This is a genomic window from Acinetobacter sp. LMB-5, from assembly GCF_001541635.1.
Lineage (GTDB): Bacteria > Pseudomonadota > Gammaproteobacteria > Pseudomonadales > Moraxellaceae > Acinetobacter > Acinetobacter pittii.
In genome coordinates, this window is sequence record NZ_LRDR01000003.1 from 288357 (window position 1) to 384877 (window position 96521).

Annotated in this window: 91 protein-coding genes and 1 pseudogene (1 of these 92 only partly in view); 47 read left to right on the plus strand and 45 right to left on the minus strand. The window is 39.9% G+C overall.

Going from position 1 to position 96521, the window contains the following annotated elements; translation table 11 throughout:
- On the plus strand, positions 1-528 hold the final stretch of the coding sequence (locus AW165_RS04805; protein WP_032054538.1) for an MATE family efflux transporter. The gene continues 840 nt to the left of window position 1, outside the view; only the last 528 of its 1368 coding nucleotides appear in the window; the start codon falls outside the window, past its left edge; its stop codon occupies positions 526-528.
- A 58-nt stretch (positions 529-586) separates the two neighbouring features.
- On the opposite strand, the gene AW165_RS04810 is transcribed toward AW165_RS04805, so the two are convergent.
- Entirely contained in the window at positions 587-1420 is an 834-nt protein-coding gene (locus AW165_RS04810) for an SDR family NAD(P)-dependent oxidoreductase (protein WP_000787760.1), read from the minus strand.
- A gap of 210 nt (positions 1421-1630) precedes the next feature.
- Here AW165_RS04810 and AW165_RS04815 point away from each other — a divergent pair, with 210 nt between their 5' ends.
- The 3 genes from AW165_RS04815 (at position 1631) to phoR (ending at position 4635) form a co-directional block, all read left to right on the plus strand.
- On the plus strand, positions 1631-2302 hold the full coding sequence (locus AW165_RS04815) for a TetR/AcrR family transcriptional regulator (RefSeq protein ID WP_017387597.1): 672 nt from the start codon (positions 1631-1633) through the stop codon (positions 2300-2302).
- 254 nt (positions 2303-2556) lie between these two features.
- Entirely contained in the window at positions 2557-3267 is a 711-nt protein-coding gene (gene phoB, locus AW165_RS04820) for a phosphate regulon transcriptional regulator PhoB (RefSeq protein ID WP_000650776.1), read from the plus strand.
- Positions 3268-3276: 9 nt separating this feature from the next.
- Positions 3277-4635: a phosphate regulon sensor histidine kinase PhoR gene (phoR, locus tag AW165_RS04825; RefSeq protein WP_002121907.1), complete on the plus strand. Its 1359-nt coding sequence runs from the start codon at positions 3277-3279 to the stop codon at positions 4633-4635.
- Between the two features lie 68 nt (positions 4636-4703).
- Here the strand turns inward: phoR and AW165_RS04830 are convergent, their stop codons facing one another.
- A complete protein-coding gene (locus AW165_RS04830) occupies positions 4704-5900 on the minus strand; it encodes an alpha/beta fold hydrolase (protein WP_060465118.1) in 1197 nt (398 codons plus the stop codon).
- A gap of 241 nt (positions 5901-6141) precedes the next feature.
- Between AW165_RS04830 and AW165_RS04835 the strand changes: the two genes are divergently transcribed.
- Positions 6142-6900, plus strand: a complete 759-nt coding sequence (locus tag AW165_RS04835) for an AcfC family putative adhesin (RefSeq protein ID WP_032036199.1) — start codon at positions 6142-6144, stop codon at positions 6898-6900.
- Between the two features lie 71 nt (positions 6901-6971).
- On the opposite strand, the gene AW165_RS04840 is transcribed toward AW165_RS04835, so the two are convergent.
- The 5 genes from AW165_RS04840 to pncB form a co-directional block, all read right to left on the minus strand.
- The gene (locus AW165_RS04840) at positions 6972-7391 is read right to left on the minus strand and encodes a hypothetical protein (RefSeq protein ID WP_017387600.1); all 420 of its coding nucleotides are present in this window, start codon (positions 7389-7391) and stop codon (positions 6972-6974) included.
- Between the two features lie 130 nt (positions 7392-7521).
- Complete coding sequence (locus AW165_RS04845; RefSeq protein WP_060465119.1) at positions 7522-8742, minus strand: acetamidase/formamidase family protein; 1221 nt, start codon at positions 8740-8742, stop codon at positions 7522-7524.
- 427 nt (positions 8743-9169) lie between these two features.
- Positions 9170-10021: an archaetidylserine decarboxylase gene (gene asd, locus AW165_RS04850; RefSeq protein ID WP_002119172.1), complete on the minus strand. Its 852-nt coding sequence runs from the start codon at positions 10019-10021 to the stop codon at positions 9170-9172.
- The gene (locus AW165_RS04855; protein WP_060465120.1) at positions 10018-10866 is read right to left on the minus strand and encodes a sulfurtransferase; all 849 of its coding nucleotides are present in this window, start codon (positions 10864-10866) and stop codon (positions 10018-10020) included. The genes asd and AW165_RS04855 overlap by 4 nt, the downstream gene beginning before the upstream one ends.
- 148 nt (positions 10867-11014) lie before the next feature.
- The gene (gene pncB, locus AW165_RS04860) at positions 11015-12229 is read right to left on the minus strand and encodes a nicotinate phosphoribosyltransferase (RefSeq protein WP_060465121.1); all 1215 of its coding nucleotides are present in this window, start codon (positions 12227-12229) and stop codon (positions 11015-11017) included.
- Between the two features lie 168 nt (positions 12230-12397).
- Between pncB and dtd the strand changes: the two genes are divergently transcribed.
- A complete protein-coding gene (dtd, locus tag AW165_RS04865; RefSeq protein WP_060465122.1) occupies positions 12398-12841 on the plus strand; it encodes a D-aminoacyl-tRNA deacylase in 444 nt (147 codons plus the stop codon).
- A 44-nt stretch (positions 12842-12885) separates the two neighbouring features.
- On the opposite strand, the gene AW165_RS04870 is transcribed toward dtd, so the two are convergent.
- Positions 12886-13365, minus strand: a complete 480-nt coding sequence (locus AW165_RS04870) for a hypothetical protein (protein ID WP_060465123.1) — start codon at positions 13363-13365, stop codon at positions 12886-12888.
- 251 nt (positions 13366-13616) lie between these two features.
- The gene (gene aciT / locus AW165_RS04875) at positions 13617-13952 is read right to left on the minus strand and encodes a ciprofloxacin tolerance protein AciT (RefSeq protein WP_002119105.1); all 336 of its coding nucleotides are present in this window, start codon (positions 13950-13952) and stop codon (positions 13617-13619) included.
- Positions 13953-14065: 113 nt separating this feature from the next.
- On the opposite strand from aciT, the gene AW165_RS20260 reads away from it, so the two are divergent.
- Positions 14066-14338 (plus strand): hypothetical protein, encoded by a 273-nt coding sequence (locus AW165_RS20260; protein WP_060465124.1) that lies wholly within the window; start codon positions 14066-14068, stop codon positions 14336-14338.
- Between the two features lie 23 nt (positions 14339-14361).
- On the opposite strand, the gene serB is transcribed toward AW165_RS20260, so the two are convergent.
- Complete coding sequence (gene serB, locus AW165_RS04885; RefSeq protein ID WP_005804373.1) at positions 14362-15585, minus strand: phosphoserine phosphatase SerB; 1224 nt, start codon at positions 15583-15585, stop codon at positions 14362-14364.
- A 59-nt stretch (positions 15586-15644) separates the two neighbouring features.
- On the opposite strand from serB, the gene AW165_RS04890 reads away from it, so the two are divergent.
- The 8 genes from AW165_RS04890 (at position 15645) to glmS (ending at position 23908) form a co-directional block, all read left to right on the plus strand.
- Positions 15645-16952, plus strand: coding sequence for a hypothetical protein (locus AW165_RS04890; protein ID WP_081410545.1), 1308 nt, complete (start codon positions 15645-15647; stop codon positions 16950-16952).
- A gap of 240 nt (positions 16953-17192) precedes the next feature.
- Complete coding sequence (gene ribBA, locus AW165_RS04895) at positions 17193-18314, plus strand: bifunctional 3,4-dihydroxy-2-butanone-4-phosphate synthase/GTP cyclohydrolase II (RefSeq protein WP_002119278.1); 1122 nt, start codon at positions 17193-17195, stop codon at positions 18312-18314.
- Between the two features lie 11 nt (positions 18315-18325).
- Complete coding sequence (gene ribE, locus AW165_RS04900; RefSeq protein WP_002119264.1) at positions 18326-18796, plus strand: 6,7-dimethyl-8-ribityllumazine synthase; 471 nt, start codon at positions 18326-18328, stop codon at positions 18794-18796.
- A gap of 3 nt (positions 18797-18799) precedes the next feature.
- On the plus strand, positions 18800-19249 hold the full coding sequence (gene nusB, locus AW165_RS04905; RefSeq protein WP_002119137.1) for a transcription antitermination factor NusB: 450 nt from the start codon (positions 18800-18802) through the stop codon (positions 19247-19249).
- 16 nt (positions 19250-19265) lie between these two features.
- Positions 19266-20183 (plus strand): thiamine-phosphate kinase, encoded by a 918-nt coding sequence (thiL, locus tag AW165_RS04910; protein ID WP_060465126.1) that lies wholly within the window; start codon positions 19266-19268, stop codon positions 20181-20183.
- Positions 20161-20676: a phosphatidylglycerophosphatase A gene (locus AW165_RS04915; protein WP_016143831.1), complete on the plus strand. Its 516-nt coding sequence runs from the start codon at positions 20161-20163 to the stop codon at positions 20674-20676. The genes thiL and AW165_RS04915 overlap by 23 nt, the downstream gene beginning before the upstream one ends.
- 16 nt (positions 20677-20692) lie before the next feature.
- A complete protein-coding gene (gene glmU, locus AW165_RS04920; RefSeq protein ID WP_060465127.1) occupies positions 20693-22057 on the plus strand; it encodes a bifunctional UDP-N-acetylglucosamine diphosphorylase/glucosamine-1-phosphate N-acetyltransferase GlmU in 1365 nt (454 codons plus the stop codon).
- Between the two features lie 12 nt (positions 22058-22069).
- On the plus strand, positions 22070-23908 hold the full coding sequence (gene glmS / locus AW165_RS04925; RefSeq protein WP_060465128.1) for a glutamine--fructose-6-phosphate transaminase (isomerizing): 1839 nt from the start codon (positions 22070-22072) through the stop codon (positions 23906-23908).
- Between the two features lie 240 nt (positions 23909-24148).
- Here the strand turns inward: glmS and AW165_RS04930 are convergent.
- Positions 24149-24443: pseudogene (locus AW165_RS04930) on the minus strand (hypothetical protein).
- 999 nt (positions 24444-25442) lie between these two features.
- Here AW165_RS04930 and AW165_RS04935 point away from each other — a divergent pair.
- Positions 25443-26660, plus strand: a complete 1218-nt coding sequence (locus AW165_RS04935) for a hypothetical protein (RefSeq protein ID WP_060465130.1) — start codon at positions 25443-25445, stop codon at positions 26658-26660.
- A 186-nt stretch (positions 26661-26846) separates the two neighbouring features.
- Positions 26847-27470, plus strand: a complete 624-nt coding sequence (locus AW165_RS04940) for a LysE family translocator (protein ID WP_060465131.1) — start codon at positions 26847-26849, stop codon at positions 27468-27470.
- On the opposite strand, the gene murI is transcribed toward AW165_RS04940, so the two are convergent.
- From murI to hutC, 10 genes are all read right to left on the minus strand, one after another.
- Complete coding sequence (gene murI, locus AW165_RS04945; RefSeq protein ID WP_060465132.1) at positions 27457-28257, minus strand: glutamate racemase; 801 nt, start codon at positions 28255-28257, stop codon at positions 27457-27459. The two genes, AW165_RS04940 and murI, sit on opposite strands and share 14 nt — an antisense overlap.
- 23 nt (positions 28258-28280) lie before the next feature.
- The gene (locus tag AW165_RS04950) at positions 28281-28919 is read right to left on the minus strand and encodes an HAD family hydrolase (RefSeq protein ID WP_060465133.1); all 639 of its coding nucleotides are present in this window, start codon (positions 28917-28919) and stop codon (positions 28281-28283) included.
- A gap of 104 nt (positions 28920-29023) precedes the next feature.
- Positions 29024-30850 (minus strand): DUF885 domain-containing protein, encoded by a 1827-nt coding sequence (locus AW165_RS04955; protein WP_060465134.1) that lies wholly within the window; start codon positions 30848-30850, stop codon positions 29024-29026.
- A 254-nt stretch (positions 30851-31104) separates the two neighbouring features.
- Positions 31105-32025, minus strand: a complete 921-nt coding sequence (gene hutG / locus AW165_RS04960; protein WP_060465135.1) for a formimidoylglutamase — start codon at positions 32023-32025, stop codon at positions 31105-31107.
- 10 nt (positions 32026-32035) lie between these two features.
- Positions 32036-33241 (minus strand): imidazolonepropionase, encoded by a 1206-nt coding sequence (gene hutI, locus AW165_RS04965; protein WP_060465136.1) that lies wholly within the window; start codon positions 33239-33241, stop codon positions 32036-32038.
- 51 nt (positions 33242-33292) lie between these two features.
- On the minus strand, positions 33293-34705 hold the full coding sequence (locus AW165_RS04970) for an amino acid permease (RefSeq protein WP_005804358.1): 1413 nt from the start codon (positions 34703-34705) through the stop codon (positions 33293-33295).
- A 64-nt stretch (positions 34706-34769) separates the two neighbouring features.
- Positions 34770-36308, minus strand: coding sequence for a histidine ammonia-lyase (gene hutH, locus AW165_RS04975; RefSeq protein WP_000421598.1), 1539 nt, complete (start codon positions 36306-36308; stop codon positions 34770-34772).
- Between the two features lie 87 nt (positions 36309-36395).
- A complete protein-coding gene (gene hutU / locus AW165_RS04980; protein WP_014207979.1) occupies positions 36396-38063 on the minus strand; it encodes a urocanate hydratase in 1668 nt (555 codons plus the stop codon).
- A gap of 261 nt (positions 38064-38324) precedes the next feature.
- The gene (locus tag AW165_RS04985) at positions 38325-38900 is read right to left on the minus strand and encodes a HutD family protein (protein WP_060465137.1); all 576 of its coding nucleotides are present in this window, start codon (positions 38898-38900) and stop codon (positions 38325-38327) included.
- Positions 38897-39649, minus strand: coding sequence for a histidine utilization repressor (gene hutC, locus AW165_RS04990; protein WP_032052367.1), 753 nt, complete (start codon positions 39647-39649; stop codon positions 38897-38899). The genes AW165_RS04985 and hutC overlap by 4 nt, the downstream gene beginning before the upstream one ends.
- A gap of 352 nt (positions 39650-40001) precedes the next feature.
- On the opposite strand from hutC, the gene AW165_RS04995 reads away from it, so the two are divergent.
- On the plus strand, positions 40002-41114 hold the full coding sequence (locus tag AW165_RS04995) for an acyltransferase family protein (RefSeq protein WP_060465138.1): 1113 nt from the start codon (positions 40002-40004) through the stop codon (positions 41112-41114).
- 33 nt (positions 41115-41147) lie between these two features.
- Here AW165_RS04995 and zigA read toward each other — a convergent pair whose 3' ends face one another.
- From zigA to AW165_RS05010, 3 genes are all read right to left on the minus strand, one after another.
- Positions 41148-42413 carry a zinc metallochaperone GTPase ZigA gene (zigA, locus tag AW165_RS05000; protein WP_081410546.1) on the minus strand — a complete coding sequence of 422 codons (1266 nt, stop codon included), beginning with the start codon at positions 42411-42413 and terminating at the stop codon, positions 41148-41150.
- Positions 42414-42555: 142 nt separating this feature from the next.
- Positions 42556-43242: a D-Ala-D-Ala carboxypeptidase family metallohydrolase gene (locus AW165_RS05005; protein ID WP_060465139.1), complete on the minus strand. Its 687-nt coding sequence runs from the start codon at positions 43240-43242 to the stop codon at positions 42556-42558.
- Between the two features lie 163 nt (positions 43243-43405).
- Positions 43406-44794 carry an amino acid permease gene (locus AW165_RS05010; protein WP_002119258.1) on the minus strand — a complete coding sequence of 463 codons (1389 nt, stop codon included), beginning with the start codon at positions 44792-44794 and terminating at the stop codon, positions 43406-43408.
- 356 nt (positions 44795-45150) lie between these two features.
- On the opposite strand from AW165_RS05010, the gene fahA reads away from it, so the two are divergent.
- The 4 genes from fahA to AW165_RS05030 all read left to right on the plus strand — a co-directional run bounded on the left by fahA (position 45151) and on the right by AW165_RS05030 (position 48717).
- Positions 45151-46458, plus strand: a complete 1308-nt coding sequence (fahA, locus tag AW165_RS05015; RefSeq protein WP_060465140.1) for a fumarylacetoacetase — start codon at positions 45151-45153, stop codon at positions 46456-46458.
- Positions 46445-47077 carry a maleylacetoacetate isomerase gene (maiA, locus tag AW165_RS05020; RefSeq protein WP_014207986.1) on the plus strand — a complete coding sequence of 211 codons (633 nt, stop codon included), beginning with the start codon at positions 46445-46447 and terminating at the stop codon, positions 47075-47077. The genes fahA and maiA overlap by 14 nt, the downstream gene beginning before the upstream one ends.
- Positions 47078-47094: 17 nt before the next feature.
- Complete coding sequence (locus tag AW165_RS05025) at positions 47095-47643, plus strand: VOC family protein (RefSeq protein ID WP_002119119.1); 549 nt, start codon at positions 47095-47097, stop codon at positions 47641-47643.
- 294 nt (positions 47644-47937) lie between these two features.
- Positions 47938-48717, plus strand: coding sequence for an IclR family transcriptional regulator (locus AW165_RS05030; protein ID WP_032005049.1), 780 nt, complete (start codon positions 47938-47940; stop codon positions 48715-48717).
- A 70-nt stretch (positions 48718-48787) separates the two neighbouring features.
- On the opposite strand, the gene hppD is transcribed toward AW165_RS05030, so the two are convergent.
- Positions 48788-49843: a 4-hydroxyphenylpyruvate dioxygenase gene (gene hppD / locus AW165_RS05035; RefSeq protein WP_017398971.1), complete on the minus strand. Its 1056-nt coding sequence runs from the start codon at positions 49841-49843 to the stop codon at positions 48788-48790.
- A 528-nt stretch (positions 49844-50371) separates the two neighbouring features.
- On the opposite strand from hppD, the gene AW165_RS05040 reads away from it, so the two are divergent.
- Positions 50372-50842, plus strand: coding sequence for a DUF523 domain-containing protein (locus AW165_RS05040; protein WP_017398970.1), 471 nt, complete (start codon positions 50372-50374; stop codon positions 50840-50842).
- A 15-nt stretch (positions 50843-50857) separates the two neighbouring features.
- Here AW165_RS05040 and AW165_RS05045 read toward each other — a convergent pair whose 3' ends face one another.
- From AW165_RS05045 to pncA, 3 genes are all read right to left on the minus strand, one after another.
- Positions 50858-52201, minus strand: a complete 1344-nt coding sequence (locus tag AW165_RS05045; RefSeq protein ID WP_060465141.1) for an MATE family efflux transporter — start codon at positions 52199-52201, stop codon at positions 50858-50860.
- Between the two features lie 176 nt (positions 52202-52377).
- Positions 52378-53316 carry a bile acid:sodium symporter family protein gene (locus tag AW165_RS05050; RefSeq protein ID WP_057069158.1) on the minus strand — a complete coding sequence of 313 codons (939 nt, stop codon included), beginning with the start codon at positions 53314-53316 and terminating at the stop codon, positions 52378-52380.
- 53 nt (positions 53317-53369) lie between these two features.
- Entirely contained in the window at positions 53370-54014 is a 645-nt protein-coding gene (pncA, locus tag AW165_RS05055; RefSeq protein WP_060465168.1) for a bifunctional nicotinamidase/pyrazinamidase, read from the minus strand.
- 328 nt (positions 54015-54342) lie between these two features.
- Between pncA and dapA the strand changes: the two genes are divergently transcribed.
- From dapA to AW165_RS05080, 5 genes are all read left to right on the plus strand, one after another.
- Positions 54343-55236, plus strand: a complete 894-nt coding sequence (gene dapA, locus AW165_RS05060; protein ID WP_017386188.1) for a 4-hydroxy-tetrahydrodipicolinate synthase — start codon at positions 54343-54345, stop codon at positions 55234-55236.
- 15 nt (positions 55237-55251) lie between these two features.
- The gene (locus tag AW165_RS05065; RefSeq protein ID WP_002119179.1) at positions 55252-55854 is read left to right on the plus strand and encodes a hypothetical protein; all 603 of its coding nucleotides are present in this window, start codon (positions 55252-55254) and stop codon (positions 55852-55854) included.
- 36 nt (positions 55855-55890) lie between these two features.
- The gene (purC, locus tag AW165_RS05070) at positions 55891-56610 is read left to right on the plus strand and encodes a phosphoribosylaminoimidazolesuccinocarboxamide synthase (RefSeq protein ID WP_002119240.1); all 720 of its coding nucleotides are present in this window, start codon (positions 55891-55893) and stop codon (positions 56608-56610) included.
- Between the two features lie 191 nt (positions 56611-56801).
- Positions 56802-57005 carry a hypothetical protein gene (locus AW165_RS05075; RefSeq protein WP_060465142.1) on the plus strand — a complete coding sequence of 68 codons (204 nt, stop codon included), beginning with the start codon at positions 56802-56804 and terminating at the stop codon, positions 57003-57005.
- Between the two features lie 149 nt (positions 57006-57154).
- Complete coding sequence (locus AW165_RS05080; RefSeq protein WP_060465143.1) at positions 57155-57991, plus strand: formate/nitrite transporter family protein; 837 nt, start codon at positions 57155-57157, stop codon at positions 57989-57991.
- 13 nt (positions 57992-58004) lie between these two features.
- On the opposite strand, the gene AW165_RS05085 is transcribed toward AW165_RS05080, so the two are convergent.
- The 3 genes from AW165_RS05085 to AW165_RS05095 form a co-directional block, all read right to left on the minus strand.
- Entirely contained in the window at positions 58005-59270 is a 1266-nt protein-coding gene (locus tag AW165_RS05085; RefSeq protein WP_017481876.1) for a replication-associated recombination protein A, read from the minus strand.
- Positions 59271-59375: 105 nt separating this feature from the next.
- Positions 59376-60548, minus strand: a complete 1173-nt coding sequence (locus AW165_RS05090; protein ID WP_060465144.1) for a PQQ-dependent sugar dehydrogenase — start codon at positions 60546-60548, stop codon at positions 59376-59378.
- Positions 60549-60657: 109 nt separating this feature from the next.
- On the minus strand, positions 60658-61116 hold the full coding sequence (locus AW165_RS05095; protein WP_002119281.1) for a YcgN family cysteine cluster protein: 459 nt from the start codon (positions 61114-61116) through the stop codon (positions 60658-60660).
- Positions 61117-61309: 193 nt separating this feature from the next.
- Here AW165_RS05095 and AW165_RS19040 point away from each other — a divergent pair, with 193 nt between their 5' ends.
- The 8 genes from AW165_RS19040 (at position 61310) to ahr (ending at position 66596) form a co-directional block, all read left to right on the plus strand.
- Positions 61310-61468, plus strand: coding sequence for a DUF1328 domain-containing protein (locus AW165_RS19040; RefSeq protein WP_002053759.1), 159 nt, complete (start codon positions 61310-61312; stop codon positions 61466-61468).
- A gap of 171 nt (positions 61469-61639) precedes the next feature.
- Positions 61640-62377 carry a dienelactone hydrolase family protein gene (locus AW165_RS05100; RefSeq protein WP_060465145.1) on the plus strand — a complete coding sequence of 246 codons (738 nt, stop codon included), beginning with the start codon at positions 61640-61642 and terminating at the stop codon, positions 62375-62377.
- Positions 62378-62561: 184 nt separating this feature from the next.
- Positions 62562-62924 (plus strand): HIT family protein, encoded by a 363-nt coding sequence (locus AW165_RS05105; protein WP_014207996.1) that lies wholly within the window; start codon positions 62562-62564, stop codon positions 62922-62924.
- A gap of 140 nt (positions 62925-63064) precedes the next feature.
- Positions 63065-64099 (plus strand): A/G-specific adenine glycosylase, encoded by a 1035-nt coding sequence (gene mutY / locus AW165_RS05110; protein WP_060465146.1) that lies wholly within the window; start codon positions 63065-63067, stop codon positions 64097-64099.
- Between the two features lie 47 nt (positions 64100-64146).
- Positions 64147-64683 carry a M23 family metallopeptidase gene (locus AW165_RS05115; RefSeq protein WP_002119177.1) on the plus strand — a complete coding sequence of 179 codons (537 nt, stop codon included), beginning with the start codon at positions 64147-64149 and terminating at the stop codon, positions 64681-64683.
- Between the two features lie 9 nt (positions 64684-64692).
- A complete protein-coding gene (locus AW165_RS05120; RefSeq protein WP_001287364.1) occupies positions 64693-64938 on the plus strand; it encodes a hypothetical protein in 246 nt (81 codons plus the stop codon).
- A 30-nt stretch (positions 64939-64968) separates the two neighbouring features.
- On the plus strand, positions 64969-65529 hold the full coding sequence (locus AW165_RS05125; RefSeq protein ID WP_032063521.1) for a DNA-3-methyladenine glycosylase I: 561 nt from the start codon (positions 64969-64971) through the stop codon (positions 65527-65529).
- 38 nt (positions 65530-65567) lie between these two features.
- Positions 65568-66596 (plus strand): NADPH-dependent aldehyde reductase Ahr, encoded by a 1029-nt coding sequence (gene ahr, locus AW165_RS05130; protein WP_060465147.1) that lies wholly within the window; start codon positions 65568-65570, stop codon positions 66594-66596.
- Positions 66597-66598: 2 nt separating this feature from the next.
- Here ahr and AW165_RS05135 read toward each other — a convergent pair whose 3' ends face one another.
- Positions 66599-68023 carry a PLP-dependent aminotransferase family protein gene (locus AW165_RS05135; RefSeq protein ID WP_060465148.1) on the minus strand — a complete coding sequence of 475 codons (1425 nt, stop codon included), beginning with the start codon at positions 68021-68023 and terminating at the stop codon, positions 66599-66601.
- A gap of 90 nt (positions 68024-68113) precedes the next feature.
- Between AW165_RS05135 and AW165_RS05140 the strand changes: the two genes are divergently transcribed.
- Positions 68114-68488 (plus strand): hypothetical protein, encoded by a 375-nt coding sequence (locus tag AW165_RS05140; RefSeq protein ID WP_060465149.1) that lies wholly within the window; start codon positions 68114-68116, stop codon positions 68486-68488.
- On the opposite strand, the gene AW165_RS05145 is transcribed toward AW165_RS05140, so the two are convergent.
- Positions 68472-69374, minus strand: coding sequence for a LysR family transcriptional regulator (locus AW165_RS05145; RefSeq protein WP_017386200.1), 903 nt, complete (start codon positions 69372-69374; stop codon positions 68472-68474). The genes AW165_RS05140 and AW165_RS05145 overlap by 17 nt on opposite strands.
- 120 nt (positions 69375-69494) lie before the next feature.
- On the opposite strand from AW165_RS05145, the gene dkgB reads away from it, so the two are divergent.
- Together dkgB and AW165_RS05155 are read left to right on the plus strand one after the other, a co-directional pair.
- Positions 69495-70298 (plus strand): 2,5-didehydrogluconate reductase DkgB, encoded by an 804-nt coding sequence (gene dkgB, locus AW165_RS05150; RefSeq protein WP_060465150.1) that lies wholly within the window; start codon positions 69495-69497, stop codon positions 70296-70298.
- 4 nt (positions 70299-70302) lie between these two features.
- Positions 70303-71493: an MFS transporter gene (locus AW165_RS05155; protein ID WP_032036280.1), complete on the plus strand. Its 1191-nt coding sequence runs from the start codon at positions 70303-70305 to the stop codon at positions 71491-71493.
- A gap of 40 nt (positions 71494-71533) precedes the next feature.
- Here the strand turns inward: AW165_RS05155 and AW165_RS05160 are convergent, their stop codons facing one another.
- Both AW165_RS05160 and dapB read right to left on the minus strand, forming a co-directional pair.
- Entirely contained in the window at positions 71534-72187 is a 654-nt protein-coding gene (locus AW165_RS05160; RefSeq protein WP_002119284.1) for an START domain-containing protein, read from the minus strand.
- Between the two features lie 50 nt (positions 72188-72237).
- The gene (gene dapB / locus AW165_RS05165) at positions 72238-73059 is read right to left on the minus strand and encodes a 4-hydroxy-tetrahydrodipicolinate reductase (RefSeq protein WP_002119175.1); all 822 of its coding nucleotides are present in this window, start codon (positions 73057-73059) and stop codon (positions 72238-72240) included.
- 183 nt (positions 73060-73242) lie between these two features.
- On the opposite strand from dapB, the gene AW165_RS05170 reads away from it, so the two are divergent.
- Positions 73243-73602, plus strand: a complete 360-nt coding sequence (locus tag AW165_RS05170; protein ID WP_060465151.1) for a hypothetical protein — start codon at positions 73243-73245, stop codon at positions 73600-73602.
- Between the two features lie 114 nt (positions 73603-73716).
- On the opposite strand, the gene dnaJ is transcribed toward AW165_RS05170, so the two are convergent.
- The 4 genes from dnaJ to AW165_RS05190 all read right to left on the minus strand — a co-directional run bounded on the left by dnaJ (position 73717) and on the right by AW165_RS05190 (position 79678).
- On the minus strand, positions 73717-74829 hold the full coding sequence (gene dnaJ, locus AW165_RS05175) for a molecular chaperone DnaJ (protein ID WP_002119101.1): 1113 nt from the start codon (positions 74827-74829) through the stop codon (positions 73717-73719).
- A gap of 103 nt (positions 74830-74932) precedes the next feature.
- Positions 74933-75310 (minus strand): membrane protein, encoded by a 378-nt coding sequence (locus AW165_RS05180; protein WP_002119294.1) that lies wholly within the window; start codon positions 75308-75310, stop codon positions 74933-74935.
- A gap of 139 nt (positions 75311-75449) precedes the next feature.
- Positions 75450-78575 (minus strand): efflux RND transporter permease subunit, encoded by a 3126-nt coding sequence (locus AW165_RS05185; RefSeq protein ID WP_060465152.1) that lies wholly within the window; start codon positions 78573-78575, stop codon positions 75450-75452.
- Positions 78572-79678: an efflux RND transporter periplasmic adaptor subunit gene (locus tag AW165_RS05190; protein WP_060465153.1), complete on the minus strand. Its 1107-nt coding sequence runs from the start codon at positions 79676-79678 to the stop codon at positions 78572-78574. Before AW165_RS05190 ends, AW165_RS05185 begins: the two co-directional genes overlap by 4 nt.
- A 148-nt stretch (positions 79679-79826) precedes the next feature.
- Between AW165_RS05190 and AW165_RS05195 the strand changes: the two genes are divergently transcribed.
- From AW165_RS05195 to AW165_RS05210, 4 genes are all read left to right on the plus strand, one after another.
- The gene (locus AW165_RS05195) at positions 79827-80450 is read left to right on the plus strand and encodes a TetR/AcrR family transcriptional regulator (RefSeq protein ID WP_002119184.1); all 624 of its coding nucleotides are present in this window, start codon (positions 79827-79829) and stop codon (positions 80448-80450) included.
- A 170-nt stretch (positions 80451-80620) separates the two neighbouring features.
- Positions 80621-83305: a phosphoenolpyruvate carboxylase gene (gene ppc, locus AW165_RS05200; RefSeq protein WP_060465154.1), complete on the plus strand. Its 2685-nt coding sequence runs from the start codon at positions 80621-80623 to the stop codon at positions 83303-83305.
- 297 nt (positions 83306-83602) lie between these two features.
- The gene (locus AW165_RS05205; protein ID WP_002119102.1) at positions 83603-84898 is read left to right on the plus strand and encodes a solute carrier family 23 protein; all 1296 of its coding nucleotides are present in this window, start codon (positions 83603-83605) and stop codon (positions 84896-84898) included.
- 80 nt (positions 84899-84978) lie between these two features.
- Positions 84979-85869 carry a LysR family transcriptional regulator gene (locus tag AW165_RS05210; protein WP_060465155.1) on the plus strand — a complete coding sequence of 297 codons (891 nt, stop codon included), beginning with the start codon at positions 84979-84981 and terminating at the stop codon, positions 85867-85869.
- 8 nt (positions 85870-85877) lie between these two features.
- On the opposite strand, the gene AW165_RS05215 is transcribed toward AW165_RS05210, so the two are convergent.
- From AW165_RS05215 to ilvD, 3 genes are all read right to left on the minus strand, one after another.
- On the minus strand, positions 85878-86609 hold the full coding sequence (locus AW165_RS05215; protein WP_060465156.1) for a sulfite exporter TauE/SafE family protein: 732 nt from the start codon (positions 86607-86609) through the stop codon (positions 85878-85880).
- A 77-nt stretch (positions 86610-86686) separates the two neighbouring features.
- The gene (locus AW165_RS05220; protein ID WP_005066551.1) at positions 86687-87976 is read right to left on the minus strand and encodes a hypothetical protein; all 1290 of its coding nucleotides are present in this window, start codon (positions 87974-87976) and stop codon (positions 86687-86689) included.
- A 314-nt stretch (positions 87977-88290) separates the two neighbouring features.
- Positions 88291-90120: a dihydroxy-acid dehydratase gene (ilvD, locus tag AW165_RS05225; RefSeq protein WP_039766669.1), complete on the minus strand. Its 1830-nt coding sequence runs from the start codon at positions 90118-90120 to the stop codon at positions 88291-88293.
- Positions 90121-90467: 347 nt separating this feature from the next.
- Here ilvD and fmt point away from each other — a divergent pair, with 347 nt between their 5' ends.
- Together fmt and rsmB are read left to right on the plus strand one after the other, a co-directional pair.
- The gene (gene fmt / locus AW165_RS05230; RefSeq protein ID WP_060465157.1) at positions 90468-91430 is read left to right on the plus strand and encodes a methionyl-tRNA formyltransferase; all 963 of its coding nucleotides are present in this window, start codon (positions 90468-90470) and stop codon (positions 91428-91430) included.
- Positions 91427-92731: a 16S rRNA (cytosine(967)-C(5))-methyltransferase RsmB gene (gene rsmB / locus AW165_RS05235; protein WP_060465158.1), complete on the plus strand. Its 1305-nt coding sequence runs from the start codon at positions 91427-91429 to the stop codon at positions 92729-92731. Before fmt ends, rsmB begins: the two co-directional genes overlap by 4 nt.
- Positions 92732-92771: 40 nt before the next feature.
- Here rsmB and AW165_RS19050 read toward each other — a convergent pair whose 3' ends face one another.
- Positions 92772-92915, minus strand: coding sequence for a methionine/alanine import family NSS transporter small subunit (locus tag AW165_RS19050; protein ID WP_002119126.1), 144 nt, complete (start codon positions 92913-92915; stop codon positions 92772-92774).
- A 12-nt stretch (positions 92916-92927) separates the two neighbouring features.
- A complete protein-coding gene (locus AW165_RS05240; RefSeq protein WP_017481897.1) occupies positions 92928-94406 on the minus strand; it encodes a sodium-dependent transporter in 1479 nt (492 codons plus the stop codon).
- Positions 94407-95045: 639 nt separating this feature from the next.
- Between AW165_RS05240 and AW165_RS05245 the strand changes: the two genes are divergently transcribed.
- Positions 95046-95750 carry a TIGR04219 family outer membrane beta-barrel protein gene (locus tag AW165_RS05245; protein WP_081410547.1) on the plus strand — a complete coding sequence of 235 codons (705 nt, stop codon included), beginning with the start codon at positions 95046-95048 and terminating at the stop codon, positions 95748-95750.
- Positions 95751-95798: 48 nt separating this feature from the next.
- Here the strand turns inward: AW165_RS05245 and AW165_RS05250 are convergent, their stop codons facing one another.
- On the minus strand, positions 95799-96395 hold the full coding sequence (locus AW165_RS05250; RefSeq protein ID WP_044099709.1) for a glutathione S-transferase family protein: 597 nt from the start codon (positions 96393-96395) through the stop codon (positions 95799-95801).
- Between the last annotated feature and the right edge of the window lie 126 nt (positions 96396-96521).

The following is a 96521-nucleotide window of genomic DNA, read 5'->3' on the forward strand; positions in this document are numbered from 1 at the left end:
GCGTATGGTGCAGTGAATCAGGTACTCAACTACATTCAGTTTCCAGCGATTTCGATCTCCATCGCAGCCTCAATTTTTGCAGCGCAAGCGATTGGTGCGGGTAAATCAGATCTATTAGCGCGAGTAACCCGCACGGCTCTGGGAATGAACTTTTTATTTACAGGTACCTTAATTGCACTTGGTTATCTATTTTCAAAGTATTTAATGGCTTTGTTTATTACCGATCCAACTGTGGTGGTGTTAGGTCAACAGCTTTTATTTATTGTACTTTGGGCGATTTTATTCTTTGGCGCAGGAGCCATTTTTGCATCTATCATGCGTGCGAGCGGCACCGTGACTGTTCCAATGCTGATTAATATCTCTGCCATTTTATTTATTGAAATTCCATGTGCTTATTGGTTTAGCTCAATGTGGGGCCTTAAAGGCATTTGGGTTGCCTATGCCTTGGCATTTGTGAGTTTATGTATTATTCAAGGCTTGTATTATCAATTTATTTGGAAGAAAAAGACGATCAAAGTTCTTATTTAGAACCATCCAAGCCACATAAAAAAAAGCCATCATTTGATGGCTTTTTTTAATTTAAATCTTATTTCATCCATTTGGTCACAACGGTTGAAGCGCGTTGATATCCTGTTGGGAACAAACGCTGTAATGCATCAAGAAATTTTGCATCACTACCAATCAATAAACGGCGTTTATTTTTTAAAACGGCATCCAAGATTTGACGAGCCGCTTCTTCTGGTGGGGTACGTAGGAACTTATCAAAGTTTTGAATCGATTTAGCTGGGTCCATACCTAAACTACTCAAGCTATCACTCATTTTTGCAGCTTTAGCAATATTGGTGCGAATTCCCCCCGGATGTACGCACAAAGAACTCACGCCACTTTTTTCAATATCCAACTCTTGGCGTAACGATTCGGTAAAGCCGCGTACAGCAAATTTAGTTGCGTTATAGCCAGATTGGGTTGGTTGAGCAGTCAGACCAAATAAGCTCGAGATGTTAATAATGTGCCCATCTTGAGTTTGCTTAATGAACGGTAAAAATTCTTTAGTACCATATACGACACCCCAGAAGTTAATCCCAACAATCCACTCTAAATCTTCGTAGGTTGCGCCTTCAACAGTCGAACCTAACGCAACGCCAGCATTGTTAAAAATCAGGTTAACAGAGCCGTGATCTTGCACAGTTTCTTGCGCCCACTGCTTTACTGCTTCACGGTCAGACACATCAAGCTTTTTGGTGGTAACAGTAATATTGCTGTACGGCTTTAAAAGCTCGACAGTTTGTTGTAATCCTTTTTCATTAATATCACTCAACGAAAGATGGCAGCCCTGTTTTGCCAAAAGAATTGCTAACTGTTGCCCAATGCCAGAACCCGCGCCCGTAATTGCAGCGACTTTGTTTTTAAAATTTTTCATTGTCCATCCTTTGTTTTTCGATTTGCACAACCGGTTCATTGCATGTGCACTTTAGACACCTTCAATATAATTTTGACAATACACATTGTCAATATAGTACACTGTAATTTCAGATAGAATGGCACAATTCTGCTGAGGGCTTTATCATAGTGAGTATATTTGGCCAAAACCTATAAATTAGGAAACCATTCTTTAGGAAACAATTTATTTATGGCGACTAACGACTCAACCAGTAAAAAGAAAACAAAAAGTGTGAGTAAAGAACGTCAGTTCAAAGGGTTATCTCTATCTGAACGTAAAGAGGCACGCCGTGAAAAGCTGATTGAAGCGGGTATTGCAACCTATGGAACCCTTGGTTTTTTTTCAGTGACGGTAAAAGATGTCTGCCAAGAGGCAAAACTCACCGAACGTTATTTTTATGAATCATTTAAAAAGAGTGAAGATTTATTTCAAACCATCTTTTTAAAAATGATTGAAGAATTACAGCAAAATCTGATGCAAGCCGTAATTAAAGCTGCTCCCGATCCAGAAAAAATGGTCGATGCGGGTTTAAGAGCTCTGCTGACGACATTAAAAGATGATCCTAGATTAGCTCGTATTGTCTATGTCGACGCAGTCTTGGTACAAGAATTACATAATCAAGCTACCATTCAAGAAACACTTGCGCAATTTGATCGCATGATTCAAGCCTTTGTTATGCTGACCATGCCCCAAATTCAGCACCATGAAAATGAACTCTCTTTAATCGCAACGGGTTTGAATGGATATGTCACTCAAATTGCAATTCGATGGGTGATGGGAGGGTTTGAGCAGTCTCTTGAGCAGGTTTTAACTGCATGCCGTGTCGTTTTCTTATCTTTATTAGCTCAAGTTTCAAAATAATATTAAAGTTTTTTGACAGCTAAAAATGTGAAAAAATAGCTAAGCAATTAAGGTGATAACCTATTGAATGATTTTAGAAAGTTTGAGGCTGAGATGTCATAATTTGGTCACACCTTTGCCTTAGTTTTGTCACAAATTATTGCTAAATTCAATTTTATAGACTTTTCTGCAATGAAATTGTCATAATTAATCTTTGTAATAAGCCTGTCATAACTACAAAACGGTTCACCGTTAAATCTATAGGATATTGCGTTGTGAAAGATGACTATATTTTAATTGTCGATGATGAGCTTCCTATTCGTGAAATGATCCATACTTCTTTGGACATGGCAGGCTTTCAGTGTTTACAGGCAGAAGATGCCAAACAGGCTCATCAAATTATCGTCGACCAACGTCCGGCGCTTATCTTGCTTGATTGGATGTTACCTGGAGGCGTAAGTGGTGTCGATTTATGTCGCCGCTTAAAACGCGATGAGAATTTAGCAGAAATTCCAGTAATTATGCTGACCGCTCGCGGAGAAGAAGACCATAAAGTACAAGGTCTTGATGCGGGTGCAGATGATTACATGACAAAGCCTTTCTCAACACGTGAACTGGTTTCACGTATTAAGGCAGTTCTGCGCCGCGCGAATGCATTAAGTGGTGAAAAAACTATTGATGCCAATGGTTTAATTCTTGATCCTGTAAGCCAACGTGTTAGCTTTGGCAACAGCATTTTAGATATGGGCCCAACTGAATATCGCTTACTTGCGTTTTTTATGACCCATCCAGAACGTGCATATACGCGTGCCCAGTTGCTCGATCAGGTATGGGGCGGTAATGTATATATTGAAGACCGCACTATCGATGTGCATATCCGTCGTTTACGTAAAGTGTTAGAACCTTTTGGTGTTGACCGATTTGTTCAGACTGTACGTGGAACTGGCTACCGTTTCTCAACACGTGCAGATTTAGCCGCAGGTTAACCAAGATTTATGTATGAACCCTACCCCGTCCCTGAACAGGTACGTGAACAAAAGCTTTCTCGCTACAGTAGTTTATGGACGTTTGCCAAACAAGATTTACGGCTTTTATTATTTTTTCTAATTATTGCCGGTTTAGTCGGTTTCGGTATTGGGTATTTCTGGAGCTGTATTTTTATCGCCTTCGTGGTGTTTTTTACACTCCAATTGCGTTCTTTATATCTGGTCAATGACTGGATTGCGAATAAACCTTATGACGTTCCTCCAAACCTTAACGGGATTTGGGGGGCATTGTTATTTAATGTTTACCGTGCCCAGCGCCAAGAACGAATTGTTCAGGCCGAAATGGTCGGTTTAATTGACCGGGCTCAGTCTTCATTAGTTGCTCTTGCTGAAGCGGTTGTACTCATTGATGATCAACATCAAATCGAGTGGTGGAACCCTGCTGCTGAACGTTTGTTAGGGATCAGCCCTCTCGATCGTGGCCGAAACCTCTTAACGATTTTACGTCAGCCTACTTTTATTGAATATTTTAACAATATTGATCAGGCACCCGACGGGATTAAGCTTCACTCAAATTTTGATGATGACCGTTATGTACAGGTTAAACTCACAAGATTTGGTGGAGAAAGTCGTTTATTGGTGGCTTACGACGTGACTCGTATGCATAACCTTGAGCAAATGCGTAAAGACTTTGTCGATAATATTTCGCATGAGCTTCGTACACCATTAACGGTGCTCAGTGGTTATATCGAAACCTTTACCGATCAGGAAGATATTAGTCCACGCTGGAAACGAGCCTTTGATCAAATGCAGTCACAAACCAAGCGTATGAATGCTTTGGTCAATGATTTACTGTTGTTATCAAATTTAGAAAATAACAAGAAAATCGCAAAAAACCAGATTATTGAAATGCCGAGTTTAATGAATCAATTGTTTGATGATGCTCAGGCCTACAATGCCGATTATGGACACACGCTCAATTTACATATTGATAGCCACTGTGACCTGATTGGTTCCGACATGGAAATTGCCAGCGCGTTTAGTAACTTAATTACCAATGCCATCAAGTACACGCCAAAAGGTGGAACTATTACCATTGGTTGGCATGATGATGGTGAACATGCTTACTTTAGTGTGCAAGACACAGGCATCGGAATTAACCCTAAACATTTGCCACGACTAACCGAACGCTTCTATCGTGTGGATAGCGACCGTAGTCGTCAAACAGGTGGTACAGGTTTAGGCTTAGCGATTGTAAAACACGTGCTGATGCAACACGGCGCTTATTTAGATGTGCAATCCAAAGAAAACGAGGGATCAACATTTACCGCAGTTTTTCCAAAAGAAAGACTATATAACATGACCTAAATTTGGCCCTCTCACATTTAAAAAGCCGACTCATGAAAAGTCGGCTTTTTTGTATTATTTAAACCAATTTACTTAGAATTCGAGCAATACGATTTTGTCTGATTTTTCTCTATGACATTTAAAAAGTGAGTGGCAAACGTATTACTTTGACGCAGTGCATCACGATGATCTCCACCATCAATCGTTTGATAAATAGTTGGTTTTTTTAATTTACATAGCTGCTGATAATAAGCAGATGTCCCTCTAGGGTCGACTAAATGATCTTTAGAACCCTGAACAATCATTAACGGTACGGTAGGCACCATATTTTCAATAGACTGCTGTTTTAAATAAGCCAAAAGAGGTTTTAAATCTGCATTAGGGCGAAATATGCTAGAAGGAGACTTCTTCAAATCAGATTGAAGTTCAGATAAACAGCGGCTACGTGCTTGAGTTAGCACTGTATTCATTTCTGGACTGACTAAGTTTTCAGGAACAATGCTTGGTTCTGCTGCTTGTGCTCCCAATAACACAATTGGGAAAAAAGCAGCCACACTAGGTTCTGGGTTCGGATTAGTTTTCACATATTCTGCAATGCCTTCATATTGATAGCCGCCTGGCGCAAGAGCGATTGCCCCTTTTAAATCTAGTTCGGAAGCATCTTTTTGACCATAGGCAGACACTGCAATTGCCGCAGCCCCGCCTTGACTATGTCCCATCACCAACCACTGTTTATTAAAGCTCTTGGGCTTAAGCAAATGTAATGCCCGCACTGCATCGACCACCGTATGCAGTTGGCTCTTTGCATTCATATAGGGATGTGCGCCTAATGTGCCTAAGCCTTGATAGTCAGGCGCGACAACTGCATAGCCACGTGCAAGCCAACCATCTAAAGCTTTGGAAGCAACTTCTTGATATGAATGAACTGGCCCACCCACATAGTCGCCCGAAGGTGCACAAGTATCAGCAACTCCAGTCGTACCATGTGCCCAAGCCAGTATCGGCCAGCCATTTTTTGGCGGTGTTCCTTTTGGTAATAAAATAAAAGCCGATGCAACAATAGGTTCGCCCTGAATACCTCGACTACGATAATTGACCAACAAACGCTGATCTGCATGAGGAAACAAATCCGTCACAGCTTGCTGTTCTAGCGACAATATTGAACCCGGTTTTTCGCTCACAATTTGCTTACCCAAATCTGTAATTGGAGCAGCCATAGCAGAACCAGATGCCAAACAAATACTGCTAAATAAAATTTTTAAAAAAGAATTACTTTTTCTAATCAAGGGATTACTCCTCTATTATTTACATTACATCTATTTAAATAATTAATTTATAAAATATAAATTACCATAGAATCTTCTATATTTATATTCAACTCAAAATAATTTACATTTATATAGTCTCTTAAAATCTCATTAAATATATTTTAAAGAATATGTATTATAAATATCGTTGCAAAAATTAATCCAATTTCAATAATAAAAAATATATGCTGATATTTTCTTAATTACGATAGCGATTAAAATGCCAAAACAAAAATTTATACCCTACCTGATTTTTCTTATTCTCGGTTCTCTATCTATCCATAGTTTTGCAGATGTACAAGTATATGGTCCGGGTGGGCCAGCACCTGCTATGAAAGAAGCCGCCAAACAATTCACCAATAAGACAGGAATAGCAGTTCATGTGACTTCTGGTCCTACTACTCAATGGTCTGAAAAGGCGAAACTAGATGCAGATGTTATCTATAGTGGTTCCGAAGCCATGATGTCTGATTTCGAAAATACATTTTCTGAGCAAATTATAAAAGACTCGGTAGAACCTTTATATTTACGCCCCGCAGCGATTTTAGTGAGAAAAGGAAATCCTAAAAATATTAAAGGATTTAAAGACCTCGCTAAATCTGGCGTTAAGGTTTTAGTTACACATGGTGCAGGTCAAGTTGGTATGTGGGAAGATATCGCTGGCAGAACCGGAAATATCCAATTAACAAAAGCTTTTCGAAAGAATATTGTTACCTATGCAGCCAACACAGGTATTGCCAAGAAAAACTGGGAAGAAAATAGCAGCTATGATGCTTGGTTAGTCTTTAATATTTGGGGAGTTAGTAACCCAGATGTTGGACAAATTATTCCTATCGAACCAGAGCTAGTTGTCTATCGCGACACAGGTGTAGCCTTGACTAAACATAGTTTAAAAGATGCCGAGGCTAAACGTTTTGTAGAGTTTCTATCTTCACAGCAAGGCAATACTATTTTCAAAAAATATGGTTGGACTAAATAATTAAAAAGGGAGCCAAGCTCCCTTTTATTTTTTAAAATTATTCACTCTAGTTCACCTAGAATATATTCGTTTCAAATTAAATATACGCCTGCAGCATATAAAGCACCGAGTATTAAACAAAAGGCTGAGCTGACGTACCAAAATAAATCACTATTACCAACAAATTTTGACTTTAACCATGGAAAAGCAAAACCACGGATAAGAAAAACCGCTGCAACAAGCGATAAAATAATTTTGGTAAAAGGTAATATCTGTATTCCCTTTGCTGCAAAGAAGGCATATGTAGCACATACTGTTAGAATTAATCCTACAGTTATAGCTGTAAAATTAGGATACCAGTGTCCTCTTTCAACCATCTGGACAATACTTTTACCAGCCCCTAAAAACCGAAAACCATTTGCTCCCCAGAACACACAAACAAAATGAAGTAATGCGGCACAGAATGTTAATAGTGCAGCCAAATATAGTAGAACGTTAGGAAGTGATTGCATTAGATTTTATACTAATCAATATATGTGAGATTTATTATACTTAATTATAAAATATATAAAAATTATAAATAGTTAAAATAAAATTAACTTGGTATTTAATATTTTAAATACCAAGCTCAGATCATCTCAATTATTTACTTTCAAACTCTTTAAAATCAGCTTTTCTGATTTTTGCATGGATCCCTTTGGTTTTATCTACTACTTGTGAAACTTCAAAATCAGTTGCGGCACTTAAATAGGCGTACGCTGTCGCTTCATCAATACCGTATTCTTGGTTTAAGAAACGAATGGCTTCACGTGTAGACTTTTTCATCGCTTCATCAAGATCTTCATCAAGTCCCGGTGTAATCCAAAACTCAGCATTTTCAGCTAAAGGTTGTTTTAAATCTTTGCCCGGTATTTTGTCCTTACCTGCTTTGAGTAAGGTAAATTTCAGTGTGGCGCGGGCTGAAGCTTCTAGTGCCGTTAATGCCACTTCTCCATCGCCTTGCGCGAAATGACTATCACCCGTATAGAATAATGCACCTTTAACCTGAACAGGATAATACGCGGTTGAACCTGCACCTAGTTCATTAATATCAATATTTCCGCCATACATTGCAGGTGGTACAGAGTGAACAGGCTCAGACGTATTGGCTGCTACCCCCATAATTCCCATAAAAGGATACAGCGGAAAACGTATTGATTTACCCGATTCTGTTTTTAATACTCCTTCGTATTCACCTTTAGCATTTTTTTCAATTGGAGTAAAAATCGATACATTTCCATAGCGTTCAGGATGCTCAGCCGATGCATTTTCTTGCTTTGCTTTTTTAGGAAACTCCCCTACTAAAGCTCCCTTACCATGTCGATTTGAAATCACACCGTAAGGAACACGCGGCTCAACTTTAAGTACCTCAACTTTCAAAATATCACCGGGCTGTGCGCCTTCAATTGCAACAGGGCCTGTCACAATATGTGGCCCATCTTTATGAAAATCATGCTTTAAATTTGACTGCGTAATTGTTTTTGCATCTTCCAAGATTTCATTAGATTTGACACCTTTCGATTGAAAGAACTTTTCAGCATTACGCCCTTGGTCTTCAAGCAAACCTTCATGAGAAACCGTATCAAATGTCACAACACTACCCGACGGAACAGTAAGCACGGGTTTAGCATCTCGATTTGGTAAATAGCCCCATGTAATGGTATTTAAAGTAGATGGAACATAATAATTACCTTTATATTCCCCAGTTTGAAGTTGAGTAGGCTGTTTTGAAATTTGATTTAAAACTTTAAAATCATTGGCATGAGTGAGTGAAATACAAAGTACAGATAAAACTGAAGCTGTCAGACATTTAACTTTTAACATGATTTCAGAACCTAAAAAATATGAAAGTTACAATAAGGTCCTGAATAGTTAGCAAGCATTGTGCCAAGGCTAAAGTTGTGTAATATCTAAAAAGCGCTTCATGCTTATAAAAAAACTAAATAAATTTTTTAGATTTAATAACTTATCTTCAAATAAAATTAAAACCTCGACTTAAGTCTAACTTAAATATTTCATTCTATTTTTATTTATTAATTTTTAATCATATTAATATTTTGCTCTCTTCAGATACATATTTATAGACTAGCTTATATAACGTACTCATTTAGATCACTTAATAATAATTATATTTCTATATAATATAAATCCAAACATAATTATATATTTTAGGTTTATATAATTTAAATCAAAAAAAACCCTGAATAATTAAAGTCAGGGTTTACTTGTTTTTAGGGAGCTATATAACGGACTAAACGGTATGTCCCATGCGCTCGCCCATTACAACTACAGACTCAGCTTTAAAACGTTGTTCCCATTCGATCTTATCTTTTTCAAATAAAATAACAGCTGTAGAACCTAAATAAAAACGTCCAAGCTCAGCACCTTTCTCTAGCTTTAACTGATGATGTTGTAATTCGATACGGCCTGAAGGTTTTACCTTGCCTGTTGCCACAGTTTCAATACCAGCAACAATCATCGCACCCACTAGAACAACAGCCATACGGCCAAGTTCAGTATCGAACAAACACACCATACGTTCATTACGAGCAAATAATCCAGGTACATTTTCAGCAGTGACCTGATTTACCGAAAATAGCTCGCCTGGCACATATAATGTTTCTGTTAATGTCCCTGCAAATGGCATATGAACACGATGGTAATCACGCGGTGATAAATAAACTGTCGCGAACTCACCGTCTTGGAATGGTTGAGCAAGTTGTGGATCGCCAATTAATTTCTCTACAGAAAAACTTTGACCTTTTGCTTGAAAGACTTCACCCGCAGTAATTTTACCAATTTGGGAAATTGCGCCGTCCGCTGGTGACACAATGCTATCTGCATTTTCGTCAACGAGACGTACACCTTCTTTTAATGCACGGGTAAAAAAGTCATTAAAAGATTTATATTTCAGTGCATTGCCTTGTTCAGCAATCGATAAATCAATCCCATATTTAGCTTTAAACGCATGAATAACAGCGTTTTTCACAACTGGATTTTCACTCGCAGCAACTTTACCTACCACACGGCTCAATTGATGCTGTGGTACAAGGTTTTGTGCCTTAATAAATAATTCTTTTTTTAATCGAGATGTGAAACTCACGACGGTGATTCTCCAGTAATAATAGGACTATCGAGGCGATTGCCCCATTCACTCCACGCACCATCATAGGCTTTTGCTTCCCAGCCCAAGAGTTTAGCCAGAATATAGGCCAAACCGGAACGGTGATGTGACTGGCAGTACACAACTACAGGTTGTTGTAAATCGAACCCAAGTTGTTCAAGGCGCTGCCGCGTGCGTTCAAGCGGATGCAATTTTAGATGATTTTGACGATTAAGTGCAGTACTCCATTCAAAATGGAGGGCATTTGGAATGTGACCGCCGCGTCGCGCTGCTAAACGGACACCACTATATTCATCACTCGTCCGGCAATCCCACAGTTGCACACTTTCTTGCTCAACTTGTTTGCGTAGCTCTTCATAGTTCACACGGAACTGAGCGGCATGTGATAAATCAATTTGAATTAAGTCTGTAACAGGAGAAATTTTTTCAACTTCTGCTGTAGTTGGTAAGCCTGCACCTAACCATGCATGGATACCCCCGTTAATTAAACTGGTACGGGTAAATCCTAGACAATGCAAATTCCAGATTAAACGCCCAGCCCATGCCCCACCTTCATCGTCATAAACCACAACATGATGATTAGGTGAAATATTCAATTTTTCAATCAGTGCTTGTAAACCCGCTTCATCCGGCAAAACACCAGTTGCTTCTTCATGCTGAGCCACTAACCATTTAGGCTGTAAATGAATGGCATGTGGAATATGGAGTTGTTCATAAACCGATGCACGGCTCAAATCTATAATGCGAATATATTCATTGCCTAAATAAGGCACTAATTCTTCTGCTTCTATTAATAAATCGAGTTTAAAATCAGGGAGTGTCATCGTCATGGTTTCTTTTTATACCAGCTTATTTTCAATCTTAGCATAAGCATATATCTAACAAACTCTGATTTTCTGCTACGCTTTAGCAGAAAATCAGATATCAGCATTCTCACTTTTAAAAATAAAAAATAGCGAGACTACTTTTTACTTAAACCACTTCTTCAAGTTCTTCGATTTCAAAAACCTGACGTAAATAGGCCAAGAAAGTATCGTTGTCAGTCATGGTTTTACCCGGACTATCAGAGATCTTCGCAACTGATTGACCATTACATTCAACCAGTTTCAGCACAATATTTAGCGGCTTTTGCCCCATATCGTTGGTTAGGTTAGTACCAATACCGAAACTCACCTGAAAACGATCTTTAAAGTATTGATGCAATTCCCATGCCTTTGGCAAATTAAGGCCATCGCTAAAGGTCAGCATTTTGGTTTTGGTATCAATTTTTAATTTACGGTAATGTGCATACGCCTTATCACCCCATTCATACGGGTCGCCACTGTCATGACGTAAACCATCAAATAGTTTGGCAAAATAAAGGTCAAAGTCGCGTAAGAAAGCATCCATCCCTACCACATCAGTTAGGGCAATTCCTAAATCTCCACGGTACTCTTGTACCCACGTTTCTAAAGCAGCTTTTTGGAAATCACGCAAACGTACATCAAGTGCCTGAAACGCTTGTAGGAATTCATGTGCCATGGTCCCGATCGGTGTAATGTTAAGCTCTTTAGCCAGCAACACATTACTTGTACCCCGGAACACATTTGGTACAGTTTTATGAAATGCCGCTACGACATGTTTTTGCCAAGCAAAGCTATAACGACGACGTGTACCAAAATCAGAAACTAAAAACGGTGGATCGTTTGGCTGTTGAGATTTTTCATATTGCTGAATCAAATCGAGTTTTGCTTGTAAACGGCGTTCGCCTTCGGCCCAAACTTGGTCTGTTTTGATACGGCTAAAATACAACTCGTTTACAATCGCCAGAACAAAAATCTCGAACATCATCGCCTGAACCATCGGTCCTTCAATATGAATATCTAAACGGCCTTCTGCATCAATGCTAGCCTGAATAAAACGACGTTTGAGTTGGAATAATTCTAAGTAATCGACAAAGTCACTTTTAATAAAGCGTAATTTTCGTAAATATTGTAGCTCGTCTTCTTTATATTTAAGGCTACACAAATGGTCGAGTTGCTCGTTTAAGTCATCCAAAATATCCACTAATGGATAGACTGTATCTTCTAAGTTTCTGCAACGAAAATGATAGACACTATGCGTTTGCGGGAATTTATGCAGAACCACTTGTAGCATCGTAAATTTGTACAAGTCTGTATCTAGTAAAGAATGGATAATTGGAGACATAGTCAATGATTATTCGCTTGCTTCTTAGCATTAAAGCATATTTTTATGGATGAATTACGAGGTTTTATACCATTGTTGCAGTTCCATGAAATTTCCTTTTAAAAATCATTTAATTTAAATTCTGCTAAACTACGTTAATTCAATTAATTATAGAAATTTGCTTTAACTATGCGCGCTTTAATACAACGAGTTCTTGAAGCTAAAGTGGTTGTAGACGATGAAACTACAGGCGAAATCCAACACGGCCTACTGGTGTTTTTAGGCATTGGCCGAGATGATACTTTGGCTATTGGTCAAAAGCTTATTGATAAAATTTTGAAATATCGAATTTTTGATGATGAACAAGGCAAAATGGGCTGGAACGTGTCTCAAGCAAATGGTGGAATCTTGCTTGTGTCACAATTTACCTTGATGGCACAAACACAAAAAGGTCTGCGTCCAGACTTTGGCCCAGCAATGCCACCTAGCGACGCAAAAGCTTTATACGAGCAATTGGTTGAATATGCGCATTCTCAATTTGAAAAAGTTCAAACTGGAATATTTGCTGCTGACATGAAAGTACATTTAATAAATGATGGTCCGGTGACATTCAATCTGGAAGTCGGAGCATAAATATAAAAAAACTCCCAAAATGGGAGTTTTTTTATAGCTGGATATTAGCGACCAGTTTTCTCTTTAATGAAAGCACGCGCCTGACGTACTTTATCTTTCACTGGTTTTGGTAACTTAGGTGGAATGAGCTTAGCAACTTGGTTGAACCATACCAATAGGCTGAAGTCACCTTCCATTTTAATGCTGCCGTCTTGCATACCCGTCATAAATGCTGTTGGGTCACCTTTGATCAAAGTTTTTACACCTTGCTCACTGTCTGCAAATTGCAAAATAAAATCAGCCTTTTCAGGTACGCCTGCAACGGTATCAATCTGACCATTATTAATAATGATTTGACGTGCAACACCTAAATCCGTACCGATCTGAATACGGAATGCGCGGTCATGAATCAGTTCAATAAACTTAGGGCTAGTACGCGCCAACTGCTTCATACGCAGCACTAAACCTGCTACCAACAAATCTAATGGGTCTGTACTGACATCAACAAGAGGTAACTTGACTACAGGTATGGAAGAAAGTTTCATGAACATTCACGCCTATTGTATTTTTATGAAAACTTTAGAGCAAAACTTAGCAAGGTCATACCATTGCCTATGTTTTATGCATCAATTGATATTTTTTAGCTGGCAACGCAATCTAGATGAAACGTCAACAGACCCATCTATCGTAGCATAACTGGCTATTTTTTAATAAATGCTTTGTATAATAAAAATCACGTTTCGTAAATGAAAAAGGCATGCTGTGCATACCTTTTTACCGTTAGATAACAATTTAATTATCGGCTAGAACATTGCTGCTGATCATCTTCATATACTGGCGTGTGTTCTATATATTGGCGATTTGCCAATGCCTTTTGTGCTTGTTTATCCTCACGTAACAAAATAAATGTAACCATTACCATCGCTAGACTTAATGCAGTTAAATAACTATATGTGACTGGCATTTCAAAAGTGACTTGAACTCCAAAACGGACCACTTCCAATAGCCCCCAAAAGAACATCCCTGCAAGCATAAAACCAAGCCAACGACGGTAAGGAGAAAAGAAAACAGCAACAAGCGCGACAGCAATTAAGCTGAATCCGGCGATAGCGGCAAAATTCGCTGTTACCATAGAAACCTCCGTCTTAATGAAAACGTCTAAAAACATTCGGTCTTTAATACCCGACCTCATTCCAAAAACAACTTTAATTCATGATTTGTGTTGAAGCTTACGATGCATTATGGATGTTTTTTTTTAGAAAAAAAGACCCGTTTTTTCTTAATGCGACATACTTTGTCGCAACATTCTTTTGTCATTACATTTTTGTAAAATTCAAAAAGTTCGATTCCCTATATGGCATCAATTCTGGCGTGTCATTACAAAAAAATATGCTGTTTTTAAGGACCAAAATAAGTTTTTTTCAGATTTTTTTATTGCTTTTTTTCTGTGCAAAATTTTGTCATAACTTGCTTGTTTTTATGACTATTCTGCATAAAAAAAGCGCTACTCTGAAGTAGCGCTTAAAGCTTATCCATATAGGTTAAGCACGATTTAAATCTTTATCATGCATACCGAGTAAATAAAGCACACCATCTAAACCAACACTTGAAATTGCCTGATTTGCATTTTGGCGTACTAATGGTTTTGCACGATAAGCAACGCCTAAGCCTGCAATCGCAAGCATTGGTAAGTCATTTGCCCCATCGCCTACTGCCATCGCTTGCTCTAGAGAAATCCCCATCTTATTTGCAAGTTCGCGTAATAACTCAGCTTTACGGGCGCCATCTACAATCGCACCTTTTACTTCGCCTGTTACGAAACCGTCTTGCACATCTAAAATGTTAGCGTGAACTTCATCAATACCGAGTTTGCCTTGTAAATATTCAGCAAAATACTGGAATCCACCAGATAAAATTGCCGTTTTATAGCCAAGTGCCTTTAAGGTCGAGATAAGACGCTCTGCACCTTCGGTAATGGTTAAACGCTCTGCAATTTTAGGTAAAACAGCGGCATCAAGCCCTTTTAATAATGCAACACGTGCACGGAAGCTTTGCTGGAAATCAAGCTCACCTTGCATTGCTCTTTCAGTAATTTCAGCAACTTGTGCCCCTACCCCTGCTTCAATCGCCAACTCATCAATCACTTCTTGTTCAATTAATGTTGAGTCCATATCAAAACACACCAAACGGCGGTTACGGCGATAAGCGTTGTCTTCTTGCACAGCAACATCAATATTTAATTCGCTTGAAAGAAGCAAACATGCAGCACGCATGGCTTGTGCATCTAAAGTTGGGCCACTACTTAGACCAAACTGTACACAGGCACGACGTGGGAATGCGCTATCCTTTTCAAAGTCTACACGACCTGATAAACGCGTTACTGTTTCGATGTTAAAGCCTTGGCTAGACACAATTTTTGTAACTGCTTGTAAGTGTGCCGCAGTGAGTTCTGGGGCTAAAGCCGTGACGATATAACGAGTCCGACCACCTTCACTTACCCATTGATCGTATTCTGCGCCCGTGATTGGTTTAAAGCGCACTGTTAAGCCAATATCATGTGCTAAAATCAAAATCTCTTTCATTGCCAATGCGGTCGCAGTTTCATTATCAGAAGCGACCACAATGCCTAATGTAAGTTGATTATGAATAACAGCCTGACCTACATCCAGTATTTGCAATGAATGTACGGATAGTACTTGCATTAATCGGGTAAACTGGTTTGGTTGGTCCGGTCCTAAAAAGGATATAAGAATGATTTCTCGCATGAATTGACTCTAGTCTGAGTGACAACTATTGTAAGAATCATAATCGAATTTCAATATAATTGCCTTGGAAGTTTAACTTGATTGCGCCTAGACAAGGGCTATTTGCTAGCCTACTGATCGTTAGTTTTGCATTGCATACCTTTTTATTGGTCATTGCAACGACACACCAGCTTAATGAAAACCGTGCGAGTCAAGGTCAGCTCATGACCAGTCAGCTCGTTGCAGACAGCTTATCTGAGCTTGAACCTGCTAATACGGTGTCTTTAGCTCTGATTGCCAATCGCTATGCGACCAATCCAAGTGTTGCGTCTATTCGCATTCTTGATGCGAACAAACAGGTTCTAGCAACAAGCGGAATTTCAAAAACCCGCCAAGGCGAAATTTTTGCTCGTGATGCCCTTCAAAATGAAAAGAAAGTCGGATCTATTGAAGTTACGTTGATTCAGCCAAGTATTGGAGAAATTCTTCGTACTCAATGGCTTGCAATTTTAGCTTCTCTGTTTTTGCATGTTTTATTATGGCTTGCCTATCGCGCGATTGCTCGTCCAACACGAAGCGAATATTTGGCACGCATTAATGAAGAAAACCGCTTGAAGCATGAAATTCAGCAGTTAACTCAAGCATTGGCTCTAGAAAAACAAAATACGGTAACCTTAGTTGCACAAGCTCAGCAACAAGCTAAAGCGAAACCAGCAGTTCGCCAACAAGCTGAGAAAACTTCAGATTCAGCTGACCAACATACGTTGGCACTCAATATTCAGTTTTATGACCCTAAACAGTTATTAAGCAGTGTTAACCAATCGGTATCTGTTCCTTATTTCAAACTCTGCCAGCTCTTTTTAAACAAGAGTATTGAGTTATGCGTTAAGCATTATCAATTGAAGCTCACAGATATTGAAGTAGTAGATGAGTTTAATGCCGACGGCGCGACACTTGCGATTTCAACCTCTCATACGCATGCTGTAGAATGTCTGCTTATGATTGGAACCGTATTCCAATTACTTTCAGATGTTTTATATAAACGTTACCGTGAAGATAAACGTTTTGCGCTGCAAACTCGTAGTGCAACGTGTAATGCTGTGGAAGCTATGCAAATCGATGCAAAAGAAGCTGCTCAACGTTTAGCACAGCATCTTCATGCTAAAGAGTCTGCTTTATATCTTGAGAATGAACAGCTCAAAGCAATTCAAGACAGCTACCAACTTGTTGCTATGCCAAACCCAAGCAATGTGATGACACGTCATGCATTTATGATCAATGGTATGAATGCAGAATGTGCTGAACTTGCCCAAAATATCCGGACTGAAATTTTAATGGGGAAAAAATCAATTCCACAAAATGATAGTCCAAGTAGTGCAGCTTCATAAAAAGTAACTACGCGCATCAGAACCTAGCCTTTTGGCTAGGTTTTTTTTATTTAAATTCATAGCTTTTATTTAAAACCCCTCCTTTTTCTTATGATTTATTTGTATAAATAAATCTCGATCTATTCTTAGATGTCACAAATTTGGATAAATCAGAATCATAGGCAAAATTCTCTAAACAGCGTAAACTATGCAAAATTTATTAAATAGAAATTGTCTTACGACAAAAAAAGGTGAAAGCGAATGCCGCTGAGTCGTGTTGAAGATCTTGTCGCCGATATTCGTGCAGGCAAAATGGTTATCTTGATGGATGACGAAGATCGCGAAAATGAAGGTGATCTTGTCATTGCAGCAACGCATGTTCGTCCTGAAGATATTAACTTCATGATTACCCATGCACGTGGTCTAGTTTGCCTAACGCTAAGCCGTGAGCGCTGTAAACAGTTAAACCTTCCATTAATGGTTGACCAAAACGGTGCTCAGCACAGTACAAACTTTACCTTATCAATTGAAGCTGCCGAAGGTATTACCACGGGTATTTCAGCAGCAGAGCGTGCACATACTATTCAAGCTGCTGTCGCAGCGCATGCAAAACCAACTGATATCGTACAGCCGGGTCATATTTTCCCGTTAATGGCTCAACCAGGCGGTGTTTTACATCGTGCAGGTCATACTGAAGCAGGTTGTGATTTAGCACGTTTAGCAGGTCTTGAACCAGCTTCTGTCATTTGTGAAATCATTAATGAAGATGGCACAATGGCACGCCGTGCAGATTTAGAAATTTTTGCCGAGAAGCATGGCTTAAAAATTGGTACAATTGCGGACTTGATTCACTACCGCATGACTAATGAGCAAACGGTTGAACGTCTGGATCAAAAAACCATTCAAACAGAATATGGTTCATTTGAACTTTATCGTTATCGTGAGATTGGTAACCCGGACATTCATTTAGCTTTAGTTAAAGGCGAGCCAAAAGAAGGTGTTACAACAGTACGTGTGCATGGTTTTAGTCCAATTCGCGATTTGCTTAAGCTGAATAAAGCTGATGGTGAACCTGCGTGGAATTTAGACCGTGCCCTACAGACAATTGCAGCGAGTGATCGCGGTGTTTTAGTCTGGATCGGACAAGATCATTTGCAAGACTTGGGACCAGCGTTGGATGATTTAAATAAGCCAAAACCGGTGAAATCCAATGCAGCACTTTCACATCAATATCAAACCATTGGTGTCGGTGCTCAAATTTTGCGTGATTTAGGTGTTGAAAAAATGAAGCTTCTTAGCTCACCATTACGTTTCAATGCCTTATCTGGCTTTAATTTAGAAGTAGTGGAATATGTCACTGCTGATCAAATCACAACGAAATAATCGAGGTTGCTATGGCAATTCGCCGTATTGAAGGTTTATTACATCTCGCAAGCGAAGGTCGTTATGCGATTTTAGTGGGTCGTTTCAACAGCTTTGTTGTTGAACACTTATTGGATGGTGCAATCGACACATTAAAACGCCATGGTGTAAATGAAGATAACATTACTGTTATTCACGCTCCTGGCGCATGGGAACTCCCGATTGTTGCTAAAAAATTAGCTACATCAAACCAGTTTGATGCCATTATCGCACTTGGCGCAGTTATTCGTGGTAGCACACCACATTTTGACTTCGTTGCAGGTGAATGTGCAAAAGGTTTAGGTGTAGTCGCGTTAGAAAGCAGCTTGCCTGTCATCAATGGTGTATTAACTACTGATAGCATCGAGCAAGCCATCGAACGTTCAGGTACAAAAGCAGGAAACAAAGGTAGCGAAGCTGCATTGACTGCTATTGAAATGGTTAATTTATTAAAGGCAATTTAAAGCATGTCTCAAACACTGCAAGCCGCTTATGCAGCAAAACGTAAAGCACGTCGTTTTGCTGTACAAGGTATTTATGAGTGGCAAATGAGTCACAACCCTGTACATGAAATCGAAGCACGCACCCGCGCTGAAAATGCAATGCACAAGGTAGACTTAAACTACTATCACGAACTGCTAACACAAGTGATTGCACAGCACGAAGATCTTGATGCATTACTTATTCCGGTACTTGACCGTGAACTTAGTGCACTTGATGGTGTAGAGCTAGCAACATTACGCTTGGGTGCTTACGAATTACGTGATCATTTAGAAGTACCTTACCGAGTAGTTCTAGATGAAGCTATTGAACTCGCTAAACACTTTGGTGGAGCAGATAGCCATAAATACATTAATGGCGTTCTAGATCGTTTAAGTTCAACACTACGTAGTGCTGAAAAACAACAAGCAAACTAATAGGTTTGAAGTTGATATGGCTGAGTTTTCTATTATTGACCAATACTTTAACAGACAATCTTACACAGATGTCACCTTGGGTATTGGAGATGACTCAGCCTTAATTACCCCTCCCGCAAACCAACAATTGGTGATCTGTGCAGATACACTGGTTGCTGGACGTCATTTTCCTCTTGATACTTCTGCCCATGCAATTGGCTGGAAAAGCGTAGCTGTTAATCTTTCAGATATTGCAGCAATGGGGGCAAAACCGCATAGTATTTTACTGGCGCTCAGCCTACCTACAATTGATCATGAATGGCTTGAAGGATTCAGTCAGGGTATCTATGACTGCTGTAATCAATTTGGCGTTGCTCTTATTGGCGGAGATACGACTCAAGGCCCTCATCTCACCATTACTGTTACGGCCATGGGCTGGATTGAAACCGGACAAGCCGTGTTACGTTCAGGTGCCAAAGTCGGTGACTATGTTTGTGTGAGCGGTCAAGTTGGTGATGCAGCGTATGGTTTACAGCACCTAGGTCATCCATTACAAAAAAGACTAGACTACCCGACCCCACGTTGTCAGCTTGGACAGCAATTGAAGGGATTAGCCTCTAGTATGATTGATATTTCTGATGGATTAGCCCAAGATTTAGGCCATATATTAAAAGCTTCAAAGGTCGGTGCCCTATTACTTTTAGAAAAGTTACCGATTGATTCAACGCTAGAAGAATTACCAGAACAGCGGCGCTGGCAATATGCGCTAGCTGGTGGCGATGATTACGAGTTATGTTTTACAATAACACCGCAAAATTATGAAAAACTTTTGCAAAAACAACTAGACATTAAGATTACAATGATCGGAGAGATCGTTGAGCAAACACAACTAACTTTTGAGCATTTGGGTTCAGATTACCCATTGCAAATTCATGGATACCAACACTTTGCATAAGCCACCGATTCATTTTAAGGACATGTCTTGGTTCAACCGCTGCATCGTTTTCTGTGGAGTTGGTTTCGGATCTGGTCTCGCACCTAAAGCACCTGGTACTTTTGGCTCTGCCTTTGCCCTACTTTTCGTTCCAATCTGGTTATCGCTTGGCTTTAACTTAAGCTTGATCGCTATTCTCATCATGTCCTTGGTGGGAATTTATATTTGTGGTCAAACTGCAAAAGTTATTGATGTACACGATGATGGTCGTATTGTGTGGGACGAGTTTGCAGGTCAATCTATTACCTTCCTTCCCCTGCTTTATTTACAACAAATGAATTGGATGTGGGTGATTGGGGGATTTATATTATTTCGGATTTTCGATGTTTGGAAACCTTGGCCTATACGCGTTATTGATCGTCAAGTGCATGGTGGTTTTGGTATTATGCTTGACGATATTATTGCCGGTGTATGGGCTGCTCTTTGTACACTAATTATTATCCATTTGAGTTAAATCATTAGAGTTATACATGTCAACTACCGTCATTATTCTTGCTGCTGGCAAAGGAACGCGTATGCGTTCTCAGCTTCCTAAAGTACTACAACCTTTAGCGGGTCGCCCACTTTTAGGACATGTCATTCAAACAGCAAAAAAAATACACGCAGAAAATATTATTACGATTTATGGACATGGTGGTGACCACGTCAAACAAACTTTTGCACAAGAAAAGATTCAATGGGTTGAACAAGCAGAACAATTAGGTACAGGTCATGCGGTACAAATGACTTTACCAGTACTTCCTAAAGACGGTATTTCATTAATTCTTTATGGTGATGTACCTTTAGTACGTCAAACAACGCTAGAGCAACTTGTTGACGTTTCAAGTAAAACGGGCATTGGCATGATTACTTTACATGTCGACAACCCAACAGGTTATGGTCGTATCGTTCGTCAAGAAGGTAAGATTCAAGCGATTGTTGAACATAAAGATGCAAACGAAGCTCAGCGTCAGATTCAAGAAATCAACACAGGTATTTACTGTGTTAGCAACGCAAAACTTCATGAATGGTTGCCTAAACTTTCAAATGAAAATGCGCAAGGCGAATATTATCTAACTGACATCGTAGCAATGGCTGTTGCAGATGGTCTAGAAATCGCATCTATTCAACCAGAACTCGCTTTTGAAGTTGAAGGGGTCAATGACCGCTTACAACTTGCTGCACTTGAACGTGAGTTCCAGCAACAGCAAGCAAAAGAGCTGATGCAACAAGGCGTAACTTTTGCAGACCCTGCACGCTTTGACTTACGCGGTTCTGTGAAAGTTGGACATGACGTTCGTATTGACGTAAATGTGATTATTGAAGGTGACTGTGAACTGGGCGATTTTGTAGAAATCGGCGCTGGTTGTATTTTAAAGAACACCAAAATTGCAGCAGGCACTAAAGTTCAAGCCTATAGCGTTTTTGATGGCGCAGTTGTAGGTGAAAATGCTCAAATTGGACCATTTGCACGCTTACGCCCAGGCGCTAAATTGGCAAATGAAGTACATATCGGCAACTTTGTTGAAGTTAAAAATACAACGATTGGATTGGGTAGTAAAGCTAACCATTTCACCTATTTAGGTGACGCAGAAATCGGTGCTGAATCGAATATTGGGGCAGGTACGATTACTTGTAATTACGACGGTGCAAATAAACACAAAACCACTATTGGCGATGCCGTTTTTATCGGTTCTAATAGCTCGCTGGTTGCTCCGGTAACCATTGGGAATGGCGCAACAGTTGGTGCGGGTTCTGTGATTACGAAAGATGTAGCCGAACAAAGTCTCTCCTTTGAACGTGCGCAACAAATTTCAAAAGCAAATTATCAACGTCCCCAAAAGGTTAAAAAATAAGAGGATTGAAGTATGTGTGGTATCGTCGGAGGCGTTGCAGAACGTTGTGTAACCGAGATTTTAATTGAAGGTTTAAAACGTCTTGAATACCGCGGTTATGATTCTGCGGGTGTTGCTTTACTGAATAACCAACAAATTTTACGTGAGCGTCGTGTAGGTAAAGTTATTAATCTTGCCGATGCAGTTGCTGAACACCAGCTTACAGGGGCTATCGGGATTGCACATACCCGTTGGGCAACACACGGTAAACCAACTGAAAACAATGCTCACCCGCATATGTCTGGTAAGGTTGCTGTTGTACATAACGGTATCATTGAAAACTACCAAGAATTAAAAGACGACCTTCAAGCTTTAGGTTACGTTTTTACTTCTCAAACAGATACAGAAGTTGTTGCACACTTAGTTGCTGAAGCTCTAAAAAGCACAGATAGTCTTTTAGAAGCTGTTGAAACTGTTGTACCTCAGCTTAAAGGTGCTTACGCCCTAGGTATTATCCACAGCGATTATCCAGATGAACTCATCACTGTACGTGAAGGTTCGCCTCTAGTCATTGGTGTAGGTATTGGTGAAAACTTTATTAGTTCAGACCAACTTGCACTTTTGCCTGTAACTAACCGCTTTATGTACCTAGAAGAAGGCGATATTGCACGTCTTACTCGTACTTCAATTGAAGTATTTGCAAATGGCGAACGCGTTGAGCGTCCAGTACGAGAGCTTGATGCAACTGTAAGTAGTGCATCAAAAGGTGAATACAAACACTACATGCTCAAAGAAATTTATGAGCAACCAGAAGCAATCAAGCAAACAATTTCTCAAGCGCTTGATGGCAACAGCTTACGTGATGATTTCTTGAAAAATGCTGATGCAGATTTCAACAAAATTCAAAGCGTACAAATCATTGCTTGTGGTACAAGTTACCACTCAGGAATGATTGCGAAATATTGGTTTGAACAACTGATCGGCGTGCCTTGCCAAGTTGAAATCGCAAGTGAATTCCGCTATCGCACCCCTGTAATTGTTGAAAATACACTTTATATTTGTATTTCTCAGTCAGGTGAAACTGCTGATACTTTAGCTGCACTACGTGAAACTCAAAAGCGTGCGAAAGCAAACAATATCGATATTCAGACTTTGACTATCTGTAACGTTGCGACGTCTTCAATGGTTCGTGAAACTGATCATCACTTATTGACGCTTGCTGGTCCTGAAATTGGTGTTGCATCAACTAAAGCGTTCACGACTCAGCTTGCTGCGCTTATGTTGTTAATCTTGAAAATTGGTCAAGTTAAACAACGTATTAGCCCTGCTCTTCTTGAAGAAATTACACGTGAGTTATGGCACAGCCCGAAAGTTATTCTTGATACGCTTAAACATGATCCAGAAATTTTGCGTTTGTCTGAATTATTCGTTGAAAAAAATCACTGCTTATTCTTAGGCCGTGGTACGAATTATCCAATCGCATTGGAAGGCGCATTAAAGCTAAAAGAGATTTCATATATTCATGCAGAAGGCTATGCAGCTGGTGAGTTAAAACACGGTCCATTAGCACTTGTTGATAATGAAATGCCGATCGTCATTCTTGCTCCAAATGATGAAATGCTTGATAAGCTCAAATCAAATATGGAAGAAGTTCAGGCACGTGGTGGTGAATTATTTGTTTTCGCTGATGAAAATAGCGGAATCAATGGAAAAGACCGTCAACACGTTGTGCATATTCCAGCAGTAAACGAATGGCTAGCTCCAATCGTTTATAGCGTACCAGTTCAGTTGTTGTCTTATCACGTTGCTGTATTACGTGGTACAGACGTTGACCAGCCACGTAACTTGGCGAAGTCAGTAACTGTAGAGTAATTCAAAAGATCATTATTAAGGCATCACCTGCTTTAATAACTGATTGATTAAGCCCGATATGTATAACTGCATAGCGGGCTTTTTTATTGCCTTCATACCGCTACACAGAGGCTTTTCCACGAAAGAAAATCTAGTTTAATAGTAGAGAACACCCCCATCTAGGACCCTATGTCACAACGGACTTTTACTTTTGCACTGATTTAAAGTTTGAGAGATCATTGCGACACAGAGATAAAGGAGCTAAGCGAACTTAGCCCATTTCATTTTTGTCGCAGCGTTGAATGCTGCTAAACAAATTAGGGGCAAAGTCCTGTGGGAGAAAAGGACTTTGCAAACTGGTGTGTTTTAAACGTTGCACGATTTGAGGTGAATACACTTGCGCGAGCTGTTGGCAAACACAATCGCAACTGGCTTGCATGTGTTCATCTGATAAACAAATTCTTTTAAATTCCTGCTGAGCATTGGCATCATCATTTGTAATACTGTAAGCACCGACCACAAGGTTTAAAACTAATATAAATTTATGAAGTTTCATATTATTCTCATGATTATTTATATCTTTAAATAAAATAAAAATATGATTAATTTAAATATTAAAATAATTTTTTAAATAACAGTTAATCCTCCTACAAATATAGGAAAACAAAATAATTAAAATTTTAAAATAAAAATAATTTATAAATTTAAAAAATCAGGATATAGAAAACCCAAATTTTAAATAAATAAAATAGTTAAATGAGAGAGAAAATGAGTTTGAATTGTGGCATAGCCAACTCCTTAAAAATGGAGTCCTACCACCAAATCACCGTCAATTGATTAGGGTGGCAGAACGAAAGAGGGTTAGCAGACTGACCTAGCGACCAGCACGCGCGAACGCGTCCCCCTTCCGCCCTACCATAGAGAAAAAGGGGGCACAAAGGTTCCACATGGGAAATACTCAGAAAGTATAACCCATTCGCTAGGATACGGTCTGCTAAAACCGACTGGCAATGTAGGCCAGCAACGAAATATTAATCGGTATAATAAAGAACGTCAATTTATTTTAATGAAAAAGTTTAAATATAATAATTTAATTAATGTTTATATAATATTGAACCTTATTTTATATTTATAGCTTTTAATTAAATTTAAAATATAAACTTGGGTTATATATATTTAGTTAATAAAATAGATTAATCGTTAATTCTAATTTAATAGTTTATATAAATACGTCTAAGATGAAGAATATCTAGGGATAAAACATCTTATAGAACGCCCTACTCCATAAGTTGATAAGCGCCCTCTCTCCCCATCTTTTCTAGAACTTATTTCTCTATAGCTTTATTGAATTTATAAAGTTCTAAAGTATAGTCTCTGGTGTTTATTAAGACATTCTAATAAATACAAATAAATCAACATGTTATATACAAAAACCAACAAAAACACTTGGCTTTTTACATGAAAAATCATGATATAAATCACGCTTCGAAATTTGCCTAATAACTATAAATTTCGACTATTACAAAAACTTTCTAATTATAAGGAGCGACTTATCATGGCTAATGGCTTTCCAGGTGGAAACTTTAGAATCGTTAACAAAGAAACAGGTGCATGTATCGCAAGCGCATACGGTGGACAAACCCATGGCTTACAAGATGCTGTAAGTTCACTTGGAGAAACGGGTAAGATAGCTTACTCGCATACAAATGATCGACTATTTACAGTACATGACAAGGTTAAAAACATAGAAGAAGAACTTTGGTATTTTGACAGCCGCGACTATCGCAGTGGGCGAGAGAATAAGCTATACAACAAAGTTAAAGATATTCGTTCTAGTTGGGTGCTGGGTGCTTATGTTAAGACAGATGCGATTGCATATAAATTATTAGACAAGGACTTAGAGCATTTCCTCAGTCTTTTACCACAGCAAGATGAAGAAACACTCGCCCACTTAAAAACCAGTGATTGTCTTGATATCGTTAGTCTATTAGATACCTTTATTGATAGTAACGGCGAAGAAACGATTAAATCGGAGCTTGTTGGTAAACTTGATGAGACTAAGCTGAATGACTTTTTAGATGCAGTACTCGCTCATGAGTCAATTCGTCACATCGAACAAAAGTTCCATGAATATGCTTCCTCTCCGTTGCTATTTTTAGATATTCCTGAACTTAAAGATTTACCTAATAGCCCTTTCACTCAGCATAACGAACAACTCTATAAGATTATTCTTGCCTCTGTGCAATTAGATGTCTTGGATCAAAAAGATTGGACTACAAGGTCAGAGTTCCGATTGCATTTACGCCATGACAATATCGATGCTCTACTAAAAAATATGAAGAAAGAGAGCATGGCGGAGCTTCATGTAAAAGCATATAAAGAATATGAAAATACTCAAGACCTCAAAAAAGAAGCCGTAAAAGTCCTTTTAGAGCTTAGAAAAACTCTAAATTTACATACGAATGAAAAAAATATGGATACGGTCAAAAAGATTTTAAAAGTCAGCTTAAAATCAAATGAATCTTTTGAACAACTGCAAACAGCATTGAACAGTACCAATGGTAAAGAAATAAAACCAGTGAATTGGCATAGTGGCGATGTTTTCTTACAAGGCGCGGGTCGTCAGTACCAAACTAATTGGGCATTTGAAGATGGTTATATCTTTGTAGAAGGCCAACCAAATGCTGTACTGACACATATCTGGGGTTCATCTGTAGGTATTAGTCAACGATCTGATGACCCAAACCAACGTTGGGAACTTAAAAGTGCTTAATAGACAGTGACTCTAAAAGCTAAATAAGCTTATTTTCAATCATCCAAAGAATTTAAATCATTCTTTGGATGATTTTTAGTTTTTACAGCCATACATCTGATTATAAAATTGAAATACTTATAAATTTCATATACTTTAAATTGTTTAAAATTCACTCAAAAATAGTAACAATAAGATAGGTAAAACATGATTTCTTTAGAGCTTTTCATTACATTTTTAATTACAACAATTATTTTTGCTTATATTCCGGGTCCAGCAATGCTGTATACCGCTGCGCAGACGCTTTCTCGCGGCAGAAAATCTGGTTTGATGGCAGCATTTGGAATTTTCTTAGGGGGATGCTTTCATATCATCGCAGCCTCTTTAGGTTTAATGACCATCTTTCAGATTATTCCAAAACTCTATGATATTATTAAAATTTTAGGTGCTTTGTATTTGGTTTGGTTAGGCATTAAATTACTTAAATCGTCCTCGTCCCCGACTCTTCAGCAAAATGTTGAAAATGGTCAGTTATCTTTGAAGCAGAGCATTCTGGTCGAAATTTTAAACCCTAAAACCGCTATTTTTTATATTGCATTTTTACCCCAATTTATTAATACCTCATTAGATTTTCCAGTTTGGTTTCAATTCATTATTTTAGGGCTGATTGTGAATCTGATCTTTGTTTCTGCTGATGTGGTTTGTGTGTTTTTAGCCAATTATATTAGCCAAAAATTAACTAAATCGAAGAAGCCCCAAAAATCTATGTCAGTGATGGGTGGTCTCATTTTTATGGGGCTAGGCGTTTTTCTTGGATTTAAAAATCAGTAGTTTCTACGGGTAAATGCTTACCTAACAAAGAAAAAGTAACATCCGCAACTTCCAACGGATCTGAACTGGTCCAAATAATATGGTTGCCCTCATTTGGACTTTCAGAACTTAAATGATATTGATTAAGCTGCCGTATTAATTGCGCTGTTACAGCTTCCGAAGGCTCAATAATTTGGATATCGCGACCTACAATTTCCTGAATCGTATCTGAGACAAATGGGTAATGGGTGCATCCTAAAATAATCGTATCGACTTTTTGTTCGACCAACGGCGCCAAAATATTTTCTAAATAATCTTTAACTTCCGCGGTATGTGCTTTGCCCGTTTCGATTTTTTCAGCTAAGCCAATACAAGGCACTAAAGACACTCTAATATCTTGCGCATACATTTCAATTAAACTTTTTAAATTTTTACCCTTTACCGTAGTTGCAGTTGCCAAAACCGCAATATGCTTACTTTGAGTGATTGCTACTGCCGGTTTTACGGCGGGTTCTATTGCAATAAGTGGCACATTAATTTGCGCTCTAATCGTTTCAATCGCTACAGCCGTCATGGTGTTACAAGCAATCACGATCGCTTTGCATTTGCCCTGAGCAACTAAGTTTGAAATTAAATGCGTGGTTCGTGAAACAATCCAGTCGCTTTCTTTGTCTCCATAAGGGACATATTTCGAGTCAGCGAAATAGATAATATCTTCATTCGGAAGGGCCTGCCGAATATGCTTAAAGAGAGACAATCCGCCTAAACCAGAATCAATCATTCCAATCGGGTTGTTATTGTTATTCATGGTTTGTCCTGCATTTCATATATTTAGAAAAATTTTTTCATGGTTGCCAAGTCTGTTAGCACGACTTTGGGCTGAATGGTTTTTAATTTTTCGGCCGATGTATAACCCCAACCGACGGCAGCAAAATCAATACCTGCTTTATGTGCAGCTTCGCCATCAGTCGTTTGGTCACCAACATAAATGGCCTGCTCTTTATTTAAATTCAAAATATTGAGAAGACGCTTAATTCGTTTAGCTTTGCCAAATATAGACGAGCCACCATCAATATGGCTAAAAAGTTCACATAGTTCTGTACCAAGAATACTTTGACAGTTTTCTTTAGAGTTTGAAGTAATAATTGCGAGCGTATATCCCCGCTTATGCAGTTCAATTAAGTGGTCCCGCATGCCCTCAAACATGTAAACGTCTTGATCTCTTTCTTTCATTAAACGAATGAAATCTTTGGCAATCCAAGGCAATTTCCATCTGGAGACTTTCATCTCTTTCATAATTTCTTTTGGTGAAAGATGTTTGTACTGCTCTATTTCATGTAGCTCTACAGATTTAAATTTATGCTTCTTGGCAAGCTGATTTAATGCCCCTAAAAAGAAGCTAAAGGAGTCGACTAAAGTACCGTCCATATCAAAAATAATAGCTTGGTATTCTTTTAAAGATTTTTCCATTTTAAAGTTCTGAAATAAAATATATTTTTTATAATTATATTCTGTTTTCTATTGGTTTTTAAATCAGGCCCAACGAGGACCTGATCTAAATTTCGATTTTAGTTTTAAGCTGCCGCTTTTTGTTCCTTAATCCAATTTTTAATACGCGCATCCAGAATATTTAAAGGCAGTGTTCCTGCATTTAAAATCATGTCATGGAATGCTTTGATATCAAAACGGTCTCCAAGCTCCTGTTTGGCGAGCTCCCGTAGCTCTAAAATTTTCAGTTGTCCCATCTTGTAAGCTAATGCTTGGGCAGGAATAGCAATATAGCGATCTGCCTCTGCCTGAATATCGGGTTCATCTAAAGCAGAATGTTCACGCATAAAATCAATCATTTGCTGACGGGTCCATTTTTTATAATGTACGCCAGTGTCAACCACTAGACGACAAGCACGGAACAACTCACTCGATAGTCTTCCATAGTCTGAAAGCGGGTCTTTATAGAAACCAACGTCTTTGCCCAGTTGCTCTGCGTAAAGTGCCCATCCTTCAATATAGGCGGTATGGTTGGGCTGCTTTCGGAACATCGGCAAATTTGGCAGGTTTTGGGCAATATCAATCTGCATATGGTGCCCGGGAATGGCCTCATGGTAAGCGGTCGCTTCCATTGATATTTTGGAACGTTCAGAGAAGTCCCCTGTATTTACATACACTTGTCCGGGGCGTGAACCATCAGGCGTGCCTTGGTGATACTCCGCACCTGCCGCTTCTTTTTCTCGATATTGCTCTACAGGCAAAACTTCGACTTTATTTTTGGGTAATAAACCAAACAGCTTCGGCAACTCTGGTTGCATTTGGGCAATGTACCCTCGATAAATCTCTAAAATTTCTTCACGAGATTTTGGGAAAACCGCAGGATTTGTTTTTAAAGATTGTTGGAAACTTTTTAAGTCACTGAAACCTTGTGCTTTGGCAATTTTCAGCATTTCCGCTTCTATACGAGCAACTTCTTTTAATCCGAGCTGATGAATATTTTCAGGGCTTTCCGAGGTTGTCGTATTATTTTCTACATAAAAGCGATAGAGCTCGTCACCGTTTGGCAAGCTCCATATACCCTCGTGTTGTCGTCCATAGGGTAAGTAATCTTTCTGAATAAATGCTCCGAGTTTTTGATAGGCAGGCCGAACATTCTGATCTATGGCTTGTAGCACTTCACGGCTTAAACGCTCTTGTTCTGCTTTCGAAATATTTTTTGGAAATTGCTTTAATGGAGAAGCAAATACACTGTCCTTCCCTGCGGGAACTGCAATGCTATTAATCTGCTTTGCCACCTTTTCAATTAAATATTTGGGTGGCATCAAGCCATCTTTTTGGCCTTGTTTCGCTAACTGAATCCCTTGATCAAGAATAAGAGGAATCTGTTTTAAACGAGCAATATAGTCTTGATATTGCTTAGCATTATCAAATGGAATCGAACTAATAAATCCTGGAAATTGTAAATGTAGCCCCCACATTTGATTAAAAGGCATCTCATAGAGTTTCAAATCATAATTTTTAAGTGTTTCTTTCAACTGATAAATCATTAAATCTTTATTTAATTGATCAGTTGCTGAAAACCCTGTGCTATCAATTGCTTCAAAACGATTTAAAAAATTTTGCGTACTTTTTTTATCTTTCTCGATCTGATTTTTTGAAAGCTCAGTCCATCGATTGTTATAGCGTAAATCTCCTAAAACGGTTGCAGTTTCAGGACTATTTTTCAAAGTATATTCCCACTGCTCTTGTAAAAGTTGGTTTAAAGCTTTCACTCGAACAGAGACATTACTGTTTTGTTTAGATTGTGATTTTTCGATGCTATTTGTATTTATTTCGGGGGTTGTAGCATTAGAAGAATGAGACATCCAAAATAAAACACTGATACAAGCCAATTGTAAGGTTCTGTTTTTCATTTAATTATCCAGAAATATTTAACAAAGGTTAAAATAAAGACAAAACAAATTACGTGCCAAGCAGCATATAAAATGGTGTAAAAATCGAGTATTTTTTTAACTAGATGATTTTATAAATTAATTTTCTTATTAATTATATTATTTATAGTTGCTATCTATATTCCACATCTGACTTTAATAGACCAAGAACTTAAAAAAAAGTGCACATGAACGATCTCAGTGCACTTTTTAATTTCTACACTAAAAATTGTTTCTCAAGAAAACAAATATTGATAAACAATATAGGCAGCCAGTTTTGCTGTTCTATTGTCTAAATCAAATTTTGGATTGCATTCAGCAATATCTAAAAGTTTGATTTTTCCAGTCTCTCGAATATGCTTAAAAATCGCTTCAAAAGTGGCTAAATCAATTCCTTTTACAGCTGGCGCACTGACCCCCGGTGCAACCGCAGCCTCGAAGACATCTAAATCAATCGTAACGTACAAACAGTCTACTTTTTCAATAAAAGCGTCAACCGCCGCGAGCACGTTGTTTAGGTTAAAAATATTAACCTCATGATCGCGTAAATATGAACAATTCAGCGCATCAGCTGTATCAAACAAAACTTTAGTATTGGCATGGTTGGCGACCCCAATACATAAATAATTAAATTGTTTTTGATGCTGTTCTGAAAGGCGCGCTGCTTGTAAAAAAGGTGTTCCAGAGGTGGCATGCTCTGCTTCACGCAAATCAAAGTGGGCATCAAAATTAATAATGCCTATTTTTTTATCTGGCGCGTGGGCTTGTACATATTGGAACAGACCGCTAAAGCTGCCAAACGCAACCTCATGTCCACCGCCCAATACAATCGGTTTCAAACCATTTTGCAAGCTGTTTGCGACTTGCTCCGCCAACTCAGTTTGGGCTTGCTCTAAATTCTCATATTCGCAGGTCACTGTACCCAAATCGAGAATACTGACTGGGCGATGAATTGGTAAATTAGCCAGTTGAGTACGGATTGCATCTGGTGCTTCGGCAGCGCCAACTCGGCCTTTGTTACGCTTCACACCTTCATCAGAGCTAAAACCAATCAGGGCAAATTCAGCAGGTTGGGTTTTGTTCATGATATGGTGGATACGTTGGTGTGCTTCACCCTCGCCATCATGGCGGCCTTGCCATTTAAATGTGTGATTCATATGCCACCGTCTAAAAAATAACTTCTTGTCCATGCTGAACGACTCGCTTAGGCAAATCTCCGCCCAGCCAGTAAACTATTTCAGATGGATGCTCAATATCCCAAGCCACAAAGTCAGCGACTTTACCCTGCTCTAAACTGCCGTGTGTTTGCTCTAAACCGAGCGCTTGTGCAGCATGAATGGTGACACCCGCCAATGCTTGCTCAGGCGTTAAGCGGAAAAGTGTGCTGCCCATGTTGAGCATTAAACGTAAAGAAAGTGCTGGAGATGTACCCGGATTTAAATCACTCGATAGCGCAATACGCACTCCATGTTTAATGAGACTTTCAATCGGTGGGTATTGTGTTTCACGCAATAGATAAAAAGCGCCCGGTAATAACACTGCAACCGTGCCCGACTCTGCCATGGCTTTAACATCATCTTCGGTCATGTACTCTAAATGGTCAGCCGACAAAGCATGATAACGTGCTGCCAAACTTGAGCCACCTAGCGATGAGAGTTGCTCAGCATGGAGCTTAACGGGCAAACCTAATGATTGTGCCGTTTTAAAAACACGTTCAACCTGAGCTGGTGAAAATGCCAAATGCTCGCAGAATGCATCTACTGCATCGACTAAACCTTCAGCATGTAGTTTAGGCAACATCTCTGTACAGATATGCTCGATATAAGCATCGCTTTGGTCTTTGTACTCTGGTGGTAACGCATGTGCAGCTAAACATGTGCTTTTGACCGTCATTGGTAATTTTTCACCAATTTGACGGATCACACGCAGCATCTTGCGTTCATTTTCATAATTGAGTCCGTAGCCAGATTTGATCTCGATAGTTGTAACGCCGTCTTTTTGCATACAGCGAATACGCTTAAGTGCTGAGCTTAGTAATTGTTCTTCGCTGGCTTCACGCGTTGCACGCACTGTACTGGCAATACCACCACCGCTTGCTGCAATTTCAGCATAGCTCACACCTTGCAAGCGTTTTTCAAACTCAACACTACGGTTGCCACCAAAAACACTATGCGTATGACAGTCGATCAACCCCGGGGTTACCCAAGCGCCATTTAAATTAACTGTTTCGGAATAAGTGTCGGCAGGAAGTTGTTGTTGTTTTCCAATCCAGTGAATCAGATGCCCTTCTGTGACTATTGCTGCATCTTCAATATAGGAATATTGCCCATTTTGCATGGTCGCAATGTGGCAATTTTGCCAAAGTTTTTTCATTCGCCTTTCCTCAAAACTGCCCAACAGTAAAGCTATTGGGCAGTTGACTTGTTAGCTTTCTATCTCGATATTTTGCGGAATTGAATTATTTTGCTTTCCCGAATTTTGCTGAGGTTTGACCCAAATACGATAAGCGATCATTAACAGAACAAGCCATGTGATTCCGACATAAATTGCAGGGCGTGAATCTGGGAAATAACCCATCATGACTAAAATGAATACCATAAAACCAATTGCAAACGCAGGAGCATACGGCCAACCAATAACGGGGAAATCCAATGCCTTAATTTCAGCAGTAGACAACTTACGGCGCATCGCGACTTGCGAAAGCAAGATCATGAGCCACACCCAAACGGTTGCGAAAGTTGCAATTGAGGCAATGATCATGAATACATTTTCAGGAATCAGGTAGTTCAGCACTACACCAATTAATAGCACGCCAGCCATAACCACTACAGTCATCCATGGCACACCATTACGTGATAATTTCTGGAAAACTCGAGGCGCTTGACCACGGTTTGCCATGCCATAAAGCATACGACCAGCACCAAATACATCACTATTAATCGCTGAAACAGCAGCAGTAATCACGACAATATTTAAAATTGTAGCTGCTGATTGAATGCCCAAATTCTCAAAAATCTGTACAAATGGACTACCTTGGCTACCAATTTGATTCCATGGGAAAATCGACATCAGTACAAAAATGGTCAACACATAGAAAAGTAAAATACGTACTGGAACTGCATTAATTGCTTTAGGTAAGGTGGTTTTCGGATCTTGTGATTCACCTGCTGTAATACCAATAATTTCGATACCACCGAAAGCAAATACAACCACAGATAAACATGCAACTAAGCCTGCAATCCCATGCGGCATAAAGCCATCATAAATCCATAAGTTTTGAATACCCGGTACCACACTGCTATGGTCAGCATGGAAGCCGTAGAACATTAAACCGATTCCACCTAAAATCATGGCAACAATGGCGCTCACCTTGACAATAGAAAGCCAAAACTCGAGTTCGCCAAAGACTTTAACGTGAATGAGGTTAATTGCACCCAAGAACATAATCAGGGATAAAATCCAGATCCACCGTGGTACATCGGGATACCAGAACCCCATGTAAATACCAAAAGCAGTGACATCAGCCAACGCCACAATGATCATTTCAAAAACATAAGTCCAGCCTGTCGTAAAGCCAGCCAATGGACCAATGTACTGTGATGCATAGTGGCTAAATGAACCAGAGACAGGGTTTTGGACAGCCATTTCACCCAATGCGCGCATAACGATATAAATTGCAATCCCTGCAACGATATACGCCAGTAATACTGAAGGCCCTGCCATTTTAATTGCAGTTGCCGAACCATAGAAAAGCCCAGTTCCAATTGCTGAGCCCAATGCCAAGAAACGAATGTGGCGGGTGTTTAAACCCCGCTGTAGTGTGGAGTTTTGTGACATTATAATCTCCAATCCTTGAGGATATTTAGTTAGATTCGGCCACTCCATGTGACCGTTTTTTCAATCACACTTCAGATAAACTAGGGAGTAGTTTTGGAATAATTAACTCGTTTAAGCAGCCGCTTGAGAGTAATTCACTTGCTTGCTCAATATCAGGAGCAAAGAAACGGTCTTCACTGTAGTAAGGCACTTGAGCGCGCAAGATTTTACGAGCTTGTTCAAGTTTAGGCGAGCTTTTTAGGCCTTCACGGAAGTCTAGACCCTGACAAGCGCCTAACCATTCAACAGCTAAAATGCCACGGACGTTGTCAGCCATATACCAAAGACGTTTACCCGCATTCGGAGCCATTGATACATGGTCTTCCTGATTCGCTGAAGTCGGCAAACTATCAACACTTGCCGGATGTGCAAGCGCTTTATTGTCACTTGCAAGAGCAGCAGCGGTAACTTGAGCAATCATAAAGCCCGAGTTAACACCACCATTTGCCACCAAGAACGGTGGAAGTTGTGACATGTGACGGTCCATCATCATCGAAATACGACGTTCAGACAGTGAACCAATTTCTGCAATTGCCAAAGCTAGATTATCGGCCGCCATTGCTACAGGTTCTGCATGGAAGTTACCACCAGAAATCACGTCACCTTGTTCAGCAAAAACAAGCGGGTTATCAGATACAGCATTCGCTTCAATTTCTAGTACTTCAGCAGCCTGACGGATTTGGGTTAAACATGCACCCATCACCTGTGGTTGGCAACGTAAAGAGTATGGGTCTTGAACTTTGCTACAGTCTTCGTGTGAATGTGCAATTTCACTCGAGTCTGTTAAGAGATCACGATAAGCCGCAGCTACATCAATTTGACCACGTTGACCACGTACTTCATGAATACGAGCATCAAATGGTGCACGTGAACCCAGCATTGCTTCAACGCTTAAGCCACCACAAACTGTTGCAGCTGCAAATAAATCTTCCGCTTCAAATAAGCCGCGTAAAGCATAAGCGGTCGAAACTTGTGTACCATTTAAAAGTGCTAAACCTTCTTTAGCTGCTAAAGAAATAGGTTCTAAGCCTGCAACTTTTAAAGCTTCAACTGCTGGTAACCATTCACCTTTATAACGCGCCTTACCTTCACCAAGTAACACTAAAGACATGTGTGCAAGTGGTGCCAAGTCACCTGAAGCGCCTACTGAACCTTTCAGTGGAATATGTGGGTAAACTTCGGCATTAATTAAAGCCAACAAAGCATCAATCACTTTACGACGAATACCAGAGAAACCACGCGCCAAGCTATTTGCTTTCAATAGAATAATTAAACGAACCATTGCATCATCAAGTGCTTCACCTACACCTGCCGCATGCGAAAGAACCAATGAACGCTGTAATTTTTCTAAATCTTCAGGAGCAATTTTGGTTGAAGCAAGTAAGCCAAAGCCTGTATTAATGCCGTAAGCTGTACGTCCTTCATTTACAATTTTCTCAACGCAAGCCACGCTTGCATTAATTGCAGATGAAGCACTTTCATCTAATTTAACTTTGATCGGGTTGAGGTACGCTTGACGTAAATCGGCTAAGGTTAGTTTTCCCGGTTGGATTAATAATTCCATGTTGGCTTCCTAATTTTTTGCACTATATTCTGCTGAGACGGTGCTTTTCACAATTGCAAAAAGCACCGCCAGTTCTTCCGTATATTTTTATTGCGTGATCATTGGCAAGTGTAGGCCTTGCTCTTTCGCACAGTTAATCGCAATTTCATAACCTGCATCGGCATGACGCATAACACCTGTTGCAGGGTCATTGGTCAGTACGCGAGCAATACGTGCAGCAGCTTCATCTGTACCATCACACACAATCACAACGCCTGAGTGTTGAGAGAAGCCCATACCTACACCACCACCGTGATGTAAAGACACCCAAGTTGCGCCGCCTGCTGTATTGAGCAACGCATTTAATAAAGGCCAGTCTGATACTGCGTCTGATCCGTCTTGCATTGCTTCAGTTTCACGGTTTGGACTTGCAACCGAACCTGAGTCTAAATGGTCACGACCAATCACAACTGGAGCTGATAATTCACCGCTACGAACCATTTCGTTAAATGCCAAACCAAGTTTTGCGCGTAAGCCTAGACCAACCCAGCAAATACGCGCTGGTAAACCTTGGAAGCTAATGCGTTCACGTGCCATGTCTAACCAGTGATGTAAATGTTCATCATCAGGAATTAACTCTTTAACTTTGGCATCTGTTTTATAAATGTCTTCTGGATCACCAGAAAGCGCTGCCCAACGGAATGGACCAATACCACGGCAGAACAATGGACGGATGTATGCAGGTACGAAGCCTGGGAAATCAAAAGCGTTTGCTACACCTTCTTCTTTCGCCATTTGACGGATGTTATTACCATAGTCAAATGTTGGAACACCCATTTTTTGGAAATCAAGCATCGCTTGTACGTGCTTCGCCATCGACTGTTTTGCAGCTTTTACAACAGCTTCCGGTTCAGTTTTCGCACGTGCACGGTATTCATCCCAAGTCCAGCCTACTGGTAAGTAGCCATTAAGTGGATCGTGTGCACTTGTTTGGTCAGTCACCATGTCTGGACGTACACCACGGCGTACAAGCTCAGGTAAAATTTCAGCAGCGTTACCATGAAGCGCAATTGAAATTGCTTTACCTTCTTTTGTATAGCGGTCAATACGCGCTAAAGCGTCGTCTAAATCAGTCGCTTGTTCGTCTACATAACGGGTACGTAAACGGAAATCGATACTTGCTTGTTGGCATTCAATGTTTAAAGAACACGCACCTGCAAGTGTTGCAGCTAAAGGCTGAGCGCCACCCATACCACCTAAACCTGCAGTAAGAACCCAACGGCCTTTTAAATCACCGTTGTAGTGTTGGCGGCCTGCTTCAACGAAAGTTTCATAAGTACCTTGTACAATACCTTGGCTACCAATGTAGATCCATGAACCTGCTGTCATTTGACCATACATAGCCAAAGCTTTTGCATCTAATTCGTTGAAGTGTTCCCAGTTTGCCCAGTGCGGTACAAGGTTTGAGTTTGCAATTAAAACGCGTGGTGCATCTTTATGAGTTTTAAATACACCGACTGGCTTACCTGATTGAACTAATAACGTTTCATCAGTTTCAAGATTTTTTAAAGTATCTACAATTTTGTCGAAACATTCCCAGTTTCGTGCTGCACGGCCAATACCACCGTATACAACCAACTCTTTCGGGTTTTCAGCAACGTCCGGATCAAGGTTATTCATCAACATACGTAATGGAGCTTCAGTTAACCAACTTTTAGCCGTCAATTCAGTGCCGCGTGGCGCACGAATTTCTACATCACGAAATTTTGTTGTCATTGTTGTCACAGGCGGACTCCTTCCTTTGAGCTTACATCAGCAGAACATCACTTGTTTCTGCATTTGTATAGTAATGTATTAACTTGTATATACATCTACATACTACACAAATATTTTTCGGCGTGAAGAGGGTGACTCATATTTTTTTAAAAAAATTGAATAAGATTTTGAATTAAATTAATTTATTTTTATATCAAGCATAAAAAAAGCACATATCTTTTCACTAGACATGTGCTTTTAAATAAGCAAATTACTTAATTTTTAACGTTGAATTAGTTCAATAACATAACAACTTTTTGCTTGAGTTTGAGTAAAATGAACCGATGTTACCCCACTATTTTTTTCAATTTTTAAAGTCTCATGAGTAGCAATCTGAAAGGAATGATCATCAACATTCACTTCCGTTTCACCACCATGATTAAAAATAAAAATTAGATCTGCCGAGCTAATAAATGCCTGTTCCGCTGCATCCTTCAACCACTGAAAACGAGCATGAAACTTTGCGGGATCATAAATTAAATTTAAGTCCCGAATTGCCCCGTCAACCAGTTCACTTTGGACCTGACTCTCACCATGAAAAGCAAAAATATCACCTTGGTTCAGCGTTTTGGCAGGAAGATCATCGACATGCAATACCATGCCCTGTCCATCAAGTACGCTAATAATGCGCTGCTTATTGGGAAATAACGAAAATGGCCCGGAAGTGGTCACGTCTGCCATCGAAATGCGCCAATCGAAGTCAGCCTCACCTTGGCTTCTGGCAATTTCTAAAGTGAAACCCGCACCGTTTTTCCAAAGCATTTTTGTATATTGATCGGCCCTGATCAATTCAATCATGGGTTAAATTTCCCTTCGAGATAATAGCGACTGCCCGGATAAATTAATCGTGCACTTGAAATGAGTTGTTTATTTGACCATGTACGGCGACGGATAAGTAAACATGGTTCAGCTTTAGTAATCTTCAACCACTTGCACTCTTGAGGAGATGCTAAAACGGCCTCAACAATGTGTTCACCTTCTGTCACGGGTGCTTTTGCCATGAGGTAAGCATTTGGAGTAATGGTTTTAAAATCTTGTTCTAAATAATCTGGAATAAGCGCTGCATCAACCAGACGATCTTCGACCTGAACAGGTACATCATTTTCATAATGCACAATAATCGAATGAAATAATCTTTGCCCTTCACGAGTCTGCATTAACACGCTTTGCTCTGCATTTGCATAAACTTGTTCTAGGACTAAAACTTCAGCGTGGTGCTTATGGTTTCGTGCAATAATCTCATCAGCAATATTATTAATTTGAAAAAGTGCAGTTCGGCCTTGCCCTTCAGCTACGAAAGAACCAACGCCCTGAATTCGAACGAGTAAGCCTTCTGTTGTTAACTCACGTAGCGCACGGTTTACCGTCATACGGCTACAGCCAAGTTGATTAACTAGTTCACTTTCCGAAGGAATTTTTTTATTTACAGCCCACGAGCCTTCATAAATCTTTTGTGAAATCAGTTGTTTGACGCGTTGATATAAAGGAACTGGACTATCAGCTTCAATCGAAAGCTCAGCATGTTCTTGTTTTGATGTTCTGGGCATAACAAATACTCAAAAAGGCGGCAGGCAAAAAAGTATTTTAGTTGACATGCTATGTATATACAACCACATACAACATGTTAATTTATGAAATAAATAGATTTTAAAAAGTTTAAAAAATAAACATAGCTCGATAAGAGCTAATTTAAAGTTTTATGTAGAGAAATTCAAATATATTAGGATTTTATCAATATTTATTTAATAGTTATTTCTGGTAAGCCAGTGCCCCATCCAAGAAAACAAAAATATCATTTTTTCGGGTTTACGAAATGATGCTTAAAACTTTTATTTAAAATAACTGATCGATAGTATTCTTCTGCCACACAGTATATTAATAAAACTGGAAGCACATCGAATGCGTAATTATAAAATAGATATTCTTCGAGGAATCTCTATCCTTTTGGTTCTTTTACATCATTTTAATATTCCCTATAAACTTAAAGATACATGGTTAGGTTTTGATTTTTTAGGTGAAGCATTTAGCACAGTCATCGCAAGAAACGGAAATTATGGCGTCACCATGTTTTTTGTGATTTCGGGTTTTTTAATTACTCATCACACCTTAAAAAGAGATAAAAAATTTTCCGCAATTAACCTCAAGCATTTTTATATCCGACGGGCAGCGCGTATTTTACCGTGTCTGGTATTACTCATTTTAGGTGTAAGTATACTTGGTTCGTTTGACTTAAAACCCTTTATGAACCAAGCACCAAATGGCATTGAGGTCTCTTATCCTTTAACCATATTTGCAGCTTTAACCTTCTGGATGAATATCCTGATTATTAAATTCGGTTGGGTAAACTACGCTTTGGGAGTGCTGTGGTCGCTCTCTGTAGAAGAAGTTTTTTACTTTGTTTTTCCATTATTGTGCTTACTTACGCGTAGTAATAAGGTCTTTGTTGCTGTACTAATTGGCGTAATTTTATATGGGCCTTATTTTAGGTCTTTGCATTTTGGAGAAGAAAGCGGTGCCTATTTATATCATTATTTTTCAAGTTTTGATGGTATAGCAATTGGCTGTTTAACTGCCATTTTCTCTCATAAATATCAGCCAAATTGGCCCTATAAAAAACCTCTTTCATGGTTAATTATTTTGAGTATGACCGCTCTATATTTATATGCACCAATTAAAGAAGTCAGTACATGGGGTATCAGCTTATTTGCTTTTGCTACAGGCTTACTTATTTTGTGTTTTCAGCATCCTTCCGAACCGCAAGCGCATAACCTATTTACCAAAGTGATGGTCTGGTTAGGGCAAAGAAGTTACGAAACTTATTTGTTTCATCTGGTTGTATTGGGCCTTATGAAGGTTGCTTTTATTCCGGCCCAAACCGACTCTAGCATCAAAATTATGCTTTTAATTGGCTATTTGGTTCTGACTTTTATCATCAGCGCAGCGATTGAAAAATATTATTCCACACCGCTTAACAGCTACATTCGAAAGGTTTTTATTAAAGACAAATCATAAAAATAAGCCCCTTTAAAATAGGGGCTTATTTAATTAAGCGATCAACATGGTTTCATCTTCTTGTTTAAAAGGATTAGGCCAGTTCTGCCAAACTTGTGGTCCTAAAGCCATTTCTTCATCACTTAACAAGCAGCGATCCAAGCGTTGTATTAAAGCTTGCTCATCCATTTGCATACCAATTAAAACCAGTTCCTGACGTGCATCTCCTGTGCGTGCATCCCAATTTTTCTTAATTTCTTCAATGCTGGCTAGGTCACTCGGCCAGTCTTCTTCTGCAACGGCGGCCCACCAATAACCTGCCAAGCCGTGTCGAGCCATTGCACCTGCTTGTGACCATGAATAGGCCAATGTCGGTTCGGCAGCCAACCAGAAAAAGCCTTTAGAACGCACGACTCCCGGCCATTCAGCCTGAACCAAATCATAAAAACGCTCTGGATGGAAAGGTCGACGCGCACGGTAAACAAAGCTACTGATTCCATATTCTTCAGTCTCAGGGGTATGCTCGCCGCGTAACTCTTTTAACCAACCTGGTGCTTGTGCAGCTTCATCAAAATCGAAGAGCTGTGTATCTAAGATTTTATCTAAGGCAATCTTTCCAAATTGAGCAATTTCAATTCGGGCACGCGGGTTTAATGTTTTTAAAATTGCGATAAGCTGGTCTTGCTGAGCCTGATCAATCAAATCAATTTTATTCAGCACGATTACATCACAAAACTCGATTTGATCAATAAGAAGATCGACTACAGTTCTTTCATCTTGCTCACCTAATGATTCGCCACGTTGTTGTAGGGAGTCAACTGAACTGTAATCTTTAAAGAAATTAAAAGCATCGACTACCGTGACCATGGTGTCGAGTCGAGCGTACTCATTGAGTGAGTTTCCATCTTCATCTTCAAAGGTAAAGGTTTCTGCCACAGGTAACGGTTCTGAAATGCCAGTTGACTCAATGACTAACTGGTCAAAGCGCCCTTCATCGGCTAAACGTCTCACCTCAATCAGTAAATCTTCTCGTAACGTACAGCAGATACAGCCATTACTCATTTCAACCAGCTTTTCATCCGTTCTTGAAAGCTCTGCCCCACCTTCGCGTACTAATGCCGCATCAATATTCACCTCAGACATATCATTGACAATCACGGCAATACGGCGGCCTTCACGATTATTTAAAATATGGTTGAGTAATGTGGTTTTTCCTGCACCCAAAAAGCCTGATAAAACAGTGACGGGAAGCTTGGCAAATGAGTTGGCGATTGCAGTGCGCATGGCTTGATCTCTTCGAATAATATTTAAACTGATCATGGCTGGCCATCTAGGTATGGCCAGATCACAGGCGTAATCTATTTCTAAACCACAATAATGTTATGTTATAACATAACTATTGATCAAGTTTTTATTCCGCTTTTGTTTAAATCAATTTACTTAGTCGTTGAAAAAATTGCTTTTATAGTCCCTGACAAATTGAGGTTCTATAGTGATGGTCAGGCCCCCATGCACGGAATCCTTGGCTATCAATATGGATTTGTCCTGAAGCATAAACACCTAGTCCCATATTAAAAGCTTGGCCTTTTGTGGCCCAAAACTGACAAAGTTTGGTTTTAGTTTGCTGAATATTGAACTGGTCTAAATCACTCGGCTGTTCTGGCCCAATTCTAAAATCAAGCGCTGCATTAAAGACATGTCGGGAAGCATCAGCACCACCTGCACAGCGGTTTAGAGACAACGCTCGGTAGACCGAAGTCACTTCAAAATCATTAATTACGCCATCATCAACTAACGCTTTTAAAATGCTAAGCGTCGGAACAATATTGGACCAAATCTCCCGTGGTGGCACCGCGTAAGGCTCAACTCCACATTTTTGCCAATCGCGAGCTGAGCTTAATAATTCATGGTCTGGCACTAAATCTGCAAGTCCCTTTTGCTTAAGAAATTGCTTGTAAGCTTGTACAGCCTGTCGATGGTCTGCTGAAGCTAACCACGCAACATACGCCTCGGGTTGAGGCTTTATTTTGACTACTGTTTTTGTAGGTTGAGGTAAAGAGGTCCGGGTGTGCAGAGGGGTTGTTGGCTTGGGTGTTTGAGTGCTACATGCTGTGAGAGATAAGAAAATTAAACCGAAATAACGCTTCATAAATATGCTCTATCTTCACCAAAAATGGGAAAATTGCTCATCATTAAATTAATGAAATGTTATATTATAACAATAATAAAATCCTTTAATTTCTGTTGCTAAATTTTAAAAATAAAAAAGGACGCCTGTCAGACGCCCTTTTTAGATACAACTCAATAATTTATTAAATATCTGCTTCTAAGGCAGGTACAGACTGCTCAGCTTTTAATTTTCGGCGTTTAAATTGGTAAGCCACCATCAAACACAAGATCCAGCCAGGAATCATCATGACCGCAACACGCATATCTGGTGTTAAAGACATCACGACCAAAATACCCAGCATAAACAGTATGCATAGATAGTTGCTAAACGGATACATAAAGCTAGGGAACTTCGTTGTTTGCCCTTGGCGCTGCATATATTTGCGGAATTTTAAATGCGTCCATGAAATTACAACCCAGTTAATTACAATCGCTGCAACCACCAGCATCATGAGTAAACCAAATGCTTTTTCAGGGAAAATATAATTTAACAGTACACATAAAATAGTGACTGCCGCAGAAAGGATCACTGCATTGGTTGGAATACCGCGTTTATTAATACGTGCAAATACTTTTGGTGCATTTCCTTGTTGCGCAAGGCCTAACAACATACGGCTACTGCAATAACTTGTCCCGTTATAAACTGAAACAGCAGCAGTCAAAATGACAAAGTTTAATAACGTTGCAATGCCTTGGCTATCTAAAGAAGCAAAGACCATTACAAACGGACTTCCGCCTTGTGCCATCTGGTTCCATGGGAACAGCGAGAATAAAACAAAAAGCGTCGCAATATAGAAAATCAAAATACGATAAATAATTTGATTCACAGCTTTAGGTAAAGTTTTATCAGGGTCACGTGCTTCAGCTGCAGTAATACCGAAAAGCTCAATACCACCAAAAGCAAAAATAATGACCGCCATTGCCATCACTAAGCCTTCAACACCGAACGGGAAGAAACCGCCAAGTGCCCAAAGGTTTGAAATGCTTGCCTGTGGACCTGCTGTGCCTGTTGCAAGTAGATATGAACCAAAGCCAATCATTGCAAGAATTGCTAAGATTTTGACAATAGAAAACCAAAATTCCATTTCGCCAAAAAACTTAACGTGTAGCAAATTAATGCCGTTAATTAAGACAAAGAAGGCTAAAGCAGATGCCCACGTCGGGATTTGCGGCCACCAATATTGAATGTAAAGACCAATTGCGCTTAGTTCTGCCATACAGACGAGTACATTGAGTACCCAATAGTTCCATCCTGACATGAACCCTGCAAATGGTCCCCAATATTTGTAGGCAAAATGACTAAAAGATCCACTAACTGGCTCTTCTACCACCATTTCACCAAGCTGACGCATCATTAAAAAAGCAATAAATCCTGCAATGGCATAACCGAGGATGACCGATGGACCTGCTAATTTAATCGATTGTGATATACCAAGAAAAAGCCCTGTGCCAATCGCCCCACCCAATGCAATAAGCTGGATGTGCCGATTACTCAAACCATGTTTCAGGTTTCCTTGCTCTTGTGCTGACATATGATTATTCTCATCCGTGTCACGTAATTTTTTTCCAATAAATTACGTATATCATAAATTGATCAAACTTTCATAGAGATTCATGAAAAAATAATTGCGTGACTTTTCTCATGACCGCGAATGAAAACAGAAAATACAAGAAATGACAATTATTATGAAATGTGTAATTAAATTATGTATTGCGTAATTTGATGAATTCAGTATTATAGAGACATGAAGCAATTGGTTGTGCTCGGTCTATATCAAACTCATAAGACAAAAGATGATCTAAGCAAAGGTTAAAACTTATTGAGTAGCTCAGTCCTAGACCGAACTTTTATTTGTATAAGACCCGAGATAAAGACAAGGAAGCGAAAATGGAACAAAAACTAAACTCTTTTATTGAAGTTTCACCTCAATCAGATTTCACTATTCATAATTTGCCTTACGGTGTTTTTAGCAGAGCTAACGAAAGTGAGCGTCAAGTTGGTGTAGCTATTGGTGATTGGGTGATTGATCTCGCTGCTCTTGAAAAGCACGGTCTTTTAAAACTTTCAGAACAAGACACATACTTTAACCAGCCTACACTCAATAAATTTATCGAGTCTGGCAAAGCCAACTGGTCAAAAGTTCGTAAAACACTACAGTCTCTTCTCTCGGTTGAAAATTTAACGCTTCAAGAAAATGAAGCATTGCGTCAGGAAGTTTTGGTTAAGCAAGACAGCGTTACGTTGCATTTACCACTTCAAGTGCCTGGTTATACCGATTTCTATTCTTCTAAAGAACATGCAACCAATGTGGGATGTATGTTCCGCGACCCTAAAAATGCTTTACTGCCAAACTGGACTGAATTGCCTGTTGGTTATAATGGTCGTGCTAGCTCTGTGGTAGTCAGTGGCACTCAAGTCGTGCGTCCATCTGGACAAATTAAACTTCCCAATGAAGAGCGCCCAGTTTTCTCAGCGACACGTAAACTCGATTTCGAACTTGAAACAGCATTTGTTATAGGTAAACCAACCGAGCTTGGCCAGCCGATCTCGATTGAAAATGCTTGGGACCATATTTTTGGAATGGTATTACTCAATGACTGGTCAGCACGCGATATCCAACAATGGGAATATGTGCCTTTAGGCCCTTTCAATTCAAAATCATTTGCTAGTGCCATCTCACCTTGGGTAGTTACACTTGAAGCACTTGAGCCTTTTAAAGTGGAAGGCCCAAAACAAGAGCCTAAACCTTTAGCGTATTTACAAGAAAATATCGCGAATAGTTATGACATTAATTTGAGTGTTGAAATTCAAAGCCCGAAATCGGCACAAGCTGACGTGATTTGCCAAACTAATTTCAAATATATGTACTGGTCTATGGCTCAGCAGCTCACTCACCACACCATTGGCGGCTGTAACGTTCAGGTTGGTGATTTAATGGGTTCAGGTACTATTTCAGGTTCTACACCAGATTCGTATGGCAGCTTGCTTGAGCTTACATGGAACACCACCAAGCCTTTAACACTTGCCAATGGTGAAACTCGTGGTTTCTTGCAAGACGGCGATACACTCATTATGAAAGGTCACTGTGAGAAAAATGGTATTCGCATTGGCTTCGGTGAAGTTCGAAATACAGTCCTTCCTGCATTAAATTTCGATTTTGCAGAAACTTCGGAGCCTGACTATGAAGCTGTATAGTTACTTTCGTAGCTCTGCAGCCTACAGAGTACGGATTGGTCTAAACATTAAAGGATTAGCTTATGAGACTGTTCCAGTTCATCTGGTAAAAAACGAACAGCAAAGCGAAGACTATTTAAAGTTAAACCGTAGTGCTCTAGTTCCGACTTTAATTGACGGCGATTTAACCTTGTCTCAATCGTTAAGTATTTTGGAATATCTAGATGAACAATATCCAGAAACCAAATTACTTCCAAGTGATGTGCAAGAGAGAGCAAAAGTTCGCGCTTTTGCTCAAGCAATCGCTTGCGATATTCATCCATTAAATAACTTACGCGTACTGAAATATTTAAAAAATGACTTAAATGTTTCAGATGAGCAGAAAAATTATTGGTATCAGCACTGGATTATTGAAGGCTTTCAAAATCTCGAACAGCAACTTCAAGATTCAAATGGACAATTTTGCTTTGGACAACAAGCAACAATTGCCGATTGCTGTCTGATTCCACAGGTCTACAACGCGAAACGCTTCAAGATTGATTTATCTGCGTTTCCAAAAATTGAATCGATTTATCACCATTGTTTGTCTATCCCAGCCTTTTATAACGCGGCGCCAGAACAACAACCAGATTGGGAATAGTAAAAAGGAGTTTTAATATGACATTTGCCATTAAAAAAATACATCACGTTGCATATCGTTGTAAGGATGCGAAAGAAACTGTTGAGTGGTATAAAAAAATGCTCAACATGGACTTTATTTTAGCTTTTGCTGAGGACCATGTGCCGTCAACTAAAGCCTTTGACCCATATATGCATTTATTCTTAGATGCTGGTCAAGGCAACGTTTTGGCATTTTTTGAATTGCCAACTCAACCAGAAATGGGCCGAGACGAAAATACGCCTCAATGGGTACAACATATTGCTTTTGAAGTTGAAGACTTAAATGCGTTGATGGCTGCCAAGCAACATTTAGAAGAAAATGGCGTGAAAGTCTTAGGTGTGACTAACCATGGCATTTTCCACTCAATTTACTTCTTTGACCCAAATGGCCATCGTTTAGAACTAACTTATAACGATGCTCATGCTGAAGAAAAAATTGCAAAAATTACAGAAGAAATGAAAACTGAAATGCTAGAGGAATGGAGCAAAACCAAACGCGCTCCGCACCATACTCATTTCTTGCATGAAGAAGAGTTAGGAACCTAATTTTTAAAGAGCGTAATAAAAAATCGGCATTGATTAGAATTGTTTTAAGAGCAGTTCTATATCAATGCCGATTTATATTATTTAAAACCGCTAAATTTCTAGAAAATTGCGCTATAAATAAGAGCATGGTGATTTTAGAAAATTGTTGGTTATTAAACATGTCAATTTCGCTAATAGAAAAAGGTGATTTCTATTTTTCACTAGGCTCAGGCATGATGTAAAACGCGCCAATTTCAATTTATGTTTTGATCGTCACTGTTTAACAGCTGAAGTAAATTTATTAAGGGTATTTAAATGATTGAAGAAAAAGTATCTGGGGGGGTTCAATCACTTGAAGTCGGTTTATCTGTACTAAACGCCCTTTTAGAGCACAATCAACCTATTATTCTCAAAGATCTATCGAGCAAGCTCGAAATGCATCCTGCCAAGGTTCACCGCTATCTGGTCAGCCTTATTCGTATGGAATATGCAAAACAGCTTGATGACGGACAATATGCTTTAGGTGATCAGGCATGGCGCTTAGGTCTCAACTGTGTCCAGCATAGCGACACACTACAGCTGGTACAGCATTTAATTTATGACCTACAAAACAAAATTGGTTGCGGTATACAAATTAGTAAATGGTCACCAAAGGGCCCTGTCGTGGTTCAATCGATTGAATCAAACCACCCTATTTCAATTGTGACTAAAGTCGGCTCGATTATGCCTTTAGTCAATTCTGCTGCGGGACGTCTATTTGCTTCTTATCTTCCAGAACATTTTGTTCGTCCCTTAATGGAAGCGGAATGGCAAAAGCATCAAGAACTTGGTCTGCACATCGCACCGCAAAACTGGCAAGCATTTACAGAGCTTAAAGACACCATTCGCCAGCAACAAATGTCGGCAGCGAAAGGTGATTTACTGACGGGAATTAATGCGGTAGGTTTACCTGTATTTAACTCAAACCAGAGCATTGAGTTTTGTATTGTCGCACTGGATAGTGAAATGTTTTTACCAGTCGACCCTCACAGTAAAACGATTGAAATCTTGAAAAATGAAGTGCAGCTCATCAATCAATATATTAAAAGCCGCTAATCAATAGCCATAAAAAAACCAAGAGATCAAACTCTTGGTTTTTTAAGATCAGGAATAAAGCTCAGCTTATTTATTTAGTTTCTAAAACACCACGGCGAATCTGGTCACGTTCAATCGACTCAAATAATGCCTTGAAGTTACCTTCACCAAAGCCATCATCATCTTTACGTTGAATAAATTCAAAGAAAACTGGACCAATCATGTTTTCAGAGAAAATTTGCAATAACAGTTTCTTCTGACCATCTTTAGTGTTGCCATCTAACAAAATACCACGCTGTTTTAACTCTTCAGTCGGCTCACCATGATCAGGTAAACGTTCTGGTAGCATTTCATAATAGGTATTTGGCGGTGGTGTCATAAATTTCAGACCGAGACCTTTTAACTTATCCCAAGTCGAGATTAAGTCATCACAAATAAACGCGATATGCTGAATACCTTCGCCATTAAAGTCAGATAGGAACTCTGCAATTTGGCCGTTTCCTTTGTCAGAGTCTTCGTTTAACGGAATACGGATCTTACCGTCTGGCGCTGTTAATGCTTTAGACGTTAAACCTGTATATTCACCTTTAATATCAAAGTAGCGAATTTCTTGGAAGTTAAAGATTTTTTCATAGAAGTTTGCCCAATACTCCATACGGCCTTTGTAGACGTTATGAGTTAAGTGGTCAATCTCGTTTAAGCCTGCCCCTACTGGACGTTTCTCGGCATCATCAAAGAAAACAAAGTCATTTTCATAAATATCACGGTCAACTAAAAAGATTGGCATACCACCAATACCTTTAATTGCCGGAATGTTGAGCTCCATTGGCCCAACTTTTGAATACATTGGTTCAGCACCAAGCTCTACTGCTTTTTGGAAAGCCTTTGCTGCATCACGTGTTTTGAAACCCATCGCACAAGCAGATGGACCATGTTCATTAAAGAAGAATGAAGCATAAGATTCTGGCTGATAATTCAGGATAATATTGATATTTCCTTGACGCCATAAGTACGCTTCTTTCGATTTATGCTTGGCTACTTTTGAAAAGCCGATTGTTTCAAAAACTGGATCTAATTCATTTTCTTTTGAAACAAACTCAATAAATGCAAAACCGCATAATTCTAATGGGTTCTCTAAAATATCCATCTAGTTTCCCTCTGGTGATTACCTGTTCCGTTTATCTCTATTGCTGATGAACTCAGCTCCTTTCTCTATAGAATACGTAATCATTAGGTGAGTATTTGAACCGTCAAAATGCCTTAACCCAACGCATCCTATGAGAAAAAAACGAATCATTAAAATGAAGATATGATGAGCGTGGAGCCTTTGATGATTAATTTCCGTTCCATGTGGTGTTTATTTTCCATACACACTGTCCTTTGTTATCTAAAAGTACGATTGAGATTTTTCAATAAACCTTTAAAAATCGTCTTTTCCTAAAAATCATTTATAGATTTATGGAGACCAACATCCTTGTTGGATCTCCAATGGCCATTTACCTTGAATTAGATGCTACTAAAAACAATTAAATTATGCAATACATAACTTAATTATGAATTGCATAATTTTAGTAATCTTTTAATTTGCCTGTTTTTAAAATCAATTGTCATATTCGATATTCTGTTTATGATTCTTTATCTTCAAAAATCTCTCTTGCTTTGAGTTTGGAAAACTATGCTTTTAGTCAGCGCATGTTTAATTGGTGAACCTGTTCGATATGATGGTAAATCCTGCCCAAATACCCGACTTAAGCAGCTATTAATCAATAAAAAAGCCCATGCATTATGCCCAGAGCTATTAGGTGGTTTTACCACTCCCCGCTTACCCGCAGAAATTGTGGGAGGTACAGGTCAAGATGTGCTTGATGGCAAAGCAAAAATTACCGATTCATCTGGTTTAGATGTGACAGCTTTATATTTAAAAGGTGCTTACCGCACTCTAGAAATTGCTCGGCAAATAAAAGCAACTTGTGTGGTTTTAAAAGAGAATAGCCCATCTTGTGGTAGCCAAAAAATTTATAATGGTACTTTTCAAGGTGAGAAAATTACGGGAGTTGGAATCACCACAGCACTTTTGCAGCGCCATGGCTTTGAAGTAATTTCTGAAAACGAGATTGAAGATTGGTTAGTAGAACATCCTCTTTAATCATTGTCTGCTCAATCAAAATCCTCTTAATTGTTTTCTAAAATGGAAACAGAAGGCACTCAATATACAAGCCACTAAATAGCTTATGGCAGCCATCCACCAGAAACCATAAATTCCCATCGCAGAAATCGAGATATCTTGCCAATACAGTCCTTTGTAGGCCATCCACCAACCACCGCCTAATCCGAAACATAACACCACGACCAAGAAAATCAGCATTGGTAAAATCGACACATCCCAACAACGCAACAAAGAGGTCAATAACGTCATTAAGCCATCTAGAAAGTGAGACAGACACACAATCAACAACAACGATGCAGCCAAAATCTGAACAGCCAAATCATCTGAATATAACGTGACAATTAAATCCCGTTCCAACCATAAACACAGGGACAAACTGCCACTCACTGCCATAATCACCCATATACTTTGTCTGGCAATTTTGTTCGCTTCTTGCATGTTCCCGCTGCCCATAGATCGTGACACCAAAATGCTATAAGCCGAGGCAATTGACGAAGGAAAAATAAACATGAAGCCGCCAGTACTCGCGACAATTTGATGTGCCGCTGACACCACACTCCCAAAAGGCAAAATCAGAATAGCAACCGAACAAAATGCAACGACGTCCATCAACGCCATGATCGCAGTCGGGATACCTATTTTTAAAATCATACGCAGACTTTGGCGGCTATCTTCAACTGACTGTTCGGGATGCTCAATAAAGATGTATCTTTTCTCCAGAAAAAACAGGTAGTAAACAGCCAACATAAACCACCGTACAATGAGAGTAGCTAACAAAGCCCCTATGGCACCGAGTGGCGGAATTGAAAATAAAGCGACACCATAAATCAAAAGATAGGACAAAATAATTTTAAGAATGAAGAAAATGCTATCTGATAGTAAAACCTTATGCGCATTTTCAGTGACCTGAGATAAAGCTGTAAATAAGCGCATCAGTAAATGGGCAGGTAAAATAAATACCAAAGCCCAAATACAGTTTTTAGTAATTGAAACAACATGTTCCGATGCACCAAACAATTTGGGCAAATCACGGAACAAGTAGAGCAAGCCAATACTTAGCAATGCCGAACATAACATTAGCCAGATGCCTTGAATAAAAATTTGACGAATGCGTGGTATGTTATGGCAACCATAAGCTTCTGAGAGCTTGAGCATCACACCTTGCAGAATCCCCATACCAATGACATAAACCACTGTATATAAAGATAAGGTCACCGATAATGCTGCTACATGATCGTTACTAAAATGCCCTACATAAGCAATATCAACCAATCCACTTAAAACTAGAATTAAATTGCTTGAGAGCATGGGAATAAATAATTTAAAAATCTGATTCATCAAGGAAATGCCTTATTTTTCTTTACGATTTATACTCATATTCACGTTATTTTTAGTGCATCAATTCAAAGCAAAAGACATACCAGTTCTAGCTTTAGCTCCCCTAAAATATGCTTTAAATAAAAAGGCCAAACTATTCGTTTGGCCATCTTTCCTAATGAATGTTGTTTATACAGTTATTCTTGTTTGTGTTTACTTACCCAATAAGTCGCAAGCGCTGGCCCAGAAATATTATGCCAAAGACTGAAAATTGCGCTTGGTACAGCTGTAATCGGAGAAGCAGCAAAATGGACTGCTGCAAGTGCAACACCTAAGCCTGAGTTTTGCATCCCCACCTCAATAGCAATCGCCTTACTGTCCGCATAAGGTAATTTAAAGAAACGCGCTGCGGTAAAACCTAATAAATATCCAAGCCCATTATGTAAAATCACCACAGCCAAAATAAGCAAACCCGACTGTAAAATTGCTGCTTTGCTTCCACCAATAATCGCGGCCACAATCGCTACAATTGCAATGACCGAAACTAAAGGCATGACTTGAATATAAGATTCGACCTGACGTTTAAGCCATGTTCTTAAAATCAAACCAATCACAATAGGCAGTAGCACCACCTGCAAAATCGAAATAAACATCGAGGCTGCATCAATCTTTAGCCATTGGCTGGCAAGCAGATAGAAAATCGCAGGGGTTAATATCGGTGCCAAAAGTGTTGATACCGATGTACAGGCCACCGATAAAGCCACATTGCCTTTAGCCATATAGGTAATTACGTTTGACGCCGTTCCCCCTGGGCAACAACCCACCAAAATGACCCCAACCGCAATTTCAGGCGGTAAATTAAATAATTTACATAGAGCATATGCTAAGCCCGGCATTACGACAAACTGCGCTACCACGCCAATCAATACCGCTTTAGGGCTTTGTAATACACCTTTAAAGTCGTCTACAGTCATGGTCATTCCCATGCCAAGCATAATAATGCCCAAAATCCATGGAATGTACGCTTTGAGCCAGACAAAAAGTTCAGGCTGCCATAGTGCCAATGCTGCAAAAACAATCACCCATAGGGCAAAAGTTTTTTGAATAAATTGGGTAAAGCGCAGGAATGCATCCATACTTTCTATCCCTAAAAATTAAAATATGAAAGTTAAAAACTAGAGCAATATACTTAAAACTCGCTCAACAGATCAGTCGACTGAATACGGACAACACCTTGCTGCTGCATGGTTTGCCAAGCTTGTTCTAAAGAACCATTCAGATCAATCCCTTTACAAGCATCTTCAACCACTAAAGTTTTAAAACCTTGCTTAACTGCATCTAAAGCAGTCCATGCTACACAAAAGTCCGTAGCAATTCCGACCACATAAACCGTATCAATACCGCGCTCTTTTAGATAACCTGTTAAACCCGTCGTTGTAGAGTGATCAGCTTCTATAAAAGCCGAGTAGCTATCAATATGAGCATGAAAGCCTTTTCGGATAATCAGTTGAGCTGTCGGAATATTTAAATCAGGATGAAACTCGGCATCTTGAGTACCTTGTACGCAATGCTTAGGCCAAAGCACCTGCTGTCCATAGTCGAGTTCAATGGTTTCAAATGGCTGCTTACCCAAATGATTGGCTGCAAAAGAGATATGATTATCCGGGTGCCAGTCCTGAGTCAGGACGACATTTTCAAAACAACCAGCAAGTTGGTTAATCGTTGGAATAATTATATCGGCATCGGCGACTGCTAAATTTCCACCCGGTGTAAAACCATTTTGTACATCAACTACGATTAAAACCGCATTTTGTGGTTGTTTATTCATTTTCATGTCATCTTCAATCCCAACTGGGAAATTGCATTCTATCTTGCCACAAAAAAAGCCCATATTAAGTAAGGCTCAGTCGAATCAAGCCGTATTGTTATGTTTACTGGGTATTCTTAGCGCGCAATAATGAAAACATCCTATCTTTTCCTCAAGTTTACATCGCGATTATCCGTTAGGCGTATTGTTCTTATGCGTCTGATCAGTCATAATTTGCATAATTGTCATTCAACAATCTGTTATTGTTAGAACTGGACAATCAAAATACTGCAACCATCCCACATTTTGTTTTTCTTACCTCAGATTCGGATGGATAAATAGGATATTTTTAAAAATGACTCAGCAAGCACAGACCATTCAAGGCTCAATCGTCGCAATCGTCACACCCATGTTGAAAGACGGCGGTGTAGATTGGAAGGGTCTTGAGAAGCTGGTTGAGTGGCACATAGAACAAGGTACAAACAGTATTGTAGCCGTCGGTACAACCGGCGAAGCCTCAACATTGAGCATGGAAGAGCACACACAGGTTATTAAAGAAATTATTCGTGTAGCCAATAAACGTATTCCAATTATTGCCGGTACTGGTGCAAACTCAACCCGTGAAGCAATCGAATTAACTAAAGCTGCTAAAGACCTCGGTGCTGACGCAGCTTTACTTGTAACACCATATTATAACAAGCCAACCCAAGAAGGCCTTTACCAACACTATAAAGCGATTGCTGAAGCTGTTGAATTACCGCTTATTCTCTATAACGTACCTGGTCGTACTGGCGTAGACCTTTCAAACGACACAGCTGTACGTTTAGCAGAGATCTCGAATATTGTTGGCATTAAAGATGCAACAGGTGACGTACCTCGTGGTAAAGCTTTAATTGAGGCATTAAACGGCAAGATGGCTGTGTACTCAGGTGATGATGAGACAGCATGGGAACTTATGCTTCTTGGCGCTGACGGCAACATCTCGGTTACTGCAAATGTTGCACCTAAAGCAATGAGTGAAGTATGTGCTGTTGCGATTGCCAAAGATGAACAACAAGCGAAGACGCTTAACAATAAGATTGCAAATTTACACAATATTCTATTTTGCGAATCAAACCCAATTCCTGTGAAATGGGCACTACATGAGATGGGACTGATTGATACTGGTATTCGTTTACCACTCACTCCTCTCGCTGAGCAATATCGCGAACCTCTCCGCAATGCCCTAAAAGATGCGGGAATTATTTAATAAGAGCAATTTATGATGCAATTACGTCTTGGTTTAGTCCTTGCAGTTTCAGCCTTAAGTTTAGCTGGTTGTGGTCGCTTCGCAATTAATAATCACTCTTTAGATTATAAAAATGCCAAGCAACTCGCCCCGCTTGAATATCCTGCCGATGCAACTGTACGACCAGCGACACCTTTGTATCCTGCACCAACTGTAGAACAGCGCGCTATCGATAACGCACCGAAGTTTGAAAACAAGCGTGGCAACCGCTATGCCCTGCCACGCCCTGAACAAACGCAAGGTAATGCGACACTAGATGCCTCTGCTCAAACGACGACTGCGCTTGGACGTCCTCAGCTTGTGACTGACGGTAATAAAAACCCGTTGTTAAAAGTTGATGGAAATACAGCCGAGATCTGGCAATACACCAAAGCTACGTTAAGTACTTTAAATTTCAACATCATCGCTCAAGGTAGTAATCAAGCGACGATTAAAGTAAATGACAATACTTATGTACTTAAACTTACTGGTGTAGGTTCTAGTCATACTCTTGCTCTTTTTAATGTAGATAACACTTTTGCAAGCCCAGATGTGGCTGCTGAAGTGCTAAACCAGATTTACCAAAATTGGCCAGCCTAGTCGTTTACTAGGCATTTTTTTTAAAAAGGTTCCCTCATGTTAAAACAAACCTTGCTCTATACTGGTAAAGCAAAATCTGTATATGAAACAGACAATGCCGACCATCTGATTTTAGTCTTTCGTGATGATGCCTCTGCGTTCAACGGCGAAAAAATCGAACAACTAGATCGTAAAGGCAAGGTGAACAACCGTTTTAACGCCTTCATCATGGAAAAACTTGCTGCTGCAGGTATTGAAACGCATTTTGAAAAATTGCTTTCTCCAACTGAAGTGCTTGTTAAAAAACTTCAAATGATTCCAGTTGAATGTGTAATTCGTAACTACGCAGCTGGTTCTCTATGCCGTCGCTTAGGTGTAGAAGAAGGTAAAGAGTTAACTCCTCCTACATTTGAATTGTTCTATAAAGATGACGGTCTAGGCGACCCAATGGTTAACGAATCTCAAGCGATTGCTTTAGGTTGGGCGACTGCTGAACAGTTAGAACAAATGAAAGTTTTAACTTATAAAGTAAACGATGTATTAAAAGCATTATTTGCTGAAGGCAACATGATTTTGGTGGACTTCAAGCTTGAATTCGGTGTTTTCCATGACCGCATCGTGCTTGGTGATGAGTTCTCTCCAGACGGCTGCCGTTTATGGGATAAAGACTCTAAGAAGAAACTCGACAAAGACCGTTTCCGTCAAGGTTTAGGCGGTGTTGTTGAAGCTTATGAAGAAGTTGCTGCTCGTTTAGGCGTAGATTTATCTGACATCTAATCAGTAAAACTTCATAAAAAAACCGGGCCAAAGCCCGGTTTTTTATATTCAGCGCCATGCGCCCCAAACAATGTAGACAGATTTGTCTATTTCAATAAATTAACACTTGCATAAGCTTAATTTAAAACACTAAAATCTAAAAAAACACAAAGCACTTCACAATAATTAAATTTAAAAACTAGGGTGAACCTATGGAATTATCTAAGCTTGAAAAGAGAGTAACGGGTCATCCAATCCATTTTGGTGAAAATCCTCTTGTCCTATTAAACAACTTTAGCACTACTGCCTTAAAACAAGGCTGGAGTCAGGCAGAGGTTGAATCTGTTATTGCTAAAGCCTCTCAAGGCGACTATATGGCGCTCATCCGTACTTTAAGAGCTTATACTTTTCTTTAATCTTGTTGTTGATGATCCAGCCATTGTGCATTCAATTTATAAAAAGACACATAAAGCTGTTATGAATAGACTAGATTTATCCTGAACACTGCCTTAACAATAAATAAAACAATAAATATAAGATATTTATTCAGTGAGGAGTAAATCTAATGGACCATGAAATAGAGGAAAAGAAAGTCGAGAAAACCTTAAGCTGGCGTGAAAAAATGGCAGTTGAAGAACATGAGAAACTGTCTCCCCGTTTAGTTTATGAAATTATCCGCCGTGATGGTGCCGAAGAGCTTGATCGTCCAACAACTGCACTGATCTTTTCAGGGATTGCCGCAGGTTTAGTCATCAGTTTTTCATTTGTATTTAAAGCGATTATTGCTGCTTATCTCCCAGCTGATGCAGTCTGGACCGATTTAATCACTAATGTGGGTTATACCATTGGGTTCTTGATCGCTATTTTGAGTCACATGCAACTCTTTACTGAGAATACTATCACCACAGTTGTGCCTTTATTTAATCCCTTTACTTTCGATAAATTACGAGCAGTGGGACGCTTATGGGGCATTGTGATTCTATGCAACATTATTGGAACAGCTTTGGCGAGTTTATTTTTCCTAACTACTCACCTGTTTACTCCAGATATTGACAAAGCATTGGATGAACTCGCACATCATGTGGGCTCCTTTTCTGCAACCCAGAATCTGCTTAAAGGCATTATGTCAGGTCTATTAATTGCAGCATTGGTCTGGATGTTGCCCTCGGTCAGTAATAAATTCCTGCTCATCTTTTTTATGACGTATTTGATAGGACTGGGTGACTTTACTCATGTAGTGGTTGGTTCTACAGAAATGTCCTACCTGGTCTGGCAAGGAGAAGCTTCTATTGGCAAGTATCTGTTTACTTTCCTCATCCCAACCACTATCGGCAATATTATTGGCGGTACAGGTGTGTTCACGCTACTGATTTATGGTCAGGTCACTGAAGAGCTGGAATAGCATAAAGCAGGAACTATTGTTCCTGCTGCCATCTGCGTTGCTGTAAACGCTCACCTTCAACCTCACGCTTATTTCTTGCAGACTCATAGAGTTTGGTTCCCTTCAACTCAGGCGGCAAATAGTCTTGCAGCACAAAGTGCTCTGGGTAGTCATGAGGATAGAGATAATTAATTCCATAGCCTTGCTGTTTCATAAGCTTGGTCGGCGCATTTCTCAAATGCAAAGGCACAGGTAAATTTGCCGTTTTTTCAGCAAGTTCCAAAGCCTTATTAATCGCTAAATAAGTACTATTACTTTTTGCACTCGTTGCTAGGTAAACCGCTGTTTGGCCTAGAATAATTCGAGCCTCAGGCATGCCCACCGCTTGTACGGAGCGGAAACACTCACCTGCAAGCAATAGCGCATTAGGGTTAGAATTTCCAATGTCTTCTGAGGCGGCAATCAGCATACGTCTTGCAATAAAAACCGGATCTTCTCCGCCTTTAAGCATACGAGCCATCCAATATAGGGTTGCATCTGGATCACTGCCCCGAATTGATTTAATAAAGGCAGAAACAAGGTCGTAATGCTGCTCGCCCGATTTATCATAACGCGCAATATTTTGTTGAGCGACTTTTACCACAACCGCATTGGTAATCGTGTTTTCAATTTCTGGTTCAAAAGTACTTGCGATCAAGTCCAGTAAATTAAGCGCTTTTCGAGCATCACCTGCTGCAAACTGAATGAGTGCATCATATTCTTCAATATGGATATAACGTTCTTTTAAGAATTTATCGCTTTGAAGTGCATTATTGAGTAATGTTTGAATTGCCTCACTGTCTAAACTATTTAAAGTATAGACCTGACAACGTGATAAAAGCGCACTATTCACTTCAAAAGATGGATTTTCAGTTGTCGCGCCTATTAACGTAATTTTGCCTTTTTCAACTGCACCCAATAAAGCATCTTGCTGTGATTTATTAAAACGATGAATTTCATCAATAAAAACTACAGGCGTCAGTAAATCACCACTTTCTGCAATTACTTCACGTAATTCTTTTACGCCCGTATTCAGCGCAGATAAGCTCACAAATGGACGGTCTATCGCCTGTGCCAAAAGTAAAGCAATTGTTGTTTTACCAACGCCTGGTGGACCCCAAAAAATAATAGAAGGCAAATGTCCCTGATCAATCATTTGACGTAAGGGCGCATGTTCACCTAATAAATGGTCTTGCCCAATAATTTCAGACAAGTCTCTTGGGCGCAGGCGTTCGGGAAGTGGAATATGGGTGTCTGACATCTCAAATGGCTTTATCGTCTTTTCACTATAGTCTATTGTGTCTCACAGAAATCTACAATTTGAATCTATGAGACACGTTCTTTATTTACAGGCGCTTGCTTAGCATTAAGAGGGTTTCTTACTCAGCTTGAGTAAACGCGCATTTGAGCCATCTTCAATCACCCAAATCGAACCATCTTGTGCTTCATGCAACCCACGAATACGTTTTTTCATATCCAATCTTTGCACTTCTTTCACGGGCTTATGCTCTAAATCCACCACAATAATCGCTTCGGAAGATAACCCACCAATTAAGGCTTTATTTTGCCATGCAGGAAATTGCTGACCACGATAAATGATCATACTTGATGGAGAGATAACAGGAGTCCAGTCAATTTCGGGTGCTTTAAACTCTGGGCGAGTGTGATGGTCTGGAATAGGTTGGCCCGAATAATGGTCTCCATTTGAAACGATTGGATAACCGTAATTTTCACCTTTGGTAATAATATTAAGCTCATCACCACCTTTAGGCCCCATCTCAACCACCCATAGCTGTCCTTGGCGGCCAAAAGCCATACCTAACGGGTTACGGTGTCCCAGTGACCATATTTCAGCAGTGACCCCGCCTTGCTTATAAAAAGGGTTACCTACAGCCGCGGTGCCATCCTCATTTAAACGCAAGATTTTACCTAAGTTACTTTTCATGTTTTGGGCAGGATCAAACTTTTGTCGCTCACCTGAACTGACCCACAGCTTACCATCTGTACCAAAAAGCATTCGATGTCCGTAATGGCCTTGCCCTGAAACTTTGGGTACTTGCTGCCAAATCTGCTTTATATCGTTAAGTTTTGGCTGATTAGGATTAGATAAATCTAGTTTCGCACGTGAAATCACTGCGCCAGATCCACCTTGCCCTTTTGTAGCATAGCTGAGATAAACCCAATGATTCTTGGCAAAGTCAGGGTGTAAAATGACATCTCCTAAACCACCCTGTCCTCCATAGTTCACCGCTGGAACACCTTGCACGTCCAACATTTGCTTATTTTTTGGGTTAAAAATTTTTAATTTACCTTGCCGTTCGGTCACTAATAAACGCTGATCAGGCAGACTGGTCACAGCCCAAGGCTCATTAAAATGTGAGACTGCTTCAACCTGATAAGTTTGTTTGATGGCAACAGACCGATCTGCTTTTGCAGTCGTATTTTGCTCAGGATTTTTTGAATTGGTATTATTAGACCCACAGGCCATTAACAAAAAAAAGCTACTACATAATAAGGGGACTGCTAATCGTCTCATCATTTTTATCTCCTTTGTTTTTATTGTTATATTACGGAGATGAGCAAAAAAATTACGATAAAAGTGTTACTTTATTATACGCTGTAATCAAACATTCTCTTTTAAGACTAAATTAGCGCACCCAGCGTACAATATAATCTTCAAGATCATCTTCATGGACATCAACTTCAGAAATACAACGTCCTGCAACTGACTTTTTCGCTTTAACCACGCTTTGTCTCGAACCCGTATTTAAATAATGCCAAGAAGGTAAATTCTTGCCTTCATTCAAGCGCTTATAGGCACAGCTTGATGGCAACCAGTGGATTGTTTTTAAAGACTCTACCGTTAATTGTAGGCAGTCAGGTACTTGCTGCTGACGATTCGGATAATCCGTGCAACGCCCTGTACCACAATCAAGTAACTTACAGGCCACTTTGGTATAAGCCACCTCATGCGTATCTTCATCTTCTAGTTTTACCAGACAGCACAAACCACAGCCATCACATAAAGCTTCCCACTCAGCCTGAGTCAGTTGCTCTAACGGATAGTTTTTCCAAAAGAGTGGTCGAAGTGAGGTCTCGGTAGACATAATCTTTTAACAGCTGATGAGATAAAACGATGTATCAGTATAGCATTGAAGTGGTCTGTACTAAAAAAGAAGCTGTATTTATGACATCACAAAATGATTGTTTAATATACATTTCAACCACATAAACGACACATTCCGAGTAAAAAACACGCTATATAGTTAAATGACAATGAAAAATAAGGAGGACAGCATTATGTTCCGTTGGGCGATAATTTTTGCAGTAATTGCACTCATTGCCAGTCTATTAGGGTTTGGTGGTGTTGCAGGGCTATCTAAAGACTTTGCCGTGATTTTATTAGTTGTAGCTGTAATTCTAGCTGTAATTGGGTTCATTTCTCGAGGCCGAACTTAATTTAATCATGATCACATAAAAAGAAGGAACTGGTTTCCTTCTTTTTTATTGCTTATAGCTTTGTATCTTTTTCTTTTGATGTAGATTTTTACATAGTTATTTATTTTAGTTCTTAATTTTTATGCTTTAATCAAGCGTATTTAAATCGATTTAAATTTCAGGATTAATGTCATGAGTACTGCAATTAAAACCCGTGAAATTCAATATACTGCACCAGATGGTAGCCATTTAATTGGTTACTTTGCGGCTCCAGATAGCGAAACACCTGTTGCGGGTGTGATTGTTGCTCCTGAGTGGTGGGGACGTAACGAATATACAGAGCAACGCGCACGTGAACTTGCTGAGCACGGCTATGCTGCGCTTGCAATTGATATGTATGGTGATAAAAAAGTTACAACCACCGCAGCTCAAGCCTATGAATGGATGATGCAGACATTTGAAGAGTTAGACACGGTGACTGATCGTGCCAATGCTGGGCTTCAAACTTTAGCTGCTCTGCCGGAAGTAAACAGTGAAAAAATTGCCGCTGTCGGTTACTGCTATGGTGGTAAAGTCGTATTAGATCTTGCGCGTTCAGGTGCTCCACTAAAAGCAACTACAACTTTCCATGGCACATTAACGCCTAAAGCTCCTGCTCAAAAAGGCGACATTCAAGGTGAAGTTTTAGTTCTACATGGTGAATTAGACAGTATGGTCACCTTAGAAGATGTTGCTAATTTTGAAAAAGAGATGCAAGCTGCTGAGGTTAAACACGAAGTAGTGGTTTTAGAAGGTGCTAAACATGGCTTTAGTAACCCGCTTGCCGATGAAAGAGCCAAAGCGAACGGTGTAGACCTTGGCTACAGCAGCGAAGCGGAAAAACAAGGCCTTGCTAAAATGTACGCTTTATTAGATCGTACGCTAAAATAAAAGAAGCAAATTTGGAGCAAATGATTTTTTTGCATTTGCTCCCTTAAATGTTTATGACTTTGCAATATTTTTACTGTATTTTTTAAACCATACTTCAATAACTATACTCCCGTTGAGCTAGAGCAAAGCCTAGTCTTATTTCCCGCACTCGGGGTTTAATGGAATAACATGAGAGGATACAACAATGACTGACAAGAAATGTCCGTATTGCGAATTTGATGAATATGACATCATTGATAAGAATGAATTTGCTGTAATTTTGCCTGATTCTAATCCGTTATCTAAAGGCCACTGTGTAGTAACACCACTGCGCCATGTTAGTTCTTTTTTTGACATTACGTCTAAAGAACATCAAGGCTTACTGACACTTCTTGAAATTGCCCGTCATGAGACACAGCTTCGCCATCAGCCAGATGGCTTTCATATTGGTTTTAATGATGGTGAAGTTTTTGGAAAAACTTCAGATCATTTCCACATTCATGTCATTCCTTACTATAAAAACCAACCGTTGAAACTTGATCAACGTTGGGGTGTACAAAAGGATTAATCCTTTTTACCCATAGAACAGGGACTAAATTTTTGATGTAGTCCCTGTTTTCATATGTCCATTTTCTTCGTTTGCTTTAAACAAAATTTCACCCAAATTTCAGCTATAATTTAGCCCTTACTTTTCTTCTATAGCTGTTCATGCCTGAATTTTCTTTTTCTGATGCCCTCTTAAACTGGTTCGATCAACATGGTCGTCACGATTTGCCTTGGCAAGTTGCCGATGATCCGTACAAAGTTTGGGTTTCTGAAATTATGCTACAGCAGACTCAGGTAAAAACGGTCTTGCAATATTTTGACCGCTTTATGGAGCGCTTCCCGACTGTAGAAGCTTTAGGTCATGCAACTTGGGATGAAGTAGCCCCTTTTTGGGCTGGCCTCGGTTACTACGCTCGTGCACGCAATTTGCATAAAGCGGCTGGTCTTGTCACGCAGCAAGGTAAATTTCCTGAAACGCTAGAAGAATGGATTGCGTTACCTGGCATTGGTCGCTCTACCGCAGGCGCGCTCATGTCTTTAGGTTTACGTCAGTACGGCGTCATCATGGATGGCAACGTGAAACGCGTCTTAGCTCGTTTCTTTGCCATTGAAGATGACTTAAGCAAACCACAGCACGAGCGTGAAATGTGGAAACTGGCTGAAGAGCTTTGCCCTACACATCGCAATCATGACTACACTCAAGCGATTATGGATCTCGGCGCAACCATTTGTACGCCTAAAAAACCGCTATGTTTATATTGTCCAATGCAAGCTCACTGTCAGGCTTATCAGCAAGGGTTAGAACAAGAATTACCTTTTAAAAAACCGAAAAAAACACCGCCTGTTAAAACAGCAGATGTTCTTATTATTCAGTGCGAAGGTGAATGGTTCTGGCAACAACGTCAAGCTCATGGTCTATGGGGCGGTTTATTCTGTTTACCTATTTTAGAAAATGAACATGAACGACTGAGCATAAGCCAGCAATATAAATTACAGCCTCAAGCACAAACTTTTCAGATCAGCCATAGCTTCACTCATTTCACATGGTTACTTAATGCTCATGTGTTCCACGTGGAACCTGATCAAAAAGAACATCTGGCTATTGAACTTGAAGGTCAATGGTTGAGTCCGGAACAAGCCATTGCCAAAGGTGTTCCAACCGCTATGAAAAAATTGATCTCAACAAGCCGTTCATGACATAGTGAGTAAAATAATTTTGATATGGCTGTGACAGGGAGTATTTTGTGCGACGTTTTGTTTCTCATTTCTCACTTGGTTTTCTGATTATTCTTTTGGCTGCCTGTGCCAGTGCACCTAAAAAACCTGCCCCACTTCCACCTGCTCAAGTCATCAAACTCAAAAGTATGCAGCTTCCAAGTCGACTACCTGTACCTGTAAAAGGTATTGACCGTGATGAATTAAAAGACACATGGGGAGCTGCTCGGAGTCAGGGCCGTAGTCACGAAGGAATTGATATTTTGGCTCCACGTGGAACCAAAGTGTACAGTGCAACCGAAGGTCTCGTTGCAGATCTTCGCAATAACAACTTAGGTGGCAAAGTCATCTGGATTTTAGGTCCAGCCGGGACATGGCATTATTATGCTCATCTTGATGGTCACAAACGTGGCTTAAATGTGGGTGACTATGTCAAAAAGGGCGACCTCATTGGCTATGTCGGCAATACGGGCAATGCACGTTATACTTCACCTCATCTTCATTATGGTCTTTACTTAGATGGTAAAGGGCGTGGTGCTGTTAATCCTTATTCATATTTACGCTAGGAACATTTTATGTCGGAAGCGCTGATCAATCGCTTAGTAGAGTTTGCCGAGTCTGGTAACCAGCAAAAGATCATTTTAAATGGCAATAGCTATCAAGGCTGGATCATGGAAATCAGCGATGATGCCCTACTAATCAGTACTGGTTTTTCAGACAAAGTCGGCAAAGACTTTTGGCTGAAGTTTGAAGACTTAACACAAGCAGAACTGTATTATTGGGATACTCGCCCAAATGAATGGGTGTTATTTAAACTTTAAAATTCTAAGATAAATATAAGGAGCATTATCATGAAAACCCAACGTTGCGGATGGTGTTCCGACGATCCACTCTATATTGCCTACCATGATGAGGAATGGGGTAAACCCGAACACAACGAGGCACGATTATTTGAAATGCTTTGTCTCGAAGGTCAGCAAGCCGGCCTCTCATGGATTACCGTACTAAAAAAAAGAGAAAGCTACCGTCAGCATTTTTTTAATCATCCGATTGCAGACATTGCTTCATTTACAGATGATTTTCTAGAACTAAAATTATCCGATGCTGGCTTAATTCGTCACTTGGGGAAACTCAAAGCCATTCGTGATAATGCTATTGCTTGGCAAGCGCTCAAAGCACAAGTTGGTGATGTTCCTACATGGCTTTGGCAGTTTGTAGATGCAGCGCCACAAAACAATGATGTTGTAGATTATCGTAAGGCCCCTGCTCAAACCGAACTGAGCGTAAAACTTTCCAAGACACTTAAAAAGAATGGTTTCAAATTTGTTGGCCCAACCACCTGCTATGCTTTTATGCAGGCAGTAGGCATGGTCGATGATCATGAAAACGATTGTCAATTTAAAGCTTCATAACCCACCAGAACGGTTCAAAGCCGCTTAAGGAGTTTCCGATGAGCAATAATACGATTCAAGCTTATGCTGCAATGCAGGCAGGTGAAAAACTGGTTCCCTATCAATTTGACGCAGGTGAATTACAACCGCATCAGGTTGAGGTAAAAGTTGAATATTGTGGTTTATGTCATTCTGATATTTCTGTTTTAAACAATGAATGGCATTCGACCGTGTACCCTGTGGTTGCAGGTCATGAAATTATTGGACGAATTGTTGCTTTGGGTTCAGAAGCAAAAGGTCTACAAATTGGGCAACGTGTCGGCATTGGTTGGACAGCTGAAAGTTGCCAAGCCTGTGATGAATGTATTGGTGGTCAGCAAGTACTGTGTACAGGTGGAAATGTTGCAACAATCGTCGGGCATGCTGGTGGCTTTGCCGATAAGGTCCGTGCAGGTTGGCAGTGGGCTATTCCCCTCCCTGAAGATTTAGATGCTGAAAGTGCAGGTCCTTTACTGTGCGGCGGAATTACCGTTTTTGACCCGCTACTCAAACACAAAATTCAGGCAACGCATCATGTCGGTGTAATTGGCATTGGTGGTTTAGGTCATATCGCCATTAAGCTACTTAAAGCATGGGGCTGTGAAATCACTGCTTTTAGTTCTAACCCAGATAAAACCGAAGAACTCAAAGCAATGGGAGCCGACCATGTGGTAAATAGTCGCGATACAGAGGCAGTAAAAGCTCAAAAAGGGAAATTCGATTTATTGCTAAGTACCGTGAATGTGACTCTAAATTGGTCTGCTTTTATTGCAACACTGGCACCAAACGGAACCTTACATTTCTTAGGCCTTACGCTTGAGCCTGTTCCTGTTTCTGTTGGCTCTCTTATTGGTGGTGCTAAGTCAGTGACTGGTTCACCTACGGGCTCACCTGCTGCACTACGTCAGCTTTTAAAGTTTGCTGCACGTAAAAAAATTGCGCCTCAAATTGAGCTATTTCCAATGTCACAGCTCAATGAAGCAATTGAACGTCTACATTCAGGTCAGGCACGCTACCGCATTGTGCTTAAAGCAGACTTTGCAGAGTAAGACTAACTCGCTGTTTTAATCTGTTGTCGTGACCAGTCCGCTAAGTCTTTAATTGCTCGGCGGACATCTGCTGTTAACTCATGACCTGCATTTAAACGAATAAAATGCCGATAGCGTTCATCCTCACCAAAAACATGCCCGGGAACTACGGTAATTCCATGAGATTTTGCAGTGTAATAGAGCGCCAAACTATCTACAGTTTTAGGTAACTGCATCCAGAGTGCATAGCCGCCTTCTGGTTGACTCAGTGCAATTGGAATACCTTCAAAGGCATTTAAAATACAACTACGATATTCCTCGACTTGCCGCATCAAATTCGGTCTTAACTGCTCTAAATGCTCCCTGTAACCACGACTATAAATAAAATCAGCTAGACCCAACTGTAGCGGTGTATTGACTCCAATATTACTGGCTAACAGTTCAAGTCTTAAATGCTGTAGCTTCGCACTTAAACAGAACCACCCTACGCGATACGCACTCGACAATGATTTAGAAACCGATCCACACCAAATCACATAGCCTTCACGGTCCCAATAGCGTATAGGCAATGGCCGCTCACCACTGTAACCACACTCTCCATAAATATCATCTTCGATAATAAAACACTGATACTTTGCTGCTAATTCGGCAATCTTTTGCTTTTCTGCATTACTTAAACAATATCCCAATGGGTTCTGATAGTTGGCTGTCATTAAGCAAACCTTGGCTAAACCCTGCTTCATAAATGATTCTAAGCGCTCAAGATCGATACCACGATGATGCGCTGGAATTTCAATAATCTGCCGTTTTAAACTGGCTATAAGCTGTAGTTGTCCATTAAAAGTAGGCGTCGGAATTAAAATACTATCGCCTACTTCTGTTAGATGTTGAATCACCAAAGACAAAGCAGGCATGCAGCCATTGGTAATAAAAATATCTTCTGCCGCGATAAAAATTCCATCTTCACGCCAATGATCAGATAACGCTTTTCTTAATTGCTCATGTCCTTGTTTATTACAATAAAGAAAGTCTTGAGGCTGACAATTTTTTAAAGCCCGTTGAATAGAACGACGTAAACCTTCCACAGGAATAAAATGAGGCGTTAACTGAATAGAGCCTAATGGTACAAGATGGCTTTGTAAGGCAGCTTCCTGAATTTGATTATGCAATTCCAGATTTGAAACTTGTCGAGGTAAAGACAAGAAATCTGGACTTTCAGGAATGGGGCCCGATTGTGCACGAGCAACCACAAAATAACCTGACTTCGGCTTTACATAAATAAGCCCCCTCGCCTCAAGTAACTCATAACAACTTTTTGCTGTACTTAAACTAATGCTGTGCTGACGAGCAAAATCTCGTAAAGAAATAAGTTTCTGATGAGGTTTAAGCTCATCTTGATAAATACGATGTGCTAATTGATTGGCAAGAACCTGATATTGGAAAGTCATTCTGTGCTGCTTTTTTAAAAATTTCTGTATCTGTACTGGTTTATAGAACACCTTTAGGCTATAGAAATCAACTCAGAAAGTAGCAAGGTCATGAAATTAAAAGCTATATTGTTATTTACTATTGTTTTAGCTGGTTGCCAACAACAACCAAAAGATGAGCAGTACAGACATACTGTTTGCCAAAGTCTCATAGAAGGTTATTTAAAAATGACAAATCAACAAGACTATAAAATGGAGCAACGCACTGATGAAAAGACCAGTACGATTTCTCATTATCAATATAAACGGAATAGCTCAAATGAAGTTATAATGGTGAACTCGGTTTATTCGACTTTGTATTTTAGCTGCCGAGAACATCAAAAAAGCTATTTTCTGTCTCAACATTCATCACAAGGACAAACGACCCCACTTTTAGAAGTTCATTTTCCAACTGACAGTTACACTACTTTTAGAGAGCGTTTTTAAAACCGTCTTTTAACTGTTCTGCCAAAAACTCAATAAATAAACGAATTCGTTTTGGTAGATGCTCTTGTTGATAATACACAGCATGGATGCTTTGATATTGATGTTCAATTTGGTCTTCAAATAAGGCAATCAATCGCCCTTCTTCAATATCTTTCCAAATTTCAAATTCAGATAGTCGTGCAATACCATGTCCTCTAATCGTCAGCTGACGTACCGTCTCCCCACTTGATGCTTTAATTTTTGATTGTGCAAAAAAATATTCATCACCAACTTTAATCGGCCAACTATTGATATATGCAGGCCTGGTAAAACCAATCAAATCATGTTGTTCAAGCTGTTCAGGTTGTGTCGGTGTACCCTTAATTGCTAAATACTCAGGGCTTGCAACGATAAATAAGCGACTTTTACATACTAATTTGGCATGAAGACTTGAATCATTAAGTTCTCCGAATCGGAATGCAACATCGGTTTTATGTTGCAGTAGATCAATCACCTGATCATTACTATTTAATTCAATTTCAATGTTTGGATAGCACTCACGAAACTTATGCATTAATGGCGCAATTACGTGTAAGACAAACGGCGTTGCTGAATCAATGCGAATGAGTCCCGCAGTCCCCTGATCAGATTTTTGTAGTTCTTCTTCAGCCGCATTTAGCTCATTTAAGATTTTACGGGCCTTTACCAGAAACTGTTGTCCTTCTTGAGTGAGTTTCAATTTACGTGTAGTTCGCTCTAACAAAGTCACATCTAACTTAGCTTCTAAGCGTGTTAAAGATCGACTGACTCCTGAAGGCGTTTGTTTTAAATGTTCTGCCGCCGCAACAAAAGAGCCCGTATCAACGATTGCGATAAACGCGACCAGCTCTTCAATTGTTGATTTCATGTCTTATTCCATTATTGACTAATGATCAAAGATATTTTGCTTATTCATCTATTTTTTCGCAACAATAAAAAAAGCAAAATGCACATCAAGTTAAATGATTATTCAAATTTAGGTAAACACATGAATATCCCACGTTTTGGTCTAGGAACTTTCCGTCTTAAAGAACAAGCAGTTATTGATTCTGTTAAAACTGCTTTAGACGTAGGTTACCGTGTCATTGATACTGCTCAAATTTATGATAATGAAGCAGCGATTGGTCAAGCGATTGCCGAAAGCGGTGTATCACGTCAGGACTTATTTTTAACCACAAAAATCTGGGTAGATAATTTTGCTCAAGATAAGTTCATTCCAAGCTTAAAAGAGAGCCTACAAAAGCTTCGTACTGACCATGTCGATTTAACTTTAATTCACTGGCCAGCGCCAGATTTAGGCGTTTCGATTCCTGAAGTTATGAAGCTTTTACTTGAAGCAAAACAACAGGGCTTAACTAAACAAATTGGTATTTCAAACTTCAATATTGAGCTTACTCAACAAGCAATTGACACAATTGGTGTAGAACATATTGCAACGAACCAGATTGAGCTAAGCCCTTATCTTCAAAACCATAAGCTTGTGAATTTCTTACAAGAGAAGAATATTGATGTGACTTCATATATGACGCTTGCGTACGGCAAAGTGCTTCAAGACCCTGTTTTAACTGAAATTGCAGCAGCACATAAAGCAACGACAGCGCAAATTGCACTAGCGTGGGCATTGCAACGTGGTTTTGCAGTCATTCCATCTTCAACTAAACGTGAAAACCTGATTAGCAACTTAAAAGCACAGGATATCGAGTTAACTTCAGCTGAAATGCAAATGATTGCCGAACTTGATCGTAACAGTCGTGAAGTTAGCCCAGAGCCATGGGCACCAGTTTGGGACTAAACTCATGAACACTCAATCAAATACGGCGTTCTCGTTATTGGCATTGGCAATAGGTGCCTTTGCCATTGGCACCACTGAATTCTCACCAATGGGATTGTTGCCGAATATCGCTAATGATTTAGGGATTTCAATTCCAACGGCAGGTATGTTAATTACAGGTTATGCACTTGGCGTCATGCTAGGTGCCCCATTCATGACCCTATGGTTTGGTGGTTTTGCACGACGTAATGCGCTTATTTTGCTGATGGCGATCTTTACGGTCGGTAACCTAATCGCAGCCTTTTCACCAAGCTATATGAGCTTATTAGGTGCTCGTCTCATCACAAGCTTAAACCATGGTGCTTTCTTCGGGATTGGCTCTGTTGTAGCGGCAAGCATTGTGCCCGCACATAAACAGGCCAGTGCTGTAGCAACCATGTTTATGGGTTTAACCATTGCCAATATCGGTGGTGTACCGTTAGCAACATGGGTTGGACAAAACATTGGCTGGCGTATGTCGTTCCTTGCAATTTCTTTGCTTGGTGTGATTACCATGCTCGCTTTATGGAAAGCGCTCCCTCAAGGGATGGTTGCCCAAAAACCAAATGTGAAAGCTGAGTTGAAAGTGTTAACGCGTACTCCTGTGGTCCTTGCGCTACTCACCACCGTACTCGGTGCAGGTGCAATGTTTACGCTCTACACCTATATTGCGCCAAGTTTGACTGAGTTTACCCATGCTTCACCTACCTTCATTACGTTCATGTTGGTGCTGATTGGTGTCGGTTTCTCAATTGGTAACCATTTAGGCGGACGTTTTGCAGATTTGTCCATTAATAAAACTTTGATTGGTTTCTTGGTTCTGTTAATTGTGATGATGGTGACTTTCCCAATCCTTGCGCAAAGCCAGATTGGAGCAGCCATTGCGTTAGTGATCTGGGGTGCAGCAACCTTTGCTTTAGTACCACCTTTGCAAATGCGTGTAATGTCAGTCGCTCATGAAGCACCGGGACTTGCCTCTTCAGTAAATATCGGTGCGTTTAACTTAGGTAATGCCGTAGGTGCAGCAGCAGGCGCGTTAGTACTCGATCTAGGTTGGGGTTATAGCGCAGTATCATTTGCTGGAGCATTACTGGCTGGCTTAGGTTTGCTATTGGTTTTATTTCAAATCAAACGCGAAAGTAACCCTGCACAAGCTTTACAGCAGTGTTCAGATTAATAAAAAAGCGCCTGATCTCAGGCGCTTTTTTTTAAACTATTTATTTTAAAATATCTGGTAATTTAGGGTGTTCATAAATCGGACTGGTCACTTCCCGCTTCATTTTCAGCAACATCTGGTAAGGTTGCTGTTGAACAAACATATTTACAAAGCTCAACGGAATTGCACCAGCAGGATCAGCATAACCACTGGTGGTTACTTTCACCTTATTATTTGCAAGTTTCTGGAATGTCCAATCCCCTTCATAGCGTGTTAAGCGCACTACATCAGGTTGTATCGGATAATTTCCACTAATTGCAGTATTTTTAATTGTCACAACGCCATTTGCAGCCTTGCTCATTTTTCCTTTTACAACCACATCGCGATCTTTCAAAGGAAACGGAAAATCCAACACCATGTACAGTGTGAACTCACCTTTTTTCTCATCTTGAGACAACATTTCAACTTTGCCCATATAAGGCACCCACTGGTCAGCACGATTTACATCTAAAATCACAGCGACAGCGCGTTCAAGTGGCACATCAAATGTCGTTTCAGCCTTATATTGAAAGACTGGATTATCAGTTTTTTGATAGGTCCAGACTTTAATATTATTGCGGTCTAAGCTGAGTTTAGCTTTTTCTGTAGAAGCAGCCCCCGTCCAGAGGCTGCTTAAGCAAAGAAGAGTGGTCAAGGCAATTTGTTTTTTATTCATGTTCTGCTCTATCTTGTTTTTCTCGCTACACATGGAATACGGACAGGGTTTTAAACCTGTACGTCGTTCAATCCTAAAACATCTTTCATGTCATATTTACGCGCTTCACGACCCACAACCCATGCAGCAGCTCGCACTGCACCAGCAGCAAAGTTCATGCGGTTAGTTGCTTTATGAGTCACTTCAACGCGCTCACCTTCACCAATAAACATCACAGTGTGTTCGCCAACGATGTCACCACCACGAATGGTTTCAAAGCCAATCGTTTGACGGTCACGTGGGCCTGTATGCCCTTCACGGCCATACACAGCAACTTCTTTTAAGTTACGACCTAAAGTATCTGCAATTGCTTCGCCCATCATTAATGCTGTACCTGACGGCGCATCTACTTTATGACGGTGGTGAGCTTCAATCACTTCAATATCTACTGTATCGCCAAATACTTTTGCTGCAAGCTCAAGTAACTTGATTGATACATTTACGCCCACTGAATAGTTCGCAGCGTAAACCACTGGGGTATGCGTAGCAACTTCGTCTAACTCAGCTTTTTGCTCATCTGACATACCTGTTGTACCAATAACCATGGCAACCCCAGCTTCACGGCAAAGCTTTAAATGCTGAGCCGTTGCAACTGGTGCAGTAAAATCAATGATTACATCGCAGTCTTTAAGAACTTCTGCCAAGTTTCCTGAAACCTTCACACCCACTGAACCAATACCAGCAAGCTCACCTGCATCAGTGCCCACCAAACTACTTTCCGGACGCTCTACCGCAGCAGCTAATTGATAGCCTGCCTGTTGAACTGCTTGAATAAGCGTACGGCCCATACGACCGCCTGCACCTAAAATACCAATGCGTGGAGCTGCTGACATAATCTTCCCAATCTTCGGTTTTACGTAATTTACCTACTATATCAAAACTCTTTGCTCATCTTAAAAAGTAAAAATTATTTTTTGAGTTGGGACGAAATTTAATCTGTTTTCACAAAAGTTAAAGAATTGATCGGCAGACTACGGAGCCACGAATGAGAAAAAGATGACTATAAGGAGTTCAGCATGCATTCGAGAATTATTGGCTTTACAGTAATGATGGGGATTATGAGTTCAATGGCATTTGCAGAGCCTGCAATCCAGCCAGGAGACACATTAGAAAGCTTATCTAAAGCACGTATTACAACTAACGTAAGTACTCAAACAGCAACTCCTACAGCTCAAACTGTAGCAACTGATGCCAACACTGACGTTAAAATTGAAGATATTGACCCAATTATTGGCGAAACAGCAGCAGAGGCACCAAAAGTAGCTGTACAGGCAGAAGCAGTAGCCGCACCAGTGATCGAAAATGCTCCTACTCTTGCTTCTAGCGAACCGACTGTCAGTGTTAATGATATTGATGTTGCTCACCCTACAGAGTAAGCAGACGTAATTTTCTTTTAAGCAGAATAAAAATAATAAGATGAATCAGCGCAATAAAAAGGCGGATATTTTATCAATATCCGCCTTCTTTTTAATTTCTTATCTAATCAAGTATTAATCGAACAAACGATCAAAGAATGATTTTTTCTTCGGTGAAGAAGCACTGTCTTCGCCATCAAAAGAAGCTTGCAACTCTTTAAGTAATTCACGTTGACGAGAATTTAAGTTGACTGGTGTTTCTACCACAATACGGCAGAGTAAATCACCCACCATGCTGCTACGTACTGGACGAACGCCCTTACCACGTAAACGGAATAATTTACCTGTTTGAGTTCCCTCAGGAATCTTCAAGCTAACGCGACCTTCCAAAGTTGGAATTTCAATTTCTTTACCAAGTGCAGCATCAGCAATGCTCACTGGTACGTCCATATAAAGATCTGCGCCATCACGTTGGAAAATTTCGTGTTCACGAACGACGACTTCAACGTACAAGTCACCTGATTGGCCATCACGAATTGCTTCGCCTTTACCACTCAAACGAACGCGGTCACCATTATCTACACCCGCTGGAATTGTAACTTCCAACGTTTGCTGGCGATCGGCAACACCTGAACCATGACATGCCTGACAAGGGTTTTTAATAATTTTACCTTGACCACGACACGTACCACATGTTTGTTGTACAGAGAAGAAACCTTGCTGCATACGAACTTGTCCTGAACCATGACAAGTTTTACAGGTTTCAACATCTTTTGGATTTTTAGAACCTTTACCATCACACACATCACATGGTGCTGGAGCAGTAAAGGTAATGGTTTTTTTAACCCCTTTTACAGCTTCTTCAAGGGTAAGTTCCATTACATAGCGTAAATCTGATCCGCGACGTTGACGCTGTTGACGTCCACCACCACCGAATGCGCCACCGAAGATATCACCGAACTGGCTAAAAATATCTTCTGCACTAAATCCGCCGAAGCCACCACCGCCCCCGCCAAAGCCACCTTCGAACGCATTATGTCCCATGCGATCGTACATGCTACGCTTTTCGCTGTCCGATAAAACTTCATAAGCTTCAGCAGCTTCTTTAAATTTCTCTTCAGCTTCGGCATTGTCAGGGTTTCTATCAGGATGATATTTCATCGCCAATTTACGGTAGGCTTTTTTGATCTCATCATCACTTGCGGTTTTTGAAACGCCTAAAACCTCATAATAATCACGTTTAGCCATTTTTGGCGGTGCTCCTCACGGAATTTTATCAATACTCTATTGCCGACTAAATGGGGGGCTTTAGCCGAATTTACAAGGGGGAAATGTTTAAAAAATAGATATATTAAAAAACTGCCTTATTTTTTAAATATTTAGACAAGCCTTTTAACCATGCATTTAATAGAAATAACCACGCAATAGCGCTAAAAACTACGCCAGCAACCGTAGAGGCTGTGACCCAAAGATTACTATCCCATGCAAAAAAGAAGAGCGGAATAAACCAGACAACAGCAAAAATTGCCATAAATAGAAATAGAATCGCATTGCGCATAATCCATAGCGCATGCGCATGAATCCAAACTTCTGCATTATCTACAACTGCCACTTTACGAGCGACCAAATAAGCAAAGGCCGCAAAAATAACCGTAAACAATGCAAGAAACATGAACGCATAAGAAATTACTATATAACGGCGATGCTGTTCGATATGGTCTTGCCCCATCTGTATTTCACCTCAATTCACTGCATTTTGCCTATTTTTTATGCAGTGAAATAATCCTGTATTTTTTGTGTAAAGACAGGTGCTACTATATTGGAGTTTTCAATATTTCGCACCTTTATTCACAAAAAATTTATGTATTTTATGCGGTTTTTTTCACCTTAAACCACGCTGCATAGAGTGCAGGTAGGAAAAATAATGTCAGTAGGGTGGCAACAATCAATCCGCCCATGATCGCAACTGCCATCGGACCAAAGAAAATACTTCTAGAAAGTGGAATCATGGCCAGAACAGCGGCTAAAGCAGTCAAAATAATGGGACGGAATCGACGCACTGTCGCCTCAATAATCGCCTCCCATGTTGGATGTCCTGCTTGCCTGTCTTGTTCAATTTGATCAATCAAAATAAGCGAGTTACGCATGATCATCCCAGAGAGTGCAATTGTGCCCAACATGGCCACAAAGCCAAATGGTTTGTTAAATAATAGTAAGAATAAAACAACACCAATTAAACCCAGTGGAGCTGTTAACAACACGATGGTCGAGCGAGACAAGCTTTTGAGCTGAATCATCAGTAATGTCATGACCACAGCCAAGAACAGTGGCATACCCGCATTCACAGAATTTTGCCCACGTGCAGACTCTTCTACAGTTCCACCCACCTCAATGAGATAGCCACTTGGCAATTCAGCACGTAACTTATCCATTGATTCAGCTAACTCACCCACAACGGTAGCAGGCTGCAAATTGGTACGAATATCTGCGCGAACAGTAATCGTCGGTAAGCGGTTACGATGCCAGATCAAACCATCTTCAAACTTATACTCAATCTTCGCGATTTGAGCTAAAGGTACAGTGGTTCCATTGTTCGTTGGCACAGCTAAGCTTGCCAGTGAAGCCACTTCAACGCGCTCTGCTTGGTCCCCGCGTAAGCGAATTTCAATAAGTTCACGTTTTTCACGATATTGCTCAATCGCACTACCAGTAATTGATGCATTAATGAAATTCGCTAAATCCAGACTAGAGACACCCATTTGTCGAGCACGGTCTTGATCAATTTGAATGGAAATGATCTTACTTGGCTCGCCCCAATCTAAATGCACATTGGTGGTATTCGGGTTTTCACTCATTACTTTAGCGACTTGCTGTGCTTCTTTACGTACCAGATTTAAATCTTCACCTGACACACGATATTGCAATGGATAACCCACAGGTGGGCCATTTTCGAGTAATGACACACGAGTACGGACTTGTGGGAGTAACTGCTTAATTTGTGTTTCTAACGAACGACGAATGTCATCACGATCATCAAGTGATGATGCGAGTACAACAAACTGAGCAAAGCTGGCTTGCGGTAATTGCTGGTCTAAAGGTAAATAAAAACGTGGTGAACCTGTCCCTACATAGGCCACATAGTTATCAATACCTTTTTGTTTAGACAAGAATTTTTCAACCTTTTTCACAGCTTGTTCTGTTGCTGTTAAAGAAGCACCTTCTTCAAGCTTTAAATCGACTAAAATCTCAGCACGGTTTGAAGGCGGGAAAAACTGCTGAGGTACCATCTTAAACATCAGCACAGAGAGCACAAAAATCCCCACCGTCGTTGCAATCACGGTTTTACGATAGGTCACACAAAACTCGACCATCTTTCTAAAACGTAAATAGAAACTAGATTGATAAGGATCGTAATGATGGTCCTGTGAAATTGCCACAGTTTGCGGTTGTGGTTTTTTAGTTAATCTTGCCCACAAACGGACATACCAAGGGGCCTGATGTCCTAACTTGGTAAAGTCTGGTAATAGCTTTTCACCTAAATAAGGTACGAATAAAACTGCCGCGATCCAAGATACCAATAAAGCAATGGTCACAACCTGAAAAATAGAGCGTGTGTATTCGCCTGTACTAGACTGAGCCGTAGCAATCGGTAAAAAACCTGCCGCGGTAATCAATGTTCCCGTGAGCATCGGAAATGCGGTAGTTTTCCACGCAAATCCGGCGGCTTTAATCCGGCTATAGCCCTGCTCCATCTTAATGGCCATCATCTCGACGGCGATAATGGCGTCATCGACTAACAGACCTAACGCCAAGATCAAAGCACCAAGTGAAATTTTATGCAGTCCGACATCGAATAAACTCATACCGGCAAAGGTCATTGCTAAAACTAAAGGAATAGAAAAAGCGACCACCAATCCCGTACGGAAGCCTAAAGAGAAAAAACTCACTAACAAGACAATAATGACTGCTTCAGCGAGTACCTTCACAAACTCATGAATACTGCGTTGTACTGCTACAGGTTGGTCAGAAACTTTCTGCAATTTCATGCCGAGTGGCAAGGTCTTTTGCAGTTGGGCAAATTCTGTTTCTAGATTTTTACCAAGGGCAATAATGTCACCGCCTTTACGCATCGAAACAGCAATGCCAATACCATTTTCACCCATGAAACGCATACGTGGTTGAGCAGGCTGACTAAAACCACGATAAACATCAGCAACGTCACCAAGCTGGATGGTTTTATCACCGACCAATAAAGGTGTTTTTTTAATTTCATCAATGTTTTGTAGATGACCACTTACTCTAATTTGAATACGGTCTGTACCCGTTTCAAAAAAGCCAGCACTTGCCATACTATTTTGCTTTTGTAAGGCTTCTTGAATCGCTGTAACTGGAATTCCGAGCTGTACCGCTTTAGTGTTAGAAATCTCAACCCAGATTTTTTGATCTTGTAGACCAATCAATTCGACCTTACTGACATCTTTGACTCGTTGAAGCTGTAATTGCAAACGATCTGCATATTCTTTCAAAAGTGCATAGTCAAAGTCTTTGCCTGTCAGTACATAAATATTACCGAAAGTGTCCCCAAATTCATCGTTAAAAAATGGGCCTTGTACACCGTTTGGCAGTTCATGGCGAATATCATTCACTTTCTTACGGACGTTATACCAAACGTCAGGAATCTGTGCCGATGTCAGCGAGTCCTTGGCAACAAACGTAACCATCGACTCACCTGGGCGGGAGTAAGCCATAATCTTGTCATACTGCCCTGTTGTCATGAGTTCCTTTTCGATACGGTCAGTCACCAGCGTTGAAACTTCTTTCGCTGTTGCTCCCGGCCAATAGGTTTGTACGACCATGACTTTAAAAGTAAATGGTGGGTCTTCACTTTGTGAGAGTTTTGAATAAGAGATCGCGCCGATAATGCCAAGTAACAGCATAAAATAAAGGACAATACCTTTATTATTTAATGCCCATTCCGAGAGATTGAATTTCATGGCTGGTTTGCTCCCTGAATTTTCACCGCACGATTTTCACGGTCAATCGGGTGAATCTTCTGCTTATCACGTAGCAAATGCACACCACCAATCACCACCCAATCATTTGGCGTTAAACCAGATAGCACGGGTACACTGTCTCTACCATATGCACCAACCGTAACAGGTACTTTGCGTAAAGTTTGATTCGCATTAACAACCCAGACATAAGGCTGATTATCTGTTGCTGAAACACTCGAAAGTGGCACACTCATCACATTGGTTTGAGTTGAGGTAAAAAATACGCGTGCACTTTGTCCAAGTTGGATAACAGACTGCCCTTCTTTGAGTGCAACTTTCACTGTAAAGGTACGAGACTGATCAGCTGCCGGAGAAACTTCGCGTACATATCCAGCAAATCTTTCATTCGGTTTAGACCACAAGGTGATCCAAGCGCCTTGACCAACTTTAATCTCGCTAACCGCTTGTTCAGGAACACCAATAACAACTTCACGCTCTCCATCAATTGCCAGTTGATAAGCAGCTTGTCCTGCTGCAACCACTTGTCCAATTTCTATGTTTCGCGCAGTAATCACCCCGTTTTTATTAGAAACGAGTTGGTTATAACCAGTTTGGTTTGCAGAAACTTCATAGTTAGAACGCGCTTGTTGTAGAGCCGCTTGTGCCGCGTCGTATTGATTTTTTACCGTATCAAATTGTGAACGGCTCACTGCATTAATCGGGAGTAATTGTTGAAAACGTTTAAGTTCATCTGCTGCTGTTTTTGCTGAAGCCTGTGCATTATCCAATTGGGCTTTAGCAGCATTTAATTGTAACTGAGCATCTGCCACATCGAGTTTTGCTAATACTTGTCCAACTTTAACTCGGTCGCCTACATCCACATAGCGCGCCGTAACTTGTCCACCAACCCGAAATGCCAAAGCCGTTTGTTGTCTAGCCTGCACATCCCCTGCATAGCTTTTTTGTTCATTGAGTGTGGTTAATGGCTGCGCCACCATCACATAGGGTATTTCTTCTGTTTTGGGTGCTTCTTTACTGCATCCCATTAATGTGACCGTACAAACAATCACCATACTCATGATGAGAGGTTTTAACAGATTCATATCTTATCGCTCTTATTCAAACTGATTTTTTAAGGCACAATATGCTTGCATCATAGTTTGTTTGTTTTTTAATTAATATACCTATGAGTACATTAATTAAAAAAAACTTATAAATATTTATTTTTCTAAACTTTTATTAGAGGGTTTTGTGCAAACAGTTAATCAAAGTGGTCGCCCCAAAGATCTGGAAAAGCGTGCTCGTATCCTACAAGCCGCGAAAGCTATTTTTTTAAAATCCGGTTATCACGGTACTAGCATGAACCAGATTGCACAGGAAGCAGGCGTTACTAAACTCACGGTTTATAACCACTTTCAAGATAAAGTGAACCTGTTTATCTGTGCGATTACGGAAACTTGTGAAGAGACACTGTGCACTAAACAATTTGACTTAGATACATCGGCAGACTTCTATCAAACACTCTTTATTGTATGTTCACGTGCCTTACAAATTATTTATTCACCTGAAGCATTAAAGCTTGATCATGTATTGTTGGAGCTTGCAGCCGAACAGAACCCACTCGCCCTACAGTTTTTTGAAGCTTCACATACACGAATGGAGAATCAATTAGCTGAGTTTTTTCAAAAAGCTGCTCAATTAGGTTTCATTCAAGCCGATGATCCGATCTATCAAACAGAACTGCTTTTGACCTTATTGCTTGGTGTACGCCATCACAAGGTTTTACTGGGCATTACTGCTGCCCCAAATGCACAGGAGCTAGAGCAAATTATTCGCGACGCAATTAATTTATTCCTACTCAAATATCGGAATTAAACCAAAGTCCGATTGTCAAAAGTTGCGCTGAGTGCATGCCAGCTTTTAAGACACTACAAGCGAATTAAATGTTATTTTTTAAGCAAAAATTCACATTTTCTTACGCTCAAAGCTTGGAATGTTTGTTAATCGCGCTATATTCGATAAGAATAAGAACAGGAGAAAATAGCATGGTTCAGCAAATCGATGCGCCACTGCGTGAGGATGTCCGCTTACTTGGTAATTTGTTAGGTGAAACCCTAAAACAACATGCAGGACAAGAACTGTTTAATCAGATCGAGCAAATCCGTGCTCTTGCCAAAGGTGCACGTGATGGTCAAGCTGAAGCCGAAAAGCAATTAGAACAATTATTTTTAGAACTGCCCGATGAAGAGCTATTACCTCTCACCCGCGCTTTTTCTCACTTCCTCAATTTTGCCAATATTGCCGAGCAATATCATGTGGTCCGTAGCCGCAGACAGGCAGAATTTGATTCGGATGCAAACTCTCCGAATCCGCTTGTTCACTTATTTCAAAAATTTAAAGATAAAAGTATTTCGACAGAAAAACTGTTCCAGCAAATTTGCGATCTTAAGATTGAGTTAGTACTTACGGCGCACCCAACTGAAGTGAGTCGTCGTACCCTGATTCAGAAATATGATGATATTAACGCATGTCTCTCACAGCTTGATCAGCAAAAACTTACCCCACGCGAACGCCAAAATGCACTTGCGAATTTAAAGCAACAAATTAGTTCGGCTTGGCAAACAGATGAAATCCGACAGCACCGTCCAACTCCAGTCGATGAAGCAAAATGGGGGTTTGCCACAATTGAGCAAACACTTTGGAACGCTGTACCTAAATTCATTCGCGAGTTAAATGAATTAGTTCAAGAAAACTGCCAACTTAATTTACCACTGAATATTGCACCAGTACGTTTCGCATCTTGGATGGGTGGAGACCGTGATGGCAACCCAAATGTTACCCATCAAATTACCCAAGAAGTACTGTGGTTATCACGCTGGCAAGCTGCCGATCTCTATTTAAGAGATATCGAAAACTTACGTTGGGAACTTTCAATCCAGACTTGTTCCGAAGAAATGATTCAGGCAATTGGTAGCCAACATGCAGAACCTTATCGCGAATATTTACGTGCTACACGAGAACGTTTAAAAGCAACTCGACACTGGTTAGCGCAGCGCCTACAAGGCTTAGAAGCAGACGACAGCAATGTCATTAAAAGTAAAGATGAGCTTTTACAACCATTATTGCTATGCTATCGCTCTTTAATCGACAGTAACCTACCTGAAATTGCGAATGGTCAACTGCTCGACTTTATCTACCGTGTGAACTGTTTTGGTATTGAATTACTTAAACTCGACATTCGCCAAGAATCAGGTCGTCATCGTCAAGCCATTTCAGCCATTACCGAATATTTAGGTTTAGGTAATTTTGAATCGTGGACTGAGCAAGCACGCCAAAACTTCCTCATTCAAGAATTACAAAGTAAACGCCCGCTTTTACCGAAATATATTAATGAACCTGAAGGTAGTTTGATTGGTCATCCAGACGTTCAAGAAGTATTTGCAACCATGCGTACTTTGGCAGACCAACCGCCTGAGTCTTTAGGGGCATATATTATTTCGATGGCTGAATATCCAAGTGATGTTTTAGCAGTGTTGTTATTGCAAAAAGAAGCAGGTATTCAGCATCCTTTACGTGTAGTGCCTTTATTTGAGACTTTAAAAGACTTAGATGGCGCAGCAACTACCATGAATACGCTGTTCAATATGCATTGGTACAAACAGCACATTCAGGGTAAACATGAAGTCATGATTGGTTACTCCGACTCTGCAAAAGATGCCGGTTTCATGTCTGCCAACTGGGCACAGTATCGTGCTCAAGAAGAGCTGACTGCAATTGCTCAAACACACGGCGTACAGTTGACCCTGTTCCACGGCCGTGGTGGTTCAATTAGTCGTGGTGGTGCTCCAACACAACAGGCGCTATTTTCACAGCCGCCGGGTTCGATTTCTGGTGCAATTCGAGTCACTGAACAAGGGGAAATGATCCGCTTCAAATTTGGTCTAGAAGGAATTGCGATGCAAAACCTTGAGATCTATACCGCAGCAACACTTGAAGCGACTTTATTACCACCACCAGAGCCTAAGGCTGAGTGGCGTGAACTTATGAACCGTATGACAGATCATTCTGTTAAGGTTTATCGCCAAACAGTTCGTGAAAACCCACACTTTGTGAAGTATTTACGGACCGTTACGCCTGAACTTGAATTACAAATGTTGCCATTAGGCTCACGTCCAGCAAAACGTAAAGTGAGTGGCGGTATTGAGTCTTTACGTGCGATTCCATGGGTATTTGCTTGGACACAAATTCGTTTGATGTTACCTGCATGGCTAGGTACTGGTGCAGCAATTAATGAAGTGATTGCCGATCAGCAAAAAGCAACGCTTGATGAAATGCTTCAGCAATGGCCTTATTTCCAGACGCTGATTGATATGCTGGAAATGGTATTATCTAAAGCCGATGCCAACATTGCACTCTATTACGAGTCTCATCTGACTGAAGATGAAGATTTGAAAGTTCTTGGCAACCAATTACGTCAGCGCTTAAAAGATGCTGTTGAGACCTTGCTAGCATTGAAAGATGAATCAAAGCTTCTGAGTAATAATGAAGTTCTCGATCAATCTATGCAGGTTCGTAAACCCTACTTACTACCTTTGCATCTTTTACAGGCTGAACTCATGAAGCGCCGTCGTGATTATCTCGCTGAACGTCAGGCTGAGAATACCCCTGTTGACCATGCACTTATGGTGAGTATTGCAGGTATCGCGGCTGGTTTACGCAATACAGGCTAAACTGATTTTACCGATTGTTTTATAAAGCAGTGCATCATGATGTACTGCTTTTTACTTGCAAAGTTCTCTATTTTTCTTAAATTTTCTCCGATTTTCTATTTTTTAGAATATTTTTTTAAAATCAAAAAATTAATTTTTAGGATAAAAAAATAACTAATTCCTTATATTTAGAAACCATCAAATTATACCGATCGTTAAAAAATAATTGCTTTTCACATACATACTTCTCTCTAGAGATTAAATGCATTCTCAAGAAAGAGTATCATTGCACCAATTAAAAAATAATGAGCTTATTTTATGTCCAATTGGTTTCCAAAATGGCAGCCTTACCAAGGTGATATTGACCATCGGCCAGTCTCTACCAATGAATATCTCCCACCCGTTCAAAGTGCTGTTTTGGGTATTCAACATGCATTTGCTATGTTTGGAGCGACTGTTTTAGCACCCTTACTCATGGGCTTTAATCCTAACCTTGCTATTTTAATGTCTGGAATCTGTACCATCTTGTTCTTTTTAATTACAGGTGGTCGTGTTCCAAGTTACTTAGGATCAAGTTTTGCCTTTATTGGGGTGGTTGCAGCTGCAACTGGGCATATTACAGGTTCAGGTGCCAATCCAAATCTATCTATGGCTTTAGGTGGAATCGTAGCATGTGGTGTTTTTTATGCCATCATCGGTTTTATTGTGATGCTTACTGGTACACGCTGGATTGAAAAACTCATGCCGCCTGTGGTGACTGGTGCCATTGTGATGATTATTGGTCTGAACCTTGCACCTGTTACGATTAAAGGTGTTGCAGGCCAACCATTTGAAATGTGGATGGCCTTAATTACTGTACTTTGTATGGGTAGTATTGCGGTCTTTACGCGAGGTTTATTACAACGTCTACTTCTGTTGATTGGTTTGATCTTGGCCTATGTGATTTATGCCATTACCACCAATGGGCTAGGTTTAGGTAAACCCATCGATTTTAGCCAGATCTCACAAGCCGCATGGTTTGGGATTCCAAGCTTTTCACATCCTACTTTTGACACGAATGCTATGCTAATTATTGCGCCAGTTGCGCTTATCTTAGTAGCAGAAAACCTAGGTCATATTAAAGCAGTAGGTGCAATGACTGGTGAAAACCTGACGCCGCAATTAGGTAAAGCATTTGTTGCAGATGGTTTAGCAACAACGCTTTCTGGTAGTGTAGGTGCTCCAGGTATGACCACTTACGGCGAAAACATTGGTGTGATGGCAGTCACTCGTGTGTACTCAACCATTGTTTTTGTGATTGCTGGTGTCTTCGCCATTTTCTTGGGTTTATCTCCAAAATTTGGCGCGGTAATTAGTACGATCCCAAGCGCAGTTTTAACAGGTGCATCTATTGTCGTATTTGGTTTGATTACCATTGCTGGGGCCAAAATCTGGATTGAAAACAAAGTTGATTTTTCTAACAATAAAAATCTAATTGTAGCTTCGGTCACGATTATTTTAGGTGCTGGTAACTTTGAATTATTGTTTGGTAATTTCAATTTAGGTGGTATTGGTACCGCAACTTTTGCAGCCATTATTTTAAACTGGCTGTTTAGTTTAAAAGATAAAACCTAAATTCAAAAAGGCAGCGCAAGCTGCCTTTTTTTATTACGATTTAGTATGATGACTTTTTAGCCTTCAACACGTTCCCTGTCATGCGTTTTGATTTTTTTGATTTACAGCTGGTTCTTCATATTGTCTCTACGGGTAGCCTAACCAAAGGTGCAGACCGCTCTGCAATTTCACTTCAAGCTGCCAGCGAACGCATTAAAAAACTCGAACAATATTTTGAAACGCCCTTATTTATTCGCCAAACGACGGGAGTGGAGCTCACCACAGCAGGACACGCTTTTGTAGAGCATGCTCGTCAGCTTATGACACAAAAAGAGCAGCTTGAACAAGAAATGCAGCGTTTTAGGCCGCCTACAACAGAGTCATTAACGCTTTGGTGTAACTCTTCTGCTCAAAGCGAATATTTGCCTCCGTTATTACCGCAATATTTGGTGCTTCATCCCGAAATGAACATTGATTTACACGAGGCAGAAAGTTCAGAAATTGTAGAGGCATTAACGCAAGGAGTTGCAAATCTTGGGCTGGTCTCAAGTTTTTTTGATACTAGACATTTGCAAACTAAGGAATTTGCTAGTGATCCATTAGTTCTGATTTGTCCTCCTACTCACAATTTAGCTCAACACCAACAGCTGAATTTGGTAGAGGCTTTAAGTTATGGTTTTATTGGTCTTAAGCCCCACCATTCGTTGCAACAGTCCATCGAAACTCAAGCTAAGCTATTGGGCTTTAACATACAGTACCGTTTGCGCTTACCTAATTTTGGTGCGATTGCGGAAGTAGTCGCCAAAGGTGTCGGAATTGCGATTATGCCGGCTCGTGCTACCCAGCGTTTGCAATCGGACTATGACTTTCATTCCATTCAACTACTAGGCGCGTGGGCAAATCGTAAACTGCTTTTGGCCACACAAAATTTTAATCAGCTACCTAATAGTTATAAACAATTTTCAGATTTTTTATTGCAACATCGCCCTTAAAAATTAGCTTAATGCAAAATCATATAAAGCCCTAATGATACCAAACCTATAAAAAAGATACGGCGAAATAACTGCTCATTTAACCGATAACGGATTTTTTTACCTAACCACATTCCAACGAGCGCTGCCAACAATGCAGCGAAAGATAAACGATAATCTAATGTCATTCCCGACATAGGGTTGTGGTGTAAAAAGACTGCAAGACAAATGGTAGAAACAGTAAACGTTAGTCCTAAAGCCTGAACCAACTCATCACGCTTTAAATGTAAAGACTGCAAATAAGGAACGATTGGAATAATAATGACACCAGTTGCTACAGTCACTGCCCCGCCGATATATCCAATAATCGGTGGTAGCCAACGTTCATACTTTCCTAAGTGTGGAAGTTTCTTCACGCACAGACCATAGAGTCCATATAAGGCCAACATACAGCCTAATAAAATTTCACTACTATGCCCATGACTTTGACTTAAAGTAGGTAAAAAGCTCCATATTGAACCTACTATAATGCCGACAAGCAACGTCCAGAAACGGCGAATAAACGCCCAGACATGTCCTTCAGCAAAAAGCTGCCAGACGTTGGTGACCATTGAAGGGACAATGAGCAGAGATGCTGCCTGAAAAGGGCTCATTGCGATGGTGAGTAAGCCCATCGATACCGCGGGCAATCCTAAACCGATCATGCCTTTAATCATGCCAGCGAAGGCAAAGACCACTATAATAATTGCTAAAAAAGTCACTGTTTATCTCCGATTCCTTAAAGGATATGCTACGGAAAAAACAGGTATGGCCCTATTCTTGTTTTTAGAAGTAGGCCTCAATTAAAAGTTGAGGCTGTTTTATATTTCTCTTCTAATACATTGCTAAAAATACTTTCAATCATCCACACACGATACAAGCTATTAAACACATAGGTCTGACCATCAATACGCAGCTCTAAAACTGGCAAATCAGGCTGATGCTTGTCTTTGCAAAGTGCATCATTTTGCGCCAAAACAGATTGCACATCTTGGTCGGTTAGCTGCTCAATCCCAAGTTGCTGCTGTAACTGTTGGAAATGTTTTAAGAAAGATAAATCTTTTCCTTTCGTCCAAACTGCCTGCAATATCGTAAAAATCGTATCGATTTGCTGATTTTCTTGCACACTATAGAAAAGCTTTGCCATTTCCAGTGTACTTTCCTCGGTAGGACGACAAAATGGCGTAAAGGCCACACCTGTTCGTTTAGAAACACGTGTCGCCAAACTCCAGTCAAACCAGTCTCGACCTTGATAACTTAAAGGGTAAACTTTTAGTTGAATATCATAATAATCAGCCAGCTCTTCCTTGATATAGGCAAGTAACAACCAACTCATTGGGTCTTCTAAAGCAATATAGACATCAAGCTCAGGATGAAGTGTTTGAATCTCGGTAAGCGCTTCAGCATCGTTAATCAAATGTTCACGCCATTCGATATGATTAATTAAAAAAATCGGATTACCAGTCAGTAGCTTTTGCTGCTTCAAACGACGAGTCAAACGTAATAAATCATCTACTGCGTGATATTTACGTCCACCAAATTCAAAGTAAGCTGCAGGTACAGGCTCATCCGTAAAAATACGTTCTGAAAAATGTTGAGGAAGCTGATGTTTAACTGCCATGGCATGTAAAGTACGCAACTTTCCATATTGTTGTTGCCAAAGCATGTGAAAAATATCTTCTAATAAATGGAAGAAATTCTGACCTTGTAATGGGGTTCTTTTTAATATGACTGCCGCTTGTTTTAAAGATTCTGGGCTTGGGATTTCTGGAAATTCATCGAAACCGAAACGATGTTGTTTGGCTAATATCTTGGCATCATTTAAACAATAATTTTGCCACTCTTCATGCGACATACTGTTTGGGGGTTCAGAAGCCGTATGCGAAATAATAATTTTTAAAGGCTTAAGTTCATCACTTAAAATTTCATCTAGCTGAGACAATTGCTGAACAGCCAAATAGCTATACACATCATCAAGTCGTAAATAAATACTTAAACCATTTTCCGTGGGTAACACCGCTTGACGAGAAGGCTTTTGGTAAAACCAGCTCGATCGAATAGGGTCAAACCAACGGCGTAGCAGTGACATGAGTTGTGCCTCTAAAAAATAAATCCTAAGCGAGATCAAAGATTGTTTTGATCATAGTGCAAGGTAAAACAGTAGTCGAGATTGAAATATAACTACCTTAGTTTACGCAGAAAATAAGTCATGTTTTTAGCAAGTTTCTACGTAGGTGAAGATTTTATCACCATTTTATGGCAAACCCATAGAATGATCTAAAAACACCTTTTTCTACAAGCTGATTTTTTTTTACCAGACATGAAAAATGCACCCTTAACATGATAGCAATTCATCGTGTTAAAGGGTGCATGATTCCTAATCAATTATTAAAATTGAATATTTTATAGAACGCGTACAGCTCCTTTCGCTGCACTTGTTGTATGCATTGCATAAACTTTTAACGCTTTTGATACTTTACGTTTACGTTCTTCTTTCGGATGCCAGCCTTTCGCTTCCTGTACTGTACGACGATGTGCCATAGTCGCATCATCAACGTTTAAGTGAATCGTACGGTTTGGAATATCGATTTCAATAGTATCACCATCTTCAACCAAACCAATCGCACCGCCTTCAGCCGCTTCTGGTGAAACGTGACCAATTGAAAGACCTGATGAACCACCAGAGAAACGACCATCTGTTACCAATGCACAGTCTTTTCCTAAACCTTTCGATTTAAGGTAGCTAGTTGGGTAAAGCATTTCTTGCATACCCGGACCACCACGTGGGCCTTCGTAACGAATCACAACCACATCGCCAGCTTTAATGTCATGACCTAAAATTGCATCTACAGCTGCATCTTGGCTCTCAAATACACGCGCTGTGCCCGTAAATTTCAAGATTGATTCATCAACACCTGCAGTTTTCACGATACAACCATCAAGCGCGATGTTGCCGTATAGAACTGCTAAACCACCATCTTTAGAGAAAGCATGTTCTGCATTACGGATAACGCCTTTTTCTCGGTCGCCATCTAATGTTGAATAATAGCGATTTTGCGAGAATGCAACTTGAGTTGGAACACCACCTGGTGATGAACGATAGAATTCATAAACGTCTGCATCTTCAGTACGAATAATATCCCACTTATCCAACGCATCTTTTAAAGTTTTCTCGTGCACTGTCGGTACAGATACATCAAGTAAATTCGCGCGATCAAGCTCGCCTAAGATCGCCATGATACCGCCAGCACGATGAACATCTTCCATATGAACGTCTTGTTTTGCAGGCGCTACTTTAGACAGTACAGGAACTCGACGTGATAATTCGTCAATATCATCCATTGTAAAATCAACTTCTGCTTCACTTGCCGCAGCCAATAAATGCAGAACGGTATTGGTTGAACCACCCATTGCAATATCAAGAGTCATCGCATTTTTAAATGCAGCCTTGGTTGCAATCGAACGAGGTAAAATACTTGCATCTTCTTGTTCATAATAGCGCTTAGCCAATTCAACAATAAGTTGGCCTGCTTTTAAGAATAATTTTTTACGGTTTGCATGCGTCGCAACAATCGAACCATTACCCGGTAAAGATAAACCTAAAGCTTCTGTTAAACAGTTCATTGAGTTTGCAGTGAACATACCTGAACATGAACCACAGGTTGGACATGCTGAACGTTCAAATTCTTCAACTTCTTCGTCTGTATAACTTTCATCAGCCGCAACAACCATTGCATCAACAAGGTCAATCGCTTTTTCATTACCGCGGAACTTAACCTTACCAGCTTCCATTGGTCCGCCAGACACGAAAACAACAGGAATATTCAAGCGCATCGCAGCCATGAGCATTCCTGGAGTAATCTTGTCACAGTTAGAAATACACACCATGGCATCTGCACAGTGTGCATTCACCATATATTCAACTGAGTCAGCAATCAAATCACGTGATGGTAATGAATAAAGCATGCCGTCATGCCCCATTGCGATCCCGTCATCTACTGCAATCGTATTAAACTCTTTAGCAACACCACCTGCTGCCTGAATTTCTGCTGCGACTAGTTGCCCTAAATCTTTAAGATGTACATGGCCCGGAACAAATTGAGTAAATGAATTGACCACCGCAATAATCGGTTTGCCGAAATCCTCATCTTTCATTCCTGTTGCACGCCATAAGCCACGTGCGCCAGCCATATTTCTTCCGTGTGTCGATGTTTTTGAACGATAGTCAGGCATTAGTGTTTCCAACAAGTTGTGCTTGAGCGGAATTTCTCCCACTCTGGCGGATGATACTGATATAGCGTTAGATCAGTCGGAATATTGACTCATCATCATAATTTGATCATTCTCCATTCTATAGAAGCAAATAATATTCGGAAAGCCAAGAACAGTAATAGACAGTCAATATTTAGTAAAACTTACATGAATAATTTTTTATTTTTTCATAACCTTTTTTTATCAATAAAAGTTTTTCAATAATTTTTTGTTCACTATTTAAAAACTAAAACACTCAATCGCCATGAGTTTAGGGCTTCAATCGTTTTTCACGTATACTACGCATAAACTCTTTTTGGATTGCATTTGTGAAAATTATTTTTGCTGGCACCCCCGAATTTGCTGCAACAGCATTGGCGGCTTTATTAAAAACTTCCCATGAAATTATCGCGGTTTATACTCAGCCAGATCGTAAATCGGGTCGTGGACAAAAACTAACGCCATCTCCTGTAAAACAACTTGCCCTTGAGCATAATATCCCTGTTTATCAACCCCTTCACTTCAAAGCATCTACAGAAGAAGGTTTAGCGGCTCAACAAGAACTGGCAGCTTTAGGCGCAGATGTGATGGTGGTTGCAGCCTATGGTTTAATTCTTCCACAAACTGTGCTCGATACACCGAAATATGGCTGTTTAAATATTCACGGCTCACTATTACCACGCTGGCGCGGTGCAGCACCAATTCAGCGTGCGATTGCAACAGGTGATGAAGAAACCGGAATTACCATCATGCAGATGGCTGCCGGTTTAGATACAGGCGATATGATGTATAAAACATACTGCCCAATTACTGCCGAAGATACCTCAGCGACTTTGCATGACAAACTCGCAGCTCAAGGTGCAACAGCAATTTGTGCGGTACTTGAGTCAGAAGAAACACTACAAAAATATTTGGCAGAACGCGAAGTTCAAGACGAAAGCTTAACGGTCTATGCTCATAAGCTCGTAAAGTCAGAAGCTCGTATTGATTGGTCAATTGATGCTGTTCAAGTTGACCGAAATATTCGTGCTTTTAACCCTTGGCCAGTCGCTTTTGTTCAACTTGATGAAAATAATGCTCTGCGTGTCTGGAACTCTCTAATTTCTAGCCAAAGCAAAGCGAATGCTCAAGCTGGTGAAATTATTGCAATCGATAAACAAGGTGTGCATGTTGCTTGCGGTGAAAATACATTTATTTGTCTGACTAGCGTGCAGTGGCCGGGTGGTAAAGCATTAAACGCTCAACAAATTGCACAAACTCAAAAACTTCATGTAGGACAAATTTTGCCATGAGTCAGGTTACCTCAAATTCCTCACGTTTTAACCTGCGTGCTCAAGTCGTCCAGACGTTACTAAAAGTTCAGCAAGGCCAATCACTCGCTAGTATTTTAAATACACAGCTCAATCAGGTAGCAGAGCGCGATCGCGCTTTGTTTCACGAACTTGTTTTAGGTACATTGCGCCAATGGTTTGCACTTAAATCAATTAGCCTGCCTCTACTCAGCAAGCCTTTAAATAATGAGACAGTAGAAATCTGTCTTTATGTTGGTCTTTATCAAGTTTTATGCACGCGTATTGCAGCGCATGCCGCTATTTCAGAAACAGTCGATGCAACCAAACAACTTGGGTTCCCTGCACTCAGCGGTATTGTAAATGCTATTTTGCGCCGAGCTACTCGTGAAACTGATGACTTTCAGCAAGGTTTACAGCAAGCACATGGCTTACCAAGTTGGCTTTTCAAACGCTTAAAAAAGGATTGGGGTGAACAAACGGAATCTCTCTGCCAATCTTTGAAGCAAGTCGCGCCTTTAACGTTAAGGGTGAACCAGCGTCATATTGGCCGCGATGCTTATTTAGCAAAACTACAAAGTTTAGAAATTCAGGCACGTGCATGTACTTTGTCTGAAGCAGGTATTGTTCTTGAACAGTCTGTACAAATTACCCAGTTACCTGGTTTTGAACAAGGTTGGTTTTCTGTACAAGATGAACACGCTCAGCTTTGCGCAACATTATTGCCAGATTTGAACGATAAAATAGTAGTTGATGCATGTGCTGCCCCAGGCGGTAAAACTGCTCATTTACTTGAAAAATTTAAACCTGCTCAGCTCATTGCGATTGATCAGGACCCAAGCCGTTTGGTGCGTGTAACTGAGAACTTAAATCGCTTAGCACTTGATCAAAGTCATACAGAGGTTTTGGCAGCCGATGCAACTCAATGGACTCCTGCACAGCCAGTAGATTGTATTGTGCTCGATGCACCTTGCTCTGCTACAGGTGTAATTCGTCGTCATCCTGACATACGCCTATTGCGCCAATCTACCGATATAGCTCAAACCATTGAACTACAAAAGCAGATCTTGGACCACATGTGGCAACAGCTCAAAGTTGGCGGCACATTGCTTTACATCACCTGTTCAATTTTAAAAGCTGAAAATGAACAGCAGATGATGAAATTTTTTGCTGAAAATCCAAATGCAAAAGAAATTAAAATTGAAGCTAATTGGGGAGTTGAGCAAACCCATGGTCGCCAATTACTGCCGCAAGCGCAGTCTGGTGATGGATTTTATTATTGTAAAATTCAAAAAATTGCATAAAAAAAGCAGGCTTAAAGCCTGCTTTTTTAGTTGATCAGCATTAAAGTGTGTGCTGATCTTTTACTTCTTCTAAAACATCATCTAACTCTTCAGGATGTTTCGATAAATGGATAATGGACAAAGCCAAGCCCCCCCATAAAAACACCATCGAAATTACCATCATTACGATTGCTGAAGTATTCATTATTCTGTCCTCCTAGCGATCTTTCATTTTGCTTAAAACAATTGCAACGACTGCACAGAAAATCACACTGCCCCAGCCGAATACACCTTGTAAGCTCATACTATAAGTATCATAGCCATTTTTGATCAAATTAAATACAGTCATACTGAGTGTAGTTAACAAGATTAACGATGTAATGACTGTTAAAGTGAAATCCCACCCCTTACCTAATTGAATAGTTGAGATGCGATTCACGTGATCACGAAGTTCCATTAAAGCAGAACGCTTAAACCAAGCCACGGTAATAATAGAAAGTAAAGCACCGCCAATAATACCGATGTTATTGATAAAGTGGTCAACAATATCAACCAGCTTAATTGCGTTTACACTTGAGAATAAAATAATTGATACAAGCGCACTACCACCACCAATAATGGTTACAGCTTTTTTACGGCCCCATTTCAATTTATCTTGCATTGCTGCAATAGGTACTTCCAAAATACTCACCATCGAAGAAATACCTGCGACGAAAAGTGAAGAGAAGAATAAGAAACCAAATAAATCGGCACCTGTACCTAAACTTGAGATAATTTTAGGGAACGCAATAAATGCTAACCCAATCCCGCCACTCACAACATCTTTAACTTCAGTACCTGCCGCATGAGCCATAAAACCAAGCGCTGCGAAGATACCAATACCAGCCAGAATCTCTGTTGATGCATTTGCAAAACCAACGATTAAACCAGAACCTGTTAAATTCGTTTTTGGTTTCAAATAAGATGCATAAGTCACCATGATCCCGAAACCGACAGAGAGAGAGAAGAAAGTATGGCCATAAGCCGCTAACCAAACTTTATAATCCATCATTGCTGACCAGTTCGGCGTAAAGAAAGCATTTAAGCCTTGAACCGCGCCTGGTAAACGTAATGATTGAATAACTAAAATAGTGAAGAGAATGAATAATAAAGGCATGAATATCTTATTCGATAATTCCACACCTTTTTTCACACCACCATAAAGAATGATTAGAGTAAGTGCCCAAATCCCAACTATCGGCCAGAATAAATGACCTACAAACTGTAAATCAAAACCAGTTGCTTTTGTGGTCTGCAAGTAGGTATTAAAGAAGAAACCTTCCGGATCACTTCCCCACATTTGGCCAATAGAGAAGTAAACATAACTACCAGCCCAAGTGAGCACACTTGCATAGTACAAACCAATGATGATACAGACACAAACTTGCCACCAACCTAATGTTTCCCCGCCTTTAAATAGGGCACGATACGCTTTAGGAGGTGAACCAGTACTACGATGTCCTACCGCATAATCTAAAAATAGTAACGGTAAACCAGCAGTAATGAGTGCCAATAGATAGGGAATAAGAAATGCGCCACCACCATTTTCATAAGCAACGTATGGAAAGCGCCAGATATTACCTAAGCCTACAGCCGAACCAACGGCTGCAATAATAAAACCAGATCGTGACGTCCAGTTTTCACGAGAATCTGTCATAGAACACCTAATGTTAAAAGATTACTTATTTTTACTGCTATTGTTGATTGTTATTCCGCATGCAAAAAAAGAACCAAAAAATACTTTTGTGTTTGTAGAAAATAAAATGCACCTTTTGAGTATTTTTATTCCCTTAACAAACAAGCAAAAATAGAAAATTCTTCCTTAAAGATTTTTGTCCATTTTTTGCCCCTATATAGCTGAACAATACCTGTTTTTATTTCTTTTTACTGTAATTTCCGTCAGAAATTTTACGAATTTTCTGAGTTTTTTTCACAATTGGTTATTTTTCAGCTAATATTTACGTTCTACTACTTGTAGATTAAAATTATTATTTAATGCAATTTTATTGCAATCCCTGAAAATACTTATTTAATTACTCAACTTATCCACTAATTTATTTTTAACTCCCTAGATATCAATTAAAATTTAATAAGTCCGATACGATTGACAAAATTTATACTAAATTTTCTAAAAGATTAAATTCATTTAAATGAGGAAGAAAATATTAATTATTTGAATTAAATTAATTTTTTTAAGGTTTAAAAATTTACTCATATCACATACCTCAAATCCTTATTTTTTATCAATGCATCTGTAGCAAGATGTCTATATCATGCGCTCAAAGATTTCTTTTATGTGGATGTAAAAATGAAAATATTAAAAATATCTTTATTAACGCTCGGGATGGGCTTAAGTGGCTTTGCTCAAGCAGACTTCGTAGGAGTAAAAGGCGATGTAGGTTACTGGTTTTACGATGGTAAAGCGAATATGTCGTCTCAATTTCCTGATGATCAAGATCTAGATCAAAAAGGTAGTGCTCAACTCTCATTAGCAGTAGAACACCCAATTCCATTTATTCCAAATGCAAAAATTCGTTATGTAAATTTAGATACCGAAACTAAATCAGAAACTTTAGGTCAAGCCAACTATAAAGTTGATTTAGATCATAGCGATTTTATCCTCTACTACGAGTTACTAGATAATATCGTAAGTGTAGATGCTGGTCTTGGTGCCACTGTATTAAATGGTGATATTACTGCGTATACAGGTAAGCGCGTGGATATTGATAAAACATATCCTATTGCTTATTTGTCAGGTGAAGTAAAACTTCCGTTTACAGGCTTAAGTGCTAAAGGTGAAGCAACTTATACAAACTTTGATGATGCACGAATTACAGATGCACTGGCAGAAGTGAAATATAAATTTGCAGATAACCTACTCATTGATCTGGGTCTAAAAGCAGGCTATCGCGTACTTAATATCGACTTAGATGACTACGATAACAATGACCTTAAATTTGAATTTAAAGGCCCATATGTAGGTCTAGAAGCACATTTCTAAATCAGAATTTCAGAAATAAAAAAGAACTCTATATGAGTTCTTTTTTATTTAAATCATATCTACATAACCTAAATATTCTCGAATCCTTTGGCACCACGCTTGAATATTTGGATATAGTTCCAAATCAAAACCACCTTCCTCGGCGACATGCGTGTATGCATACAAGGCAATGTCAGCAATAGTTAATTGATCTCCAACAAGATAGTCGTGATCTACTAAAGCTTTATCCATAATAGATAGTGCTTTATGGCCTTTTGGCTGTAAATTATGGTATTCCTCTATTCTTTCTGATGGTAACCCTAAATATTTATTAATAAAACGAGCAACTGCAATAAATGGTTCATGACTATACTGCTCAAAGAACATCCACTGATACATTTTGGCTTTAATAAAAGGATCTGTAGGAATAAATTTTGTTCCTTCAGCCAAGTAACCTAAGATAGCATTCGACTCACTCAAAACACGACCATCTTCTAGGACTAATACAGGTATTTTTCCATTAGGATTTAAGGACAAAAAATCAGCTGATTGAGTTTCTTTGTTTAAAATATCAACGTGGATCCATCTATGATTAATATTTAATAAGGAAAGTAATAGTTTTATCTTATAGCAGTTACCCGAACCGACATCACCATAAATTATCATAGATGCTCTTCCCTTATTATGCATACTTAAAAGATTAATTTTCTTATTATTTATAGCACAACTCTTCCTTAGTATTTTTATATTTATTCTCCGCACAAATTTTTTATCGCAATAAAAAACACCCCC

Coding starts and splice junctions, on each gene's coding strand:
- AW165_RS05040 (WP_017398970.1), top strand. CDS start 50,372: ATGCTTTTAGTCAGCGCATGTTTAATTGGTGAACCTGTTCGATATGAT.
- AW165_RS05030 (WP_032005049.1), top strand. CDS start 47,938: ATGATTGAAGAAAAAGTATCTGGGGGGGTTCAATCACTTGAAGTCGGT.
- AW165_RS05105 (WP_014207996.1), top strand. CDS start 62,562: ATGACTGACAAGAAATGTCCGTATTGCGAATTTGATGAATATGACATC.
- AW165_RS05160 (WP_002119284.1), bottom strand. CDS start 72,187: ATGAATAAAAAACAAATTGCCTTGACCACTCTTCTTTGCTTAAGCAGC.
- AW165_RS05125 (WP_032063521.1), top strand. CDS start 64,969: ATGAAAACCCAACGTTGCGGATGGTGTTCCGACGATCCACTCTATATT.
- hutU (WP_014207979.1), bottom strand. CDS start 38,063: ATGACAACAAAATTTCGTGATGTAGAAATTCGTGCGCCACGCGGCACT.
- AW165_RS04995 (WP_060465138.1), top strand. CDS start 40,002: ATGCGTAATTATAAAATAGATATTCTTCGAGGAATCTCTATCCTTTTG.
- AW165_RS19050 (WP_002119126.1), bottom strand. CDS start 92,915: ATGAATACTTCAGCAATCGTAATGATGGTAATTTCGATGGTGTTTTTA.
- AW165_RS04815 (WP_017387597.1), top strand. CDS start 1,631: ATGGCGACTAACGACTCAACCAGTAAAAAGAAAACAAAAAGTGTGAGT.
- AW165_RS05155 (WP_032036280.1), top strand. CDS start 70,303: ATGAACACTCAATCAAATACGGCGTTCTCGTTATTGGCATTGGCAATA.
- mutY (WP_060465146.1), top strand. CDS start 63,065: ATGCCTGAATTTTCTTTTTCTGATGCCCTCTTAAACTGGTTCGATCAA.
- dapB (WP_002119175.1), bottom strand. CDS start 73,059: ATGTCAGCAGCTCCACGCATTGGTATTTTAGGTGCAGGCGGTCGTATG.
- glmS (WP_060465128.1), top strand. CDS start 22,070: ATGTGTGGTATCGTCGGAGGCGTTGCAGAACGTTGTGTAACCGAGATT.
- hppD (WP_017398971.1), bottom strand. CDS start 49,843: ATGGATATTTTAGAGAACCCATTAGAATTATGCGGTTTTGCATTTATT.
- AW165_RS05045 (WP_060465141.1), bottom strand. CDS start 52,201: ATGAATCAGATTTTTAAATTATTTATTCCCATGCTCTCAAGCAATTTA.
- ribBA (WP_002119278.1), top strand. CDS start 17,193: ATGCCGCTGAGTCGTGTTGAAGATCTTGTCGCCGATATTCGTGCAGGC.
- AW165_RS04855 (WP_060465120.1), bottom strand. CDS start 10,866: ATGACACTCCCTGATTTTAAACTCGATTTATTAATAGAAGCAGAAGAA.
- AW165_RS05250 (WP_044099709.1), bottom strand. CDS start 96,395: ATGATAATTTATGGTGATGTCGGTTCGGGTAACTGCTATAAGATAAAA.
- AW165_RS19040 (WP_002053759.1), top strand. CDS start 61,310: ATGTTCCGTTGGGCGATAATTTTTGCAGTAATTGCACTCATTGCCAGT.
- AW165_RS05065 (WP_002119179.1), top strand. CDS start 55,252: ATGCAATTACGTCTTGGTTTAGTCCTTGCAGTTTCAGCCTTAAGTTTA.
- AW165_RS04950 (WP_060465133.1), bottom strand. CDS start 28,919: ATGGAAAAATCTTTAAAAGAATACCAAGCTATTATTTTTGATATGGAC.
- AW165_RS05210 (WP_060465155.1), top strand. CDS start 84,979: ATGCGTTTTGATTTTTTTGATTTACAGCTGGTTCTTCATATTGTCTCT.
- thiL (WP_060465126.1), top strand. CDS start 19,266: ATGGCTGAGTTTTCTATTATTGACCAATACTTTAACAGACAATCTTAC.
- ppc (WP_060465154.1), top strand. CDS start 80,621: ATGGTTCAGCAAATCGATGCGCCACTGCGTGAGGATGTCCGCTTACTT.
- AW165_RS05120 (WP_001287364.1), top strand. CDS start 64,693: ATGTCGGAAGCGCTGATCAATCGCTTAGTAGAGTTTGCCGAGTCTGGT.
- AW165_RS05135 (WP_060465148.1), bottom strand. CDS start 68,023: ATGACTTTCCAATATCAGGTTCTTGCCAATCAATTAGCACATCGTATT.
- AW165_RS05080 (WP_060465143.1), top strand. CDS start 57,155: ATGGACCATGAAATAGAGGAAAAGAAAGTCGAGAAAACCTTAAGCTGG.
- rsmB (WP_060465158.1), top strand. CDS start 91,427: ATGAGTCAGGTTACCTCAAATTCCTCACGTTTTAACCTGCGTGCTCAA.
- hutI (WP_060465136.1), bottom strand. CDS start 33,241: ATGAAAAAACTTTGGCAAAATTGCCACATTGCGACCATGCAAAATGGG.
- AW165_RS05205 (WP_002119102.1), top strand. CDS start 83,603: ATGTCCAATTGGTTTCCAAAATGGCAGCCTTACCAAGGTGATATTGAC.
- AW165_RS05095 (WP_002119281.1), bottom strand. CDS start 61,116: ATGTCTACCGAGACCTCACTTCGACCACTCTTTTGGAAAAACTATCCG.
- AW165_RS04955 (WP_060465134.1), bottom strand. CDS start 30,850: ATGAAAAACAGAACCTTACAATTGGCTTGTATCAGTGTTTTATTTTGG.
- AW165_RS04970 (WP_005804358.1), bottom strand. CDS start 34,705: ATGTCACAAAACTCCACACTACAGCGGGGTTTAAACACCCGCCACATT.
- fahA (WP_060465140.1), top strand. CDS start 45,151: ATGGAACAAAAACTAAACTCTTTTATTGAAGTTTCACCTCAATCAGAT.
- AW165_RS05025 (WP_002119119.1), top strand. CDS start 47,095: ATGACATTTGCCATTAAAAAAATACATCACGTTGCATATCGTTGTAAG.
- AW165_RS05190 (WP_060465153.1), bottom strand. CDS start 79,678: ATGAATCTGTTAAAACCTCTCATCATGAGTATGGTGATTGTTTGTACG.
- serB (WP_005804373.1), bottom strand. CDS start 15,585: ATGCGAGAAATCATTCTTATATCCTTTTTAGGACCGGACCAACCAAAC.
- pncA (WP_060465168.1), bottom strand. CDS start 54,014: ATGAAAATGAATAAACAACCACAAAATGCGGTTTTAATCGTAGTTGAT.
- AW165_RS04870 (WP_060465123.1), bottom strand. CDS start 13,365: ATGAAACTTTCTTCCATACCTGTAGTCAAGTTACCTCTTGTTGATGTC.
- hutH (WP_000421598.1), bottom strand. CDS start 36,308: ATGGAATTATTAATCCAACCGGGAAAACTAACCTTAGCCGATTTACGT.
- AW165_RS05145 (WP_017386200.1), bottom strand. CDS start 69,374: ATGAAATCAACAATTGAAGAGCTGGTCGCGTTTATCGCAATCGTTGAT.
- AW165_RS05185 (WP_060465152.1), bottom strand. CDS start 78,575: ATGAAATTCAATCTCTCGGAATGGGCATTAAATAATAAAGGTATTGTC.
- AW165_RS05085 (WP_017481876.1), bottom strand. CDS start 59,270: ATGTCAGACACCCATATTCCACTTCCCGAACGCCTGCGCCCAAGAGAC.
- AW165_RS05100 (WP_060465145.1), top strand. CDS start 61,640: ATGAGTACTGCAATTAAAACCCGTGAAATTCAATATACTGCACCAGAT.
- glmU (WP_060465127.1), top strand. CDS start 20,693: ATGTCAACTACCGTCATTATTCTTGCTGCTGGCAAAGGAACGCGTATG.
- maiA (WP_014207986.1), top strand. CDS start 46,445: ATGAAGCTGTATAGTTACTTTCGTAGCTCTGCAGCCTACAGAGTACGG.
- AW165_RS05170 (WP_060465151.1), top strand. CDS start 73,243: ATGCATTCGAGAATTATTGGCTTTACAGTAATGATGGGGATTATGAGT.
- dkgB (WP_060465150.1), top strand. CDS start 69,495: ATGAATATCCCACGTTTTGGTCTAGGAACTTTCCGTCTTAAAGAACAA.
- ahr (WP_060465147.1), top strand. CDS start 65,568: ATGAGCAATAATACGATTCAAGCTTATGCTGCAATGCAGGCAGGTGAA.
- AW165_RS04935 (WP_060465130.1), top strand. CDS start 25,443: ATGGCTAATGGCTTTCCAGGTGGAAACTTTAGAATCGTTAACAAAGAA.
- aciT (WP_002119105.1), bottom strand. CDS start 13,952: ATGGTAACAGCGAATTTTGCCGCTATCGCCGGATTCAGCTTAATTGCT.
- zigA (WP_081410546.1), bottom strand. CDS start 42,413: ATGATCAGTTTAAATATTATTCGAAGAGATCAAGCCATGCGCACTGCA.
- dapA (WP_017386188.1), top strand. CDS start 54,343: ATGACTCAGCAAGCACAGACCATTCAAGGCTCAATCGTCGCAATCGTC.
- ilvD (WP_039766669.1), bottom strand. CDS start 90,120: ATGCCTGACTATCGTTCAAAAACATCGACACACGGAAGAAATATGGCT.
- AW165_RS05220 (WP_005066551.1), bottom strand. CDS start 87,976: ATGTCACTGCTACGCCGTTGGTTTGACCCTATTCGATCGAGCTGGTTT.
- AW165_RS05010 (WP_002119258.1), bottom strand. CDS start 44,794: ATGTCAGCACAAGAGCAAGGAAACCTGAAACATGGTTTGAGTAATCGG.
- phoR (WP_002121907.1), top strand. CDS start 3,277: ATGTATGAACCCTACCCCGTCCCTGAACAGGTACGTGAACAAAAGCTT.
- AW165_RS05180 (WP_002119294.1), bottom strand. CDS start 75,310: ATGGGGCAAGACCATATCGAACAGCATCGCCGTTATATAGTAATTTCT.
- AW165_RS05075 (WP_060465142.1), top strand. CDS start 56,802: ATGGAATTATCTAAGCTTGAAAAGAGAGTAACGGGTCATCCAATCCAT.
- AW165_RS04915 (WP_016143831.1), top strand. CDS start 20,161: ATGGATACCAACACTTTGCATAAGCCACCGATTCATTTTAAGGACATG.
- dtd (WP_060465122.1), top strand. CDS start 12,398: ATGCGCGCTTTAATACAACGAGTTCTTGAAGCTAAAGTGGTTGTAGAC.
- murI (WP_060465132.1), bottom strand. CDS start 28,257: ATGAATAACAATAACAACCCGATTGGAATGATTGATTCTGGTTTAGGC.
- dnaJ (WP_002119101.1), bottom strand. CDS start 74,829: ATGGCTAAACGTGATTATTATGAGGTTTTAGGCGTTTCAAAAACCGCA.
- hutG (WP_060465135.1), bottom strand. CDS start 32,025: ATGAATCACACATTTAAATGGCAAGGCCGCCATGATGGCGAGGGTGAA.
- hutC (WP_032052367.1), bottom strand. CDS start 39,649: ATGCCCAGAACATCAAAACAAGAACATGCTGAGCTTTCGATTGAAGCT.
- AW165_RS05050 (WP_057069158.1), bottom strand. CDS start 53,316: ATGGATGCATTCCTGCGCTTTACCCAATTTATTCAAAAAACTTTTGCC.
- AW165_RS05240 (WP_017481897.1), bottom strand. CDS start 94,406: ATGACAGATTCTCGTGAAAACTGGACGTCACGATCTGGTTTTATTATT.
- nusB (WP_002119137.1), top strand. CDS start 18,800: ATGTCTCAAACACTGCAAGCCGCTTATGCAGCAAAACGTAAAGCACGT.
- ribE (WP_002119264.1), top strand. CDS start 18,326: ATGGCAATTCGCCGTATTGAAGGTTTATTACATCTCGCAAGCGAAGGT.
- AW165_RS05005 (WP_060465139.1), bottom strand. CDS start 43,242: ATGAAGCGTTATTTCGGTTTAATTTTCTTATCTCTCACAGCATGTAGC.
- pncB (WP_060465121.1), bottom strand. CDS start 12,229: ATGTCTCCAATTATCCATTCTTTACTAGATACAGACTTGTACAAATTT.
- AW165_RS05140 (WP_060465149.1), top strand. CDS start 68,114: ATGAAATTAAAAGCTATATTGTTATTTACTATTGTTTTAGCTGGTTGC.
- AW165_RS05090 (WP_060465144.1), bottom strand. CDS start 60,548: ATGATGAGACGATTAGCAGTCCCCTTATTATGTAGTAGCTTTTTTTTG.
- purC (WP_002119240.1), top strand. CDS start 55,891: ATGTTAAAACAAACCTTGCTCTATACTGGTAAAGCAAAATCTGTATAT.
- AW165_RS04845 (WP_060465119.1), bottom strand. CDS start 8,742: ATGTTAAAAGTTAAATGTCTGACAGCTTCAGTTTTATCTGTACTTTGT.
- AW165_RS04940 (WP_060465131.1), top strand. CDS start 26,847: ATGATTTCTTTAGAGCTTTTCATTACATTTTTAATTACAACAATTATT.
- AW165_RS20260 (WP_060465124.1), top strand. CDS start 14,066: ATGTTTTTTTTTAGAAAAAAAGACCCGTTTTTTCTTAATGCGACATAC.
- AW165_RS04840 (WP_017387600.1), bottom strand. CDS start 7,391: ATGCAATCACTTCCTAACGTTCTACTATATTTGGCTGCACTATTAACA.
- AW165_RS04835 (WP_032036199.1), top strand. CDS start 6,142: ATGCCAAAACAAAAATTTATACCCTACCTGATTTTTCTTATTCTCGGT.
- AW165_RS04985 (WP_060465137.1), bottom strand. CDS start 38,900: ATGATTGAATTGATCAGGGCCGATCAATATACAAAAATGCTTTGGAAA.
- AW165_RS04810 (WP_000787760.1), bottom strand. CDS start 1,420: ATGAAAAATTTTAAAAACAAAGTCGCTGCAATTACGGGCGCGGGTTCT.